Below are 109,104 nucleotides of genomic sequence, written 5' to 3' on the forward strand. Positions count from 1 at the left end.
ATAATCGATCTTCGGCCGCCTTGTCGGGCGGCGATAGGGCAGCGTCATCATCAGGCCGGCAATGACGATGACGCCAAGCGGCAGGTTGATGAGGAAGATCGAGCGCCAGCCGAACAGATCGCTCATCGTGCCGCCGAGAAGCGGGCCGATGCTGCCCGACGCCATGATCATCAGGCTGGAATAGCTCTGGTATTTCGCCCTTTCGCGCGGCTCGAAGAGGTCGGCGTTGATGGAGAAGATCGACACCATGATGCCGCCGCCGCCGATGCCCTGAAACACGCGGGCGGCGATCAGGCTGTCCATCGACCAGGCAAAGCCGCAGGCGAGCGAGCCGAGCGTGAAGATGACGATGGCGGCCAGCATGACGTATTTGCGGCCGAACAGATCGCCGAGCTTGCCATAGATCGGCATGACGGCGCTGGTGGAGAGCAGGAACGCGGAACTGACCCAGCCGAAACGTTCCATCTGGCCGAACTCGCCGACGATGGTGGGCAGCGCCGTGGAGACGATCTGGTTGTCGAGCGTCGCCATGAACAGCGCCGCCATAAGCAGGCAGAAAACGATCAGACGCTGCCGGGGATCGGCAACCAGAGGCGTGGAAAGATGGCTGGGGGTCATGACGGATCCTGCATTCCGGCAATTTATGTGCCTTTAGCATATAAATGTCAATCGCACCTTCATGCCTGGCGCAGATAATCGTTGCGAGGCGATACGGCTCTGGTATTCTGGCGGCATGACGAAGCAGACAGCCACCCTTTCCTCTTCCGCCGCCGATATCGTCCATATCGCCGAAGTGATGGCGCGGCTGCGCCTGCTCGTCGGGCGGCGGGTGATCAGCCGCACGGCAATCGACAGCGTCGCGCCGAGCCTCGACATCTCGCATCTCGACGTGCTGGATGCGATGCGGCGGATCGGGGGCGAAGTGACGGTCGGCGCAATTGCGGATGCGATGCGGCTGGACCCTTCGCGCGGCAGTCGCCTGGTAGCCGAACTGGTGACACAGGGCATTCTGCGACGGGACGCTTCACAGGCGGACGGACGTCGTTCGGTCGTCGTGCGCACCGAACTGGGCGACCACCTGATGGCGGAGATCCATGCGATGAAGCGGCGGCTGCTCTCGTCTATGCTGGACGGCTGGAGCGAGGAGGACCTCGCCAGCTTCGCCATGCTATTCGACCGGTTCGTCAGCCGTTTCGAAGATGTCTATGCGACGGAAAAGTCTGCGCCGAGCGAAGCGTCGCTGGCAATCGCGCCCTGAACGAGCCGGTCAGCCCGAGACCGTCAGCCGGTCGCGGCCGCATTCCTTGGAATGATACATGGCGTGGTCGGCGCTGGCGAGAAGATCATCGACCACTTCGCCATCCTCCGGGAAGAAGGCGACGCCCATGCTGCAGGTGGCGACAACGCTTGCGCCTTCCAGCATGACCGGCGCGGCGATGAGGTTGCGCAGTTCCTCGAGCCGGCCAAGCGCACCGCTTTCATCCTCGTCGGCATCGGCGAAGACGACGGCGAATTCATCGCCGCCAAGCCGCACCGTCAGGTCGCCGGGACGCACCGCGCAGGAAATGCGCTCGGCCAGCGTGCGGAGCATCAGATCGCCGGCGGCATGGCCGAGCGTGTCGTTGATCGACTTGAAGTTATCCAGATCGAGATAGGCGACGGTCAGCCGGCGGTTTTCGCGCCGCGCCTCGTGCAGCTTGGGGCCAAGCTCGGCCCAGAACAACGTACGGTTGGGCAGGCCGGTCAGCGGGTCGTGATGCGCCATGTGGCGAATGCGGCTCTCGGTCTCGGCCCGTTCGATGGCGATGCCGGCGAGATCGGTCGCCATCGTCATCAGCTCCAACTCCAGCGCATTCGGTTCCCGCACCGTCGGCGAATAGAGCGCAAAGGTGCCGAGCATGCGCCGATCCGACCCGATAACAGGTGTCGACCAGCAGGAGCGAAAGCCGAACAGTGCGCCCAGATGGCGATGCTCCGCCCACAAAGGGTCGGTCTCGACATCGCTCACGATGACCGCCTCGCGGCGGAACGCAGCCGTGCCGCAGGAGCCCTGCGACGCGCCGATTTCCGCACCATCGATCAGCGCCATATAGGCCTTGGGCATGCTGGGGGCCGCGCCTTCCATCAACCGCAGGCCATCGTCGGCAAGCAGCATCAGCGAACCCTTGACATCCTCCAGCTGCGCTTCGGCAGAGGTGACCAGCGCATCGAGCACGGTATAGAGAGGCTTGCCACGGGCGATCATTTCAAGCAGCCGCGCATAGCCGTGGCGCAGCTCTTCCAGCCGCTTGCGCTCGGTGATCTCGCGCGAGACGCTGACGATGCCGACAGTCTGTCCGGCGTCATTGCGCAGGGCCGATTTGGAAATCGACAGCCAGAAGGCACGGCCATCCTTGCGAACGAGATGTTCCTCCCGCCGCTCGATGGCGATGCCGGTTTCCATCACCTGCTGCTCCATGGCAAACAGGCGGTCGGCGGCTTCCTTTTCGAAAATGTCGAAATCGGTCTTGCCGGAAAGGTCCGAGAAATCATCGATCCCGGCCGCGCGGCACACCGCCTGGTTGGTGAAGACGAAACGGCCGCGACGATCCTTCACCGAGATGAATTCGGGCAGCTGGTCGAGCAGCCTGAGCGCCGTCAGCTCCCGCAGCGCTTCGGCAATATCGAGCGCATTGCCGCCGTCGATCGCGACGCGGCGCAGTCTTTCACACATGTCCTCGAATGACTCGGCCGGCGTCGAAACCGTCATGCCGAACGATGAGTGACCAATCACGGCCAGCCTCCCCCAGAACCCCTATAGATTGTATAGCCAACAGGCGAGTATCTTTGAAAGAGTTCGTTACACTCTTGCTTAAAATATTCCTGCGAACGCAAATCATGGTCTGATGATGGCAAAGTTTTTACTCGAAGCATCAGAGAATTCGGCAGGCGGCCGATCACAGATCCGGCAATGGCAAACGATCTGTTGAGGCAACGGGAAAGCTGTATGATTTCGAGACGAAAGCTGATGACGGGCCTTTCGGCGGCCACCGCTGCGGCGGCAATGGCCGGTTCGGCGCGCGCCGAGGCGATCGCCTTGTCCGGTGCCGATCTGCGCGGTTCGATCGATGCCGCAACCCACGGCGTGCTGCCGGGCGTCAGCGATGCGGCACAGGCACAGGCAACACAGGGACGGCTGGAAGCGCTGCTTGCCGAAGCCGCAGCGCGCGACATGCCTGTGTTTCTGGCGCCGGGTGACTACCCCGTGTCCAACCTGGTTCTGCCTGAGCGAACACGGCTCGTCGGCATCGCCGGCGCGACGCGGCTCGTCTATTCCGGCGGCGGCGCGATGATCAGCGTCGAGGGGGCGGCAAGGATCGCGCTGTCCGGCATCACGCTGGATGGCGGCAATCTGACGCTTGCCGGCGATTTTCCGGCGCTCGCGCAATTCCGCGGCGTGGGCGAGCTGTCGCTCGACATGTGCGGCGTGACCAACGCGGCCGGCACCGGCCTCTACCTGCAGGGAACCGGCGGGCGGGTCGAGCGCTGCCAAATCTCCCGCAATAGCGATTACGGGCTTTATGCGGTCGACAGCAGCGGTCTTGCGGTCAAGGACAACAGCGTTTCCGATTGCGGCGATGGCGGCATCCTGATCCATCGCTACGAGGCGGGGCATGACGGAACGCTTGTCACCGGCAACCGGATTTCACGCACCGGAGCGAAAAGCGGCGGCACCGGGCAATATGGCAATGCGATCAATCTCTACCGCGCCAATGACGTGATCGTTTCCGGCAACCACATCACTGATTCCGCCTTCTCGGCGATCCGCGCCAACAGCGCCTCGAACGTGATGATCGCCGACAACCATTGCTCAGGTTCGGGCGAGACGGCGATCTATGCGGAATTCTCCTTCGAGGGCGCGATGATTTCCGGCAATCTGGTCGACGGGGCGGCGAACGGGATATCGGTGGTCAATTTCAACGAGGGCGGCCGGCTTGCTTCCGTCACCGGCAATGTGGTGCGCAACCTGCGGCTGACCGGCCCCTATACGGTGGAAGACCCGATCTTCGGCGTCGGCATCAGCATCGAGGCGGATACGGCGGCAAGCGGCAACGTGATCGAGAACGCCCCGTTCTGCGGGCTTGGCCTCGGCTTCGGGCCCTACCTGCGCAATGTCTCGGCCACCGGCAATGTGGTGCGCAATGCGGCCGTCGGCTGCGCCGTGACGGTGGTGGAGGACGCGGGATCGGCGATCATCGCCAACAACATTTTTCAGGGCGTGGAGCGCGGCGGGGTGATCGGCTATCGCTGGCGTGAGGCGGCGACGGGCGACCTGGCGAAGGACGGGGCAGACGCCTATCCGCATCTGACGATCGAGAACAACCGGGTGGGTTAGTAATCGGGTTCGAGCGCGTAATCGCCGGGATCGATGTTTTGCCCCTTGTGGTAGATGCGGGCAATTCTCACAGCGTCCCCGCGGATCACGAAAGCGATGGTGGCCTTGCGTTTGTAACCCACAAGCCGAAGGTTGGGCCAGAGATCCTCCCGCCTGACACCGCGGGCTGGAAATGTGGAGAAGCCTGCGCAATAGGCGCGAATCCGCCTCACATATTTTCGCGCCGCCGGGCCGCCCATTTCGGCGGCGAGATAGATAAACAGGTCTTCGAGGTCATTACTTGCTCTAGGCGAGAAAACGACCTTGTAGTTCATGCCCTTTTTTGCTCGGCCAGCAGGGCTGCCATTCTGGCATCGAGCCTTCGATCGACTTCCTCGATCGTCAAAAGCCGCTCTGGATGGGCTTCCATTTCTTCGAGCGTCGGCACAACCTCTTCGACCAGCCATTTTTCGATGGCCGCGTCCTCCTCCATCAGCGACATCAGGCCATCCTCGATGACTTCGCTTTCGGAGGCGTATTCGCCGGAGTCGACCTTGGCGCGGACCATCTCGGCCATCTCGGTCGGAAGGGTGATGCTGAGCGACTGGGTGTTGCGCATGGCCATCTCCAAGGAACCGTTCGACACCGTCAAATTCTATCGAAAACTTTGATGGGCGTCCAACGCACAATGATCTTCCGTTCGTCATGGAACCGCTTTAGCTTCGCGGCGAAATCATGACGGAGCTTATCATGCTGAAGATCTACGGAGTTTACCGTTCCCGCGCCACGCGCCCGTTGTGGCTGATCGAGGAAATCGGCCTGCCTTTCGAGCTTGTCCCGATCATCCAGGCCTATCGCCTGCCGGAGCCTTCCGCGCCCGGTTGCCCGGTGAATACCCGCTCAGGCGAATTTCTCTCGGTCAATCCGATGGGTTCGATCCCGTCGATGGACGATGACGGGTTCGTGCTGCACGAATCGCTCGCCATCTCGCTCTATCTTGCGCGCAAACATGGCGGCGATCTGGGGCCGAAGGATATCGAGGAAGAGGCGCAGATGGTGCAGTGGTCTCTGTTTGCGGCAACCAGCATCGAGACGCTGGCGCTGAAGATACAGTCGACAAAGACCGATACGGCGGAAGGCCAGGCCGAGGTCGAGGCGGCGGCCGAGACGCTCGCGCGCCCGTTCGACGTTCTGGAAAAGCATCTCGCCACGACCCATTACATGGTCGGCGACCGTTTTACCGCGGCAGACATCAATGTCGCGGAAATCCTGCGCTATGCGCGCGGCCATCACCCGCTGTTCGATGCAAGGCCTTCGCTGAAGGCGTGGTACGAGACCTGCATCAGCCGTTCGGCCTATCAGGCGATGTGGGCGAAAAGGAATGCCGAGCCGGCGTAAGGCACGGGCTTGGACAAGAAGGATATTCGGGCCTCGGAACACGAGGCCCGATCATTGCGACCCTTAGGCAAACAGCGCGTCGGTGACGCGGACATCGCCGACATGGCGGCCGTTCCAGTTTTTCATCTGGCGGTTGGCCATCGCCATAAGCTTCGTCTCGGTCTCGCCGCCCTTTTCGAAATAGCGGGCGATCAGTGCGAAGATCATCGCTTCGGCGGCACGCGTCGTGCCGTCCTCGCATTTGACCGCCATGGCAAGGCCCTGTTCCGGCAAGGCGGCGACGAAGACGCCTTCGGCGCCGGTCTTGGCGAAAATCTTGCCAGGCGCCAGTTCCATCAGTTTCGTGCAGGCGCGGCCGGTGCCGGCGACATAGAAGGGCTCGGCCATGCAGGCATCGATCAGGCGGCGCGAGGCCTTTGCACGCAACGGGGAAAGCCCCTCGCCGGTCAGCATTTTGGCAAAGCCGTGGGCAAGGCCCTTGAGTGGAACGGCATAGGTCGGGATCGAGCAGCCGTCCGTGCCGCAATTGTCGGCAGCGAGTGCCGCACCGGTGAGGTTCTCCATCACGTCGCGGATTTCCTGCTGCAACGGATGGCCATACTCGACATAGCCGGAAACCGGCGCGCCGGAATGGGCGCAGGTGCAGATGAAGCCGGCATGCTTGCCGGAGCAGTTGTTATGCAGCGCCGACGGCTTTTCGATGGTGCGGGCCTGATGGATGAGGACCGGCTGCTCCGACGACCAGTGGGCGCCGCATTCCATCGCCGATACGTCCTTGCCGGCCTTGGCGAGCATGGATGCCGCCATTTCGGCATGGCGATCCTCGCCGGAATGGGAGGCGCAGGCGAAGGCGAGTTCCGCATTGCCGAAACCGTAGGCGTCGGCCGCGCCGCTTTCGATCAGAGGCAGAGCCTGCATCGCCTTGCAGGAGGAACGCGGGAAGACGGCTGCATCGGCATCGCCGAACGAAAACACGGTCCTGCCGGCACCATCGACCACAATACCCAATCCCCTGTGGCGGCTTTCGACGAGATTGCCGCGGGTTACTTCGACGGTAACGGGATTTTGCATGGTCAGTCCTGGCTTTGCTGGCTTGAATGGCACGACGAAACGGTGGCAGGCTCTTTATCCTGTTCGCCTGCGACTTGCACGGGAAAACGCATGAAATCGGTAAAACGCCTGCTGATCATCATCTTCATCGTCTATCTTCTGCCGACCTTCGCGTCGGCCGGTCTCTGGGTGATGAAGGACCATCCTTCCGGCTGGAGTTCGGCCCGCTGGTCATCCGCCGGCCTTCTGCCGCGCGCGCAAGACAGCGACGAGGCGGCGATCTACATCTTCTCCGCCATGACCGGCGGTCTGAAGGGCGCGGTCGCCAGCCACGCATGGATCGTCACCAAGGAAAAAGGCGCGTCATCCTACATGCGCTACGACAAGGTGGGCTGGGGTTCGCCGATCCGCCGCAACCACCGGGCGCCGGATGCCTACTGGTACTCGAACATGCCGCAGCTCGTCGCCACCGTCACAGGCCCTGAGGCGGAGCGGCTGATCCCGCGGGTGGAGCAGGCGATCGAGGACTATCCTTACGGCGAGGTCGGCGGCTACACGATCTGGCCGGGGCCGAATTCCAATACATTCGTAGCCCATGTGCTGCGCAGCGTGCCGGAACTGGGTGCCGTCTTGCCGCCGCATGCGGTGGGCCGCGACTATCTGCCGGACGGCGAATTCGTGCATCTGGACGAGGACTGGCGCGACGTGCATGTGACGATCCGGGGCCTTGCCGGCTTCTCGCTCGGCCTGCGCAGCGGTTTCGAGGTGCATTTCCTCGGCCTCGTTGCCGGGCTGGATCTCGCCAATCCCGGCATCAAGATCCCGGCGGTGGGGCGGATCGGCATCTGAGCGACCTTTCAGGAACGGCAGACAGCAAAACGCCCGCGTCGTGGCGGGCGTTCAAAACCGGATCCAGCATCCCGATGCTTCAGGGACGCCGGTGATCAGAAACCGTTGGCGGTACGGGCGAAGCGGCGGATGTCGTGGCGGTCGATGCCCAGATCTTCCAGCTCGCGCCGCGTCATGCGCTCCAGTTCGGTGACCGTGCGACGGTAGTTGCGCCAGTTGGTGAAGGTGCGTGTGATGGTCATGATGGTCCCCCTTTCCCGGGGCTTTCGAAACGACTGCCGGCCTTCCGTCGCCCTCTTGTTTCGATGACCTCCTTATAAGCCCGAACGCCGACCACAAGTAGCGCTCGCTTGTCAGCACACCCATGCGCAATCAGCATGGATTTCCGTGACCTTGATCAAAGCGTGGGCAGATCTGCGGGAGGACTATGGCGGGATGCCGAGAGCGCTCATGGCTCCCAAAAAGGAAAAGGGCCGCCGAAGCGACCCTCCCATGAAATCTGGTCCGTCTTAACGAACCGAGCGGTACTCTGCCGCCCGACAGGAAGATGAGGTTCAGGCTAAGGGCTGCCTCAGCAGAACCACCTTTCCATTGCCCGTTACGCAGACCGAAATCTCATTAGACATTGGATCACCTTCCTTTCACTACGTTGACGATGACTAAAAGGTAGGAGCGATCCGCAACGCTTGCAAGGCAAGTTATGTAACGTTCCGCGAATATATGTGCATTGCAAGATGAAGGCATCGCGCTTACCATTCGCGAGCCTGAAGAGAGGATCGATTCCTCCTCGGCACCTTCACTCACTCAATTTCAGCACGATCTTGCCGACATGGCTGCTGGTTTCCATCAGCTTGTGGGCGTCGACAACCTTGTCGAACTCCATCACCGAATGGATCACCGGGCTAAGTTTTTCGGCTTCCAGAAGCGGCCAGACCTGCGTCACCAGCTCATCGCGGATGGCGCGTTTTTCGTCGGCCGTGCGCGGGCGCATGGTGGAGCCGGTGACGGTCAGGCGCTTGACCATGATCGGCGCCAGGTTGACCTTTTCGGCAATATTGCCGCCGAGGAAAGCGATGATCGACAGGCAGCCGTCCCTGGCGAGAACCGAGAGGTTCTTTTCGAGATAGGCGGCGCCGATCATGTCGAGGACGACATCGACGCCCTGCCCTTGCGTCTCGGCCTTGATGACCTCGGCGAAATCCTCCGTCCGGTAGTTGATCGCACGGGTGGCGCCGAGATTTTCGCAGGCCTCGCATTTTTGCCTAGAGCCGGCCGTGGCATAGACGGTTGCGCCAAACGCCTTTGCGAGCTGGATCGCGGTCGTGCCGATGCCGCTCGAGCCGCCATGGATGAGGACGCTCTCGCCTTCGGTCAGCCCCGCCATCTGGAAGAGGTTGGCCCAGACGGTGAAGAAAGTTTCCGGCAGGGCCGCGGCCCTGACTGCGTCATAGCCCTTCGGCCAGGGCAGCGCCTGGCCTTGCGGCAGGAGGCAATACTCTGCATAGCCGCCGCCGTTTGCCAGGCCGCAAACCTTGTCGCCGATGCTCCAGTCCGTCACGCCCTCGCCCAGCGCTGCGACCTCGCCGGCGATTTCCAGACCCAGGACCGGGCTTGCATCCTTCGGCGGCGGGTAGCTGCCCTGGCGCTGCGCCACATCCGGGCGGTTGATGCCGGATGCCTCGACCCGGACGAGGATTTCACCGGCGCGGGGCGAAGGCAGCGGCCCGCGGGCAAGCTGCATCACCTCGGGGGCGCCGAAGGATGGAAGATCGACAAAACGCATGTCTTGGGGAAGCGGCATGGAAAACTCCTGTCAGTATGGCTGCTGACTTAGGACAGTCTCCGCTGCTTAGAAAGGCTTGAGCCCGTTTATCCGATCAGTTCGTGCCGGCGAAGGTGGCGAACACGAGGCCGCCTTCATCACCGTGGGTACTGTCCTTGCTGCTGTCCTTGGCGGCCGTCTTGACGCCGGCGATCTCGACGCTGATCTGGCCGATATCATCGAGCAGCAGGCCGCTCGGCAGTTCCAGGACACCGATCGAGCAGCGCAGCAGCGGGAAGTCGCGCTCGCGGCCGGAGCGATCGTGACCGCGGATCTTGCCGGCGGCGCGCTCCTCTTCCGAATAGAGTTCGATCACGTCGGCATGGAAATCGGAGAGAAGCCGTTCGAGGATTTCCTCCAGCTCGGCGCGGGTCCAGTCGCGTACGCCGATGAAGAAATCGTCGCCGCCGATATGGCCGAGGAAATGTTCCTCGGAGAAGAAATAGCGCTTCATCAGCGCGGCAAACAGCGAGATGGCGTGATCGCCCATCTGGAAGCCGTAGAGATCGTTGAACGGCTTGAAATTGTCGAAGTCGCAATAGCAGAAGAAGCGCGCTTCCTCGTCGTCGCGGCCGGCTTCCTGCATGAAATCGCGAACCGCGCGGTTGCCGGGCAGGCTGGTCAGCGGGTTCTGGTCCTGGGCGATCTTCAACTGCTTTTCGTTGACGACCTTGATCAGCGAGGCGGCGGAGACGACGCCGGCATAGCGCATGTTTTCCGTCAGGATGACGCAGGCGCTGTTTTCCATATTGGCAAACAGGCTCATCAGTTCTTCCGCCTCGGCATCCAGCCCGATGATCGGCGCGCGTTCGACGAAATGGGCGATCGAGCGCTCATAGACCTTGTTCTTGAGAAGATCGCGGCCGAACGGCTGATAGATGAATTCCTTCAGGTGATATTCGTTGATGACGCCGCGCGGCTCGCCATTGGCGTTCAGCACCGGGAAGAAAGCCTGGCGCGGGTTGCGGCGGAAGAGTTCGAAGACACTGTCGATCGCGTCGCTTTCATAGACCGTCGGCAGCTTTTCGATCTGCTTGCGGATGAGGATTTCGTCGAGCGACTGGCTGGAGCGCTTGGCGCGGCCGATATCGGCCAGATGATGGAAGGAGTGCTGCAACTCGGTGACGAACGTCGTGGGCCTTGCGACGAAATAGCCCTGGACGAGATCGACACCGTATTCGCGACAGGCGAGGAAATCCGCTTCCGTCTCGATGCCTTCGGCGATGACGCGGATGCCGAGCGTGTGGGCGATGTTGACGATGTTTTTGACGAGGTGGCGTTTGCGCGGATTGCGATCGATCTCGGTGACGAAATGACGGTCGATCTTGAGGTAATCGACCGGATAATCGCAGAGCAGTTTCATCTCGCCATGGCCGACGCCGAAATCGTCGATGGCGAGCTTGAATCCGGCCTTGCGCATGTCTTCCACAAGGGCGGAAAATTCCGGCACGCTGGTATTGTCGAAGCGTTCGGAAAACTCGAAACAGACCGAAGACGGAGCGATCTTCGCGGCGCGCAGGTGATTGAGCAGCTTTTCGAGAAACTCCTGTCCCTGCGGTATCATGCGGACATCGAGATTGAGGAAAAGCGTGGCGGAGGAATAATCCGGCAGGCTGGCGAATTTGGCGAGCGCCCGGCCCGACATCATCTGCTCGAGGGCCAAAAGCTGGCCGGAGCGTTCGGCCTCGTCGAGCAGTTCCGGCGGCGAGGAAAAACCGATCCTCTCATGCCCGCGCAGCAGGGATTCGTAGCCGAAGACGCTGCCTGTCGCGACCTCGACGATGGGCTGGAAAGCGTTTTCCAGAACCAGCTTGCCGAGCGTCACGAGCTGATCGCCTGCATAACGCCGGACGACACCCGGATCGAGAACAGCCGCAGACGACATACGCATTACTCCAAAGCATGATCCGGCCATCCGAACGGGGCCGTCAGTGATTGCCCGCCACGGTGCCCGTAACCCGTCAACAATCCGTTGCCCGTGTATGAAAATCAGATGAAGCTTTTGTGACGGTCGGCGGAGATATGTTTAATATTCAATGAATTAGACGGGTTCACGCGGCCTCGCCGAGCGGCCGCGCCCGCTCAATCCGCTCGCGTTCCTTCGGGTCGTTCATGGCGGTCCACAGGTCGCTGCGGCGCTGTATGTTCAGCCAGAAATCCGCCGTGTTGCCGAACACGCGTGCAAGAATAAGCGCGGTCGGTACGGTCACTGTGCGCCGATCATTGCAGAGTTCATTGACATGCTTGCGCGGCACCCCCATGGCCTGCGCCAGCGCCGCCTGGGTCAGCCCCATCGGCTCCATGAATTCCTCGACAAGGATTTCGCCGATCCCGGCCGGCTTGCGTGTCGTCATAAGCATGCTGCACCTACCTGTAAGTGTGGCTATCGAGATAAATTCCGCTGGCTTCGCCTTTGGCCCCATCCCACCGGAAGATCAGTCGCCACTGCTTGTTGACCCGGATGGAATGATGCCCTTCAAGCAAACCACGCAGCTTCTCAAAATGATTGCTGGGCGGAGCGCGCAAATCCCGATCGCTTGTCGCATCGTCGATCATTTGCAGCTTCCGAAAGAGCCGCGCCTCGATTTCCGCCGGCACCTTCTTGCTGCGGATGTCCCGAACGAAGAATTGATAAAGCCATTCGTCACGAAAACTGGCGATCATTATCCACCTCTGACCCAATGTACCACCTCACGGTACAAACATCAACTCCGCGCTTTTGGAACAGCGCTGTTCGCAATCCTCGCTTGATCCGAAGGCCGATCAAAAATAACTCATGCTGACGCCATTCCTGCCAGCAGAAAGTCGACCGCGATCATGTCCCGCCCGAATATCCTCATCATCATGGTCGACCAGCTGAACGGCACGCTGTTTCCCGATGGTCCGGCAGAGTGGCTGCATGCGCCGCACCTGAAGGCGCTTGCCGCACGTTCGGCGCGGTTCAGGAACAACTATACGTCTTCGCCGCTCTGTGCGCCGGCCCGCGCCTCGTTCATGGCCGGGCAGCTGCCGAGCCGCACGCGCGTCTATGACAATGCCGCCGAATATGTCTCGTCCATCCCCACCTACGCGCATCACCTGCGCCGCGCCGGCTATTACACGGCGCTTTCAGGCAAAATGCATTTCGTCGGGCCGGACCAGTTGCACGGCTTCGAGGAGCGGCTGACGACCGATATCTATCCGGCCGATTTCGGCTGGACACCGGATTACCGCAAGCCGGGCGAACGGATCGACTGGTGGTACCACAATATGGGATCGGTCACCGGGGCGGGCGTCGCCGAGATTTCCAACCAGATGGAATATGACGACGAGGTCGCCTTCCTCGCCAACCAGAAACTCTACCATCTTTCCCGCGAAAACGACGATCTTGCCCGCCGCCCCTGGGCGCTGACGGTCTCGTTCACCCATCCGCACGACCCTTACGTGGCGCGGCGCAAATTCTGGGATCTCTACGAGGATTGCGAACATCTTCTGCCCGAGGTCGGGATGCTGGAAAGCCAAGACCCGCATTCGGACCGCATCCTGAAATCCTGCGATTATGCGAGCTTTGCCATCACCGGCGAGCATGTGCGCCGGGCGCGGCAAGGCTATTTCGCCAATATTTCCTACATCGACGAGAAGGTCGGCGAGCTGATCGACACGCTGACGCGCACACGGATGCTGGACAACACGTTCATCCTGTTCTGCTCCGACCATGGCGACATGCTGGGTGAGCGCGGATTGTGGTTCAAGATGAACTTTTTCGAGGGATCGGCCCGCGTGCCGCTGATGGTGGCGGGACCGGGAATTGCCCCTGCCCTGCATTCCGCACCCGTTTCCAATCTCGACGTGACGCCGACGCTCTGCGACCTCGCCGGTATCTCGATGGAGGAGATCGCGCCATGGACGGATGGCGAGAGCCTGCGGCCGGTGATCGATGGCGGCACCCGCACCGCGCCGGTGCTGATGGAGTATGCGGCGGAAGCCTCCTACGCGCCGCTTGTCGGCATTCGCGAGGGCAAATGGAAATACATCCATTGCGAACTCGATCCCGAACAGCTGTATGATCTGGAGGCCGATCCCAAGGAGTTGAAAAACCTTGCCGACGATCCGGCCCATGCCGAAGTCCTGCAGGGGTTTCGCGCCAAGCGGGTTGCCAAGTGGGACATGGCAAAATTCGATGCGGATGTGCGCGAAAGCCAGGCGCGGCGCTGGATCGTCTACGAGGCGCTGCGCAACGGCGCCTACTATCCCTGGGACCATCAGCCCTTGCAGAAAGCCTCCGAGCGCTACATGCGCAACCACATGAACCTCGACAATCTGGAAGAGTCCAAGCGTTACCCCCGTGGGGAGTGAGGACGGAGAGTGAGAATGAAAGCACAGCCGAAAGCCAGCCACTTCATCGACGGCGAATATGTGGAAGATGAAGCCGGCACCGTCATCGAGAGCCTCTACCCCGCCACCGGCGAGGTGATTGCAAGGCTGCATGCAGCCACACCTGATATCGTCGAAAAGGCGATCGCAGCGGCAAAACGCGCCCAGCCGGAATGGGCGGCGATGAGCCCCACCGCGCGCGGCCGCATCCTGAAGCGCGCCGCCGACATCATGCGGGAGCGCAATCGCGAGCTTTCCGAACTGGAAACGCTCGACACCGGCAAGCCGATCCAGGAGACGATCGTTGCCGACCCGACCTCGGGGGCCGACAGTTTCGAGTTCTTCGGCGGTGTGATCGCGGCGGGCATGAACGGCCAGTACATTCCGCTCGGGGGCGATTTCGCCTACACGAAGCGGGTGCCGCTCGGCGTCTGTGTCGGCATCGGCGCGTGGAACTATCCGCAGCAGATCGCCTGCTGGAAGGGTGCGCCGGCGCTGGCCGCCGGCAATGCGATGGTGTTCAAGCCATCGGAAAACACGCCGCTCGGTGCCCTGAAGATCGCCGAGATCCTGATCGAGGCCGGTCTGCCCAAGGGACTGTTCAACGTCATCCAGGGCGACCGCGCCACCGGGCCGCTGCTGGTCAATCATACGGATGTCGCCAAGGTGTCGCTCACCGGCTCGGTGCCGACCGGCCGCAAGGTGGCGGCAGCGGCCGCCGGCCAACTCAAGCATGTGACGATGGAGCTTGGCGGAAAATCGCCACTGATCGTGTTCGACGATGCGGATATCGAAAGCGCCGTCGGCGGGGCGATGCTCGGAAACTTCTATTCGACCGGTCAGGTCTGCTCCAACGGCACGCGCGTCTTCGTGAGCCGCAAGATCAAGGACCAGTTCCTGTCGCGGCTGAAGGCACGGACGGAGAAGATCGTCATCGGCGAGCCTATGGACGAGGCGACACAGATGGGCCCGCTGATCTCCTTCGACCAGCGTCAGAAGGTGATGAGCTATATCGACAAGGGCCGCGCCGAGGGTGCCACGCTTCTGACCGGCGGCGGCATTCCGAACGACGTAACCGGTGAAGGCTATTACATCCAGCCGACCGTGTTTGCGGATGTGACGGACGAGATGACCATCGCGCGCGAGGAAATCTTCGGGCCGGTGATGTGCGTGCTCGATTTCGACGACGAGGACGAGGTGATCGCGCGGGCAAACGCCACCGAATTCGGCCTCTCGGCCGGCGTGTTCACCGCCGATCTTTCACGCGGGCACCGGGTTGTCGATCAGTTGGCCGCTGGGACCTTGTGGATCAATACCTACAATCTCTGCCCGGTCGAAATTCCCTTCGGCGGATCGAAACAGTCAGGCTTCGGGCGCGAGAATTCGCTGGCCGCGCTCGAGCATTATTCGGAACTGAAGACGGTCTATGTGGGCATGGGCAAGGTAGAGGCGCCCTATTGATGGGCGTCAAGACACGCCTAGTCCTCCTGGTTCCAGACCACCAGGTCGTCCAGATCGACCTTGAGCGTCTTGGCAATTCGCATCAGGACGTCGATCGAGCCGGCTTTCTTGCTGTTCTCGATGTCGGAAAGATGTGGCTGCGAAATGCCGACGGCTCCGGCCAGTTGCGCCACCGTGAGCCCGCGATATTTGCGGTGGGTACGGATCGGGCTGTCGGATTGCGAGAGTTCCTTGATCAGTTCGTGAGGGAAAGTCTCCTCACCGGCCGCAATGCGTGCCACGACCGCATCGGCTTTGAGACCATCGACAAGATCTTCGTAGTCCTCCTCGCTGAGCAGAACATAGCCCTTGCCATCGATGACGAGCTTCTGGATGTCCCCCATGCTGATTTATTCCTTGTAAATGCCGCCACGCGGTCCCGCCTCAATCACGAGAATGACCTGTCACAGATCGTCTATGACGACGCGGTCCTGACCCACACGAATGCGAAAATGCGGTTTTCCGCTCATCTTCTTTATATCGACACGCTTTCCACAAGCATAATCGTCCAGTTTGGCGATAATCGCCGCTCTGCGCTTGGGCTGCATCTGACGAAGGCTTTTTCGCGCCTCCCGCGAGTAGGTGATTTCCTTCATCGCAGTTGCCCTGCCAGCCAAATTCACCCAACGCCTTATAGCAATAAGCTATACTCACCTCCAAGTCCAGTTTTCCCCATAGACAGGATATGATCGCTATGCAGGCAGATTTCGTCATCATCGGTTCCGGTTCGGCAGGGTCCGCCATGGCTTACCGCCTTTCGGAAGACGGCAAGCATTCGGTGATCGTCATCGAGGCGGGCGGATCGGACTATGGGCCTTTCATCCAGATGCCGGGGGCGCTCGCCTGGCCGATGAGCATGAAGCGCTACAACTGGGGTTATCTTTCCGAACCCGAACCTCATCTCAACAACCGCCGCATCACCGCACCGCGCGGCAAGGTGCTCGGCGGCTCGTCCTCGATAAATGGGCTCGTCTATGTGCGCGGCCATGCGGAGGACTACAATCGCTGGGAGGAACTCGGCGCGTCCGGCTGGGCCTATGCCGACGTGCTGCCCTATTTCAAGCGGATGGAGACCTCGCATGCCGGCGAGGCCGGGTGGCGCGGCACGGACGGGCCGATGCATGTGCAGCGCGGGCCGGTGACCAACCCTTTGTTCCACGCCTTCATCCAGGCCGGCGCACAGGCCGGTTTCGAGACGACCGAGGATTACAACGGCTCGAAGCAGGAGGGTTTCGGGCTGATGGAACAGACGATCCATGACGGTCGTCGCTGGTCCGCCGCCAACGCCTATCTGCGGCCGGCGATGAAACGGAAGAATGTCGAGATCGTCTATGGTCTGGCGCAAAAGGTGGTCATCGAAAACGGGCGGGCCATCGGGGTCGAGGTGCTACGGCGCGGCGCGCCGCAGGTGGTGAAGGCCAACCGCGAGGTGATCGTCGCCGCCTCCTCCTTCAACTCGCCGAAACTGCTGATGCTGTCGGGCATCGGTCCGGCCGCGCATCTGAAAGAGATGGGCATCGAGGTGAAGGTCGACCGGCCGGGCGTCGGCGCCAACCTGCAGGACCATATGGAATTCTATTTCCAGCAGGTCTCGACCAAGCCGGTGTCGCTCTATTCCTGGCTGCCCTGGTTCTGGCAGGGCGTGGCGGGCGCGCAGTGGGTGCTGTCGAAGGGGGGCCTGGGCGCTTCCAACCAGTTCGAGGCGTGCGCCTTCCTGCGCTCGGAAGCCGGACTGAAGCAGCCGGATATCCAGTATCACTTCCTGCCCGTCGCTATATCCTACGACGGTAAGGCAGCCGCCAAGAGCCACGGATTCCAGGCGCATGTCGGTTTCAACCTGTCGAAATCACGCGGAGCCGTAACGCTGGCTTCCGCCGATCCCAAGGACGATCCGGTCATCCGCTTCAACTACATGAGCCACGAGGAAGACTGGATCAAGTTCCGCCACTGCGTGCGGCTGACCCGCGAGATTTTCAGCCAAAAAGCGTTCGACGATTATCGCGGGCCGGAAATCCAGCCGGGCGAGCATCTGCAATCGGATGACGAGATCGACGGTTTCCTGCGCGAACACCTGGAAAGCGCCTACCATCCCTGCGGCACCTGCAGGATGGGCCGCGCCGATGACCCGATGGCTGTCGTCGATCCCGAATGCCGGGTGATCGGGGTGGAGGGTTTGCGGGTGGCGGACAGTTCGATCTTTCCGCATATCACCTACGGCAATCTCAACGGGCCGTCGATCATGACGGGAGAAAAGGCGGCCGACCACATTCTCGGCAAGACGCCGCTTGCCCGCTCCAATCAGGAGCCGTGGATCAATCCAAGGGCGGCGGTGAGCGACCGGTAACCGGTGTGCTCAGTGGTAGTCGTCTTCGCGCTGGTGACGGATGGCGAGGATGGTGACCTGTTCCGAGTCCTCGATTTCATAGACAGCGACATAGCCCGACGAGCCGAACGGAATGACGAGCTCCCGGATGAATGGGGTGTCGTCTGAGACTTTTCTGGCCGCAAACGGAAACGTTCTCAATGTGTCGATTGTCCGAATGATGATCTCGACCGCCTTTTCTGCAGCATCGAAGTCTCGGTGCAGCAGAAACTCGTAGTGCCGCTTGATATCGGCACGGGCGCTTTTGGCATAACGAAGCCGAAAGGTCATTTGCGGAGTTCGGCGCGCCTGGCCTCAAGCATCGCCCTCAACTCGTCGTGGACCTCATCCGCATCATAGTACTCGCCGGTGTGCCTGGATTCCTCCCTAGCCTCCAGTCCCCTCGCGATGAATTCCGCCTGGGTCCTGCGATAACGGACCTGCTTCTTCACCGCATCCTCGACGAAGGCGGACAGCGTCTCGCCCTTTTCCAGCACGCTTTCCGCCGCCGCACGCAATTCGGGCTCGACCCGAAGCGACGGGATGGTGGCGGTCTTTGTTGCAGCCTTCATGGCCTCACCTCATGCGTTGCAATTGCAATGCATGATGCGCTGACCATCGCCGGACGGCAAGAGGGCTGCGGATGACCCGCCGCCGGATGCGGCGCATCACCTGAGTTATTTCGCGAAAATCTTCCAGCGGGTTGGGCGGAAGCGGGCTTCCGATCCGAGTTCGACCGGCGCATGCAGCGGCACCTCGATTTCCACATGGAAGGGATCGTGGCCGTTGTTGGCGATGTCGATTTCGGCGATGCGGGTGCCGGCAAGGCGGCGAGAGGCGGTGACCTTGCCGGAGAGGGCATCCTTCTCGTCGGTCAGCACCACATCTTCCGGGCGGAAGAACAGGTCGCCCGCCGTATCTCCCTGCCCCGACACGCCGATCGGCTCGCCCTGGAACAGGACCGTGCCGTCCTTCACCTCGACCGGCAGATGCGAGGATTCGCCGATGAAGGAGAAGACGAAGGGCGATTGCGGGCGATCATAGACATCGTCCGCCGAGCCGACCTGTTCGATCTTGCCCTGGCTCATGACGACGACGCGGTCGGCAAGTTCGAGCGCCTCTTCCTGGTCGTGGGTGACGAAGACGGTGGTGTGGCCGGTGCGGTCGTGGAATTCACGCAGCCAGCGGCGCAGCTCCTTTCTCACCTTGGCATCGAGCGCGCCGAACGGCTCGTCGAGAAGCAGGATGCGCGGCTCGATCGCCATGGCGCGGGCGAGCGCCACACGCTGGCGCTGGCCGCCGGAGAGCTGGTTGGGGTAGCGGTTTTCCAGGCCGGAAAGCTGCACCATGTCGAGCAGGTCGGAAACGCGCTTTTTGATCTCGCCTTTCGGCGGGCGGCTGGCAGACGGGCGCACCTTGAGGCCGAAGCCGATGTTCTCCGCCACCGTCATGTGACGGAACAGTGCGTAATGCTGGAAGACGAAGCCGACATTGCGCTCCTGCACCGAATGATGCGAGGCGTCTTCGTCACCGAAGAAGATGCGGCCATCGGTCGGGAAATCGAGGCCGGCGATGAGGCGCAGCAGCGTCGTCTTGCCGGAGCCGGAGGGACCGAGCAGCGCGATCAGTTCGCCGGATGCGATGTTCAGCGAGACATCGTTCAGCGCGGCGAAACGGTCGAATTCCTTGCGGACATTATTGATTTTGACTTCCATGCAATCGGCCTTTTAGTGCCGGCCGCCGGCAGCGCCGGCGCCGAAGCGAAGTTCGAGAAGGGTTTTGAGGGCAAGCGTGACGAGCGCCAGAAGGGCGAGCAGCGAGGCCACCGCGAAGGCCGCGACCATGTTGTACTCGTTATAGAGGATCTCGACATGCAGCGGCATCGTGTTGGTCAGGCCGCGGATACGGCCGGAGACGACGGAGACGGCGCCGAACTCGCCCATGGCGCGGGCATTACACAGAAGCACGCCGTAGAGCAGGCCCCACTTTATATTGGGCAGCGTCACATACCAGAACGTCTGCCAGCCGGAGGCACCGAGCGAAAGGGCCGCCTCCTCATCCCCCGTGCCCTGGTCCTGCATCAGCGGGATCAGTTCGCGGGCGACGAAGGGGAAGGTGACGAAGACGGTGGCAAGCACGATGCCCGGCACGGCGAACAGGATCTCGATGCCGTAGCTCTTGAGCCATGGTCCGAGCAGGCTGGCACTGCCGAACAGAAGTACATAGACGAGACCGGAGATGACCGGAGAGATGGAGAATGGCAGGTCGATCAGGGTAATCAGGAATGCCTTGCCCTTGAACTCGAACTTGGCGATGGCCCAGGCGGCCGCGACGCCGAAGACGAGGTTGAGCGGCACGGCTATCGCCGCGACCAGCAAGGTCAGTCTGATCGCCGCCCAGGCATCCGATTCGATGAGGGCTTCCTCATAGGTTGCCCATCCCTCGCGAAACGCCTCGACGAAGACCGAGACGAGCGGCAGGAAGAGGAAGAAGCCGAGAAAGACGAGCGAGATCGCCACGAGGATCAGCTTGGTGGAGAAGCTCTCGTCGGCGGGGTTGCGGAAGGCAATGCGGCGGTTATCGGACATGGGCGACCTCCTTTGCTTTCCGGAGGGGCTGCCCCTCACCCCGCCTCCGCTTCGCTCGGCGCACCCTCTCCCCGTCAAGACGGGGCGATGGGGACCCGAAACGCTGCGGCAAGTCCCTTCTCCCCGCTCGCGGGGAGAAGGTGCCGGCAGGCGGATGAGGGGCAACCACGACGCGCAGTTCAATCAGCTCACGCATTGCCATACCTCCTGCGGCTCCAGGCCTGGATGAGATTGATCACCAGCAGCATGGCGAACGAGATCAGGAGCATGATCGTGGCGATGGCCGTGGCGCCCGCATAATTGAACTCTTCCAGCCGGATGACGATCAGGAGCGGTGCGATTTCGGAGACGTAAGGAATGTTGCCGGCGATGAAGATGACCGAGCCATATTCGCCGACGCCGCGGGCAAACGCGAGCGCGAAGCCGGTCAGCACAGCCGGCGTCAGGCCCGGCAGCAGAACCTGGAAAATCGTCTGGAAGCGGTTGGCGCCAAGCGTCGCCGCCGCCTCCTCCACCTCACGGTCGATCTCCTCCATGATCGGCTGCACCGTGCGCACGACGAAGGGCAGACCGATGAAGATCAGGGCGATGACGATGCCATAGGGCGTGAACGCGATACGGAAGGGCATGAAGACCGAACCGATCCAGCCGTTCGGCGCGTAAAGCGAGGCGAAGGCGATGCCGGCGACGGCCGTCGGCAGGGCGAACGGCAGGTCGACCATGGCATCGATCAGCCTGCGGCCGGGAAAGCGGTAACGCGTCAGCACCCAGGCCAGCAGCGTGCCGAAGACGACATTTATCAATGCCGCCGCAAACGCCGTGCCGAAGGAGACGTAGAGCGCCCTGAGCGTGCGTTCGTCGAAAAGGATGGCGAAGAAGCCAGCCCAGCCGAGTTCGGCGGTACGCCACAGAAGGCCCGCGATGGGGATGAGAATGATCAGCGACAGGTAGGCGAGCGAAAAGCCGAGCGTCAGACCGAAACCCGGTATGATGCTCGGCTGCTTCAGTCTCCAGCCCGCTTTGGAGGCGGTGGCGGATACGGTCATGCTTGGTTCCGAATTCTGCGTTCAGGCCCGACATGGCAACGGTGCGGATAAGCTACCGCACCGTGCCCTCAGTGTCACTTGTCCCGGTGATGGGGCGGGATTACCTGGCGCCGGGCTTGTAGATCTGGTCGAAGATGCCGCCGTCGCCAAAATGTTCCGGCTGCGCCTTCTTCCAGCCGCCGAACAGCGGATCGTCGATGGTGACGAGCTTGATATCCGGCAGCGCCTTCAGCAGATCCTCATCGACCACGTCGCGCTTCGACGGACGGTAGAAGTGTTTCGCCGCAATGTTCTGGCCTTCGTCGGAATAGAGATACTGAAGATAGGCCTCCGCTACCTTGCGCGTGCCCTTGGCATCGACAGTGGCGTCGACCACGGCGACCGGCGGTTCGGCAAGGATGGAGATCGGCGGCACGACGATATCGAACGCGTCCTTGCCGAATTCCTCGCCGGCCAGATAGGCCTCGTTTTCCCAGGCGAGCAGCACGTCGCCGATCTGGCGCTGGGCGAAAGTGACGGTGGAGCCGCGAGCGCCGGTGTCGAGAACCGGGGCGCGCTTGTAGAGATCGCCGATATAGGCCTTGATCTTGTCCTGATCGCCCTTGAACTCTTCGTTCGCCCAGGCCCAGGCAGCAAGATAGTTCCAGCGGGCGCCGCCGGAGGTCTTCGGGTTCGGGGTGACGATCTGCACGTCGCCCTTGACCAGATCGCCCCAGTTCTGGATGCCCTTCGGATTGCCCTTGCGGACGAGGAAGACGATCGTCGACGTGTAGGGCGAAGAATTGTTCGGCAGACGGGTGCGCCAGTTTTCGGCGATCTTGCCGGTTCTCTGGATGGCGTTGATATCGCTTTCCAGCGCCAGCGTCACGACATCGGCCTCAAGGCCGTCAATGACGGAGCGGGCCTGCGCGCCGGAGCCGCCATGCGACTGGCGGATCGCCACATCCTCGCCGCCTTCCGCCTTCCAGTGCTTGATGAAGGCGGCGTTGAAATCCTTGTACAGCTCGCGGGTCGGGTCATAGGACACGTTGAGGAGCTGGGTCTCGGCAAAGGCCGGGGCAACACTACCTGCTGCAAGCGTGGCGCCAAGCGCCAGCATGAGCAGCCGTTTCGAAATACCATCCGTAAAATTCAGCATGAGTGTGCCTCCTTGATCTCATGCCTAAACTCTATCGGTCAGGTCGTCTTAGTCAATTCACGGCGAAAAGAAGGCAAAACTGTTTCCCTTTCGGCGGTTTACGCGACAAAGAATGGGTCGGAGGGAGAGGTTCAGGCAGAACGTCCGCGTTGGAAAATGCGAGTGCCGGGGAATGCCGATTTTCTAAAACACTGTTTCAGAACAAGTCGAAACAACGTTTTTCAGGACCAGATTGCAAGCCTGACGGAAAGGAGACAATTTATCATCTTTAAAGCTGAGGCATACGTTTATATCTTTAAAAATATATAACGGGACTGTCGGATGAGTTATCATGTCAAATTCCATCGCGATTTCGTTCCGGAGTGGAAACAGCTAACCGTGGAATTAAAGGAGCTTGTCGGCGAGATAATTGACCATCTGGAAGACGATGGTCCGTTTGTCGGGCGACCGGAAGTCGACACGTTGAAGGGGTCCAGGCACTCCAACATGAAGGAAATAAGGGTGACCTCAAAAAGACAGGTCTGGCGTTTCGCCTTTGCGTTCGACCCTCGCCAGTCCGCCATCGTTCTATGCGGCGGCGACAAGCAAGGGATGAACAGCGCGCTTTTCTACAAAACGCTGATCGCCAAGGCAGACCGCAGGTTTGATCAATGGCTCAAGGAGGCGACGTGATGAGCATGGACTGGAAGGATATGCGCGCGCAACTGCCTGTCGACGTGCGGCAGCGGCTGGATATCAAGCGGGAGGAACGCCAACTGGGCAGAGCCATGGCAGAAGTCCGCAAGGCGATGGGCTATACGCAGAAGGACGTCGCCGCCGGAGCTTCAATGACACAAAACACCATCTCGAAGATCGAGAATGCCGACGACGTGCTGATCTCCTCCATCGTGCGCTACATGCGCTCGATCGGCGGCAGTGTGGAAATCGTACTCAAGACGCGCGACGGAGATGAGCGGCGCGTGGCGATCGCCCCCGATATAACCGTAAAATAGACCGTCGGGTACAGGCTGCCCCGCCTCACGCCGTTAAAAGTTCGCGTACCTGCGCCGGCTTGGCATTGCCCTCGCCCGCCCCTTCGATCGCGTCGGCGATCGTGGTGTTGAACAGCACGTCGCGGGTGGCGTCGGCGACGCGGGCGAAGACGTGACGGATCTCGCAGAGATGCTCGCCATCACAATCATCGCATTTGCGGTAGGCGATCTGGGAAAGGCACGGCAGCGGGGCGATCGGGCCGTCGACGAGCCGCAGGACTTCGCCGAAGGAGATCGCGTCCGCCGGCTTCAGCAGAAGATACCCGCCCTGCTTGCCGCGCCGGCTCATGACGATGCCGGAGCGCTTGAGGTCGAGCAGGATCTGTTCCAGAAATTTCTTCGGGATCGACTGCTGGACCGCAATCTCCGAGATCAGCATCGGCTCATCCGGGTGGGCCTGCGCAAGAGCGGCGAGCGCTCTCAGCGCGTATTTCGCTTTCTGGGATATCATCACGCAACCATCGACAGCAACGCCGCCGCGAGGCCATTTCGGGGACCCCACGTCGACGCCGGAATTCTAGAATGCGACGATTGCGAATGCTTCAAATGCGGCATCCGACGTCGCCCGGCCGACACGCGGCGATACCGCGCTGCAACCTGCCTTCTGGAGTAGCGCAAACGCCCATAAATTACAAACCTATGCGGGCAGCGGCGGGCTGAAAAACAGTCACATTTGGTTAAGGCGTCAGCTTTTCTGTGTGCGGCGCGGTTTCTAGAGATATTTGCTCCACACATACGGCCGAAGAAACGGGTTTTCCTGTCTTCCACATCTCCAAGTGGCGATAATCCAGCACTTGCTGATGAAAGAAGACCAATGACCTCGCATGATGTGATTGAGCGCTCCGCCTATGGCACCGGTGCCAGGGCTGTCGCGGACGAACTGAACAGCAGACTTGCAGACCTCGACCTTCCGGCCCGCCTTTCGGCAGCGGCCGAGATCGGCCATGCCGTGTTCACCACGTCGCTCGGTATCGAGGATCAGGTGATCACCGCCGCGATCGGCACGCATCGCCTGCCGATCGAAGTGTCGACGCTCGAGACCGGCCGGCTTTTCAAGGAAACCGTCGAGCTTATCGCCGAGACGGAGGATCGCTACGACATCGCCATCCGCCGTTTCCGTCCACAACAGGACGATATCGACGCCTATGCGGAAAAATACGGCCTCAACGGCTTTTACGACAGCATCGAGGCGCGTCATGCCTGCTGTCATGTCAGGAAGCTCATCCCCCTCGCCAAGGCACTGTCCGGCGCCAATATCTGGATCACCGGGCTTCGCCGCGGCCAGTCCGGCAATCGCTCGGCCACGCCGTTTGCCGAATATGACGCCGAGCGAGACCTGATCAAGGTCAATCCGCTGGCCGACTGGGATATCGAGACGATCAACGCGCATGTGGCTGAGCGGGAGATCCCGGTCAACCCGCTGCATGCACGCGGCTACCCCTCCATCGGCTGCGAGCCCTGTACCCGCGCCATCAAGCCCGGCGAGCCAGAGCGCGCCGGCCGCTGGTGGTGGGAGAACGATGAAAAGCGCGAATGCGGGCTGCATGTTCCGGAAAGCGCCGATCAATCCACCCCGATCAACGGCCGAATGTGAATGGGGCCAATGCCCCTCGCCCTAACCCTTTCCCCGCATGGGCAAAGAGGGTCTGGGCATTGCTCAACGCGCAACGCCACCAACTTTTGTGTTTGTTCTAAAAGACCATCTGGAGACCGAAATGTCCCTGTCCGTACAGGAAACGGAAATCAAGAACCCACCCGTTTCCCGCCCGCCGCTCGATCCGCATCTGAAGGCTCTCGAAAACGAAGCGATCCATATTTTCCGCGAGGTCGCGGCCGAGTTTGAAAACCCGGTCATGCTTTATTCGATCGGCAAGGATTCATCCGTCCTCTTGCATCTGGCGCGCAAGGCCTTCTTTCCCGGCCGCATCCCCTTCCCGCTCCTGCATGTCGACACGACCTGGAAGTTCAAGGAGATGATCGAGTTCCGCGACCGGATCGCCGAGGAATACGACCTCGATCTCGTCGTCCACACCAACACGCGCGGCCGCGAAGAAAACATCACGCCGTTCACCCACGGCTCGGCCTTCTATACCGACGTGATGAAGACGGAAGCGTTGAAACAGGCGCTCGATGCCGGCGGTTACGACGCGGCCTTCGGCGGCGCGCGGCGCGACGAGGAAGCTTCCCGCGCCAAGGAGCGCATCTACTCCTTCCGCACGCCCGATCACAAATGGGACCCACGCAACCAGCGGCCGGAACTTTGGAACGTCTATAACGGCATGATCAAAAAGGGCGAGAGCGTGCGCGCCTTCCCGCTGTCGAACTGGACCGAGGTCGATATCTGGCGCTACATCCAGGCGGAGGATATTCCGCTGGTGCCGCTCTACTACGCTGCGACACGCCCTTACGTGGAGCGTGACGGGATGATGATCCTGGCGGAAGACCCGCGACTGGAACTCAAACCCGGCGAGAAGATCCAGCACGGTTCGATCCGCTTCCGCACGCTCGGCTGCTTTCCGCTGACCGGCGCGATCCGCTCGACGGCCTCGAACCTCGAGGAAGTGATCGCCGAACTCGAAATCGCCACCGTTTCCGAACGCCAGGGCCGCGCCATCGACCGCGACCAGTCCGGCTCGATGGAAAAGAAGAAGCGCGAAGGATATTTCTGAGATGAGCGCACCAGCACCAGTGACCGCGCCTTCGGCCAATGTCATCCCCTTTGCGGAGGGCGCCGCCCGCGTCTCGCGCGACAGCCGGCCGTTGCGGCTGATCACCTGCGGCTCCGTCGATGACGGCAAGTCGACGCTGATCGGCCGGCTCTTGTGGGATACGAAGGCAGTCAAGGAAGACCAGGCGGCGACGCTTGCCCGCGATTCGGGCGCCCAGAACGATCTCGGCCTGCCCGACTTCGCGCTGCTGCTCGACGGTTTGCAGGCAGAACGCGAGCAGGGCATCACGATCGATGTCGCGTATCGCTATTTCTCCACCGACAGGCGCTCGTTCATCGTCGCCGATACGCCCGGCCACGAGCAGTATACTCGCAACATGGTGACGGGAGCCTCGACCGCCGACCTCGCCATCCTGCTTGCCGACGCCCGCGTCGGCCTGCTCGAACAGACCCGTCGGCATGCTACGATCGCAGCCCTGATGGGCATTCGCCAGTTCGTTCTGGCGGTCAACAAGATCGACCTGATCGGCTATGACAAGGCCGTCTTCGACAGGATCGCCGCCGAATTCCGCGAGTTCGCCCTTGCTCTGGGTGTGCGGCAGATCACGGCGATCCCGATGTCGGCGCTGAAGGGCGAGAACGTCGTGCTTTCCGGCCAGTCCGCCATGCCCTGGTATGACGGCCCGACACTGGTCGAGGCGCTGGAGCTTGCCACCAACCGCTCGACCCAGGCCGGCGGCTTCCGTCTGCCTATCCAGCGCGTCGTGCGTCCGGGCGAGAGTTTTCGCGGTTATCAGGGAACGGTCGCAGGCGGCTCGATCAAGCCGGGCGACAGTGTCGCCATCCTGCCCTCGGGCACGGTCGCTAACGTCCGCCAGATCGTCACCTTCGACCTCGTGCGCAACGCGGCCGTCGCAGGGGATGCGGTGACGCTGGTGCTCGACCGGCAGGTGGATGTGGCGCGCGGCGACATGATCGTCTCCATCGACGGGCAGCCGATGGCCGGCACGGCCTTCGACGCGCATATCGTGGCGCTGCAACCGGGTGGCATAGAGCCGGGCAAGCGCTACTGGCTGAAAAGCGGGTCGCGCCGCCAGCGGGTGACGATCGAGCCGACCTCGCAGCTCGATCTGGCCACCGGCCAGTGGCGGCCGCATGCATCGGCACTGTCGATGAATGCGATCGGCAAGGTGCATCTTTCCTTCGAGGAACAGGCCGTCTTCGACGCCTACGAGCAAAACCGCGCGACCGGCGCCTTCATCCTGATCGACCCCGATACGCTGAACACGGTGGCGGGCGGCATGATCACCGCCAAGCGCGGCGGCGTGGACGGCATCCACCGCGACGGGGAACAGCGCGTCGTGCTGTCGCTGCCGGCCGACCTTGCCGAACAGCTGATGGCGAGCGAGCTTTTCGCCGCAAGACGCGACGAGGCGGAGATCCGCCGCGTCACGGCTGCCGAAGCCGCCGAGATCTTCTCGCAGGCCGGCAGCGATATCTGACGCGCAGCGACATCCGGCAACCCAACACCGGAGGCGGCGCAAGCCTGCCTTCGGTCGTCCCGCATTGGGGTGTTGCGGAATGCGTCTTGCCTGATCTTCGACATAGCCTGAAAAAGAAAAAAGCCCGCGATTGCGGGCTTTTTCGACTGGTCGGAGTGGCAAGATTCGAACTTGCGACCCCCACGTCCCGAACGTGGTGCGCTACCAGACTGCGCTACACTCCGTGACCAGTGGCGCCTCTATAGAACAGCATTTTTGGTTCGACAAGCACCGTTTTCGAAAAAAATGTGACATGTTGAAAATTGCCTTTTGAAGCCCCGGTTTTGCGCCTGCGGCAGATCGCCGGCGTGGTTGCCCGCTCATGGCCGATCCGTTGCAAAAAAGCGGCGTTGGCAAAATTTGCGCATTCCGGCGCGGCGGCGGCCTCGCGGACGGGCGGCAAAATCTGCTAGCTGACGCAGACGCCCTTTGTCTCGGGCAAATCCATCATACAAGGATATTTCGGACCATGAGCCGCCGCCTTATCGCCTCGACCGCGCTTCTTGCACTTGCGCTTTCCAGCTGCACCACGACAAGCCTTGCCACCGACCCGATTTCCAAGCGCTGGGTCGGCCGCTCGGCCGGCGAATTCTTCGCAAGCTACAATCCGCCGCTCGACGACGTGGCCTCCGGCTCCAACACCGTCTATTCCTGGCGCGGCGGCTACAAGCGGATCAAGCAGCAGAACGGCCGTAACGCGAGCGTCTCCTGCTCGGCCAAGCTGACCGTTTCCGACACCTACGTGATCCGCAGCATCACGATTACCTCCGACCGCCCCGGCGCCAACGGCCCGAGCTATTGCGAGGAACTGCTCGCCGGCGCCTGATGCCGACGGTTCCGGCCCGCGCCCGAGGCTTGACCGGAACCGCGAAAGCACTGCTCCGACGGCGGGTTTCATCCCGCCGTCACGCCTTCCTCCGAGGCCAGATATTCGGCAATGCGGCGCTAGCCGGTTGGAGCGATTGACGTTTTCGGTGGCATCCGGCGCCGAATTGGCGTAATTTGAATTGAATTCCGATCGATCTGCCAATCAGGATGGCTGGACGCGCTTGTTCTATGTTGCAACTCACGCCCGTGTCGTCAGCGCGCTGGTCATGCGCGAAATGTCGACGCGTTTCGGCGCAAAGCCGGGCGGATATCTCTGGGCCTTCCTCGATCCGATCAGTCATGTCGCCTTCCTGTCGGTGATCTTCATGGCGATCGCCCATATTCCGCCGCTCGGCACCAGCTTTCCCTTGTTCTTCGCCACCGGCTATGTCGGCTTCCAGTTCTACCAGGGGATGGCCGGCTATCTGAACTCCTCCGTCAGCGGCAACAAGGCGCTTTTGAGCTATCCGAGCGTGGCGCCGATCGACACGGTGAGCGCGCGCTATCTCCTGCAGCTGGTCACGACGTCGATCGTCGCCATCGTCATCCTCGGCTACCTGATCGCCACGACACGGCATCCGGTATCGCTCGACATGCTGGCGATCCTCGAGGCCGTATTCGCGGCCAGCCTGATCGCACTCGGGATAGGCATGGCCAATGTCGTGCTGTTCATCATGTATCCGCTCTACGAAAAGCTCTACGGCATCGTGACGCGGCCGCTGTTCCTGATTTCCGGCGTGTTCTTCATTCCGGACGCGCTACCGCCGATTGCACGCGACCTTGTGCTTTTTAACCCTTTGGCGCATATCGTCATGCTATTCAGGACCGGATTTTATCCGCAATACCGGGCAACGGGCTATGACGGGTTTTATGTGTGGTGTTTTGCGGCAACCGCCATGTTTGTCGGCTTCACGCTGTTCACCACATGCAGGGCGAGGTTGAGAGACCGATGATCAGACTGGAACGGGCGTTCAAGGAAGTGCGCATGAAGGGCGTGCGCAAGACCATCATCGACGATGTGACGGTCACCTTTCCGCGCGGCAAGAGCGTCGGGCTTCTGGGCCGCAACGGCGCCGGCAAATCCACTCTGCTGCAGATCATCGCCGGCACGCTCAACCTCGATCGCGGCCGGATCATCCGCAAGGGCAAGATCTCTTGGCCGCTCGGCTTCCAGGGCAGCTTCCAGGGCAATCTTTCGGGTGAGCAGAACGTCCGCTTCGTCGCCCGCGTCTATGGTGTCAATACCGACGAACTGGTCGCCTATGTGGCGGAATTCGCCGAACTCGGGCAGTTCTTCAACGCGCCGGTGCGGACCTATTCGTCCGGCATGAAGGCACGTCTGGCCTTCGGCGTCAGCATGGGCATCAATTTCGACTACTATCTCGTCGACGAAATCACCGCCGTCGGCGATACCAATTTCAAGCGGAAATCGCAGCAGGTCTTCAAGGAGAAGCTGGGCAATTCCGACGTGATCATGGTATCGCACAGCACCGGCACGTTGCGAGACTACTGCCAGACGGGCATCGTGCTGGAAAACGGCCAAATGACCTATTATGATGACATCACCGAAGCCATCGCGGTGCATGAAAGCAATATGAAGAGGCACTGACAGTGAACCAACCGGCCATGAACCCAGTGTCGAACAATGCCGCCGCCCAGCCGAATGCCGACGGCACGACGGCAGCACCGAGCCGTAACCTGCGCCTTTTGCAATCGCTGCTGGAAAATCGCGGCCCGGTTCCGGCCAAGCCGGTCGAAACCGGCACGCCGGGCGTCGCCACGCCGCCTGCCACCAGGGAAGCGGACAAACGCGGCCTGCTGGCGAAGCTGAAGGGTCGCCACATGGCGATTGCCGCCGGCTTCGTCGCGCTCGTCGCGGTACCGGGCACGATCAGCACCGGCTACATGGCCTTCATCGCCGCCGACCAGTATCACAGCTTCGCCTCGTTTTCGGTGCGCAGCATCGAATCGGCGCCGTCGAGCGACCTGCTCGGCATGTTCAGCCAGGCATCCGCCGGCAGCACGGTGTCGGATTCCTACGTTCTGCTCGACTTCATCCTCAGCGAGCGCATGGTGCAGCTCGTCGACGAAGCCTTCGGCATCGACACGATCTTCGCCCGCCAGGGCGCCGACTTCTTCTACGGGATCAGCCCGGAGATGGCGATCGAGGATCGTCTCGCCTATTGGAAGAACATGGTGACGGTCAATTTCGACCATACGTCCGGCATCATGGATATCGAGGTAAAGGCGTTCAGCCCGGAGATGTCGCAGAAGGTCGGTGATTTCGTCATCACCCAGAGCGAGCGGCTGATCAACGAACTGTCGCTGACGGCCCGCAACGAGGTGCTGCGCTCGGCGCAGGACGAGGTGCAGACGGCGGAAGACCGCCTGACGCAGACGCGCGCCTCCTTGAGAAGCTACCGTGACGCCTCGCAGGAAGCCGATCCGGTGGAAGGCGCCAAGATGGCGGCGCAGCTCGTCGGCAATCTCGAGGAACAACTCGTCAAGCTGAAGACCGAGCTTGCCACGGCGCTGACGCAGATGGGCAGCGATACGCCGCGCGTGCGCGTCATGCGCTCGCAGATCAGCAGCCTGGAAAACCAGATCACCGAGGAGCGTCAGCGCTTCGGCAGCGGCGTCGCCGCCGGCAAGGGCGGACGTGCTTCGGGCACGACCGATGTGGCAAGCCGCATCGCGCTCTACGAGGCGATCCAGACACAGAACGAATTTGCCGAGCGCGCCTATACCGCCTCGCTCGCCTCGCTCGAAAAGGCGCGCGTCGATGCGAGCGCCAAGCAGCGTTACCTCGCCGTCTTCATCAAGCCGACGCTGTCGCAGCTGGCGCAGTATCCGCACCGCATTCTCAACCCGATCCTGGTGACGCTTGCCGGACTTCTTCTCTGGGGCGTGGCCGTGATGGTCTTCTACAACATCCGCGACCGGCACTGACGCGGGCGGCCGGCCGCGCCTGACGCGTGACCGGCGCTTGCGCGCCTTGCCGTCTGCCTGACGAGATCCGTGCCTTGAACCACCTGTCGACCCATTTGCGCATCGTCACCGCCTTCGTGATCCGCGAGATCGCAACGCGTTACGGGCGAAGCCCCGGCGGATACGTGTGGGCGCTTCTGGAGCCTGTCGCCTTCATCGGCATCATGTCGGTGATGCTCGGTTCGATCGGCAGACTTCCGGCGCTCGGCGACAGTTTCATGCTGTTTTACGCGACCGGCTATCTCGCCTTCAATCTCTACAAGGGCATGGAAAGCTATCTCGCTTCGGCGATCAGCGCCAACAAGAGCCTGATGAGCTATCCGAAGGTCTCGCCCTTCGACGCAGTCGTTGCCCGCATCGTGTTGCAGGGCATGACATCCTGCGTGGTGACCGCAGTGATCATCTATGCGGCGCTGTGGACCACCAACAATCCGGTCAACATCAAGTGGCTCTATATCGTCGAGGCGATCGTGTTTGCCTGGACGCTGGCGCTCGGCGTGGCGCTTGCCAATATCGTGCTGTTCTTCAAGTTTCCGCTCTACCAGAAGATCTTCGACATCATGATGCGGCCGCTCTTCCTGCTATCCGGCGTCTTCTACGTGCCGTCCCAGATGCCGCATCCGTTCGCCGACATCCTTCTCGCCAACCCGGTGACGCAGATCATCGTGCTGTTCCGCGAGGGGTTTTATACGATGCATGGCGATACCGGGCTGGACATGACCTATCTGGCGGAAGTGTCGCTGTCGCTGCTTTTCGTCGGGATGGTGCTGTTCACTTTCTTTCCGGTGGCGCGCGCGCGGGAGTGAGGCGGTGGGAGCCCGGACAGGACAACGGATCAAGACAAAACAGACGGTGGCTGGGGCGCCAGGATTCGAACCTGGGAATGCCGGTACCAAAAACCGGTGCCTTACCGCTTGGCGACGCCCCAACACGCGCGACCGGCAAATCAGCGAAATGCCGCGCGACAGGCGCTTCCTCTAGCAAAGCTTTTTGAGAGCCTCAACGGATAAGTTTAGCCTCAGCCGTTTTTCCCGCGCCGAAAACCATGCTTGTCGACTATGAATGTGCGCTTTGCGGATGCTAAGGCAGGGGAAGGCGGCAACCGCACAAGGATTGCAGGCATAGAATGGCAGAGGATATCAGCTTCGACATGGAATTTTCGCCGAACCACGGCATCGCCGTTCCGGTCGCCGAAGGTGTGTTGCGGCTGACGGTGAACAACCCCTCGCCTTTCACCTTTCATGGCACGAACAGCTATATCGTCGGCCAGTCGACGCTTGCCGTCATCGATCCGGGACCGGACGACGATGCGCATTTCGATGCCCTGATGCGGGCAATCGACGGGCGGCCGGTCAGCCATATCTTCGTCAGCCATACGCATCGCGATCATTCGCCGCTTGCCGCGCGGCTGAAGGCGGCAACAGGCGCGCTGACGGTTGCGGAGGGGCCGCATCGCGCCGCTCGGCCGCTGCATGAAGGCGAGATCAATCCGTTTGCCGAAAGCGCCGACAGCACGTTCGTGCCCGATATCGCGATTGCCGACGGCGCGACGATCAATGGTGACGGCTTGGCGATCACGGCGATCCATACGCCGGGACATACGGCCAATCACTGCGCCTTTGCGCTTAAAGGCACCGGCATCCTGTTTTCCGCCGATCACGTGATGGCATGGGCAACGACGATCGTTGCACCGCCGGACGGATCGATGGCGGATTTCATGGCGTCGATCGAAAAGCTGCTCGCCCGGACCGGCGACCGGATCTATCTGCCCGGCCATGGCGGGCCGGTGACGGAACCGGCCTCGTTTCTGCGGGGCTTACGCACCCACAGGCGGATGCGTGAACGGGCGGTGATGGAGCGGATCAAGGCCGGTGACCGGCTGATCGCCGACATGGTGAAGGCGATCTATGTGAAGACGGACCCGCGCCTGCACGGGGCGGCAGCGCTTTCGGTGCTGGCACATCTGGAAGACCTGATCGACAAGGGCCGGGTCGTGACCGACGGTGCGCCGTCGCTGACCGGCAGCTACCAACCCGCAACCTGACCTGCATCAGCCGCCGGCGAGGCCCAGCAGTTCCGTATCCAGCCTGTCGAGAAAATCCTCGGCGATCGCGGCGCCGAGGCCAAGGTCATGCGGGCCGTAGCGGGAGACGACGCGGATATCGACCGAGGTCGTCTCGGCATCCTCGCGCATGCGGATGACGACATCGAAACGCAGGCCGACGATCAGCGTGCGGGTGTCGCCCTGCAGGATGACATCGCCGACATCACCGACGACCGGATCGAGCGACGGTTCGGGGCGCGGCTGCGGGATCGGGGCGATATCCGGTACCGGTGCCTGATCGTCGCGGGCGGGGCCTCGGTCGGCGATGTCGGGCGCGGCGCGGGCAAGCCCCTGGTTGCGGCGCAGCGAGATGCGGGCCGAGACGGCCGCCTTGCGCACGCCTTCATAGACACGGTCGAGCGCACCTTCATAACGGCGCCCGGTGAGGCCGGGATAGGCGGCGAACTGCGCCCTGCGTTCGCCGAGCGCGGGTGCGGCCGGGCGCGGCAGCCATTGCTGCGGCGCGTTCGGCTCGCTGATGAAGGCCGGCGGGTCGGCAAGATCGGTCTTCACGTCATAGATTGCCGGTGCGGTGTAATATTGCGTGGCGCCATAGGCGACGAAGCCAAGCGGCAGGGCGGCGTAGATCAGGCCCTTGGTCGCCGCGACACCGCCCTCTGCCCCCACCTGCCACAGCCTTGCGAGGCCGAAGAGCGACAGCGGCAACGAGGCGGCGGCAATGGCGGCTGCGAGAAAGAGCAGGGCGATAAAATCCGGCGTCTTCAACGGGCCGAAGCGATGGGCCAGCATGACGATGGCAAAGAGAACCAGCGCCGACAGCGCCAGCCGGCGGCCGAGATAGGCGGAATGGGATACGGGCCTGACGAAACGGACGGTCATGGACGCAAACGCTTTTCCCTCTTGTGCTTGTTGAGCCTGTTTACGGCAGATGCGGGCCGATGGGAATCGCAAAGCGCAGTGCGGACGCCCTCGATATCACTTGTAAGGTTTGATCGGCTTCGGCGGATTTTTCGCCGATCCATACAAGATTTTGGCGGCGGCATGCCCTACATAAAAGCTGCGGAACAATCGACATTTTCCGCCTCATCATTCTGCCGGCCCTATAAGGCCCCCATGGAGCATGACATGCGTGTTCACCGCCTTCTCGTCCCGTCCGCCCTGCTGCTTGCGCTCGCCTCCTGCCAGACCGTGACGCCGGAGGAGCGGCGAGCGGCCGACACGCGCACCTGCGCGAGCTACGGTTTCCGCGCGAACACGGATGGAATGGCGCGCTGCCTGCTCGACATCGAACTCGACCGCCGCGCCCAGACGCGCTCGCTGATGAACCGTAACGATTCGATGTTCTGGAACCCGCCGGTAATCGTGGAACGCCGCGTCATCGTGCGGCGGGATTGAAGGACGCAGCGCGGTTCGCAAAAGCTCCGGTTTGTGGATCACTCACGCGATGAAGTCCTCGATCAGCCCCATGTCCATCCATGACGCAACCCGGCCTTCCAGCAGGGCGGTGGAAGACGATGTTCGCGCGTGGCAGGACGGGAAGCTCAAGGAGAGGCATAAAATCGCCAATGACGGCCGGTTTGCTTCGCCCGATTCGGTAAAGGCCGTAATGGCCAAATTCGTTCCGAATGGATGAGATCGTCAGGCTTGGCGAAGCACTGCGCAATCTCCACCGGCTGAAGTAAGACCACAGGCCGCTCACACCTTCTGAGTCTCTCCCCGCCGCTTGGCAATCGCCGCCTGGGCCGCTGCCAGCCTTGCCACCGGCACGCGAAAGGGCGAGCAGGAGACATAGTCGAGGTCGGCGTTTTCGCAGAAATGGATCGAGGCCGGGTCGCCGCCATGTTCGCCGCAGATGCCGAGTTTCAGGTCCGGCTTGGTACGCCGGCCACGCTCGGCGGCGATCTGGATCAGTTCGCCGACACCATCGAAATCGAGCGAGACGAACGGGTCGTGCTCGATGATGCCCTTGCGCTGGTAGGTGGGGATGAAGGTTGCGGCGTCGTCTCGCGACATGCCGAACGTCGTCTGGGTCAGGTCGTTGGTGCCGAAGGAGAAGAATTCTGCGGTCTCGGCGATCACATGGGCGCGGATGGCGGCGCGCGGCAGCTCGATCATCGTGCCGGCGAGATAGCCGATCTTCATCGTCGTCTCGGCAAAGACTTCCGCCGCCACCGCATCGATGACGCCCTTGACGTAATCGAGTTCGGCGCGGAGGCCGACGAGCGGCACGAGGATTTCCAGCTCCACCGGCTCGCCCGTTTCGCGGGCCGCCTCGGTTGCCGCCTCGAAGATGGCGCGGGCCTGCATCTCGGCGATCTCGGGATAGGAGATCGCCAGGCGGCAGCCGCGGTGGCCGAGCATCGGGTTGAACTCGTGGAGCGCGTCGATGCGGCGGGCGAGGAAGGCCGGCGACATGTTCATGGCGCGCGCCACGTCGGCGATTTCGCCTTCCGTCTTCGGCAGGAATTCGTGCAGCGGCGGATCGAGCAGGCGGATCGTCACCGGCAGGCCGTGCATGATGGAAAACAGTTCGGTGAAGTCGGAGCGCTGCATCGGCAGAAGCTTGGCCAGCGCCACTCGTCGGGCCTTCTCGTCTTCGGCGAGGATCATCTCGCGCATGATGTGGATGCGCTCGCCTTCGAAGAACATGTGCTCGGTGCGGCACAGGCCGATGCCTTCGGCGCCGAAGGAACGGGCCGAGCGGGCATCCTGCGGCGTGTCGGCATTGGTGCGCACCGACATGCGGCGCGCCTTGTCGGCCCAGGTCATCAGCTTGCCGAAATCGCCCGACAGTTCCGGCTGCTGCATGGCGACCGCGCCCTTCAGAACCTGGCCGGACGAGCCGTCGATGGTGATGATCTCACCTTTCCTGAGCGCCACGCCGCCGACGCCGATCAGCATTTCGTTGCGCAGGTCGACGCGCATCGAGCCTGCGCCGACGACGCAAGGGATGCCCATGCCGCGGGCGACGACCGCCGCGTGGCTGGTCATGCCGCCTCTCGTCGTCAGGATCGCTTCGGCGGCATGCATGCCGTGGATGTCTTCCGGGCTCGTCTCGACACGCACGAGGATGACGCGGCGACCGCCGGCCTCCGCCTCGACCGCCTGTTCGGCGGTAAAGACGATCTCGCCGGTCGCCGCCCCCGGAGAGGCCGGCAGGCCGGAACCCAGGACATGGCGCTCGACGCGCGGATCGATGGTCGGGTGAAGCAGCTGATCGAGCGATTGCGGGTCGATGCGACAGACGGCTTCCTCTTCGCCGATGACGCCTTCGTCAACCAGATCGACGGCGATCTTCATCGCCGCGCGGGTGGTGCGCTTGCCGGAACGGGTCTGCAGCATCCACAACTTGCCGCGTTCGACGGTGAACTCGACATCCTGCAGATCGCGGTAATGATCTTCCAGCCTTTCGCAGATCGCCCGGAACTCGCCAAATGCCTCCGGCATCAGCTTTTCCATCGAGGGCTTGTCGGAACCGGAGGCGAGCCGGCCTTCCTCGGTGATCGATTGCGGCGTGCGGATGCCGGCGACGACATCTTCCCCCTGCGCATTGACGAGGAATTCGCCGTAGAGCGCCTTTTCCCCCGTCGAGGGATTGCGGGTGAAGGCGACGCCGGTGGCCGAGGTCGAGCCGAGATTGCCGAAGACCATGGCCTGGACATTGACCGCCGTGCCCCAGCTGTCGGGGATGCGGTGCAGGTTGCGGTAGGTTGCGGCGCGGGCGTTGTTCCAGCTGGAAAAGACGGCGGCGATCGCCTTCCAGAGCTGCACATGCGGCTCCTGCGGAAAGCTTTCGTCGAGTTCTTCCTCGATCAGACGCTTGTAGAGCGAAACGACATGCTGCCATTCGACGGCGGACAGATCGGTATCGTATTGGTGGCCGAGCCTGCCCTTCTCGTCTTCCAGAAGCTCCTCGAAGACCTCATGGTCGAGGCCCATGACGATATCGGCATACATCTGGATGAAGCGGCGATAGCTATCCCAGGCGAAGCGGGCGTCGCCGGCGTCATGGCCGAGCGCCTGCACCGTCTCGTCGTTCAGGCCGAGATTGAGGATCGTGTCCATCATGCCGGGCATGGAGGCGCGCGAGCCGGAGCGGACGGAGAGGAGCAATGGCCGTTCACTGCCGCCGAAACTGCGGCCGGTTGCCGCCTCGATGGCGGCAAGGCCTGAAAGCACATCGTCCTTCAGCTCGTCACAGAGCGTACGGTCGTTGCGGAAGAATTCGTGACAGACGTCGCAGGTGATCGTCAGGCCCGGCGGCACGGGCAGGCCGAGGTTTGCCATCTCGGCCAGATGTGCGCCCTTGCCACCCAGAAGCGCGACATCCGCCGCACCACCATCCGCCTTGCCGTTTCCGAACCGATAGACCCGTTTATGCATGCCTGCCTCCGGCGCCCATTTTGTCCGAATCCGCAGCTTTTGCAACCGCTTGGGAAATCATGGCCGCAGCAGTATGCTGCGCTGCAGCAATGCGCAACCGGCACGTTGGCGCATCGTCGGCACACATGAGCAACCCGGAACCTTGGGGATGGATGGAGGAGAGAATAAGACTTTGCGGGGCCGGATCACAACGGCCCCGCAAAGTCTTCCGCGTGGGACAGGAAACCCACGCGGGGGGTCAATTTTCGCCGTTCAGGCCGCCTCGCAAATGCGAGCCCCCAGCCCCCGACGATACTCAGTTTTCATGTAGCTTCATACCACACGGGATGCATCACCTATATGGGTGAATCAACGTAGGTTTGATGACGCTAATCGATTAGCTATCCTGCAAAGGTTGCAAAATCGGCTCCCATTTTTGGGTCTATTCGAAATTTTCAACCAAACTGGCTTCAACGGCTGAAATTTATGCCAATCCTAAAGGCCGCGATCAGCTCGCCTCGCGCAGCAGTTCGGCCGTCTGGAGGTCGACGGAGACGAGCTGCGATACCCCTTGCTCGGCCATCGTCACGCCAAAGAGCCGGCTCATGCGCGCCATGGTGATGGGGTTGTGGGTGATGATGATGAAGCGCGTCTCGGTGGAGGCGGCCATCTCGTCCATCAGGTTGCAGTAGCGCTCGACATTGTGGTCGTCGAGCGGCGCATCGACCTCGTCGAGCACGCAGATCGGCGCCGGATTGGTGAGGAACACGGCAAAGATCAGCGCCATTGCCGTCAGCGCCTGCTCGCCGCCGGACAGGAGCGTCATCGTCTGCGGCTTCTTGCCCGGCGGGCGGGCGAGGATTTCAAGGCCGGCTTCCAGCGGATCTTCGGATTCGATCAGCTGCAGCTCAGCCGTGCCGCCGCCGAAGAGGTGGGTGAAGAGGCGCTGGAACTGGGTGTTGACGACATCGAAGGCGGCGATCAGGCGCTCGCGACCTTCCTTGTTGAGGCTCTGGATGGCGCCGCGCAGCTTGCGGATCGCATCGACGATGTCATCGCGCTCACGGATGAGGGTCGAAAGCTTTTCGGACAGTTCCTGCTGTTCCTCGTCGGCGCGCAGGTTGACGGCACCAAGCCGCTCGCGCTCCATCTTCAGCCGATCGACCTCGCGCTCGATGGCACGGATATCCGGCACCGGCTGGCCGGGTTGAAGGCCCGTCAGGCGCAGGACTTCCGGCGGCGTGACATTCAGCGCCTCGCGGATGCGCTGCTCGCTCTCATGGCGCTTTTCGGCGGCGGAGACGAGACGTTCCTCGGCGCGGCCGCGCTTTTCACGCACATCCGCCAATTCGGACAGTGCCGTTGCGGCGCGCTGGTCGGCTTCGCGCTGGCGGGTTTCGGCAATCACCAGTTCGTCGGAGGCAAGCTTTCTCGCGTCTTCGGCCTTCTGCAGTTCCGACAGCAGGCGGCGGCGGCGATCATCGACCTCTTCGGGGGCGGCTTCAAGCTCGACGATCTCGTCGCGCGCCTCTTCCTCGCGCTCGCGCAGGCTTTCGATATGGCTTGCGGCGCTATCGGCACGGGCCTTCCACGCGGCGCGTTCCTGGGCGATCGCCGCAATACGGCGGCGGCGAGCTTCGAGTTCTCGGCTCAGGCCCTCGAAACGGGCGCGGGCCTCGGCCAGCTGGCCGCGATCGGTGGCGACCTTTGCCTGCTGGTCGCGCAGGCGGTTGTCGAGATCCGTCAGGTCCGGGGCGTTTTCGAGTTCGATACGGGCGTTTTCGCCCTGCACCTCGATCTCCTCGATCTGGGTGTCGATCTGGCTCAGCGCTTCGGAAACGACATCGCGGCGACGCATCAGATCGCCCGACGCGCGTTCGGCGGCGGCCAGCGCCTCGCGGGCTTCGGTCACCTGGCGCGTGACGAGGCGGACGCGGTCGCGGGCATCGGCAAGCGTGCGTTCGCTTCCGGCGATTTCGGCCACCGCATCGGCCAGCAGGCTTTCGCATTCGGCCAGCACGTCGCGGGCGTCATCGATCTCGGCCTGCAATTCGGACAGGCGGTTCTTCTGGGCAAGCCGAAGGGCTGCGGCACCCGGCGCTTCGGAACCGGTGACGTGGCCATCCCAGCGATAGACGGCGCCATCCCTGGTCACCAGACGCTGGCCGGGCTTGAGCTCAACCATCAGCGCCTGCGCCCTCCCGGCGTCCACGATACCGATCTGGGCGAGACGACGTGCGAGTTCCGGCGGGGCGGTGACGCGGGCCGACAATGGCTCGACGCCATCGGGCAGGCACGCATCGGCGGAAAGATCGCCGTTGAGCGACCAGTATTTCGGCGCATCGGCATCGACCGGGCTTTCGAGATCATCGCCGAGAGCGGCGCCGAAGGCCGCCTCAAAGCCACGCTCGACATGCACGAGTTCGGCGACCGGCACATGGTCTCCGGCGGCGGCACCGGCGGCAAGCATTTTCGAGATGGTGCGGGCCTCGGTTTCCAACCCGTTCAGCGCCGTCTTCGCATCCTCGACCGGGCGGCGGGCGGTAAGTTCCGCTGCACGGGTGGCGGCAAGCGCCGATTCCGCATCCTCGGCGGCCATATTGGCATCTTCCAGCCCGATCTCGGCGGCTTCGACGAGCTCGGCCTTTTCGGCCGGATCGTCCAGTGAGGACAGGCGCTCGGAAACGGCGTCGAGTTCGGAGGCCGCATCCTGCCGTTGGCGGTCGAGGCGCTGGCGACGCTCGGCCAGATCACGGATCAGGCGGTCCAGCTGATTGCGGCCGGCGGCGGCCTCGGCGCGTTCGCCGGTCAGCACGGCCAGCTGCTGCTCGCTTTCGGCAAGCGCTGCACCGGCGGCCTCGAACGCATCCTGCAGGTCGGCGCTTTCGGCACCGCTATCGGCGAGCATGTCGTTGAGGTCTGCCTCTTCCTCATCCAGCTTGGCGAGGAAAGCGGTGTTGTCGGCTGCGAGCTGTTCCTCGCGGCGAATGTCCTCGGCCAACTGGGCCAGGCGGCGGGTCAGCTCGTCGCGACGCTTCAACAGGCGGCCGGCCTCTTCCTCCAGCTGGCTGCGGGCGATCTGCAGGCGTTGCAGGGCGGCACCGGCCTTGGCCTCCTCCTCGCGCAGTTCCGGCAGCTTGAGGCTGGCGACGGCTTGCGCCTTGGCGGCCTCCATCTGCGCCTGCGCCTTTTCGGCGACGACATTGGTGACCTGGTTGAGCGCCGTATTGGCTTCCAGCTCGGCCTGCTCGGCCTCGACCCAGCGGATATGCAGGAGCATCGCCTCGCGGGCGCGGATATCGGCCGACAGCGACTTGAAGCGGTTGGCCTGGCGGGCCTGGCGCTTCAGGCTCTCGATCTGGCTTTCCAGCTGGACGACGACATCCTCCAGTCGTTCCAGATTGGTTTCGGCGGCGCGCAGGCGAAGCTCCGCCTCGTGGCGGCGCGAATGCAGGCCGGAAATGCCGGCGGCCTCTTCCAGCAGCTGGCGGCGGGCCTGCGGCTTGGCGTTGATCAGCTCGCCGATACGCCCCTGCCCCACCATGGAGGGCGAGCGGGCGCCGGTCGAGGCGTCCGCGAAGAGAAGCTGCACATCCTTGGCACGGCTTTCCTTGCCGTTGATACGGTACACCGAGCCGTTCTCGCGCTCGATGCGACGGGTGACCTGGATCTCGTCGGCATCGTTGAAGGCGGCAGGCGCCGTGTGATCGGAATTATCGAGATAGAGGCCGACTTCGGCCGTGTTGCGCGCCGGGCGGTTGCCGGAGCCGGAGAAGATGACGTCGTCCATGCCGGACGCGCGCATGTTCTTGTAGGAATTCTCGCCCATCACCCAGCGCAGCGCTTCGACAAGGTTGGACTTGCCGCAGCCGTTGGGCCCGACCACACCGGTCAGGCCGCGCTCGATGAAGAATTCGGTCGGTTCGACGAAGGACTTGAAACCGACGAGGCGCAGCTTGTTGAACTTCATGCTGCGCCCCTCACGCTCTTGAAAAAGAGCGCGCTATCAGATGCTGTCGATAAGCGCCGACATGGATTCAACCGACATGTCCCCAGAATACTTCTTCCCGTTGATCAGGAAGGTCGGGGTGGAGTTGACGCCGAATTCGTCCGCGCCGCGCTTCACCACGTTGTTGATTTCATCGAGAAGCGTCTGGTTCGTCAAGCTGGCTTCGAAAGTCTGCTGTGAGTAACCGGCGACGCGAACCGACTGCAGGAGCGCTGCACGAACGTCACGGTCGGCCGGGGCTGCCCAGGCGCGCTGCTGCTTGAACAGCATCGAGACCATGGCGAAATACTGTTCCGGGGTCGAATGTTCCGACGGGTTCTGCGGGTTGGAACGCGCCAGCATGAAGGCGGCGGTGGCAACCGGATCGAACGGGAATTCGCGGATGATGAACTGCACGCGGCCGCTATCGACGTATTTTTCCTTGATCGGATCGAAGGTGCGGGTGTGGAAGGCGGCGCAATGCGGGCAGGTCATCGACATGTATTCGATGATCTTGACCGGGGCATCGTCATTGCCGAGCTTCATTTCCGGCAGCGGGCCGGGCGTCAAGGCAGCAGCCATGTCGACATCGCCCTGGGATTCCGGCAGTTCCTGCGCGAAAGCCTCGGTGATGCCGAGGGGCAACGTCAGCGCAAGTGCGGTGACGGCTGCACCGCCCAGAAGGGCGCGGCGGGTCGTGGTGATATCGTTCAGAAGCATGAGACACCCATGTGCGAAGAAAAGTGATGAGGTTGAAACTTCCGTATCCCGGTGTCTCGCCCCCGACAAGCTGCGGTTAGGCCAGTTACTTCAAAGAATTGTGACAAAATGGGGGTGGACGGGAAAGCGGGAGAGCCGCGAATTCTCCCCTCACTTGCGATTTTTAACACTTAGCCTACGGCTAAGATGTTGAAATCGCTTTCTCTCCCACAAAGGGGAGAGATACAGTGCCGCACCCGCAACGCTTTATCTCTCCCCTTTGTGGGAGAGGATACAAAATCAAGATCTTAGCAAAGCTAAGTCTTAGATTTTGCTGGTGAGGGGATCGCATCTGCCTCCACTCCTCCAGCTTGCCTCGCCCCTACCCTTTCCGCTTCTGCTGCAGCACCGCCGTGCCGAGTTTCTCGACGGCCTTGCGCAGCGTCTCGCTTTCGATGCCTTCCATCATTTCGCTCAGACGTCGCGCCGGTTCGCCCTTCAGCGGGCGCGGCGTGCGGGAATGCTTGACCTGCGGCGAGACGGGTTTCTGGACGATGCGGATCTGGCGGACCGCCGGGAAGCCGAAGAAGGCGTTGATGCGGCCGATCAGTTCGCCCTGGGCATGGGTGAGGAACAGCGCCCGCGCGCCTTCGCAGGCAATGGTCAGCACGCCCGGCGTATAGCCATCCTCGCGGTAGCCGTCATTGCGGGCCCAGGTGATCTTTTCCGGTCTCGTGCAATCGGCAAAATCCTCGCCGGCGATTTCGTCCCACGAGCCCAGAAGTGCTGTCGATATGCCGGCGCGCTTGGCCAGAACCGGATCGATGATGCCATTGGCGATCTCGGCGATCTGGTTGGCGCCCTTGCGGAAGAAGGGCGTCTTTCTTTTGGGTGGATTCATGACTGGATAACCGATGCCTTACGACCTGGCCGTCCTTGATGCCGGCGCATTCATCTTCCAAGTATAGGCAATCACTCCCTTAACGGCAAACGATGCTCGATACGTTATCCCCGACACACGCCCCGGCGCTGACCCACGCGCAAAAACTGCTGGCCTGGTACGATCGCCACCACCGCGAACTGCCCTGGCGCGTCAGCCCTTCGGCGGCGAGGGCCGGCAAGCGCGCCGATCCCTACCATGTATGGCTGTCGGAAGTGATGCTGCAGCAGACGACGGTGACAGCCGTCAAACCCTATTTCGCAAAGTTTCTCGACCGCTGGCCGAAGGTGACGGATCTGGCCGCCGCGCCTTCCGAAGAGGTGATGGCGGCATGGGCGGGGCTCGGTTACTACGCCCGTGCCCGCAACCTGAAGAAATGCGCCGAGGCGGTTTCAGCCGAGCATGACGGCATCTTTCCCGATACCGAGGACGGCTTGCGGGCCCTGCCCGGCATCGGCGACTATACGTCGGCGGCAGTGGCGGCGATCGCCTTCAACCGGCCGTCGGCGGTGATGGACGGCAATGTCGAACGCGTCATTTCGCGGCTGTTTGCCATCGACGCTCCGCTGCCCGGCTCGAAGCCGGAAATGAAGGCGAAGGTGCGGGCGCTGACGCCCACCGACCGGCCCGGCGATTTCGCCCAGGCGATGATGGATCTGGGCGCGACGATCTGCACGCCGAAACGGCCGGCCTGCGCGCTCTGTCCGTTCAACGGCGACTGTCTGGCGCTCGCCCATCACGACCCGGAGACATTTCCGGTGAAGGCCAAGAAGAAGGAAAAGCCGGTACGCGTCGGTGCCGGTTTCGTCGCGGTGACCGACGAGGGCAAGGTGCTGTTGCGGCGGCGGGTGGAGACGGGACTTCTCGGCGGCATGACGGAAGTGCCGACGACCGCATGGACGGCGCGGATCGATGGCGGCACCGGCGCAGAGCACGCGCCGTTTGCGGCCGAATGGCAGGCTTGCGGCGTCATCACCCATGTCTTTACCCATTTCGAACTGCGCCTGACCGTCTATCGAACGCTGGTTTCGTCCCGTACCGCGCCTCAAGGCTGGTGGGTGCCGGTGGACGGGCTTTCCGAGGAAGCCTTGCCGACTGTCATGAAAAAGGTAATCAGTCAGGCTATTCCGACAGCCTTCGCAAAACACTGACCTCCTTAAAGACTGGGAAACGGCATGACAGACAAGATCGACCACATCGTCTTCGACATCGGCAAGGTCCTGATCCACTACGATCCCAACCTGCCGTTTTCGCGCATCATCCCGGATGCCGAAGAGCGCGCGTGGTTCTTCAAGAACGTCTGCACCCATGACTGGAACCTCGAACAGGATCGCGGCCGCACATGGGAGGAAGCCGAGGCACTGCTGATCGCCGCTCATCCCGACCGTGAAGAGCATATTCGCGCGTTCCGCCAGAACTGGCACGAAATGGTGCCGCATGCCTATGACGACAGTGTCGCGCTCATGCTCGGCCTGATCGACAAGGGGCACGACGTGACGATGCTGACCAATTTCGCCGCCGACACATTCGTCGAGGCGCGCAAGATGTATCCGTTCCTCAATGCCACGCGCGGCGTCACCGTGTCGGGCGAGATCGGGCTGATCAAGCCGGATGTGGCGATCTACGAGCGGCATGCGAAGGATTTCGGCCTCACACCGGAAAACGCGATCTTCATCGACGACACGATGGTGAATGTCGAGGGTGCCCGCGCCGCCGGCTGGAAAGCCGTGCAGTTTACCGATGCCGCGACATTGAAGCGCGATCTGGCGGCGCACGGGATTGCCGTCTGAGGCTGGGTTAATTCAGCGGTTGTCAGGCCTCTAACCTGAAGCCCCTCTGGCCTGCCGGCCATCTCCCCCACAAGGGGAGAAGACACGCGCAACCGCTCGACCCAAATGGGCCTCAGCGGAGCAACTGGGTTAAGCCCTCCCCCTTGTGGGGAGGGTTGGGAGGGGTTTGCCTTGCCGGCAATGGTCGCGCCCGTCAGCAGGCCATGAGAGCGCCTCTGACACGGCCGAGAATTTCCAGATCGACGAGCCTGTCCTCGCCTATCTTCTGCGGCGGATAGGCAGACGCATTGTCGGCCAGTAGCTGCAGCCCGCCGCCGACCAAACGCTGGACACGGCGGACGACCACCCTTCCCTCGCTTTTCACGGCGTAGATGCCGCCATCGGCCAGCGTGCGGTCCGTCGTATCGATCATCACCGGCGACTGGTCGACAATGGTCGGGGCCATGCTGTCGCCCTCGACGAGCATCGCCGTCATCGCATCGACATCGAGACCGCGTTTTTTCCAGTAGTCGCCGATCAGCCGCACGGTTCTCGTTGCCGGCGTGATCTCGTCATAGCCGTGGATATAGGGTTCTGCGGGGCTATCCATCAGGCCGGGCGGCATCGCGGCCATTGCAATCCGCGGCGCGGAGAGGTCGATGACGATGCTGTCATTGCGCAAGCGCCATTCGCCGCCGAGATAGCGCGCCGCAATGCCGGCCTTTTCCGCCATCACTTCCAGCGTGGCGAAGGTCGGATCCTTCTTGCCGTGGCGGTAATTGTCGAGCGTGTTGTCGGCCAAACCGGCCGCTTGCGCCGCCATCGATCGTCCGCCGAGCAACTCACACAGCACCAGCACCTTGAAGGCGGTGGCACGGCGCAGCGGATCAAGCGCCACCCAGCCGCGCGAAAACTTCGCCAGCCGCGCCTCTATCCTTGCCGCAACCTCACCCTCAAGTGGAATTTTCATCAATCAATAACTCTGAGTAGAAATCAGTTTACAGGTGAAAACTGTTTGACTAAGCTCATGCCATATTCACCGCCTGCCTGTGCCGCATCTCCAGATTAGCCCGCGAATTCGCAACCGCAAGTGGATTTCGCATGCGAGACCACGCTCATTTCAGCGAGCAGACCACGATGCCGTCGCCCAGCCCGGATCTGCAGGTTTCGGAACTTCCGGACGAAGAATTCTGCCGGATTTATCGGTTCGAGATGGAAGAGGGTTTGGCTAAGTCCGTGAGCGTATCGCGCGCCGGGCGGCAGCTTGCCGTTCGCATCACCTATATCGATGGCGCGGTGGTGGACGAGACGTCGGAGACATTCGAGGCGGATGGCGCGGTGCGGATCACGCTGACGGAGACCGGGCTTTATCTCGCCGGCCATCGCGCGCTGCTGGCCGGACGGGTGCGGCTCAAGCGGACGCGCTTCTTCTGAAAACGAATGACGCCCGGGGTCAGCCTCCCCGGGCGTCGATTATCCTCTTCCGGGACTAGAGGTACAAAAACCGGAAGAGGAACCTTTCGATCTGGCAATGCTATTTGGAGATGCTCGAGCGGTGGTTCAGTCGAGCTTGGCCAGATCGTTGCGAATGACGGTCCGCAGATCGTCGATGGGTTTCAGGACGCCCTCCACCTCGTAGTGCCAGAAGGTCCAGCCGTTGCAGGCATCGAACCCCTGCACCTTGGCGCCAAGGCGGTGGATGGAGCCGGCATCGCCACCGGCGGCCAGCGTGCCGTCGGCGCGGATGATGGCGCTGTGGCGGCGGCGGGCATCGGTCAGGACCTGGCCGGGCTTCAGCAGGCCGGCCTCGACCAGCACGTTGAAGGCCACGCGCGGCTCTGCCTTCTTGCCGGTCATCACCTTCAGTTCGGCCTTGCCGAGCGGTTCGACCGCCTCGATGCGGGCAGACGCCGCGTCGATGTAATCCTGCTCGCGCTCGATGCCGACGAAATTGCGTCCGAGGCGTTTTGCCACCGCACCCGTGGTGCCGGAGCCGAAGAACGGGTCGAGAATGATGTCGCCCGGCTTGGTGGAGGCCATGATGACACGGGCCAGCAGCGCTTCCGGCTTCTGGGTCGGGTGGACCTTCTTGCCGTCTTCGCCCTTCAGCCGCTCGCCGCCCGAGCAGATCGGGAACAGCCAGTCGGAGCGCATCTGCACGTCGTCGTTCGACGCCTTCAGCGCATCGTAGTTGAACGTATAGCTCTTGGCCTTGGCGTCGCGGCTCGCCCAGATCATCGTCTCATGGGCGTTCTGGAAACGGCGGCCCTTGAAGTTCGGCATCGGGTTGACCTTGCGCCAGACGATGTCGTTGAGCAGCCAGAAGTTCAGGTCCTGCATGATCGCGCCGACGCGGAAGATGTTGTGGTAGGAGCCGATGACCCAGATCGTGCCGTTCGGCTTCAGGACGCGGCGGCAGGCGAGCAGCCAGGCGCGGGTGAAGGCGTCATAGGCCTGGAAGGAGGCGAACTGGTCCCAGGCATCATCCACGGCATCGACGACCGAATGGTCCGGGCGATGCAGCGTGCCGCCGAGCTGGAGATTGTACGGCGGATCGGCGAAGATCGCGTCGACGGAATGATCCGGCAGAGCCTCGAGCGCTGCGACGCAATCACCCTTGATGATGGAGTTAACCCACGAACCCGGACGGACCTGATGCTTCAGATCGGCCAGCGGAAGAACTGCAGTCATTTCACACTCGCTACGCTGTACATAAAACGAATTTACTGACTGTTATGGTTACTCATTCTGGTTACCAAAAGCTGAAGCCCAGGCCGATTTCGGGAAAAAAGCGATGCGGATGGAAGCAATTGGCGAGTTGCGCTATCATCTGCCCATGAAGCGCCAGGACGCGATCGAAAAGCTGAAGAGCCAGGCCGACGCCATCAGGGCGCTCGGGGCGACCTCGCTTTACCTTTTCGGCTCCGTGGCGCGCGACGAGGCAGGACCGGAAAGCGATCTGGATCTGTTCATCGATTATGATGCGGCAAAGAAATTTTCGCTGATCGATCTGGTGGGTATCAAGCTTTATCTCGAAGACGAACTTTCGGCCGATGTCGATGTGACGACCCGCGACAGCCTGCATCCCAGATTGAAAGAGAAAATAGAAAACTCGGCAATACGGATTTTCTGATGGCACGGGACGTCGCATTCATCCTTGACGATATCTTGGACATGATTGCCGCGATCGAAGATCTTGTTTCTGCGCGAACGCGCGACGAAATCGAGGGCGATCTTATGGTTCACCTCGGCTTGCATCGCGCGATATAAATCATTTCGGAAGCGAGCAAGCACATCCCGCAAGATATGCGCCAAGCGTTTCCAGACATACCTTGGAAGGCCATTCGCGGGATGGGAAACGTGCTTCGACATGAATATCACCGGATCGCAGATGACGTTATTTGGGACGTGATAGAGCATGACCTGCCGCCACTGAAGGCGAGTATCGAGATGCTCAAAGCAAGGCTCGAAGAGAACTGATACCCATCCCGCACCACCCTGCCATGCAGCCTCCCCGGTTGAGCTTGCGGCCTTCATCCGCTAGAACCGCCCGCGACGGATATAAAGGGCTATTCATGAGCGGTTTCGACCTCATCATCTTCGATTGCGACGGCGTGCTCGTCGATTCCGAAATCATCGCGGCGCAGGTCGAATCGCGGCTTCTGACGGAAGCGGGTTATCCGATCAGCGTCGAGGAAATGGGCGAGCGCTTTGCCGGCCTGACCTGGAAGGACATCCTGCTCACCATCGAGAAGGAAATCGACATTCCGCTGTCCGCCTCGCTGCTCGACAAGTCGGAAAAGCTGCTCGATGCGCGGCTTCAGCGCGACGTGAAGATCATCGACGGCGTCAAGTTCGCGCTCGCAAGGCTTTCGACACAGCGCTGTATCTGCTCCAATTCGTCGAGCCAGCGGCTCGACATGATGCTGACCAAGGTAGGCCTGAAGCCTTATTTCGCGCCGCATATCTATTCGGCCAAGGATCTCGGGCCGGACCGGGTCAAGCCGAAGCCGGACATCTTCCTGCATGGAGCGGAGCAGTTCGGCGTTTCGCCATCGCGTTGCCTGGTGATCGAGGATTCGACCCATGGCGTGCATGGCGCTCGGGCGGCCGGCATGCGGGTCGTCGGCTTTACCGGCGCTTCGCACAGCTATCCGAGCCATGCCGACCGGCTGACGGATGCGGGGGCGGAAACGGTGATCTCGCGCATGCAGGACCTGCCGGCCGTGGTGGCCGCACTCGGCGAATGGGCCGGCGCGATTTGAAGCCTCAAAAATCCACGACGAGACTGGCCTTCGCCGCGTGGCTGGCGAAGGTGCTTGAGAATTCTCCGGCATAGCCGAGCTTCAGCCGCGCTGCCCTGGTGATCTGCGCCGACAGCGAGGCCTCGATGATCGCCGTGTCGCGCGATAGCGAGACCCCTTCGATCAGGAACGGGCGGCCGGCGGAAAAGGCGAAGCGCGACGATGGCGATAGATCACCGAAGGCATGGCGCCAGCCGGCCATGCCGGCAATCGTCACCGGCAGGTCGGGCGTGCCGATCTCGGCGGACCAGCGCAAGCCCAGCGTCGCCAACGTGATGTCATCGGTGCCGTCACTGGCGGAGAGCGCCGCCGGACCGCCCTCCTCGCCAAATCCATCCGTATCGAGATTGACATAGGCGAGGTTGGCGAAGGGTTCGAGCGTCAGCGGGCCTGCCTTTTCGCGCCAGCCGAAATCGGCGAAGATCTGCCGCGTGGCGCTGGTGTAATCGGCCTTCAGATCATCCTCGAAGGCACCGAATGCCAAGCTGCGTTTCACCGAGATTTCATTGTGCGAATAGATCGCGCCACCGGTGAAGTTGAGTTTGCCCCATTCGGCGGCGGCATAGAGGCCGGCATGGAACGTGTCCCAGTCGGCATCGGTGCCGGCGGATGTGTTGGTGTAGCCGAAAAGGCCGCCGATGCGCCATGCGTCGCTGACGTCGCCATCGATGCCGGCGAAGACGCCGCCGAGATCGGCTTCGAGTTCCGACGCATTGCCGTCGTCATCCATCCGGCTGCGGCTGCCGACACCGGTGATCCACACACTTGCGCCGCCCTCGTTTTCCTTGACCGGCACATCGCCCCGCAGCCGGTCGATCACCGCCTCGCGGGCAAGCGACGACTGTTCCAGCAGCTGGCTCTTGAGCGAGGCATGGATTTCGCCGCTCAACTGGTCGAACGCATCGCGGGCGGCGGCGACGTTCAATGGCAGGACGCCGAGAAACACCGGATCGACTTCACCGAGCGCCTCGACGGCATTTGCCGTGGCGCGGGTGTTGCGGGTGTCCGTGACGTCGGCGAAAGCGACGGTGTTGCGTTCGAGGCTGAGTGTGATCGCCTGCGGATCGTAGTTGAGGATCGGCGCGAGGAAGGCGAAGTCGGAGGTGACCTCGTCGAAGGCGCCGTCCACGGTGTCGCCGGTCATGATCGTGTAGGTGGTGCCCAGCATGTAGGTGCCGGGGCCGGCCGTCACGTCCACCGTGCCGCCGTCGATGGTGATCGCGCCGACCGCATCGATGCGGTCCGAAAGACCGGCATCGTCGATTTCCACCTGATAGGTCGAGCCTTCGCGGAAGGTGACGTCGCCATTGACCGCGACGGTCGCGATGCCGGGACCGGGGGAAAACGTACCGCCCGAGCCGACGGTCAGGCCGCCGATATCACCGCCGCCGGTCAGCGTGCCATCTTCGCCGATCTCGATCGTGCCGCCGACCGAGCCGTCATTGACGAGCGTACCGCCCTCGACCGTCGCATCGCCGGTGATCGTGCCGCTGTTGGAGAATGTGCCGCCGGTATTGGTCAGCGAGGCGACCGTGCCGGCGTTGGAGAAGGAGCCGGCATTGGTGACGGAGCCTGCCGTCGCGCCGGAATTGTTGACGAAGATGGCGGCGGCCGCGACATCGACGGCGGTGACCACGAAATTGTTGACGACGGTGCCGCCGGTGACGGTCGTTGCCCCGGTGATCTCGCCGCCGCCATTGTTGGTGAAAGTGCCGCCGGTATTGGTCAGAGAGGCGATCGTGCCGGCATTGGTGGCGCGGCCGGCATTGGTGACCGCACCTGCCTCGCCGGTGGAATTGTTGATGAACTCGGCGGCGGCCGCGACATCCACATCGGTGACGATGAAATTGTTGGTCAGCGTGCCGCCGGTGACGACCGTATCGCCGGTGATCTCGCCGCCATTGTTGTTGGTGAAGGTGCCGCCGGTATTGGTCAGAGAGGCGATCGTGCCGGCATTGGTGGCGCGGCCGGCATTGGTGACCGCGCCGGCCTCGCCGGTGGAATTGTTGGTGAATTCGGCGGCGGCCGCGACATCCACGTCGGTGACGATGAAATTGTTGGTGAAGGTTCCGCCGGAGACTACCGTATCGCCGGTGATCTCGCCGCCGCTGTTGTTGATGAAGGTGCCACCGGTATTGGTCAGCGCGGTGATCGTGCCGGCATTCGAGGCGGTGCCGGCATTGGTGACGCGGCCGGCATTTGCGCCGGTATTGTTGACGAATTCGGCGGCGGCCGAAACATCCACATCGGTCACGGTGAAGTTGTTGGTCAGCTTGCCGTCATTCAGTGTGGACGTGCCGGTGATGGTGCCGTCGTTGATGGTCTCGCCGCCGGACATGGTGAGGCTGCCGTCGAGCGTGCCGGAATTGGCGAGCGTGCCGTCCGATATGCCGACATTGCCGGTGATCGTACCGGCATTGGTGATCGACCCGTCGGTCATCTCGACATCGGATACCAAACGGCCGGTCGCCGAAATGTCGATCTGGCCGGTTTGCGAAACGGCGGTGCCGCCTGCGGCTTCCAGCGTCGCGTCGACATCCAGCTCGCCGTCGCCGCGCACGTCCATGCGGTCGACGGTCGTATTTGCGGAAAGGGTTGCGGCGCCCGTGCCGATCCGCGCCGTGTCGCCTGGCCCCGGCACCGTCGGGTTCCAGTTCGCGCCATTGGAAAAATCGTTATCGACGGCGCCGGTCCAGACGGCTTGCGCCTGTGCACCGCCGGGCAGGATCGCACCCAGCGAAACGATCGCCGTGCAAAGCTTGAGGCGCCGCTTCGCGCGCGCCGAATAAGCGTGAGCAGACATCCCCAACCTCGTCCGGACCGGGGCGAAGCGCCCTTAACGATCTGATAACGAGTGTTAAGATTTTATGGTTAACGAAGCCTTAATACGAGACCTTCGGCGTTCACGAACGCCGCGGCCTCTGGGCGGGAGCGTTGTCGAAGCCGAGGCGGACGCGGGTGAAGCGCGATGCGCCGCCCTGGGCGTTGGGGATCTGTACGTCAGCCTTGGAGAACAGGAACTGGTTGCTGCCGGCCGGAATTTCCGTCGGGAAGGCAACCTTCTGCGAGTAGAGAACATTGTCGCCATCGACGACTTCGACGAGGATCGGCAGCGTCACCGGGCCGGGCGTGCCGGCCGGACCCTGAACGATGCGGCCCTGCGCCACGACATTGATCGTCAGCGTCGTCTCGTTGGCCGAGCACTGGCGGGTCACGTCGGCGAGCGAGGCCTGATAGATGAGTTTCTGCGGGTCGTCCTGGCCGCCACGGGCATAGGCACGGTGGAAAGCGTTCTGTTCCAGCATCACCACCTGCGGGCAATAGGCCTGCACGACGACGGGCGTCGGTTGGGCTGCGGCGGCGTCCGGTGCGGCGGATGTCAGGCCGAGGCCGGGGGAAGAAGAATTGCAGCCGGCAAGAACAGCCGCCATGGAAATCGCCAGAAAACCGCGAGAGAACTTGCCAACCACGTTACTCAACCCTTTGCAGTCACGTTTCGAATGGCGGTACCAACCCGTCGAATTCCGGTCTTTCACCGCCGATTTCGATAGTCTATATCAGCCGTCGGAACAAAAATCGATCAGGGATTCAACGTCTGTGGAATACATTTCTACTCGGGGCACAGCGCCCGCTCTCGGCTTTCGCGACGCACTCATGGCCGGTCTTGCAAAAGACGGCGGTCTTTATGTGCCGCGGACATGGCCGACCCTGTCGAAAAAGGAAATCCGGGCCTTGCGCGGAAAATCCTATCAGGAGGTCGCATTCGAGATCCTGTCCCGCTTCGTCGACGGCGAGATTGCCGATGACAAGCTGCGCGGCATGATCGACGAGGCCTATGCCACCTTCCGCCATCCGGCCGTCGCGCCGCTGGTGCAGGTCGGCCCGAACGAATTTATCCTCGAACTCTTCCACGGCACGACGCTCGCCTTCAAGGACGTGGCGATGCAGCTGCTCGGGCGGTTGATGGACCATGTGCTTACCGAGCGCGGCGAACGCGCCACGATCGTCGGCGCGACGTCGGGCGATACGGGTGGCGCAGCCATCGATGCCTTTGCCGGCCGCGAGCGCACCGACATCTTCATCCTCTTCCCGCATGGCAAGGTTTCGCCGGTGCAGCAGCGGCAGATGACCTCGTCCACAGAGGCCAATGTCCACGCGATCGCCGTCAACGGCAATTTCGACGACTGCCAGAACCTCGTCAAAGAGATGTTCAACGACGCGGCCTTCCGCGACAAGGTGAAGCTTTCGGGCGTCAACTCGATCAACTGGGCGCGCATAATGGCGCAGGTGGTCTATTACTTCACCGCCTCGCTGTCTCTCGGCGGCCCGGACCGCAAGATCTCGTTCACCGTTCCGACCGGCAATTTCGGCGATATCTTCGCCGGTTACGTGGCCAAGAAGATGGGTCTGCCGATCGACCGCCTGGTGATCGCCACCAATGACAACGACATCCTGGCGCGCACGTTGAAAACCGGCCGCTACGAGATGAAGGGCGTCAAGGCGACCACCTCGCCTTCGATGGACATCCAGATCTCGTCGAATTTCGAGCGCCTGCTGTTTGAAGCCTATGGCCGCGACGATGCCGCGGTGCGCCGCTCGATGGACGGGCTGAAGCAGTCCGGCGCATTCGAAATTCCGGACGCGGCACTGAAGGCGATCAAGCGGGAGTTCCGCGCCGGCCGCGCCACCGAGAAGCAGGTTGCCGCAACGATCCGCGAGACGCTTTCCACGACCGGCTACCTGCTCGACCCGCATACGGCGACCGGCGTGTTCGTCGCTGCCAAGAATGCCAGGCCTTCCAGCCCGATGGTGACGCTGTCTACCGCGCATCCGGCCAAATTCCCGGCGGCGGTAAAATCCGCTTGCGGAATTGATCCGGCACTTCCATCATGGCTGTCCGATCTGATGCAAAGGGAGGAGCGCTTCGACATTCTTGAGCCTGAGCTGAAAGCCGTCGAGACATTCATCGGCAGCAAGGCACGGGCCAAGTAACGGCGCGCCGGAAAGACATAGTATGAATGTAGAGATTACCCGGCTTCCCTCCGGGCTGACTGTCGTTACCGAGAACATGCCGCATCTGGAAAGCGTTGCGCTGGGCGTCTGGATCAAGTCCGGCTCGCGCAACGAGACGGAAGCCGAGCACGGGATCGCGCATCTTCTCGAACACATGGCCTTCAAGGGCACCAAGCGACGCAGCGCCCGCGACATCGCCGAAGAGATCGAGGATGTCGGCGGCGAGCTGAATGCCGCCACCTCGACCGAGACGACGTCCTATTACGCCCGCGTGCTGAAGGACCATGTGCCGCTCGCCGTCGATATTCTTGCCGACATCCTGACCGGCTCGGTCTTCGACAAGGAAGAGCTGCGGCGCGAAAAGCAGGTGATCCTGCAGGAAATCAACGCGGCCAACGACACGCCCGACGATGTGGTGTTCGACCATTTCTCGTCGGTCGCCTATCGCGACCAGACGATCGGCCGTCCGATCCTCGGCACGCCGGAGCGGGTGAAAAGTTTTACCCCGTCGCAGATCCGCGGCTACCTTTCGCGCAATTACACGACCGACCGGATGTTCGTGGTTGCCGCCGGCGCCGTCGATCACGACGCGTTCTGCAAGGAAGTCGAACAGCGTTTTGCCGGCCTGCCGACCACGCCGAGCGCGCCTCCCGTTCTGGAAGCTGCCCGCTATACCGGCGGCGACATTCGTGAGGAACGCGATCTGATGGATACGCAGGTGCTGCTCGGTTTCGAGGGCAAGGCGTATCACATGCGCGACTTCTACTGTTCGCAGATCCTCGCCAACATCCTCGGCGGCGGCATGTCGTCCCGCCTCTTCCAGGAAGTGCGCGAGCATCGCGGCCTCTGCTATTCCGTCTATGCCTTCCATTGGGGCTTTTCCGATACCGGCATTTTCGGTGTGCATGCGGCAACCGGCGGCGACGAACTGCCGACGCTGATCCCCGTCATCATCGACGAGCTGCACAAGTCTTCCGAGACGATCCATCAGGTGGAAATCGACCGCGCCCGCGCGCAGATCCGCGCCCAGCTTCTGATGGGCCAGGAAAGCCCGGCGGCGCGTGCCGGCCAGATTGCCCGCCAGATGCTGCTCTACGGCCGCTCCATCCCCAACGAGGAAATGATGGAACGACTGGAAGGCATCACCACCCAGCGCCTGACCGACCTCGCCGGCCGGCTGTTCTTCGATACCGTGCCGACGCTTTCGGCCGTCGGACCGATCGAGAAGCTTGCCCCGATGTCGGAAATCTCGGCGGCGCTCTCCTCTCCCGTCGTCAAGACCAAAGCTGCGGGCTGACAAGGTAGGGGCGCCGAAGAAGCATGGGTAGGTCGGTGTTTCGGTTCTTGTCCCGGCAGCCGGAAAACCCGGAACTGATCGGGCCGGAGCATGTTCTGCGGCTGCCTCAGTATGGCGATTACAAGCAATGGTACCGGCTGCGTTCCGACAGCCGGGGCTTTCTCCAGCCGTGGGAACCGGTCTGGCGCGGTGACGAGCTGACCGAGGGGGCCTTTCGCGCCCGCGTGGTGCGCGGAACCCAGGAGTTTTCCTCCGGCATGGCCGTGCCGCTCCTGCTTTTCCGCCGCGACGACATGGTGCTGCTCGGCGGCCTGACCGTCGGCTACATCCGCCGGGGTGCCGCGCAGAGCTGCATGATCGGATACTGGATGGGCGAAAAACATGCGGGCCAAGGCCATATGTTGGCCGCATTGAAGGTGGCTATCCCCTACATCCATCACGGACTTCAGTTGCACCGGATCGAGGCAGCCTGTATTCCGGACAACTGGAAAAGCATCCGGCTTCTCGAAAAAGCCGGCTTCGAGCGGGAAGGTCTTTTGCGAAAATATTTGAAAATCAACGGTGAGTGGCGTGACCACATGATGTTTTCCCGGTTGCCGGAAGACGGCGAATTCGGGAAAATGCTCAAGCCATGACGGAAGATTTGCGTATTGCGTACCGGGCCTTCGGCCTGAAGACATTGCTGTTTACCCTTATTTCGCTCCTCCTGCTCGCGCTTGCCGGTGCCTTCTCCGCGGCCCGCGCCGCAGAGCCGGTGAAGATTTCGCGTGACGACACGGCGCTCGACCTGACCGCCACGACCGATATCTATGCCAACCAGGGCGAAGCCTTCCAGGTTTCCACCGCCGCCGGCGCGGACGGCATCCGCCGACGCATCGAGGTGCGCTCCAGCACGCCGACGCATCAGGGCGACTGGGCCGTGTTTGCACTGTCCAACGTCTCGGAAGAACAGCTGGAGCGCGTCATCGTCGCCCCGCATTTCCGGCTCGTCGGGTCCAAGGTGTTCTGGCCGGACCTCGGTTCGCAGCGCATCAGCGCCATCACGCCGTCGGAAGGCTTTTCGCTCGACCGCATGGCAAGCCCCGATGCCGACGTCTTCCGCATCACGCTGAACCCCGGCTCGACGATCACCTTCGTCGCCGAACTCGCTACCCCCTCCCTGCCGCAGATCTATCTGTGGCAGCCGGATGCCTACAAGGACACGGTCAACGCGTTCACGCTCTATCGCGGCATCGTGCTCGGCATTGCCGGTCTTCTGGCGGTGTTTCTGACCATTCTCTTCGTCGTCAAGGGCACCTCCATGCTGCCGGCGGCGGCGGCGCTCGCCTGGGCGGTGCTCGCCTATATCTGCGTCGACTTCGGCTTCCTCGACAAGCTGATCACCATCACCTCCAGCGACCAGCGCATATGGCGTGCGGGCGCGGAAGTGGCGCTCGCCTCGTCGCTGCTGATCTTTCTGTTCACCTATCTCAATCTCAACCGCTGGCATGTGCATCTCGGCTACGGGACGCTGGCCTGGGTGGTGGCGCTCGGGCTGCTGGGCGGCGTGGCGATCTACGATCCGTCCGTCGCCGCCGGTATCGCGCGGCTTTCGTTCGCGCTGACCGGCACGGTCGGCATCCTGTTGATCATCTATCTCGGCTTCAACCGCTATGACCGCGCCATCCTTCTGGTGCCGACATGGACGCTGATCCTCGTCTGGCTGTTCGGCGGATGGCTGACGGTGACGGGCCGGCTCGACAACGACATCATCCAGCCGGCGCTCGGCGGCGGTCTCGTCCTCATCGTGCTTCTGATCGGCTTTACCGTGATGCAGCACGCATTCGCGGGCGGTGCCTATCAGCAGGGCCTGTTCTCCGATCTGGAGCGCCAGTCGCTGGCGCTGACCGGTTCGGGCGATACCGTCTGGGACTGGGACGTGGCGCGCGACAAGGTCGTCACCACGCCGGATATCTCGGCCAAGCTCGGACTTGAACACGGTGCCATGCACGGCCCGGTGCGCAACTGGGTGCCGCGCCTGCACCCGGACGACCGCGACAGGTTCCGCGCCACGCTCGACGTTCTGCTCGAACATCGCCGCGGCCGGCTGCACCATGAATTCCGCATCCGCGCCGAGGACGGGCATTTCCACTGGCTGCAGATCCGCGCGCGGCCGGTGCTCGGCTCCAATGGCGAGATCATCCGCTGCGTCGGAACGATCATCGACATTACCGAGCAGAAGAATTCGGTCGAACGGCTGCTGCAGGATGCGTTGCATGACAACCTGACAGGCCTGCCGAACCGCCAGGTCTTCCTCGACCGGCTGCAGAGCGTGCTGACGCTGGCCGCAAGCGGCGACAGCGTGCGCCCGACGGTGATGGCGATCGATCTCGACCGCTACAAGCAGGTGAACGACAGTCTCGGCATCGCGGCCGGCGACAACATGCTGATCGCGCTGACGCGTCGCCTGCGCCGCCTCCTGAAACCGCAGGATACGCTGGCGCGCCTTGCGGGCGATCAGTTCGGCCTGATCCTGGTGTCCGAACGCGATCCGGCCAAGATCGCCGATTTCGCCGATGCGGTGTCGAAGGCGATCATGGTGCCGATCAACTATGCCAATCGCGAGATCGTGCTGACGGCCTCGATCGGGCTTGCCTCCTTCGTCGACCAGCAGGAGAGCGCAGCCGGGCTGCTTGCCGATGCCGAACTTGCCATGTACCGAGCAAAGCGCGGCGGCGGCAACCGGGTCGAACCGTTCCGCCCGGTCTTCCGCACCTCCGGCACCGACCGGTTACAGATCGAGACGGATCTGCGCCGGGCGCTGGAACGCAAGGAGCTGTCGCTCGCCTACCAGCCGATCATTTCGCTGAAGGATGGAGAGATCGCCGGTTTCGAGGCGCTGATGCGCTGGGAGCATCCGAAGCGCGGCACGATCCCGCCGTCGGAATTCATCCCGATCGCGGAAATGTCGGACCTGATCGGCCCGCTCGGCGTCTTCGCCATGGAGCGCGCTGCAGCCGACCTGGTATCCTGGCAGGAGCAGACCGGCGAGCTGCCGATCTTCGTGTCGGTCAACCTGTCGAGCGCACAGCTGCTGAACGCCGATCTTTACAACGACGTGCGATCCATTCTCGCACGCACACACGTCAATCCGCAGCAGCTGAAGCTGGAACTGACCGAGAGCCTGATGATGGAAAATCCGGAGCAGGCGCGGCTTGTTCTGGCAAAACTGAAGGAAACGGGCCTGAGCCTGGCGCTCGACGATTTCGGCACCGGCTATTCGTCGCTCTCCTACCTGACGCAGTTCCCGTTCGACATGATCAAGCTCGACAAGACGCTCACCGCCAACATGAGCGACAAGGGCGCCGTGCTGCTGCGCTCGATCATCGCCATGGCGCGGGGCCTGGAAATGACGGCCGTCGCCGAGGGGATCCAGTCGGATGAGGACGCGATCGAGCTTGCCAAGATGGGCTGCCATTACGGCCAGAGCTACCTCTTCGGCCCGCCTGCCGCCGGCGACGCGATCCAGCGGCTGCTGAAGGAACGGTTTCCGCTGACGAAACGGGCTTAAACTCAAAAATTCCTGGCGGCGGGCGTCATCCTCGGGCTTGTCCCGAGGATCTACCGCGGCTTCTTATGGCAGATCCTCGGGACAAGCCCGAGGATGACGCCGAGTTCTCACCGCCGCAGTACCAGATCATGGACGAACTGCAGTTTTGCCGTCACCGCCGCGGTCAGCAGGAACGGGTAGAGATCCGGCACGCCCATCGAACGGTGAATGCTGTTCATCGCCAGGCTGAAAGGCACCCAGGCGGAGACGAGCTGTTCGGCGCCATCGGCGGCATAAGGGTTGAAGTCGATTTCGGCCGACAGTTCCTCGTGGCGGCGCGGCTCGATCGACATGCCGTAGGAACGCGCCGTTTCCAGCGTGTCGACGATATGCACGTAATGGGCAAAGCTTTCGGCAAAATCTTCCCACGGATGCGATGAGGCATAGGTGGAGATGAAGAAATCCTGCCAGTTGGGCGGCGGTCCCTGCTCGTAATTGCGGCGCAGCGCCTCACCGTAATCGACCGTCTCGTCGCCGAAGATCGAGCGGAACTCATCCAGCCTGCCGCCGTCGCGGACCATCTTGTCCCAGATGTAATGGCCGGTCTCGTGGCGGAAATGGCCGAGCATGGTGCGGTAAGGCTCGTTCATCGACACGCGGATCTGCTCGCGCGTCGCATCGTCTGCTTCCGCCGCGCGGATGGCGATGAGGCCGTTCTCGTGGCCGGTCATCGCTGCCTTCATCGTGCCGTCGGGCTGCAGCTCGTCGACGAGAAAGTCGAAGACCAGGCCGCCATTCGGATCCTCGTCGCGATTGAGGCGCGGCAGGTTCCATTTCAGCATCGAATAGAAGAGAAGCCGCTGGGCCTGGCTTATTCGACGCCACTGGCTGAGCCCGTCGTCCGTCGAGGCATCTGGCACCAGACGGTTGTGCCGGCAGGCAGGGCAGAAAGGCTGCGGGTCATCCGCGAGCACCGTCCAGTTGCAGATGTCGAGCGTGGCATTTTCACAGAGCCTGACCTGCCGGTAATCGCGCGACGGCATAACCCAGGTGATGCCGTCATCAGCCGGCACGAGCGCATGCATGGACAGCGTTTCCGGCACGAAGGCCAGCCGGTTGCCGCAATTGACGCAATTCCTGTTGTCGAAATGGATGGTCTGGCCGCAATGATCGCATTCGAAGAGGCGCATGGGAGGGTCCGATGACGGGGTTGAGGGAATTGTTCGGAAGAAATCGGGGAGATCGACAAAGAGAAAACCTGCCCCGACCAAGGTCGAAGCAGGCTTTTATGTGCGACTGGAGATCGCGTTCATTCATACATGTCGATCGTCACATACGATCGACGAAATCTTTCGCGGCATCCTTGACCTTGCCCTTGGCCTGCTGGGCATGGCCCTTCGCTTCCTGAGCATTGCCCTTGGCCTTCAGATTGCGGTTGTCGGTCAGGTCGCCTGCGGCCTGCTTGACCTTACCTGCAATTTCGTTGCCCTTGCCGGCTACCTTGTCGCTGGTGCTACCCATCCTGGTATCTCCTTATCTGACGGCGCTTGGTCGCGCCTTGCAGATAAAGAACTCGCACCGGCGGATATCGTTCCCGGAAAAAACAGCACCGGCCCTCACGCGTGGCCGGCCTCGGTCGAAAGCATTTCGGGGCTGACGCCCATGATGGCGAGCGCGCGCTCGTATTTCGTGTCGATCGCCGTATCGAAGATCAGGTCTTCCTGAGGCGGGCAATTGAGCCAGCCATTGTTGCCGATCTCGGCCTCGAGCTGCCCCGGTCCCCAGCCGGCATAGCCGAGGAGCAGCGTGGCCCGCTGGGGGCCGCGCCCTTCGGCCACCGCGCGCAGCACGTCGAGCGTGGCGGTGAGCGAGATGTCGTCGCTGACGGGGATCGAGGATTCGCTGGAAAAATCATCCGAATGGAGGACGAAGCCCCTGCCCGTCTCGACCGGCCCGCCATAGAGGACGGGGAAGTGGCGGACATGATCCGGCAGGAAGGCGCCCTGCGGCTCGTCCACCAGCTTCAGATGCTGAAGCACATCGGGGAAGGACAGTTCCTGCAGGCTGTTGATGATGAAACCCATGGCGCCGGCATCGGAATGGGCGCAGATGTAAACGACGCTGCGAGCGAAATTGCCGTCCTGCATCCCAGGCATTGCGATCAGGAACTGGCCGTCCAGAAAGCCGCGTTCGCGCTTGTCCCTCAGTGCCGAAATTCCCATCGTGCCTCCTTGTGCCGGTTGAGCCCGCTCCCAGGATCGGGACCGCGTCGGACGATCGATCAAAGCAAGATGGAGCAGTCCTCCCCATCATTCAACCAAAAATGACCGGTTTTCATGAGAGTTGGCTGGCAGGTCTGAAAGCGCTGGGTTAAATCGCTTGCCATGACGACGATCGCCAAGACCACCCGCCGCAGACTATCTGCCCTTGCCGCACCGCTGTTTCTGCTTCTCGCCATGACGCCGGTTCATGCCGAGACGACACAATGGGCGAGCAACGAGGGCGGCCGAATGCGTATCGTGGCGCTTGCTCCCGATGCGCGCGGCATCGTGCGCGGGGCGTTGCAGATAGAACCCAAGGCCGGCTGGATCACCTATTGGCGCGAGCCGGGCGATGCCGGCATTCCGCCGCAGGTGACGTTTTCCGAGACATCCGGCGTGACGCTGTCGAAGATGGCCTATCCAGTGCCACGCCGTTTCGACAACGGGAACATCCGCGATATCGGCTATGACGGCGCGGTGACCTTTCCGTTCGAACTCAAGATCAGCGGCGAGCGGCCGCGTCAGCCGATCACGGCAAACGCCTTTATCGGCATCTGCCGCAATATCTGCATTCCCTTCCAGGCGGAGTTCAAGCTTTCGCTGGCCGCCGACGCCGGTACGTCATTTGCCGAGGCAATGATCATCAACGATGCGGAAGGCAAGCTGCCGGAAAAGCCGTCGGACGACTTTGCCGTGACCCATTATGCCGTATCCGCCGACGGCGAGACGCTTAGCCTGCGGCTGAAACTGCCGGCCGATGCACCGAAGAAGCCGAAGGTGATCGTCACCGGGCCGGAGGGCCATGTCCTGTTCAACGACGACAAGGGCATAAGCGAGGATGGCGGCTACCTGCTCGACATGCCGGTCGGCAAGCTGCCGAAGGATTACACGATGGACGGCAAGCGCTGGGGCATTCTGGTGCTTGCCGGCAAGCGCGCCATGGAGACCTCTCTGGCCTTCGAGTGAGGTTTTCGCGCGACCCGCCTTCCGTCATAAGCCGAACCGAGACGCGGCGACGCACGCTTGTCTTGTCATCTGCCGCATTTATAGTCTCGGCCAGACGGCCGCATGGGCGGTCGCAATGGTAGGAGAACGGCATGACGATTGCAGTGGGCGAGAAGCTTCCCGAAGCGAAATTCAAGGAAAAGACCGCGGACGGCCCGGTGGAAGTGACGACCGGTGAGCTTTTCGCCGGCAAGAAGGTCGTGCTGTTTGCCGTGCCTGGCGCCTTTACCCCCACCTGCACGCTGAACCACCTGCCCGGCTATCTGGAAAACCGCGATGCACTGATCGCCAAGGGCGTCGACGACATTGCCGTCGTTGCCGTCAACGACTGGCATGTGATGGGCGCCTGGGCGCAACAATCGGGCGGCATGGGCAAGATCCACTTCCTCGGCGACTGGGATGCCTCCTTCACCAAGGCGATGGGGCTGGACATGGACCTTTCCGCCGGCGGGCTTGGCGTGCGCTCCAAGCGCTATTCGATGCTCGTCGAGGATGGCGTGGTCAAATCGCTCGCCATCGAGGAGAGCCCCGGTGAAGCGACCGTATCGGGCGCTGCGGCGATGCTGGAAACGCTCTAAGGGATTGGAGCCGCTTTACTCTGAGTAAATTGCCCCTCTCCCCGCTCTGGGGAGAGGGATACAGTACGACCGAAATCACGCCGCCAGATCGTAGACGATCAGGCCCGACAGGCCGCCATCGACCGATGCGACGATACGCTCGGCGACCGCGATATGGCCGGGGGCGGCGATATAGGCGTCGCGGGCTTCCGGGCTTTCGAAGCTGACGATGAAGCCGTCGAGAAAGCCGCCGTTCAAGCCCTCGGCCGAGACGTTGGGGCCAAGCTTGATATCGAGGATGCCCGGCACGACAGTCTTCAGACCGGCGATCGCCTGATAGATCTCATCCTTTTCCGCAGCCGAGAGGGCGGACTTGAAGCGCAGAAAAACGCAGTGAAGGATCATGACGTGGTCTCCCCTTGATCATGGCTTGAGTGCGGCTCGAGCATCGCCCGATCCTTGCCCCGTCCGGGGCCGCCACCCGAACCCCCGAATGTGCCGCGCTCACCATAGGCGGTCGCGACACAATGGCAAGCACGCCCGGCGACGCTCCACGGTCTGATCGCGCGCGGATGAATGCGGATGGGTAGGCTGTTACTTGACCAGCAGCGAGCGGCCGAGATTGGGTTTCTTGAACGGTGCCATGCCGAGACGGGCGAGTTCATCGGCACGTTCGTTTTCCGGATGGCCGGCATGGCCCTTGACCCAGTGCCACTTGACCTTGTGGCGCTGGTTGGCGACATCGAGCTGCTGCCACAGCTCGCCGTTCTTCACCGGTTTCTTGTCGGCGGTCTTCCAGCCGTTCTTCTTCCAGCCGAAGATCCATTTCGATATGCCGTCCATGACATATTTGCTGTCGGTGTGGAGGTCGACCTCGCAGGCGCTCTTGAGCGCGTTCAGCGCGCTGATGGCCGCCATGAGTTCCATGCGGTTGTTGGTGGTTTCCGCCTCGCCGCCGTTCAGTTCCTTGACGGTGTCGCCATAGCGCAGGATGGCGCCCCAGCCGCCGGGGCCGGGATTGCCGGAACAGGCACCATCGGTGAAGATCTCGACCTGTTTCACGATGCGGTCTCCCCGATCTGCGGCGCATATTCGGCAACCGACGCGATCTGGCGGTGGAAGCGCAGCTTGCGCAGATATTCGAGCGGGTCCTTCTTGACCACCAGCGCGCCTTCCGGCGTCGTCAGCCAGTCATAGAGGCGGGTGAGGAAGAAGCGCAGGGCCGAGCCGCGGGCGAGAACCGGCATCGCCTGGCGTTCCGCGTCCGACAGCGGGCGCACCGAGCAATAGCCTTCAAGCAGGGCCGACCCCTTGGTGACGTTATAGGCACCGTCCTTTTCAAAGCACCAGGCATTGAGGCAGATCGAGACGTCATAGGCGAGCAGGTCATTGCAGGCGAAATAGAAATCGATCAGGCCCGACAGGTTATCGCCGAGGAAGAAGACATTGTCCTGAAAGAGATCGGCATGGATGACGCCGGCAGGCAGATCCTTTGGCCAATGGGCTTCGAGATAGGCGAGCTCGGTGGTGATCTCGTCCTCGAGGCCCTTCTCCACCTCGTCGGCGCGTTCGGCGGATTTTTCCCACAGGACCTTCCAGCCTTCGAGCGACAGCGCGTTCGGCCGCTTTATCTCGAAGCCTTCGCCGGCGAGATGCATCTGTGCCAGCGCGACGCCTACTTCGCGGCAGTGCTTGGCCTCCGGCTTGCGCAACCACATGCCTTCGAGGAAGGAGATGAGCGCGGCAGGGCGGCCGGAAAGTTCGCCGAGCAACTCGCCATCGCGGCGCGGCAAGGGCAGCGGGCAGGACAGGCCGCGTTCCGACAGGTGCTGCATCAGGCCGAGAAAGAAGGGCAGGTCCGACTTTTCGACGCGCTTCTCATAGAGCGTCAGGATCAGCGGGTCCTTCGTCGTATGGAGCAGGAAATTGGTGTTTTCCACGCCCTCGGCGATGCCCTTGTAGGAGGTCAGCTCGCCGACGTCATACTGCGCCAGAAAATGCTTGAGGTCGATTTCGGTGATGTCGGTGTAAACGGCCAAGGCGCTCTCTCAGTCGGCAAGGGGCAGAATCATCTGCCGGGAGTGTATCTCCATCTGCCTCGTGAGGCATCCGGTGCATAGGGGGAATGTCCCGCATAATGGATGTGCGGCGGCAGCTTATCCGGCAGGGACCTTATTGCCTCGGCACTTGCCGCAACCGATGCCGGCCCTGCGCTTACGCTCCGGGCGCTCCTTCCTCGAAACGATTCACTGGATCGCTTCGTCGGCTACGCCGACCGGTCGTCGCCCATTTACCCAGGCCATATCCTCGACCGTCAGCGGCACGTTGCGCAGCTCGCGGTTGACGAGGAAGTTCTCCGTTTCCTCGGCGGTGATCGCCAGTTCGATTTCGGCTGAAAAGCGCTGCTTGAAGGCGGCGATGATTTCGTCGACGATGACTTCAGGTGCGGACGCGCCGGCCGAGAGGCCGAGGGTGCGGATATTGCCGATCTCGTCCCAGTTCAGCTCGGAGGCGCGCTGGACGAGCAGCGAGCGCTTGGCCCCTGCCCTCAAGGCGACTTCGACGAGGCGCTTGGAATTCGACGAATTCGGCGCGCCGACAACGATGAAGAGATCGCAGCCGGGGGCGGCTTCCTTGACCGCTTCCTGGCGGTTGGTGGTGGCGTAGCAGATACTGTCGGCTGCCGGCGCCGTCAGGTTCGGGAAACGCTCCTGCAGCTTGGCGATGACGCCCGCCGTATCGTCGACCGACAGCGTCGTCTGGGTGACATAGCCGAGATTGTCCGGGTCTTCCGGCATGTAGGCCTCGGCATCGGCGATCGTATCGACGAGCGAGACGGTGCCGGGGGGCAGCTGACCCATCGTGCCGATGACTTCCGGGTGGCCGGCATGGCCGATCAGCACGACATGGCGGCCGAGACGCTGGTGACGCATGGCCTGCTTGTGGACCTTGGAAACGAGCGGGCATGTGGCATCGAGATAGAACAGATTGCGTGCCTGGGCATCTTCCGGCACCGACTTCGGCACGCCATGGGCGGAGAAGACGACCGGCTGCTGGCGGTGTTCTTCCGGGATCTCGTTCAACTCCTCGACGAAGACGGCGCCCTTGGCTTCCAGTCCCTCGACGACATAGCGGTTGTGAACGATCTCATGGCGGACATAGACCGGCGCGCCATAGGATTTCAGCGCCAGCACGACGATCTGGATCGCGCGGTCGACGCCTGCGCAGAAACCGCGCGGGCCGCAAAGCCTGATCGTGAGAGCCGGTTTGGTCACCTGAATGTTCATTCCGCGTCCGCTTTTGGAAAATCTTCAAGGCCTCATATAGGCGAGGCAATTGTGGCGCGCCAACAGAAAATGTCGTTATCGCCCCTCGTCGGTCGACGGCAAGGCGGGCCTGCGGCTGCGCCACCACATGCCGGAGACCACCGCCAGAAGTGCGAAAGCCAGCCCGTACCAGGTGACGGCATACTGGAGATGATTGTTGGGAAGGTCGAACTGGGTGACGCCCCCTTTCGGCCAGCCACCGGGGTTCGTCACCGAGGCGTCGGCATCGACGAAGAAGGGCAGGACGTTCGAGAGGCCGGTGCTGGCCGCCATGGCGTCGAGATCCTTCCAGTAGAAGATGTTCTTTGCCGTATCGTTGTCGGGGACGATGGAGGACGGTTTTCCGCCCAGTTTTTCCCGCGCGTAGCCGGTGATCACCTGCTCGCCCGGCACCTCGCCGTCCGGCCGCGTCGCCGGCTCCTTCATTTCGTAGGGTACGAAGCCACGATTGACGAAGATGTTGCGGCCGTCATCCAGCGTCAGCGGCGTGTAGACATAAAAGCCGGTGCGGCCCTCGAACGTGGCGAAGAAATGCCGTTCCCTCGTGTGGTCGAACGTGCCCGAGAGCGAGACCCGGCGGTATTCGATATCGTCGCCCGCTGCAGCCCGTTGCTCGATTTCGGCAAGCGGCACGGGCTGGGCTGCGCGGCGCTCGGCGATATCAGCGAGCAGGCCTTGCTTCCAGTACAGCCGTTCCACCTGCCAGGTGCCCAGCGCCAGGAGGATGGCGAGGGAGACGAGGATGAGGGTGGCGGTGAGGATGGTGCGGGTCCGAGCGCCACCTGCCGATCCAAACGAGGGCCTATCGAGCACGCTATACAAGCTCGATGCGAAGATTGCGCCCGACAGCGGCCGCGGCACGCCGCAAGGTCAGCAGCGTCACCGACGGGTTGTTGGGATCGAGCAGCCTGTCGAGCTGCTGGCGGCTCGATTGCATGCGCTGTGCCATCGCCGTTTTCGTCAACCCCTCCTTCTCCATCGCGGCACGCAACTGGTCCGCGATGACCTGTTTCAGGGCAATGGCCTCCGTTTCCTCCAAAAGGCCATCGGCCTCGAGGAAGTCGTCGAAAGTCTCCGAATGGTCGATATAGCCTTTTGCTTCGCGGCTCATTCCAGTTCTCTCTTTCTTGCCAGTGCCAGATCGATGTCCGGCACGGGCGTCTTCTGTGTCTTTTTCTCGAAACCGTGCAGCAGGATCATGTCTCCGGCATGGATGACGAAGATGACCCTGGCGATGCGTCCACGGGGTAGGTTGCTGCGGACTTCCCAGAGTCCCTGGCCAAGCGAGCGGCAATAGGGCATGCCGAGCGGCCAGCCGAACTCTACCCGTTGAATATCGATGCCAATCTGCCTGCGATCTTCGCGAGACAGATCCATCAGCCAGTCACGTACCGGCCTTCGCCCGCTGCCGGTCGCATAAAATTTGCCGGCGATCTTCTTGGGCGCGTCGATCATCCACGAATACGTACCATAATTGATACACATCCACAAGCAGCAAGGGCGGCCTTGGGCCGCCCTGAACCCTCTACAGATTGATCCCCGTCACATATGCGCAATCGGTGCGCCCCAGCCGCCCCAGATGTAGATGGAGAAGAACAGGAAGAGCCAGACGACGTCGACGAAGTGCCAGTACCAGGCGGCAGCTTCGAAGCCGAAGTGCTTTTCCGCGGTGAAGCCGCCGTTGACGGCGCGCAGCAGGCAGACGATCAGGAATATGGTGCCGACCAGAACGTGAAAGCCGTGGAAGCCGGTCGCCATGAAGAAGGTGGCGCCATAGATCGAATTGGCGAATTCGAACGGCGCATGCATGTATTCGTAATACTGGACGTAGGAGAACAGCACGCCGAGTGCGACGGTCAAGGCGAGGCCGGTGACGAGGCCCTTGCGGTCGTCATGCAGCAGCGCGTGATGTGCCCAGGTTACGCAGGTGCCCGACAGCAGCAGAATGATCGTGTTGTAGAGCGGCAGGTGCCAGGGATCGAGAACCTCGATACCGGCCGGCGGCCATTGACCGCCGAGCGCCTCGACACGGCTTGCCTGGATCGCCTCGCCCGGATAGAGGCTGGCGTCGAAAAAGGCCCAGAACCAGGCGACGAAGAACATCACTTCCGAGGCGATGAACATGATCATGCCGTAGCGCAGGTGCAGCGACACGACGCGGGTGTGGTGGCCCTCGTTGCCTTCCTTGATCGTATCCGCCCACCAGCCGATCATCACATAGACGATGATGGCGAGACCGATGAAGAACAGCCATGGCGTGGCGAGGTTGAGGCCGAACATTTGGAATTCGGCGCCCTTGAGATAGCGCATGTAGCCGACGCCGCCAAATGTCAGGACGAAGGCGCCGATCGAGGCGAGCAGCGGCCAGGGGCTTGGGTCGATGATGTGGTAATCGTGGTTCTTCTGATGCACGTCGGCCATGTCAGGCTCCCCGGTGAATGCCTCTCCTCCGCCCGAGACCACTGCCCGGACGGCTCCTCTCAAAGCTTGCTTTCAGTCCCCTCGTCTTCCCTTCTGACGGCAGCGACCGGCTTTGACGGCGTCGACGGATAGAAGGAATAGGACAGGGTGAGCGTCCTCAAATTCTTCGTCTCTTCCGAATTGACGATCTCCGGATCGACATAGAAGACGACGGGCATGCTGATGCTTTCGCCAGGCTGCAACGTCTGCTCGGTAAAGCAGAAGCACTGGACCTTGTTGAAATAGGCACCGGCATCCATCGGCGTGACGTTGAAGGCGGCGGTGCCGGTGGTGGCGACCGAAGACAGGTTCTTCGCGGTGAACTCGACCTGCACGGTCTCGCCGATCTTCGGCGTCACCGGTTTGGCGGCCTTGAACTCCCAGTTCAGGCCGCTCGAAATGTTGGCGTCGAAGGTGACATTCATCGTGCGGTCAAGCACGGTTGCCGAATATTGCTCGACGCGCTGGGTCGTGCCGCCGTAACCGGTGACCTGGCAGAAGAGCTGGTAAAGGGGAACGGCAGCGTAAGCCGCACCGACCATGCAGGTGACGAAGACGGCGCAGCCGGCGAAGATCGAGGCATTGCTGACGCGCTTTTGCGGCTGGGCGGCGCGACTTTGCGGCGCCTGCCGTACCTGACCGTGTTGACCTTCGCCTCCCATGTCGCTCCTCCCCAGCTCCATTCGGCCCTTAATCCTTCAGCCTAGTTCCAGAACCCGCCGACCTTGACCAGCGTGATCACGTAGAAGAGCACGCACAGCCCTGCGAGAACAAGGCCGAGCGCCACATTGCGGTTTCGCCGCGACTTCTTCTGCGTCTCGCTGAGCTTGACGGTGTCGATCAAAGCAAACCTCCGACAAAGGCAACGAGATCGGCCGCCACATGGTCGACCAGCAGCGCGGAGAAGACCGCGAAGAGATAGAAGATCGAATAGAAGAACAGCTTCTTGGCCGGCAGCATCTTCTCGTCATCTTCGGGCATGCGCAGCACGAGAATGGAATAGTAAAGGAAGATGAGGCTCAGAATGCCGGTGAAGATGCCGTAGCCGATGCTGGCGAGACCGGTGAAGGTCGGGGCGGCGACGACGGCCGCCATCAGGACCGAGTAGACGACCATCTGGCGCTTGGTCGAGCGCTGGCCGACGACATTCGGCATCATCGGAATGCCGACCGAGCCGTAATCGCGCATCTTGAACAGCGCCAAGGCCCAGAAATGCGGCGGGGTCCACATGAAGGTGATCATGAACAGGATGACGCTGTCGAGCGATACGCCGCCGGTGACGCAGGCCCAGCCGAGCATGGGCGGGAAAGCGCCGGCGGCACCGCCGATGACGATGTTCTGCGGCGTCGAGCGCTTCAGCCACATCGTGTAGATGACGGCATAGAAGAAGATGGTGAAAGCGAGCAGGCCGGCGGCAAACCAGTTGACGGCGAGGCCGAGGATGGCGACCGAGAAGGCCGACAGCGTCAGGCCAAAGGCAAGCGCTTCCTTGGGCAGGATGCGGCCGGCCGGGATCGGCCGCTTGGCGGTGCGGGTCATCACCGCATCGATATCGGCGTCATACCACATGTTGAGCGCGCCGGACGCTCCCGCGCCGACGGCGATACAGAGGATCGAGATGATCGCCAGGACAGGATTGATTTCGCCCGGCGCCAGCACGAGGCCGGCAAAGGCGGTAAAGACCACCAGTGACATGACCCGAGGCTTCAGCAGCGCGAAGAAATCGCGCGCATCCGCTTCCGAAAGCAGCTTGCCTTCGTCGCTGCCGATTGCGTGGGTCTGGTCGATAACGGTCATTTCAATTCAAATCCTGACGACGTGCCGGGCTCCTCCCAGACACCCGGTTTGGAATTCTCATTTGATGCGGGGAAGCTGTTCCCACTGGTGATAGGGCGGAGGCGAAGACAGCTGCCATTCGAGCGTCGTCGCACCCTCGCCCCAGGGGTTATCACCGGCAACCCGCTTCTTGGCGAAGGCCTCCCATACGCCAAACAGGAAGACGAGTACACCCACGAAGGAAATGTACGAACCGATCGAGGAAATGTAGTTCCAGCCGGCGAATGCATCCGGGTAATCGATATAACGGCGCGGCATGCCGGCAAGGCCGAGGAAGTGCTGCGGGAAGAAGACCAGGTTGACGCCGACGAACATCACCCAGAAGTGCAGCTTGCCGATCGTCTCGTTATACATGTAGCCGAACATTTTCGGGAACCAGTAGTACCAGGCCGCGAAGATGGCGAAGACGGCGCCGAGCGACAGGACGTAGTGGAAATGGGCCACGACGTAATAGGTGTCGTGCAGCGAGCGGTCGAGACCGGCGTTTGCCAGCTGGACGCCCGTGACACCGCCGACGGTGAACAGGAAGATGAAGCCGATCGCCCAGATCATCGGCGTCGCGAAGGTGATCGAGCCGCCCCACATCGTCGCGATCCAGGAGAAGATCTTGATGCCGGTCGGCACCGCAATCACCATCGTGGCGAAGACGAAATAGCGCTGCGCATCGAGCGACAGGCCGACCGTATACATGTGGTGGGCCCAGACGATGAAGCCGACCGCACCGATCGCCACCATCGCATAGGCCATGCCGAGATAGCCGAAGACCGGCTTTTTCGAGAAGGTCGCGACGATATGGCTGATGATGCCGAAGCCAGGCAGGATGAGGATGTAGACTTCCGGGTGGCCGAAGAACCAGAACAGGTGCTGGTAGAGGATCGGGTCACCGCCGCCTTCCGGCGAGAAGAAGGTCGTGCCGAAATTGCGGTCGGTCAGCGCCATGGTGATGGCACCGGCCAAGACCGGCAGCGACAGAAGCAGCAGGAACGCCGTGACGAGGACGGCCCAGGCAAACAGCGGCATCTTGTGCAGCGTCATGCCCGGTGCGCGCATGTTGAGGATCGTGGTGATGAAGTTGATCGCACCCAGGATAGACGAGGCGCCCGAGACGTGCAGCGCGAAGATCGCCAGATCGACCGCCGGGCCCGGATGGCCGGAGGTCGAGAGCGGCGGATACATGGTCCAGCCGCCGCCCGCGCCGTAAGCACCCGCCGGGCCCTCGACGAACATCGACAGCACGAGCAGCAGGAAGGCCGGGACGATCAGCCAGAAGGAAATGTTGTTCAAGCGCGGAAAGGCCATGTCCGGCGCGCCGATCATGATCGGCACCATCCAGTTTGCAAAGCCGCCGATCAGCGCCGGCATGACCATGAAGAAGATCATGATCAACGCGTGCGCCGTGGTGAAGACGTTGAACATGTGCTTGCCGCCATCGATCGCGGCGGCACCGTCGAAGCCGTAGACCATCGAGGCCAGGCCGTGGAAGATCTGGATGCCGGGTTCCTGCAGCTCCATGCGCATGGCGACCGACATGAGGCCACCGACGATGCCCGCCATGATCGCGAAGATCAGGTAGAGCGTGCCGATATCCTTGTGGTTGGTGGAAAACAGCCAGCGTGCGGCAAAGCCCGGCGTATGGTGATGGTGATCGCCGTGGGCATGCGCATCATCGTGGCCAGCACGGGCGTGAGAATGGTCTTCGTGGTGTGTCGTTTCAGCCATTGTCCTCGCCTCCCCTTAACGGATGTCGTTTGCGGCGACATCGACGTCGCGGGCTTGCGGGTTGTCGTTTTGAGCCAGAAGCGCCTTGAAGGCTCCCGGCAGGTCGGTTGCCGCGGCGGCGAGCCAGGCGGTGTATTTTTCTTCCGATACGACGCGGATGGCGATCGGCATGTAGGCGTGGTCCTTGCCGCAAAGTTCCGAGCACTGGCCGTAATAGAGGCCTTCGCGCTCCGGGCGGAACCAGGTTTCGTTGAGGCGTCCGGGAACGGCATCGATCTTGACGCCGAAGGCCGGCATGGCGAAGGCGTGGATGACGTCGGTCGGAGCGGCGGTGACGAGAAGGCGGACGGTCTTGTTCACCGGCACGATCATCTCGTTGTCGACCGCGAGAAGGCGTGGATAGGCGGCGACATCTTCCTTGCCGGCGGCGGCGCGATCGCCTTCCTGCAGCATGAAACTGTCGAAGGCGACGGGGGACGCATTCTCGCCCTGGCCGGACCCTTCATATTCGTAATTCCACTGCCACTGGGTGGCGGTGGCCTTGATCGTCATGTCGGTTTCCGGGATCTCCAGCTGCTTGGTCAGCAGATTGAACGAGGGGATTGCCAGAAAGAACAGGATCAGCACCGGCGCCACGGTCCAGACGATCTCGATCGTCGTGTTGTGGCTGGTGCGCGAGGCAACGGGGTTCTTGTCGGCGCGGAACTTGACCACGACGATGATCAGAAGAATGAGGACGAAGAGCGTGACCGGCACGATGAACCAGAGCGTATAATGCTCGAACCAGCGGATCTGATGCATCATCTCGGTCGCCGGTTCCTGCAGATCCAACTGCCAGGGGCGCGGCTGATCCGCGTATGCTGCCGTGGTACCCGCCAACCCCGCAAGCGAGGTGGCGAGCAGACAGATGATACCCATCATCACTGCTTTAGCCTTGTTCATCCCAACTTTCTCCCCATGCGTGTGATCCAAATCAAATCGTACGCAATCTCCAAGCTGTAAGCTCGGTTCAATCACAGTTTGCTTATGTCCGCAATCATTTGCGGCAAATGCCCCTGCGGCATTTCGCGCATTGCTTTGTCATGCGCGCCCTCCGGTTGAACTCCTCCTGTGCCGACTGCCCGATCCTCCTCAAGATTTGCGGCCCGCACCATCAGGATAAGCCGGTTCCATCTTTCAATTCCACCAGAATTTGATCGGGGACTGGCTGTTTCGGCTTGAACAGGGTCCTACTTTCGCCGTACTCGGCTCAAAAAGTCGGCAAGGCTTTTCATCTGGCGCTTCGGGCGACAGGATAAGCCGCATTGATTCGCACCAGAGGTATCCATGGGTCGTCCCTCCCTGATCGGCGCAAGCCTTATCGCCCTGCTCGCGCTGAGCACGGTTTCTCCCGCAACGGCCCAGACGCCTGCGCCGCAGGCCAGCCCGAACGCTCCGGCAGCCGGGACTTCGCCGCGCGCGCCGCAGTCAGCCGCTCCATCGGGACAGCAGCAAGGCAACGTCAAGGAAAGCCATGGCGCATGGTCGGTGATCTGCGACCGGCCCGCCGGCGCGTCCATCGAGCAATGCGCGCTGATGCAGAACGTGATTGCCGAAGACCGGCCGGAGGTCGGCCTGTCGGTCGTCGTCCTGAAGACCGCCGATCGCAAGGCGCGCATTCTGCGCATTCTCGCCCCGCTCGGCGTTCTTTTGAAGGACGGGATGGAGCTCTATGTCGACGGCAACAATATCGGCCGCGCCTATTTCACCCGCTGCTTCTCCGAGGGCTGCTACGTGGAAGTGGAAATCGACGAGGAACTGATGCGCCTGCTGCGCGCCGGCAAGAGCGCCGTGTTCGCACTGCGCGAATCCTCCGATCAGGACCGCGTCGGCATTCCGGTCGAGCTGTCCGGGTTTGCTCCGGGTTACGATGCGCTTCCCTAGGGCGCTTCCTTAAGTCGCGCTTCCTTAAAGCGTGAGCGAGGCGGCGCTTGCGCCGATCCGCTCAGGGACCTACATCGGTTTTCAAAGATAATTCGGCTTGGGCGCATGTGATTGCCCCTCACCCCAACCCTTTCCCCGCTCGCGGGGAGAGAGACGTGCCTCGGTTTTGGCCGAGCGGGTGCCGCAAAGGTCCTTCGCCCCGCCTGCGGGGAAAAGGTGCCGGCAGGCGGATGAGGGCAAGCTCTTGCGCATACGCCAAACGGCCAGCGGAGCATGACAGAATGAACACCGATCTCCTGAACCTGTTCGACGTGGACGAGGCGAAGCTGCGCGATATCGTGGCGAACGCGCTGGCCGGCGCCGATGACGGCGAACTCTTCATCGAACATGCACAGGCGGAATCGCTGACCTTCGACAACGGCCGCCTGAAGGGTGGATCGTTCAATACCGACCAGGGCTTTGGTCTGCGCTCGGTTGCCGGCGAGGCTGTCGGTTATGCGCATGCGGGCGATCTGAGCGAAGCGGCGCTTGCGCGGGCGGCGGATGCTGTTCGCGCCGTCACCGCCGGCTATTCGGGCTCCTATGCGGCCGCGCCGCAGCGCACGAATAAGAAATATTACGGCGACGAGAACCCCATCGGCTCTCCGACATTCGAGGCGAAGGCCAAGCTCTTGGCCGAGATCGACGCCTATCTGCGCGACAAGGACCCCAAGGTGCGGCAGGTGACCGCCTCGATCGCCGCAAGCTGGCAGGTGGTCGACATCCTGCGGGCCGACGGCCACCGGGTGCAGGACATACGGCCGATGACGCGCATCAACATTTCCGTCGTCGTGGGTGACGGCGACCGGCAGGAAAGTGGCACGTTCGGCACCGGCGGCCGCATCGGCTTCGGCGATTTCGTCGCGGACGGCAACTGGCAGGTGGGCGCAGACGAGGCGCTGCGCCAGGCGCTCGTCAATCTCGACGCCATCGAGGCGCCGGCCGGCACGATGGATGTCGTTCTCGGTTCCGGCTGGCCCGGCGTGATGCTGCACGAGGCGGTCGGCCACGGGCTGGAGGGCGATTTCAACCGCAAGAAGACGTCCGCCTTTGCCGGCCTTCTGGGCGAAATGGTTGCGGCTCCCGGCGTCACCGTGGTCGACGATGGCACGATCGACAACCGCCGCGGCTCGATCACCATCGACGACGAAGGCACGCCTTCGGCCTATAACGTGCTGATCGAAGATGGGAAGCTCGTCGGCTACATGCAGGACCGGCAAAATGCCCGGCTGATGGGGATGAAGCCGACCGGAAACGGCCGCCGCCAGGGCTATTCCTCGGTGCCGATGCCGCGCATGACCAATACCTACATGCTCGGCGGAACCAAGACGCCAGACGAGATCATCTCCTCGGTGAAGAAGGGCATCTATGCCGTCTCATTCGGCGGCGGACAGGTGGATATCACGTCGGGGAAATTCGTGTTCGGCTGCACCGAGGCCTATCTGATCGAAGACGGAAAGATCGGCGCGCCGGTGAAGGGCGCGATGCTGATCGGCAACGGGCCGGATGCGATGAAGCGCATCTCGATGGTCGGCAACGACATGAAGCTCGATACCGGCATCGGCAATTGCGGCAAGGCCGGCCAGTGGGTGCCGGTCGGCGTCGGCCAGCCGCATCTGAGAATGGACCAGGTCACCGTCGGCGGCACGAAGGCTTGAACACCATGAGCGGGATCGTCATCCGCGCCTTCCGTCCCGGTGACGAACAGGGCGTGCTCGATGTCATCCTGCCGATCCAGCAAGACGAGTTCGGCGTCGCCATCACCGCGGCGGACCAGCCGGATCTGGCCGCCATTCCCGAATTCTACCAGCAGGCCGGAGGCGGGTTCTGGGTGGCGGAAAAGGGTGGCCGCATCGTCGGCACGATTTCGCTCAAGGATATCGGCAATGATGAGGGCGCGCTGCGCAAGATGTTCGTTGCGGCCGAGGTGCGCGGGCGCGAATTCGGGGTTGCGGCCCGATTGCTGGCGGTGCTGCTTGCGCATGCCACGGCTGAAGGGATGAAGGCGGTGCTTCTCGGCACGACGGACAAGTTCGTGGCAGCACACAGGTTCTACGAGAAGAACGGGTTTGTGGAGATCGCCGCAGAGGAATTGCCGGAGAGCTTTCTGCACATGGCGGTCGATACTAAGTTCTATCGGCTGGCCGTGGCAGGTTGAGCCGTATCACACCGGCCATCTCATGCGACGACAGCAAGACACATTGCCGGGAACGAATGCCGGAATCGCTTGTTCGAACCATGTCGCATTCCGCGACAGGGAGTAAGCGAATGCCCGACACTCCAAAGCCTGGCCAGCCCGACGACAAGCGTCCGGACCAGCAGGCCAATCGCCCGGATGAGAAATCCGGCGTCCAGAGCAAGCCGTCCGATCGTGACAACGACAAAAACGATCGACGCTAGATGATGCCCCGGCTGGGTCAGGCCCCAGCCGGACGGGCCGGCTTTACGCTTCATATTTCAGCATCGACTCACTTATGTTTGTGGGCTACTGTGGCTCACCGTTAGCAACCGAATACGTAGGCGTTAGCGGCTGAGAGCGTTTCGCTCCCGCCTGCATGAGCACGGCGGTGGATCATGACATCCAGCTTGGCACTCGCGTTGCATATTTCCAGGCTTGTGAACCTCACTCGGGAAGATCGGGGCCGGATCAAGCTTTCCGCGCAGATCGACTTGAAGGACATCACACCCGCCCGTCCCGCCGGGACGAAGTAGGTGGGGTCCGTCACACCTGTCGAGTTCAACATACGCTGGGCGAAACCCGTCTATGTCGGAGCGGCCGACAAGCTCGATATAATGATCGACGGCCCCGGCGCTGCCATAAGGTGGATGAAGAACAATCTTACGGATACGTATAATCCGCTTTACCGGCGTGCCAGTTCACTGTGCCAGAGCGCGCTTCTCGGGCATGTTCATCCCGATTTCGCCCGCCAGCCTTTCATAGATGTCTGGGTGAGCCAGTGCTTCGTCACTCTGGATGACGGGTAGCGGCCGAGGCATCACGTCTGCGGGGGCAGCGTAGCCGAGGCCAGCCGGAACCGGAGACCCACACCAGGGCGGCCGGTGACCGACACTACCCGTTGGGGTCCAGGGGCTGCTCGTCCCATCACAGCAGCCCCTCGATCTCAGACCATCATCTCGGGACATCGATGCGGCTCCGCAACGCCTCGAAGGCGTGTGGAGACAACGAGCGCACGGCATCGATGGAACTTACGTTTCTCCACGCAGCCCCTTTTTTGCGCACCTCAGGGCCGTGACCGGATGAAGACGGCGTCTCATCACTTGACACGCCGGAGGAAAGGCCGCTCTTGCTGCCGGGCGCCCTCCCCCTTCAGCAAGCTGCCATTTCATGTCCCCCGTCGATTCGTTTTCCGCCTTTCTCGCCGCCTGGCTTCCGGGCCATTCGATGGGCGAGCTCGCCTTCGTCTTTGCCGCGGCCGTCATCGCCGGTCTCGCCCGAGGCTTTTCGGGGTTCGGCGGGGCGTTGATCTTCGTGCCGCTCGCCAGTGCCGTCACCAGTCCGGCGATCGCCTCGGCGCTGCTGCTCGTCATCGACGGAGTGATGACGCTTGGGATGGTGCCCGAAGGATGGCGGCGGGCGAACCGGCGCGAGGTATTCACCATGCTGGCCGGCGCCGTGATCGGCGTGCCGGCGGGAACGGCGGTGCTGTCGCTTCTACCCTCGGTGACGCTGCGCTGGATCATTTCGATCGTCGTTCTCTGCCTGCTGATCTTCCTGATGTCCGGATGGCGCTATCATGGCCGGCCGAAGACGTGGCTGACGGTCGGCGTCGGCGCGCTGGCAGGACTGTTCGGCGGGGCGGCGCAGATGTCGGGGCCGCCGATCGTCGCCTACTGGCTCGGCGGGGCGATCGAGCGCAACACGGTGCGCGCCAATCTCGTCCTCTATTTCGCGCTCGGAACGGTGCTTTCGGCGACATCCTATATCGTCACCGGGCTTCTGACGCTGGAAGTTCTGATGATCGCGCTGATTGCCGGACCGGCCTACGGGATCGGGCTGTCGGGCGGATCGCGCATGTTCGGCATTGCCAACGAGACGACCTTCCGGCGCATCTGCTTCACCCTGATCGGCGGGGCGGCGATCATCGGCATGCCGCTGCTCGATAGCCTGCGCCCCTGAAGAAACCCGCCATTCAGCAAGGCTTAACGGGTCGGGACTAGCCTTTGCCGCCAAGGGCAGGTTGGGCAATGGGACATTTGCAGCTATCATGAAGGACGAAGCCAAAGCGATCTGGCGTCGCAGCGTCAAGCGCCAGGTCATCGGTGCGGGGCTGGAAGCGGCAGCACTTGCGGCAGGGCTTGGGCTCAAACCGCATGCCCGCGGCAATGGTGCGATCTTCACCCTTCATCATGTGCGCCCGGAGGCGCGCGACGTGATCGGCCCGAACCGTCATCTGGAGGTCACGCCCGAGTTTCTCGACGTCGCCATCGGCGCATTGAAGGCGCTCGGCTATGATTTCGTCGCCCTTGCCGATGTGCCGGCACGGCTCGCTCAGCCGACCGACCGCCCGTTTGCCGCCTTCACGCTGGATGACGGCTATCGCAACAATGCCGACCACGCGCTGCCGGTGTTTGCCCGGCACGGCGTGCCGTTTACCGTGTTCATCGCGCGCGGGCTTGCCGAACACAAGGTACCGCTCTGGTGGGAAATTGCCGGCAAGCTGCTTCGGCAGGAAGACCGGATCGAGTTCGATTTCGGTCAGGGCCGCGAGACGGTGGCGCTTAAGACACCGGTGCAGCAGCTCGATGCGTCCTTCCGTTTCGCGCAATATGTATGGAGCCGCAGCGAGGCGGAGACCGTGGCGGATATCTGCCGGCTTGCAGAACGGCACGGTATCGATCCGCTGGGCATAACCGCCGACCTCGTCATGGGGCCGGACGAGCTGCGACGCTTTGCCGAGCATCCGCTGGTGACGCTCGGCGCGCATACCGTCAGCCACCGCAAGCTCGGCCGTCTGGCGGCCGATGAGGCGGCAGCGGAAATGCGCGAATCAGCCGACTGGCTGGAGGGGCTGACCGGAAAACGGCCCAAAACGATCGCCTATCCCTATGGCAGCCGCGATGCGATCGGCCCGCGGGACTACCGGATCGCAAGCGATGCCGGTTTTGTGATCGGGGTGACGACACAACCGGGAACGCTGACCGCGGCCGATCTTGCCCGCCCGACGGCGCTGCCGCGCATCTCGCTCAACGGCTATTACCAGAAGGCGCGCTATGTGCGCGCCCTCGCCTCGGGCCTGCCCTTCGGCTTCATGCGTTAAGGGTACCTCTCCGTCAGGGGTACATGCGCACCTTTTCCCAGGCGCCGCTCGGGTCATCACGACGGAATTCCATGCGGTCGTGCAGGCGGAAGGGGCGGTCGTGCCAGAACTCGATCGAGGTCGGCCTGATGCGGAAACCGGACCAGTGCGGCGGGCGCGGGATCTCGCCGATCGCGTAGCGGGCAGTGTATTCGGCCACCGACTTTTCCAGCGCGAAACGGCCTTCCAGCGGGCGGGACTGTTTGGAGGCCCATGCGCCGATGCGGCTGCCGCGCGGGCGCGAGGCATAGTAGGCATCGGCTTCGGCATCGGTGACGACCTCGACCGGACCGCGCAGACGGACCTGACGACGCAGCGATTTCCAGTGGAAAACCATGGCCGCCTTCTTCTGGCCGAGAATCTCCTGCCCCTTCTGGCTTTCGAAATTCGTGTAGAACACGAAACCTTGCTCATCGAAGCCTTTCAACAGGACCATGCGTACGTTAGGCAGGCCATGTTCATCGACGGTCGCAACCGCAACCGCGTTCGGATCGTTGGGCTCGGAAGCCTCCGCGTCCTTCAACCAGCGGGCGAAGAGGGCGAAGGGTTCGGATTCTTCGGTGAAGTCACCTGTTGTTAACTCACTTGAAGACATATTGACTTAAATACTCCCAATCTGATGAACATGCCCGAGACCATTCGTCGGACAGGACAAGGTGGCAGTGATAGCAAAGTGGATTGAACAGACAAAGGGGTGGAGCCGTCGTCACGGCGCTGCAATTTGCCTCGTCACCATGACTGTGCCGCTTGCCGGCTGCACGACGGGCCTCGACATGTTCGGCGGATCGGACAGCAAGGTCGACCGTTCGCTTGCCACCGGCACCGTTCCGGGCGCTCCGCCGCAATCCGAAACCAGCCTTTCCGACGAGATGACCGTGCGCAATGCCGTCACCTCGGCCGATCTTGCCAAAGTCGGCGAAAACCCGCTTCCCTGGGCCAATACCGCAACCGGCAGCGCCGGCGTGGTTTCGTCCATCCATGAAGACAGCGCGCCGGGCCGCACCTGCCGCGCGTTCCGCACCACCCGCCATTCCTATGAGGGCATTGCCGTGTTTGCCGGCCAGGCCTGCATGACCGGCGGCGGCGACTGGATGCTGACCGCCTTCGACCGGCAGGGCTGACTTTCAGGGCGCTGCGCAGCAAGCCGCCTTTTTGCCGCACGGCGCATTTACGCTTTCTTCACCATCTCTTGCGCGTGCCCGCCGAGTGTAACCACTGATTCAGCACTGCGATTCTAGGCTCTGTCCCGAAAAGAAACGGGGGCAGAGGATGAATGATCGCCCTTGACCCCGGTTCGTCCTGTCAAGTATCGGCCGGTGCGGGATTGATCCGTGACGGCCGGAAAAGCGTAACCGGTGGCCTCACAATGCGTGATCCCTATTCCATTCTCGGCGTCAAGCGGAGCGCCGATCCAGACGAGATCAAGGCGGCCTGGCGCAGCAAGGCCAAGACGATCCATCCCGATCACAATCAGGACGATCCGAGCGCCACCGACAAATTTGCGGAAGTGGGACAGGCCTACGAGCTGTTGAAGGACCCGGAACGCCGTCGCCGCTACGACACGGCTTCCGACATGCACCAGACGATCATGCAGCAGCGCGAGGCCGCCGAGCGTGCCAAGGCCGCACGCGCCAACGCCGAGAAGGTGATGGAAGAGCTAGCGAAGGCGCAGGCGGCCCGTGCCCAGGCGGAGGCCGCGAAGGCAGGCCCATCGAAGGCCAAGACACAGAGCGCGGGCAACGCCGGCGACAAGCCAGCCGACAAGTCCGCCGAGAAGAAAGAGGGCGAAAGCCCGGAAGAGACGATCGAGCGGATTTTCGGCACAAGCGCGGAAGCGCGCGAACGGGCCCGTGAACATGCGGAGGCCACTTCCGCGACCGCCGAAGCACGAAGCGAAGAGCCGGCGACGAAGGAAGAACCGCATCCCGAAGGCCGCCCGCCCCTGCCGCAGATGGCCGTCGAGCTGATCAGCAACCTCGTCAACCGCATCCGCGGCACGGCACCGCCGCCGGAAAAGGCGCCGGATCTCTCCGTCGATGCCAAGGTGACGATTGCCGACTTCCTCGGCCTGAAGGCGGCGACCGTGAAGCTTGCCGACGAGCGCGAGGTGCGCGTGCCGATCGAACGCGGCGCGATGGACGGACAGGTGGTGCGGCTGGCCGGACAGGGCCTGAAGCTGCCGGGCATGAAACAGGGCGATCTGCTGGTCACCCTGAAGGCTGTACGCGACGAGCGTTTCCACATCGACGGGTTCGACCTCCACACCGTCCTGCCGATCTCGCTGGAGGACGCGGTTCTCGGCGGCCAGGCGCGGGTGGAAACGCCGGAAGGCCCGCGCTCGATCGATATCCCCAGCTGGTCTGGCTCCGACCGGACGCTGCGGCTGGAGGGCCTCGGCCTGCATGACGACGCCGGCGGACGTGGCGACCTGGTGGTCGAATTGCGCATCATGCTGTGGGAAAAGCCGGACGACAAGGTGACCGACCTGATGCGCCACATGCGCGACGGCCTGTTCCTTTAGCCCCCTTGCCATGACTTGCAGGGCATGACAGGCTGTGGAAATCACCGTCTTCCTGCGCACCCTTTGTTACGCTTCCTAACAGGAGATGATCTGCCGTGCGCTTGAACCCCGTTTGAGCCTATGCCATAGGCAGCATTCAATTTTTTCGTGTCAGGGGTTACACAATGGTTCAGGCATCCGGCCTCATGGCAGGCAAGCGCGGTCTCATCATGGGCGTAGCGAACAATCGCTCCATCGCCTGGGGGATCGCCAAGGCCATCGTCGACAACGGCGGAGAGGTCGCCTTCACCTATCAGGGCGACGCGCTGAAGAAGCGTGTCGAACCGCTCGCAGCAGAACTCGGCGCCTTCATGGCCGGCCACTGTGATGTCAGCGACGAAGCGACGATCGACGAGGTGTTCGGCAATATCGAAAAGCACTGGGGCAAGATCGACTTCATCGTTCACGCCATCGGTTTTTCCGACAAGGACGAGCTGACCGGCCGTTACGTCGACACGTCGCCGGACAATTTTTCCAAGACGATGCAGATCTCGGTCTACTCGTTCACCTCCGTCGCACGCCGCGCCGAAAAGCTGATGACGGATGGCGGAGCGATGCTGACGCTGACCTATTACGGCGCAGAGAAGGTGATGCCGAACTACAACGTCATGGGCGTTGCCAAGGCTGCACTCGAAGCCAGCGTCAAGTATCTGGCCGTCGACCTCGGTCCGAAGAACATCCGCGTCAACGCGATCTCGGCCGGCCCGATCAAGACGCTTGCCGCCTCCGGCATCGGCGACTTCCGCTACATTCTCAAGTGGAACGAATACAATGCGCCGCTGCGCAAGACCGTGACGATCGAGGAAGTCGGCGACGTCGGTCTCTACCTGCTTTCCGACCTGTCGCGCTCGGTGACCGGCGAGACGCATCACGCCGACAGCGGCTATCATGTCGTCGGCATGAAAGCCGTCGACGCGCCCGACATCTCGGTCGTCAAGGACTGATCCGGAAAGGGACGCCGTGCTCATCTATGTGATCCGCCACGGCCAGACCGACTGGAATGCCGAAGGCCGGCTGCAGGGACAGAAGGACATTCCGATCAACGCGATCGGACGTGACCAGGCGACCCGCAACGGCGAGGCACTGAAAGAACTGATCGGAGCCGGCGACGGCTTCGATTTCGTCGCAAGCCCCCTCTTCCGAACGCGGGAGACGATGGAGCGGATCCGCACCGCCATGGGGCTCGACCCGAAAGCCTATCGCACCGACGACCGGTTGCGCGAACTCTCCTTCGGAGACTGGGAAGGCTTTACCACTGCGGAAATCAAGGCAGTCGACCGCGAGCGCATTCGTGAGCGCCAGCGCAGCAAATGGGGCTTTATCCCGCCCGGCCCGCATGCGGAAAGCTACGAGATCCTGTCATGGCGGATCGGCGCATGGCTTTCCTCCGTCAACCAGCAGACGGTTTGCGTCAGCCATGGCGGCGTCGTGCGCTCATTGTTCAGGATTGTCGGCAAGGTGGACGAACACGAGGCGGCAAACATGCCGATCCATCAGGACCGCATCGTCAGGATCGATACGGACGCAAACGAGATCGGCTGGCTCTGAATAACACGGGGTCAGACGATTTCCAGATCGTCGACGTGACGGCCGCCATCGACCATCGTGTAGAACACGACAACCTTCACACCGGCCTTCAGACCTTCGAAATTGAACTCTTCCGGCACCTTGTAGGTCTTGCCGTCATCAAGCGTCAGGCTCATCGCGCCGACATCCACCGTCTTGATCGTCGCCTCGATATCGGCACTCTGCGCCCAGCTGTCGAGCGGGGAGAAGATGCTGGCTGTCGCCAAAAGGGTCGCGATGAGGATACGCATTGGATGAGGCCTGACGGTCTGCTGTGTTTCGATACGAAGCAAAATAGCCTGCCGAATGTGGCGGAATTTGCTCCCGATCATGGCAATTTACGTGCAATTTTATCTGTTTATATTAACGAATTTACACTTGCCGCGACCGCGGATCATTCGCGAATATTAAAAATCAAAATATATCTCAGTACATTTTCTTATATCAATACTACAAAATTTACATATCCTAAAACTCAAACGTATTTCAATTCCTCACTTCAAATTAAAACACTGTTGAAATCAATTAAAATCCGAAACAACGCAATAATAACCCCACACCGTCACCACCGGACACTTTCAGCAAACGTATCCGCCATGACCGGGCGCCGATTGGTCGATCGCGATGCGATAAACGGGTGGCGCGGCATCCGATGTATTCTTGCGTATTGCGAGGCGGCGGGAGCGGTGTGAGGACCCGGTATCGAGCGCAGGGTGGTGCAGCGTCGGCGGATTCCACAAAAGGCTTTCCCCTTGCGGGGATTTTCTAATAAGACAAGGCCGCTTTGAGGCGGGAACGGATCCCGCCCTTCGGCGGGGTATCATGTCGCATAATACGTTCGGTCATCTTTTCCGTGTCACGACCTGGGGCGAAAGCCACGGTCCAGCCCTTGGTTGCGTCGTCGACGGCTGCCCTCCGGGGCTTCGCTTCACGCTATCGGACATCCAGGCGTGGATGGACAAGCGCAAGCCCGGTCAGTCGCGGTTTGTCACCCAGAGGCGCGAGGCGGATCTGGTCAAGGTCCTTTCCGGCGTGATGTTCGACGAGGACGGCGAGACGATGATCTCGACCGGCACGCCGATTTCCATGCTGATCGAGAATACCGACCAGCGCTCCAAGGATTACGGCGAGATCGCCCGCCAGTATCGGCCCGGCCATGCCGATTACACCTATGATACGAAATACGGCATTCGCGACTATCGCGGCGGCGGTCGCTCGTCGGCCCGCGAAACGGCGGCACGGGTTGCCGCCGGCGGCATCGCCCGCCTTGTCGTTCCGGGTGTCACCGTGCGCGGCGCGCTGGTGCAGATCGGCAAGCACAGGATCAACCGCGCCAACTGGGACTGGGCAGAGGTCGACCAGAACCCGTTCTTCTGCCCGGACCCGGAGATGGTGCCGGTGTGGGAAGACTATCTCGACGGCATCCGCAAGGCCGGCTCGTCGATCGGTGCGGTGATCGAGGTGATCGCCGAAGGCGTACCGGCGGGGCTCGGCGCGCCGATCTATTCCAAGCTGGACCAGGACATCGCGTCCCTGCTGATGTCGATCAACGCCGTCAAGGGCGTCGAGATCGGTGACGGCTTCGGCTCTGCCGAACTGACCGGCGAGGAAAATGCCGACGAGATGCGGATGGGCAATGACGGCAAGCCGATCTTCCTTTCCAATCATGCCGGCGGGATTTTGGGCGGCATTTCGACCGGCCAGCCGCTGGTTGCGCGTTTCGCCATCAAGCCGACGTCGTCGATCCTGACCGAACGCCAGTCGATCGATGCCGATGGCCACAATGTCGACGTGCGCACCAAGGGTCGCCACGACCCGTGCGTCGGCATCCGCGCCGTGCCGATCGGCGAGGCGATGGTCGCCTGCGCGATCGCCGACCATTTCTTACGCGACCGCGGCCAGACCGGCCGCCTGAAATAGCACGCAACGGGAGACGAGCATGGCCTACGATCAGAAGCGCGTCGTCGACGCCATCCGCGCCTTCGAGGCCGGAGAGATCGTCGTCGTGACCGACGATGACGACCGCGAGAATGAAGGCGACCTGATCGTTGCCGCCGTTCACTGCACCGCGGAGAAAATGGCCTTCATCGTGCGCCACACATCCGGCATCGTCTGCGCGCCGATGCCGCGCGAGGAGGCCAAGCGGCTGAACCTCAACGCCATGGTAGCGGAAAACGACAGCGCCCATACGACGGCCTTTACCGTCAGCGTCGATTTCAAGCATGGCACGACGACCGGCATTTCCGCCGACGACCGGACGCTGACGGTGCGCAACCTTGCCAACCCGAATGTCGGCGCCTCCGATTTCGTGCGCCCCGGCCATATCTTTCCGCTGATCTCACGCGAGGGCGGCGTCTTGATGCGGTCGGGCCATACGGAAGCGGCAACCGACCTCTGCAAGCTCGCCAACCTGCCGCTGATCGGCGTCATTTCCGAACTGGTCAACGACGACGGCACGGTGATGCGCGGCCAGCAGGTGGCCGATTTTGCCGTCAGTCATGAATTGAAGCAGCTTTCCGTCGCCGACCTGATCGCCTATCGCCAGCGTAAGGAGACGCTGATCGAGCTGATCTCGTCCTTCGACGTGACGACGCCTGTCGGCAAGGCCAAGGCGCATGCCTATTCGCTGCCCTGGGACCCGATGCAGCATGTGGCCGTGATCTTCGGCGATATCCGCGACGGCGTCGATATTCCGGTGCGCCTGCATCTGGAAAACGTCACGGCCGACGTGTTCGGCACCGACCGTTCGATCGAGCGCTACATGCAGAGGATCGAGACGGAAGGCCGCGGCGTCATCATCTATCTGCGCGAAGGCTCCGTCGGCGTCGGCCAGACCGAACACGGTCGCAAGATGCGCCACGACCAGGAAGCCCATGCGGAAGCAAAGGCGCGCGAAAGCGAATGGCTGGAAATCGGCCTCGGCGCCCAGATCCTGAAAGATCTCGGCGTGTCGTCTATCAAGCTTCTGAGCCGCAGCGAGCGGCATTATGTGGGGCTTGAAGGCTTTGGCATCCGGATTGCCGAGACGGTGATCTGCTGAACCCGTAAAAATTCCGGTATTGTAAGGCCTGCCGTTTCGTCGGATCGTCGCTCGTTGTCGGGCGGCGATTTTTCGTGTACGGATAATCAAAATGGTCTTCGTGTGGGACGAGGTAAAGCGTCGGGCCAATCTGGATAAGCACGGCCTCGATTTCGCGGATGTAGCTTTCTTCGACTGGGAAACTGCCATCCTGGAGCGAAGCCATAGCCGCCGGATAAAGGCCATCGGCTACTACCAAGACGGTACCGCTGTCGTCGTTTATGCCAAACTGGGGCGTGAAGCGATATCGATCATAAGCTTTCGAGATGCCAGTCCGAAGGAAAGGAAACGCCTACCATGAAGGATCGCCAACCTATCGTTCGGGAGTTTCAACCGGGGCGCGGCTATAGCAAGGAAGACTGGGACTCTGTCGACAGCCCCGAATTGACCGATGACGAACTGGCGAGGATGCGCCCGGCCCGCGAGGTATTGCCACCGGAGTTTTTCGACGCCCTGGAAGAGATGCGCCGTGGCCGTGGCCGACCCAAGGTCGAGGCGCCGAAGGTGGCGGTGACCTTGCGGCTCGATCCTGACGTGCTGGAAAAATACAAATCCTCCGGCAAGGATTGGCGCAGCCGCATGGCGGAGCAACTGCGCAAGGCTGCAGGATTGTAACCTCGCAGCTTTTCGCCGCATTTTTCATGCGTCAAAGCATGACTTCCATTCAATAATACTCTTGCATTCCGGAGATATTGGCCATTCAATCAAGGCGCCCCGAATTTCGTCTCGAATTGCCGAAGTATTTTCATGCAGGATATTTCCCGGTCGCTCGACCTCATCTATCAGGCTGCCTTCGTTCCCGAACACTGGATGAGCGTGCTGGACGACCTCGCCCTGTCGATCGGCGCGCAGGGAGCGTCACTGGGCAATATCACGCCCAACGGTGCGCGCTGGCTCGCCTCCCCCTCGCTTGCCGACTTGGACAGAAAGATGCTCGACGAGGGCTGGGTTAGCCGCAATACGCGCGCGGAAAAACTCATGACGATCCCGCAGCACGGGTTTGTCGACGAAGCCGAACATTTCACCGAGGAAGACTACAATACCCACCCGATCTTTACAGAAGTGATGAAACCGCTCGGTTACGGCTTCGGCACCTCGACCTTCATCCAGGCGCCAACCGGCGACAACTTCATTGTCGCAGTCGAGAAGAAGAAGGTCACCGGGCCAGTCACCAAACAGTCCATCGTCTTTCTGGATCAGTTGCGACCACATCTCGCCCGCGCGGCGCTCATGTCGAGCCGGCTGGAATTCGAACGCATCAACGCAGCGGTGGAAGCGCTGCAATTGACGGGCCTGCCTTCGGCGGTCTTTACCGACAGCGGAAAAATGCTCGCCGCCAATAGCCTACTCGAAGCATTCCGGCCGCAGATCGTGCTGACGGCAGGCAATCAGATGCGGTTTGCGCATGAGCCGGCCAATCGTCTTTTCGCCGCGGCGCTTGCCGACATGTCCGGGCTGGCGGCACGAACACGACCGGACACACGGCCCGACGGACCCTCCCACTCCTTTCCCCTGCCGCGCGTGGACGATACGCCTCCGGCCATCGTCCACATGATCCCCGTGCGCGGTGGCGCACGCGATATCTTTACACGCGCCACCTGTTTCCTGATCGTCACGCCGGTCGACCGCTCACGCGTGCCGACGGCAGGGCTGATCCAGGGTCTGTTCGACCTTAGCCCGGCGGAAGCGCGCGTGGCGTGGTCGCTTGCCGCCGGCCATGACGTGGCGACCACCGCGGGGCAGCACGGCGTCGGCGTGGAAACCGTGCGCAGCCATGTTAAGGCGATCCTGCAGAAATCGGGCATGAACCGTCAAGCGGATTTCATCGCGGCGATTGCCAGCATCAAGCTGCCGCCGGAATAGGCGCCGCAGCGTCATCACCAAAGCACTCCGCGACCTTTCCGATTCGCTTGCCATGCTTTAGCTTCTTGTTTTTGCGCATGTCTTTATCACGAAACCGGTGACCACTTTCGGGAGACATGCTGTAGCGGTACCAATGATCTTACCGCACGGCGGCCCGCTATTCGCCCCGCCAGCCTGCGTGATAGACGATGCGCTCCACGCCGGCGAAACGGGCAACACGCTGCAATTCGGCATCGAGCTTTTCCAGCCGCCCGGCCGAGGCGCGGACGCCCTTTTCCAGCCACAGGCGCCGGACGTCGAGCACGCCGGCCTTGCGGTCGGCCTTCATGTCGATGCGGCCGATCATGCGGTCGCCTTCCAGTAGCGGGAAGACGTAATAACCGTATTGGCGCTTTGCCTCGGGCACGAAGACCTCGATGCGGTAGACGAAATTGAACAGGCGCTCGGCTCGATCACGGTTGCGCAGCAGCGGATCGAAGGGGCTGAGTACCCGGATGCGTGCCGGCGGTTCCGGGATGTCGCCAAGGTGATGCGGAAAGCCCGAAAGAGCGAAGGAGGCGCGCGATCGGCTACCATCGGCCGTCTCTATCACCACTTCCGTCAGTTCGTCGCGATGGCCTGCGACCCATGCCCTCGCCTCTTCCGGGGTAACGATGTCCCAGAAGGCCGCCAGTTCACCGGATGTGGCAAAGCCAAGCTTTGTCATGGCGCTGCGGCAGGCCCAGTCGACGAACTCGTCATGCTCGACTTCCGGCTCATGATGATGCGCGGCGATGACGCGCTCGGTGAGGTCATAGATCTTCTGGAAATTCATTCGTCCGGCAATCGAGAGCTTGCCGGTGTGCCAGTAATATTCGAGCGCCGTCTTGTTGGGGTGCCAGTTCCACCAGCCGCCGGACTTGTGATTCTCGACCTTCATGTCGCGCGACATGATCGCGCCGTTTTCGGCGATATGACGAAAGGTCTCGTCGAAGGCGCTGTCGAAACCTTCGCCATGCCACTTGCGCCAGCGCTCGGCGAGAACAGGTTCGCGACGGCGAAAGCGGTGCTTCCAGTAGCGGAACAGACGCGCCGGAATGATCGAGGCGTCGTGGGTCCAGTGCTCGAAAAGCTCGCCGTCCTTTTCCAGAAGCGCCGTCAGGTGTTCCCGCCGGTAGGTCTGGTTGCGGGAGAAGAGGATCATGTGATGGGCGCGCTCGACGGTGGCGATGCTGTCCACCTGGACGAAGCCGAGATCGTCGATCAGCTGCAACAGGCCGGACTTGGCGAGCGCGCGGCCGGGCGGGGCGCAAAGCTGCTGCCGCTCCAGAAAAATACGCCTCGCCTCATCATTCGGGATCAGGATTGCCATAGGCAGAGACTAGGGGCTTCCAGCCGCCAATGCAATGTTCTTTTTTTGTTCTTATTTTCCTTCCGCTCTCCAGCAGTCTATAGACGCTGACGACATCGAGGGCTTCAATTGGATATTCGTTTCGACAGGGTCGAGGTTCGCTTCGAGGGACGCACCGTCATCCAGCCGCTGACGCTGACGCTTGCCGAGCGGCGCGTCGGCATCATCGGGCTGAACGGATCGGGCAAGACAACGTTTGCGCGGATGATCAACGGACTGGTAACACCGACCGAAGGCACGGTGACGGTCAACGGTTTCGATACGGTCACCGAGCAGGACGCGGCGCGCAGCCAGAGCGGCTTCATCTTCCAAAACCCGCAGAACCAGATCATCCTGCCGATCCTGCGCGAAGACATCGCGCTCGGGCTGAAACCCCGCAAGCTGCCGAAGGCCGAGGTCGACAATAGGGTCGATGCGGTGCTGGCCCGTTTCGGCATCTCTCATCTCGGCGAACGGCGGGCGCATGAACTTTCCGGCGGCGAACTGCAACTGGCGGCACTCGCCTCCGTGCTCGTCACCGAGCCGAAAGTCCTGGTGATGGACGAGCCGACCAACCAGCTCGATATCCGCAACCGCAATCTGGTGGAACGCACGATCGGCGATCTGCCGGAGGATGTGATCGTCATCAGCCACGACCTCGACCTGCTTTCAGGCTTCGACCGGGTGCTGTCGTTTCAGGCAGGCGCCATCGTCGGCGACGGTGCGCCGGACGCGGTGATTGCGCAATATCGCGCCCTGCACGGAGCGGCATGAGGATGCGCTCGCTCTATGTCGATGGCGACGGATTTCTGCACCGGCTTGCGGCCGGGGTGAAGCTTGCGGTGCTGATGGCATTCAGCATCCTGCTGTTTCTGGTCACGTCACCCATCGTGCTTGCCGGCGCGCTGACGATCGGCCTTGCGGTGCATCTCTCGTTGCGAATGTCGGCCGGCGAATTCGTGCGGCGCATGTCGCCGCTTGTGCTCGTCATATTATTCGTCGCGCTGTTCACCGCCGTCTTCAACAGTCCGCTGGAGGGCCTCAACGCCTTTCTGAGGCTGGTGGCGCTGGGGCTTTTCGCAAGCCTCGTGACGGCAACGACGACGACCGGCGACTTCATCGACGTGATCACCCGCGCGGCCATGCCGCTGGAGCGGATCGGTATCGTCAAGGCGGCCGATCTCGGCCTTGCGCTCGGCCTCGTCATCCGTTTCGTGCCGGAAATCGTCGGCCGCTATGCGGTGATCCGCGATGCGCATTACGCGCGCGGCCTGAAACCGCGGCCGCTTTCCATCATCGTGCCGCTGATCATCTCGACGCTGCGCAATGCCGACGAGATCGCCGCGGCCATTGACGCCCGCGGCATCCGCCGTCAGAAATGACGCCATAACAGCCTCAAAGGCACACACTAAGGAAACACCAAGCATGGCAACCCGTGACCTCGTCCTTTCCGCGCTCTTTGCCGCCATCATGATCGCGCTGGGCCTTCTGCCGCCGATCTCGATCGGCTTCATTCCCGTGCCGATCACGGCGCAGTCGCTGGGCGCCATGCTGGCCGGCGTCGTGCTGGGCGCAAAGCGCGGCGGACTGGCCGTGACGCTGGTACTGGTGCTTGCGGCCATCGGCCTGCCGGTGTTGTCCGGCGGGCGCGGCGGACTGACGGTGTTCTTCGGCCCGACCGCCGGTTACCTGTTCGGCTGGGTATTGGCCGCAATCGCAACCGGCTACCTGTCGCAGCGCCTCGTGCGTGCCGGCCAGAGCAGCGTGCTGCAGACGGCCAGCTTCTTTGCGGCGGCGGTGTTCGGCGGTATCGTGGTTCTCTACACCTGCGGCATCGTCTATCTGGCGCTCGTCACCGGTGTCAGCCTGAGTGCGACGCTGATGGGCTCGCTTGCCTTCATTCCCGGCGATCTGCTGAAGGCCGCGATTGCCGCCCTTGCCGGCCGCGCCGTGATGGTCGGTTATCCGCTTCTGCCGCAAAGGGTGTAACGACGGGGCATAAAAGTCAGTCGAGATACCCGTAGAGCCAGTCGCGCAGCTCTTCCGGCAGCGCGACGCTTTCTCCGCTCTTTCGGTCGACGGCCACCCAGACGATCTCGACCTCGGCGACGGCTTCACCGTCACGCGTCATGCGAACGATGAAGCCCGCCGACTTTCCGCCGATCTTGCTGACGCCGACATGCATGTGAATGGCGTCGCCCAATAGCAGAGGCACATGGAAGGTGCCGGCAACCTTGCCGGTGATGAAGGCCGGATCACTTGCCTTCGCCTTGCGGCGGCGCCAGAAGTCGGCGACCGCCTCTTCCGCCCGGTCGATATAGACGGAGCGGAACATCTGCCCGTTCATGTCGACATCGCGGAAGGTGACGCGAAAATCGGATGCCTTTACCGCGTCCTTGACCATACCAGCCTCTACAGAACCCTTTTCAAAACAGGCCGATATTCCTCGCCAAGTGCGACAAGGGCAAGACCCGCGCTTGAAAAAGCCTGCCATCTGCGCCATGTCGGTGGCCTGACACCGATGCCCGGCCATGACCGGACGAGACGCCGGGGAGCCGCATGACCACCCGCCTTTACGAACACCCTATCTTTCTCGAGCACCCTGCCCCTGCCGGCCATCCCGAGCGGCCGGACCGGTTGCGCTCGCTGGCGATCGCGCTCGAACATCCGAATTTCTCCGATCTTGCCCGCAAAGACGCACCGCAGGCGAACGAGGATGCCGTGCTGCTGGCCCATCCGGAGGAACATCTGCGCTGGGTGATGCGAAAGACCCCGGAAGAAGACACCGTAATACAGATTGAATCCGACACGCATGTGGGACCGAAAAGCCTGCAGGCGGCGCTGACCGGCATAGGCGGGGCAATGGCCGCCGTCGACGACGTGATGACGGCCAAGGTGGACAACGCCTTCGTTGCCTCACGCCCGCCGGGGCACCATGCGGAAAAGGTGAAGGCGATGGGCTTCTGCCTGTTCAACAATGCCGCGATCGCCGCCCGCCACGCACAGCAGGCCTATGGCGTCGAGCGTGTCGCAATCATCGACTGGGACGTGCATCACGGCAACGGAACGCAGAACATTTTCTGGGACGATCCGTCGGTGCTGTTCTGTTCGACGCACCAGATGCCGCTCTACCCCGGCACCGGGGCGAAGGACGAGACGGGCTCGAAGAACACGATCGTCAACGCGCCGCTTTCGCCCAATGACGGCAGCGATCATTTTCGCGATGCCTTCAAGGACCGGGTTCTGCCGAAGCTTCATGATTTCCGGCCGGACTTCATCATCATCTCGGCCGGGTTCGACGCGCATCACCGCGATCCGCTGGCGCAGATCAACCTTGTCGGCGACGATTTCGACTGGGCGACGGGCCGGCTGATGGAAATTGCTGGGAAATACGCCAATGACCGGGTCGTCAGCCTGCTCGAGGGCGGCTATGATCTGGAAGGACTGGCGGAATCCGCCGGCATGCATATCGCAAGACTGATGAGAGGATGAAGGACATGACCGAAGCCACCGATAGCATCGATGTGAACGGCTATTCCTTCGAAAAGGCAGTCGCCGAGCTGGAAAGCATCGTTGCCCGGCTGGAACGCGGCGATGTGGCGCTCGACGAATCCATCGCCATCTACGAACGCGGCGAAGCCCTGAAGAAGCATTGCGAGAAACTGCTCAACGCCGCGGAAAACCGCATCGAGAAGATCCGTCTCGACCGCGCCGGCAAGGTGCAGGGCGTGGAGCCACTCGACGGGGAGTGATTTCCGCTTCTCACCTGGCAAAACCCTGGATTGCACACGCCTGCTCCACTCGACTGATTGGGAAGATTTCCCTATATTGTCCGGCATGGACAAGGATCAGGTCATTGCCAAGCTGAGAGAACACGAGGCCGAGCTGCGCGCCGCGGGTGCGGAGCATGTGTCTCTGTTCGGTTCGGTGGCCCGCGGCGAGGCGACCGCTGATTCTGATCTCGATGTGCTGGTGAAATTTTCCGAGACTGTGATCCGGTCCGGCTGGGATTACCTGACGGTAGTTGAAGATCTTCGCCTGTTGATCAGCAATATCACCGGTGCGAACAGCGTCGACATAGTCCCGGAACCAATGCGCCGAGAACGCTTTCGCAGAAGTGTGGAGAGGGATCGCGCCGTTGCCTACTAAGCGCCCGTTGGTTCGAATGCGAGATATCGTCGAGAACGGACAGGCAGTTCTCGACGATACGCGAGGCATGGACTTCGGCGGCTATCTGAACAGCAATATCACGAGAGATGCCTGCGAACGGTGCTTTGCGCGAATATCCGAGGCAAGCGTCAAAATTGGACCGATCGCGCAGGAGCTTCTCCCGCGCCATAACTGGCCGGCAATCCGTGGCCTCGGCAACATGCTACGACACGACTACGAGCAAATTCTCGATGAAACGATCTGGACGATGATCACCGAGCGCCTGCCGCCCCTCATCGTTGAACTCGAAGCGTTCCTGGCGCAGTATCCCGAGGATCAGGAAACACTTTAACGAGGTCCCATGTCCTTCTTCCCCGGAACAGACCCCGCCCCCGGCGATGCGTTCGCCTGCGATGCGATAGAGAACCTCATCATTCCGCGATCCTCCGATATCGGCGGGTTTTCGGTGCGTCGGTCCTTGCCCAGCCGACAGAGACGGCTGGTCGGGCCGTTCATCTTCTTCGACCGGATGGGACCGGCTATCCTGCGGCCCGACGAGGCGCTGGATGTGAAGCCGCATCCGCATATCGGGCTTTCCACCGTCACCTACCTGTTCGACGGCGAGATCAAGCATCGCGACAGTCTGGGCACCGAGCTGGTGATCCGGCCCGGTGACATCAACCTGATGACGGCGGGGCGCGGCATCGTGCATTCGGAACGCACGCCGGAAAACCTGCGTGGGCATCCGCTCTCCATGTCCGGCCTGCAGACATGGCTGGCGCTGCCGGACGAGAAGGAGGAAATCGATCCGGCCTTTGCCCATACCAGCCATGAAAAGATGCCGGAAATCGACTGGGAGGGCGCCAAAGGGCGCGTGGTGATCGGCGGCTTTGCCGGGCTTTCCTCACCCGTCGCGACCTTTACCGATACGCTCTATGTCGACCTTCGGCTCGATGCGGGCAGGCGCTTTCCCTTCCCTGCCGGACACGAGGAACGGGCGCTCTATATCCTGTCCGGCGAACTGGACATTGCCGGCGACCGGTTTGCCGCCGACCAGCTGCTCGTCTTCCGCGCCGGCGACGAGATCACGCTGCAGGCGGGAAGCCAGGGCTGTCATGTGATGCTGTTCGGCGGCGCTGCGCTGAATTCGAAACGCTATATCTGGTGGAACTTCGTCTCCTCCTCGAAGGAGCGCATAGAGATGGCCAAGGAGGAGTGGCGGACCGGGCGTTTCGATATCGTTCCGGGCGACGAAGAAGAGTTCGTTCCCTTGCCGACACCCGCATAAACCCTTGCCCATGCGCTAAAATCGATTAGAACCCAACGCTCGCGAAACTTGAAAAAGCCTGTTTCCTGCTCATCTTTGGGAGACATGCAATAACAAGAACAGAAAGCCTTTTCCGTGACACCCCAGCCCACGACGCCGCTGCTCGACAAGGTCCAGCTTCCCGCCGATCTCCGCAAGGTCGAAGACAAGGACCTGCCGCAGCTCGCCCGTGAAGTGCGCGACGAGATGATCGATGCCGTGTCGAAGACGGGTGGACACCTGGGCGCGGGGCTTGGCGTCGTCGAGCTGACGGTCGCCATCCACAAGGTTTTCAATACGCCCGACGACCGGCTGATCTTCGATGTCGGCCACCAGTGCTATCCGCACAAGATCCTGACCGGCCGCCGCGAGCGGATCCGCACGCTGCGCCAGGAAGACGGTCTTTCCGGCTTCACCCGCCGGGCGGAGAGCGAATACGATCCGTTCGGTGCGGCACACTCCTCCACCTCGATTTCCGCCGGCCTCGGCATGGCGGTCGGCTCCAGCCTCGACGGCTCGAAGCGCAACGTGATCGCGGTGATCGGCGATGGCGCGATGTCGGCGGGCATGGCCTATGAGGCGCTCAACAACGCCGGCGCGCTCGATGCGCGGCTGATCGTCATCCTCAACGACAACGATATGTCGATCGCCCCGCCGACGGGCGCGATGAGCGCCTATCTGGCGCGCCTTGCCTCCGGCCGCACCTATATGGGCATGCGCGAGGTCGGCAAGAAACTGACCGGCTATCTGGGCAAGAATATCGACCGGGCGATCACCCGCGCCGTCGAGCATGCGCGCGGTTACGTGACCGGCGGCACGATGTTCGAGGAGATGGGCTTCTACCACATCGGCCCGATCGACGGTCATTCCTTCGAGCATCTTCTGCCCGTACTGCGCAACGTGCGCGACAATGCGCAAGGGCCGGTGCTGATCCATGTCGTGACGCAGAAGGGCAAGGGTTATCCGCCGGCGGAAGCCGCAGCCGACAAATATCACGGCGTCAACAAGTTCGACGTCATTACCGGCGCGCAGGCGAAGGCCAAGCCGAATGCTCCTTCCTACACGAGCGTGTTCGGCGAGGCGCTGGTGCAGGAGGCCGGTTTCGACGAGAAGATCGTCGGCATCACCGCCGCCATGCCGGACGGTACCGGCCTTGGCAAGCTGCAACAGGCCTATCCGATGCGCACGTTCGACGTGGGCATTGCCGAGCAGCATGCGGTGACCTTTGCCGCCGGCCTCGCGACCGAAGGCTTCAAGCCGTTCTGCGCGCTGTATTCGACCTTCCTGCAGCGCGGTTACGACCAGGTCGTGCATGACGTGGCAATCCAGGGCCTGCCGGTTCGTTTTCCAATCGACCGCGCCGGGTTCGTCGGCGCCGATGGCCCAACGCATGCGGGATCTTTCGACACGACCTTCCTTGCCGCGCTTCCGGGCATGGTGGTGATGGCCGCCTCCGACGAGGCGGAGCTGAAGCATATGGTGCGCACCGCGGCCGCCTATGACGAGGGTCCGATCTCGTTCCGTTATCCCCGCGGCGAAGGTGTGGGCGTGGAACTGCCGCAGCGCGGCGAAATCCTGCAGATCGGCAAGGGTCGCATCGTCAGGGAAGGCGCCAAGGTGGCGCTGCTTTCCTTCGGTACACGTCTGAAGGATTGTCTGCTTGCGGCCGAGGACCTCGATGCGGCCGGCCTGTCGACCACGGTTGCCGATGCGCGCTTCGCCAAGCCGCTCGACCACGACCTGATCCGCCAGCTGGCGCGCCATCATGAAGTGCTGATCACCATCGAGGAAGGTTCTGTCGGCGGGTTCGGCAGCCATGTGCTGCAGTTCCTCTCCACCGAAGGCCTGCTAGACCACGGACTGAAGGTCCGCTCGCTGGTTCTGCCGGATATCTGGATGGAACAGGCTTCGCCCGAGGTGATGTATGCCAAGGCGGGGCTGGACCGTGCCGGCATCGTCAAGACCGTGTTCGGTGCGCTCGGCAAGACGGCTGTCGGCGTCGGTGCCGCCGGCTGAATGAGACGATCAGGCCGCCCGGCGATAGTCGGCGGCCTCTTGAGCGGCTCTGGCCGCATGCTGCCTGCGGCGCTCCAGACACCATCCGAGCAACAGGTGCAGGGCGCAGCCGGCGATCAGGATCGCCATCTGGGCGCCAAGGCCGATACCGGGATGAAGCTCCACATAGACGGAGGCAATTGCCGAAAGCACGATGCCGACCGAGAAGACCGGCAGCGAGTGGCGGCCGATCAGGTTGACGGGCCGCAGCCAGCCTGAATTGGCGACACGACTTACCCAATCGATATTGAAAGCCAGATAGAGGATCGCCAGCGCATCGAGAATGCGCAGCGGGCCGCTGTTCGTCTTGGTCACCAGTTCGCGGTAGAGATCGGGATAGGGCAGCGACACCCAGCCGAGATAGGCCGCGAGATTTGCGGGTATGGCAACCAGGGCGAAGACGGCAGCGAGGATGAAGACGCCGCGGCGATAGGGCAGCGGGTCTAGCCCGGTCTTGATGCGCATGCCGAGCGCAATGCCGATGATGAAGATGAACTGCCAGGAGAGCGGGTCGAGATACCAGCGGCCCGTATCCAGAGCCAGATTGTAGAAATTCAGGTGCAGGAAGCCCGAGACCAGCCAGAGGAGGAACGAGACAACCAGCGTCGGCAGCGGAAAGCGATCGTAGATCACCAGCGCGAAGGGCACGGCGATGAGGAAAACGATATAGATCGGCAGGATATCGAGATTGCCGGGCATGTAGAAAAGCAGCATGGCTTGAAGACCATGCCTGACCGGTTCGGCGACCATGCCTGCCATATCCTGCGCGACCGTCGTGTGGGGAAATTCGGCCGCGAGAAGCGCGCCGAAGACTGCCATGACCACAACGAGAAGCAGATGGGCCAGATAGATGCGTCCCGCCCGTCGCCAGGGGCGCTGCACCGACACGGCACGGTCAGGGCGATAATAGGCGAGCGCCGAGGACATGCCGGCCAGCAGGACGAAGATTTCCGACGCATCGGCAAAGCCGCGCGAATGCTGGAAGGTCAGGGAGAAGGTGAATTCCGCATGGCCGATGAAGATCAGCAGCAGCGTTATGCCGCGCAGAAAATCGATCCTGGCTTCGCGTTTCGTCTGGCCCATACGTGTCTCCACGACGGGTTCCTCTTCTGCGTCGCGTGATCCTCACGTAGCGGAAAATCGCTACCACCTGCTTTACGGACGATCCCGAATTTTAGAATTTTGCCACACAGCCGCAATTTCGGGATTTTCACGCGTCCTCGAGCTTCCTTGCGTTCCCGCTCTCTTGCCCCTTGCCTTGCGACGCAGAAACAGGGAATAGAGCGCATGACGCAACACGCTCCCACCACTCGCCTCGACCAGCTGCTGGTCTCGCTCAACCTTTTCGACAGCCGCGCCCGCGCCCGCGATGCCGTTGCACGCGGCACCGTGACGGTGGACGGCAAAGTCGTGACCAAGCCGGCACAGACCGTTTCCTCGGAGGCGAAGATCGTCGTCGACGATCCGGCAAGCACCTATGTGTCACGGGCGGCCCTGAAGCTGATCGGCGCGCTCGATCATTTCAAGCTCGATCCGGACGGTCTTCTCTGCCTCGACGTCGGCGCCTCGACGGGTGGATTTACTCAGGTCCTCCTGGAGCGCGGAGCCGAGCATGTGATGGCCATCGATGTCGGCCATGACCAGATGCACGAGAAGATCCGCGACGACGAGCGCGTCACCAATATCGAGGGGCTCAATGCCCGAGAGATGACGGAGGACGATATCGACGACATGGCCGTCGAGTTCATCGTCTCCGACGTCTCGTTCATCTCGTTGAAGCTGGCCCTGCCGCCGGCGCTGGAGATGGCGCAGCCGGGTGCGACTTGCGTGCTTCTGGTCAAGCCGCAATTCGAGGCCGGTCGCGAGGCGATCGGCAAGGGCGGACTGTTGAAACAGCCGGACACGGCACCGCAGGTGGCGGCCGAGCTGGAGCGCTGGCTTGCCGAGGAGATGGGCTGGGAAAGCCTTGGCATGATCCCCTCGCCGATCGCCGGCGGCGACGGCAATGTCGAATTTCTCCTGGCAGGAAGGAAGCCGGAATGAGCACGGTCACGATCACCATCGAACGGCTGGGCGCCCAGGGCCACGGCATTGCCGAGGGCGAGGACGGTCCGGTCTACGTGCCCTACGCGCTGCCCGGCGAAACGCTGGCGATCGCCCGCAACGGCGACCACGGCACCGTCATGTCGACGTCCAACATCTCGCCGGACCGGATCGAGCCGCTCTGTCGGCATTTCGACCCGGACGGCGACAATTGCGGCGGCTGCTCGCTGCAGCATCTGGCCGCCCCCGCCTATAACGCCTTCAAGCGCAACCTGGTGGTCGATGCGCTAAAGGCGCGCGGCCTGACGCCCGAGGTCGGCGAAACCGTGACCTGCCAGCCGGGCGAGCGGCGGCGCACCGTGTTTTCGGTGCGCAAGACCGAGAAGGAGCTGCTGCTCGGCTTCAACCGCGCAGAGACGAACCACATCGTTTCAATCGTCGAATGTCCTATCGCCTCGCCCGGAATCGTGGCGAGGCTTGCGGCGATCCGCACCGTGGCGGCGGCGCTTGCGCAAGGGGCGGAGACGTTCCGGCTCACCGTGCTCGAAACGCTGCCCGGCCTCGACCTTGCCGCCGAGGGCCTGAAGAAGCTCGACGACCGTCAGCGCCGCGCAGTCACCGAGGCCGTGCTGTCGCTGAAGGGCATTGCCCGCGTCACCGTCAACGGCGAGACGGTGCTGGAGCCGGTCAGGCCGGTGATCGAATTCGACGGCGTGAAAATCTCGCCACCGCCGGGCGCCTTCACCCAGGCAACGAAGCCGGCCGAAGACGCCATGGCGGCGCTGGTCATCGGCCATCTGGGCAAGGCCAAGCGGGTGATCGACCTGTTTGCCGGGTCCGGCACGTTTTCGCTCAGGATCGCCCGCAAGGCGAAGGTGCATGCGGTCGAGGGCGAGGACAAGCCTTTGAAGGCGCTGGATGCCGCCGCCCGCAATACGCAGGGACTGAAGCCCGTCACAATCGAGAAGCGCGATCTCTTCCGCCACGCCGTGACGATGAAGGAACTGAAAGTCTACGACGCGGCCGTGTTCGATCCGCCGCGGGCGGGGGCGGAAACGCAGGTGAAGGAACTTGCGGGCTCCGGCATCAAGACGATCGCCGCCGTCAGCTGCAACCCGGCGACGCTGGCGCGCGACCTGAAAGTCCTCGTCGATGCCGGTTACCGCATCAAGTCGGTGACGCCGATCGACCAGTTTCTCTGGTCGCCGCATGTGGAAGCCGTGGCACTGCTGACGAAGTGAGCCTTACCGCGCCATGAAGGCCTCGAAGGCGGCGCGCGCTTCCGCGCTTTTAAGCCGTTCGGAAAAGTGGGCGAGTTCCTCGTCCATGCGGTCCAGCACGTCCTGACGCGGGCCGCGGACGAGGCTGCGGGCGATCTTCAGCGCTTCCGGCGGCTTCTTGGCCAGCTCGAAGGCGATGGCGAGCGTTTCCATTTCCACCGCATCGGGGGCGACGACCTCCCAGATCAGACCGGCGGCCAAGGCTGCCTCGGCGGTGAAATCCTCGCCGGCGACAAGCAGGGCGAAGGCCCGCTGGTGCCCCATGACGCGCGGCGCGAGCAGACTGGAGGCCGCTTCCGGCACCAGCGCCAGATCGACGAAGGGCGTCCTGAACAGGCTGCGGCCCGAGGCGACCGTCATGTCGCAATGCAGGTTGAGCGTCGTGCCGATGCCGATCGCCAGACCGTCGACGCCGGAAACCAACGGCTTTTCGGACAGCGCCAGTGCCTTGATGAAGGTGGCGGCGGCCGGCGGCTCGGTGGTGCCCGATGTCGCGTGGGCAAGAAAATCGCCCATGTCGTTGCCGGCGGAAAAGCAGCCCTCGGTGCCGAGAAAGGCGACGACCTTGATCATGTCGTCGGCATTGGCCTCTTCCAGCGCTTCCGTCATGCGCCGGTACATGGGCGACGTGATGGCGTTCTTCTTGTCCGGCCGGTTGAAGCGGATGATCATGACGCCCGGATAGGCCGCAAGCTGCTCGACGATAATATGTTCGGTCAAAAAGGCATTCCCCTTAATCCAGGTTGGCGCGGGCGGCCGCAAGGCTCGTCGCACCGGCAATGACGCGGTCTTTCAGTGCCGAGGTTTCGGCAAGCAGGTTTTCCGCCATGAAACGGCAGAGCGCGGCGCGCTTGTCGCCCTCGCCATTGTCGAGCGCCACGAGACCGCCCTTGGCCAGATGGACGCCGGTCAGCACGAGGCCGAACAGGCGCTGGTAGGATGTAGCTCCCGCCAACGCTTCGGCAAGGCGGCCCTGCGCCTGCGCTTCGATGAGCCAGTTGGTTGCCGTTTCGAGCGCCGCGATCGCTGCACGCAGGCGGCCAGCGGTTTCGCCGAAGACGGCGGCATCACGGGCGGATACTTGGTCGGCCACCTGTTTCAGTTCCGACAACAGGCTGCGGACCTGATCGCCGCCGGAGAGCGGCAGCTTACGGGTGACGAGATCGATCGCCTGGATGCCGTTGGTGCCCTCGTAGATCGGCGCGATGCGGGCATCGCGCAGATAGCGGGCGGCACCGGTTTCCTCGATGAAGCCCATGCCGCCATGGACCTGGATGCCGAGCGAGGCGACATCGACGCCGATATCGGTGGAGAAGGACTTTGCGATCGGGGTGAGCAGCGCGGCACGCTCGGCCCAATGGCGGGCCTCATCACCTCGGCTATGATGCGACATGTCGGTGGCGTGGGCACAGGCATAGCAGATGGCGCGTGCGCCCTGCGTCAGCGCCTTCATGGTCAGAAGCATCTGCGCGACATCGGGGTGCTCGACGATCGGGTTCATGCCGTCACCGGGGGCGCCGGGCGCCTTGCCCTGGGTGCGTTCCTTGGCGAAGGCCAGCGCCTTCTGGGTGGCGGCTTCGGCGACCGCCACGCCCTGGATGCCGACGGCCAGGCGAGCATTGTTCATCATCGTGAACATGCAGGCCAGGCCTTTGTTCTCCTCGCCGACGAGATAGCCGACCGCGCCCATTTCCTCGCCGTAGCGGCCGTCGCCGAAGATCATCGTGCAGGTGGGCGAGCCGTGGATGCCCAGCTTGTGCTCGATCGAGTGACAAAGCACGTCATTGTGCTCGCCGAGCGAACCGTCCGCTTCGACGAGGAATTTCGGCACGAGAAAGAGCGAGATGCCGCGCGTGCCGGCGGGTGCGTCGGTCAGGCGGGCGAGAACCAGATGGATGATGTTGTCGGCGGCATCATGCTCGCCCCAGGTGATGAAGATCTTCTGACCGAATATGCGGTAGGTGCCGTCGTCGCGGCGTTCGGCGCGGGTCTTCAGCACGCCGAGATCCGAACCGGCATGGGGTTCGGTCAGGTTCATCGTGCCGGTCCACTCGCCCGACACCATCTTTTCCAGAAAGACATCCTTCAGCGGCTGCGAGCCATGGGCGACCAGCGCTTCGACGGCACCCATCGTCAGCGTCGGGGCGAGCGCGAAGGCCATGGAGGCGGAATTCCACATTTCCAGCGCCGCGACGTTGAGCATATGCGGCAGGTTCTGGCCGCCATAGGCTTCCGGCGCGGTCAGGCCGTTCCAGCCGCCCTCGCGCCAGAAGCGGTAGAGATCCGGCCAGCCTTCCGGCGTCTTCACCTCACCTTCGGAAAAGGTCGCGCCCTCGCGGTCCCCGGCATCGCCGCGCGGGGCTATCTCGCCGGTGGCGAAACGGCCGGCCTCGGCAAGGATGGCCTCGACAAGGTCGGGGCTCAGGTCGCCGAAGCGGCCCTCCTCCAGGGCGGCACTCAAACCTGCGACATGGTTCAGCGTGAAGGAGATCTCCTCCACCGGGGCGCTGTACATATGATCCTCCTCATCAAAAGTGCAGCCTTGCCTTTTTCGGCAACAATTGACGTTTTACGTAAACGTCAATGCGATTGTCAATCGGCAGGTTGTTTCATCATGATCCAGACGCGTATGAGGGGAAAGTGAAATAATCGGAGCGCCACGCCCTCACGGCGCTAAAGATTCCTTCGTGAGTTCGGCGTAAGACAGGCACGGACCGCTGGAGAAAGCCGATGGACACGCCGCCGCTGATGACGCCCGCCATTCCCGGCCTCGTCTGGGCCTATCGCTTCGATGCGCCGACACGTTCCTGCGTGCGGCTGCCGCTGGAGGCGACGGTCAACGAGCTGACCGTTTCCGACGGCTTTCTGTGGCTGCACCTGAACCTTGCCGACAGCCGCGTGCCGGCGTTTCTGGAAAGCCTGCCGGGGCTGACGCAGCCCGCACTTGCGGCGCTGACGACACGCGACACCCATGCCGCGGTCATTCTCGACGAAGGGCTGGTCTATGGCACGATGATCGATTTCCAGAAGGAGTTCGACAGCGATACCCGCGATATCGGCTGGCTGCATTTCTTCGTCTCCGACAGGATCATCATCACCACGCGACTGCAGCCGCTGCGCTCGATAGACCGGCTGAAGTCAGCAGTCGAGAAGAACGCGGCACGCTATCACCGGCCGATCGACGTGTTCGAGACTTTGGTGGCGGAGTTCCAGCGGACGATGATCTCGCTCGTCATGGAGCTGACCGACGAACTGAACCTGATCGAGGATTTCGTCTACGACAACGCGCCGAAAGACGAGCGGCGCAGGCTGGCGCCGGTCCGGCGCACCATCGTGCGGCTGCATCGGCACCTGCGCACCGTTTTGACCCTGATGCGCCGCGCGATGGCGGCCGACGAGGACGACATGCCGCCCGGCTTCGACGATGCGGCGGCACGCCTGATCGGCCGGCTGGAGGCGGTGGACCACGACGTCTATGCGCTGCAGGAGCGGGCGCGGCTCCTGCACGAGGAAATCGATTCCAAGCTTTCGTCGGAAACCAACCGCCACCTCTACATCCTGTCGCTGATGACCGCCTTCCTGCTGCCGCCTTCGCTGGTGACGGGCTTTTTCGGCATGAACACCTCGTCGCTGCCGTTTGCCGAAGGCCTGCACGGCACCGCCTTCGCCTTCGGCGCGATCGTGCTGTCCGTCGCCGCCGCCTGGTGGCTGCTGCGGCGGGTGGGTATCCTTTAGCCGCAACGAAAAACCCGCGCTCCGGTGATTTCGCGGAGCGCGGGTTCGAATGTCATGCCGTGGCCTTGCCTGCCCTAATCAATAGAAGGGCGAGTAGCAGGTCTGGCGCGGGCCGTTATACGGCTGGAAGGTGTTGGAATAGCTGTCGTAGGAACGATAGCGGCCGGCACACCAGTCGTAGTGGCGCGGATTGAGGCCACCGCTGCTGCGATAGACCGGGGCCGGTGCGGGCTGCACATAGCGCGGCTGCGAGGCGATGGCACCGCCGATCAGCGCGCCGGCGCCGAAGGCTGCCAGCGGGTACCAGTAGCCGTCATTGTGGCGGCGATAGCCACGACGGGACTCGCGGTAACCGCGATGGCCGCCATACCAGCCACGACGCGGGCCGTCGCCACGCCAGCGACGCGGAGGACCGTAGTCGCGATAATACTGGACATTGGTCACGTCAGACGCCACCGGGGCGCTCGGGACTGCCGGCAAAGGCAGCGCCTGGGCGGACCCCAGCGAGCCTGCAAGCACGATGGCCGACACGGCGGCGACTGCGATCTTCTTGAACAGAGTCATCTCTTAACTCTCCATTCCCTTGTTGAGACACGAGCAGAGAACGTTGCAAACGTTCCTGTATTCCGCATTCCAGAAATCTATTTCGCAGCAGCCTTAGAAATTTCTCGCTGAACCGCAGATTAACGGGCGCTTCGGTGGCGTTCACGCCTCCGTTACGCCCGTCAATTCAATCACCTGCCGGTTGCTTACCTGTAAGGCGAAACGCAGGTGCGGCGAATGCCGGCGCTCGGAATATAGGTGTTGTCGGAAGCGCGGTAGGTGCGGTAGCGGTTGGCGCACCACTGGACGTGGCTGCCGCCCGAGGCACGCGGCTGGTTGGCGATCGCACCGCCGATGATCGCGCCGGTCGCAAAGGCTGCAAGCGGGAACCAGTAACCGTTGTGATAGCGATAGCCGCGGCGGCGCTCGCGATAGCCGCGATGGCCGTTGTGATAGCCCTGGCGATAGTAGCGGCGATCCTGGCGATAGCTGCGGCGGTCACGGTCGCGATACTGGACTTCCGTTACCTGCGCAGCATTGGCGGCAGAGGCAACCGGAACCGGCATGACCTGAACCGCCGGCATGGCGGCGGCGGGCATGAAACTCGTGGCCAGAACGGCAGCCGCCGTCAGCGCAGTGGCAAGGCGCATGCGGAATGCGGTCATCGGGGATGTTTCCTCATCTGTAGATTGGCGATCTACAATGCGAAACACCCCGATTTTGTTCCAATGGAACTTTTACCGGTCAGGCGACAGCCGAGAGCGTCGCGTCCTTGCCCTTCAGCCGGTCGATCATGAAGTTGGCGTACCATTCGACGAACTGCATGACGCCGCCCTCATGGGCTTCCGAATAGGGACCCGGCTCGTAGGCCGGCGAGCGGATGCCGAAGGCATTTTCCTCGACGATCTGGCGGTCCTGGTCGTTGGTCATGTTCCACACATGGGTGAGTTCGTCGACATTGTAATCGACGCCTTCGACCGCTTCCTTGTTGACCAGCCAGGTGGTGGTTACCGCGGTTTCTTCCGGCCCGATCGGGATGACGCGGAAGGAGATCGCATGGTCGACCAGCATGTGGTTCCAGGTGGTCGGATAGTGGAACATCAGCATCGTGCCGATGTGGGAGATCGTCACGTCTTCCGACAGCGAGCGGGCAACCGCCGGGCGGCCGTTCATCGTATAGCTCTCGGCATCCTCGACGAGCGGCATGCGGGCAACGCGGAACTGGCCATCACGCGACATGTTGAAGGTGCTCGGCAGGCCGGCGGCCTCGCAACGGCTCCAGTGTTCGGAGATGAACGGATCGTCGCCGGCGCCCTGCACGCCGGTCGCGGTCGGCGCTTCCGGGTAGGTGCGGCAGAGTTCCGGGTGATTGCCGGCGCAGTGGTAGCACTCGCGGTTGTTTTCCCAGACGAGTTTCCAGTTGCCCTTCTCGATGATCGTATTCTTGGCGGCGACCTTGGTTTCGGAAATGCGGTGCGGCGCCATGTAGGGCTCGATCGTGGCACGCACGGGCGCGAAGTCCGGGGCTTCCTGCGCCAGACAGATGAAGATGTAGCCCGCGACGACCTGGCAGTGGAGGGGTTTCAGGCCGAACTGCTTCTTGTCGAAATTGTCGCCCATATGGCGGGCCGACATCAGCGAGCCGTCATGCTGGTAGGTCCACTGGTGATAGGGACAGACAAGGCGCGTCGCCGAACCCGTATCCTTGGTGCAGACGCGGTGGCCGCGATGGCGGCAGGTGTTGTGGAAGGCGCGGATATCGCCTTCGCGGGTGCGGATGACGAGGACCGGGTAATCACCCACCTGAAGGGTGAAATACATGCCGCCCTTTTCCAGCTCGCAGTCATGGCCGACGAACAGCCAGTCGCGATACCAGATCATCTCCATGTCGAGCTTGTAGTAATCCGGATCGATATAGAACGGCTGTTCAAGGCTGAAACCTTCGCGGCGGTTCTTAAGCTGCCGCAGAACCTGACTATGAATGTCCATATGCTTCCTCGCACTCCAGGCAAGCGACGGGGCATGGACAAGCCGACGGTTACACATTCCGCCAATTCCTGTCCCGAACGCCCACCGCGATCGGTCATCACTCCGGCTCAGGCTGGTTTCCGGGCTTCGGAGCTATCCCTAAAGGACTGACATGGCACCTTCCCGAGCGGCCGTTCGGCTCTGTCCCAGTGGTTCGGGGTTTCCCCCGTGCCATGCCTTCAACTCCGCCACCGTTGCGGGGGCAGCGCCGGTAAGGTCTCAATCGACCCGCCGGCTTCCCAATTCTCCGCCTCCCCTAGCGAGGCGGCACCATGAGCTTGATCGCATTTAAACGTGACTGCCGCCTGTCGCATAGGCGACATTGCGACATCGGCGACTGTATTGGCGACGGGGCCTGTTTCGTGCCGGATCGGCAAGCTGTGCGGCGGAAAGACACTGTTAAGATGTTACTAATACGATCCGCCGCGATCGAGAACGGAAGAGTCAGGACAATGCCAGGACAGATCCGCTATTACGAGGTCAATGGACAGCGGCCGTTTACCGCGCCACAGCGCAACGCGACCGCCCATTCGGAATTCCTGCGCACCGGCAAGATTTCCCGCGCGCGGCCGATCTGGATACCGGACGAGCGCCGATATCTCAGCCATGACGAGGTGGCGGAGAAGACCGGGCGCAAGCTAGAGACCGCCGGTGAGACGACGCATATGCGGCTCAACACCTTCCATCGCTCGATCAGCCTGCCGAAGCTCATCTTTCACCGCACGCTCGATGGCAGCCCGCATCTGGGCTATTGCCATGTGACGGCGGCGCGGACGTTCTTTTCTCCCGAAGCGCTGGTGACGTGGTCCTTCTACATCGCCAACTTCTTCTCCGAGATCGGCGAGGAGGACGACTTCTTTGCCCGGATCAATCCGCGCGGTTCACGCATGTATTTCGCCGTGGCGATCGAGGGCGAGGCCGGCCAAGGGGCGAAGATCGACCGCAGTTTCCGGCAGAACGGGCTGTTGTTCCAGACCAGCGACCCGCGCGAGGCGATGCGCAACGTGCTGATGCTCGGCGCGCCGGATGCGACCGTACGCGAAATCATCAAAAGGCTTTGAAGCCGCGGCCCCGAGGCTGTATTGACGGCACATGACAGCCGCAATCATCGACATAAAAGCAGAACCTGAACGCGCGATCCGCGAAGGCACCCGCGTGCTCGGCCTTGACCTTCCCGTCGCCATTCCGACCGAGACCGTCTACGGGCTTGCTGCCGACGCGACGCGGGCGGAAGCGATCTCGACGATCTACGAGACAAAGGGCCGGCCGCGCTTCAACCCGCTGATCTGCCACGTCTGCGATATCGCCATGGCGGAGCGCTATGCGGTGTTCGATCCCCTGTCGCGCAAGCTGGCGGAGGCCTTCTGGCCCGGACCGCTGACCATCATCCTGCCCTTGAAACCCGGCAGCGCGATCCATCCGCTGGCGACGGCGGGACTGGAAACGGTCGGCCTGCGCTGCCCGGCCGGTTTCGCCAGCGACCTCATCCGCGCCTATGACCGGCCGCTTGCGGCACCGAGCGCCAATACATCCGGCAAGATCAGCCCGACCAGCGCACGCCAT

General features: G+C 62.4%; 117 protein-coding genes, 2 tRNA genes, 1 pseudogene and 1 riboswitch (2 of these 121 cut by a window edge). Of the genes and pseudogenes, 63 read left to right on the top strand and 57 right to left on the bottom strand.

The genetic code is table 11. From position 1 onward, the window contains the following. Nucleotides 1-618, bottom strand: partial view of an MDR family MFS transporter gene (locus AC0JZ4_RS00890; protein ID WP_471884588.1) — the 5' portion only. 933 nt of this gene lie to the left of the window's left edge; the window shows 618 of its 1,551 coding nt (coding positions 1-618); its start codon is at nt 616-618; its stop codon lies off the left edge, out of view. Nucleotides 619-733: 115 nt separating this feature from the next. Between AC0JZ4_RS00890 and AC0JZ4_RS00895 the strand changes: the two genes are divergently transcribed. Then, nucleotides 734-1,258, top strand: a complete 525-nt coding sequence (locus AC0JZ4_RS00895) for a MarR family winged helix-turn-helix transcriptional regulator (RefSeq protein ID WP_471884589.1) — start codon at nt 734-736, stop codon at nt 1,256-1,258. Nucleotides 1,259-1,267: 9 nt separating this feature from the next. Here the strand turns inward: AC0JZ4_RS00895 and AC0JZ4_RS00900 are convergent, their stop codons facing one another. After that, on the bottom strand, nt 1,268-2,773 hold the full coding sequence (locus AC0JZ4_RS00900) for a sensor domain-containing protein (RefSeq protein WP_471884590.1): 1,506 nt from the start codon (nt 2,771-2,773) through the stop codon (nt 1,268-1,270). Nucleotides 2,774-2,986: 213 nt separating this feature from the next. Between AC0JZ4_RS00900 and AC0JZ4_RS00905 the strand changes: the two genes are divergently transcribed. Further along, nucleotides 2,987-4,375: a TIGR03808 family TAT-translocated repetitive protein gene (locus AC0JZ4_RS00905; RefSeq protein WP_471884591.1), complete on the top strand. Its 1,389-nt coding sequence runs from the start codon at nt 2,987-2,989 to the stop codon at nt 4,373-4,375. Here the strand turns inward: AC0JZ4_RS00905 and AC0JZ4_RS00910 are convergent. Together AC0JZ4_RS00910 and AC0JZ4_RS00915 are read right to left on the bottom strand one after the other, a co-directional pair. Then, nucleotides 4,372-4,689 (bottom strand): type II toxin-antitoxin system RelE/ParE family toxin, encoded by a 318-nt coding sequence (locus tag AC0JZ4_RS00910; protein WP_471884592.1) that lies wholly within the window; start codon nt 4,687-4,689, stop codon nt 4,372-4,374. The genes AC0JZ4_RS00905 and AC0JZ4_RS00910 overlap by 4 nt on opposite strands. Next, the gene (locus AC0JZ4_RS00915; RefSeq protein WP_471884593.1) at nt 4,686-4,973 is read right to left on the bottom strand and encodes a ribbon-helix-helix domain-containing protein; all 288 of its coding nucleotides are present in this window, start codon (nt 4,971-4,973) and stop codon (nt 4,686-4,688) included. The genes AC0JZ4_RS00910 and AC0JZ4_RS00915 overlap by 4 nt, the downstream gene beginning before the upstream one ends. A 131-nt stretch (nt 4,974-5,104) precedes the next feature. Between AC0JZ4_RS00915 and AC0JZ4_RS00920 the strand changes: the two genes are divergently transcribed. Beyond that, a complete protein-coding gene (locus AC0JZ4_RS00920; protein ID WP_471884594.1) occupies nt 5,105-5,752 on the top strand; it encodes a glutathione S-transferase family protein in 648 nt (215 codons plus the stop codon). 63 nt (nt 5,753-5,815) lie between these two features. Here AC0JZ4_RS00920 and AC0JZ4_RS00925 read toward each other — a convergent pair whose 3' ends face one another. After that, nucleotides 5,816-6,823 carry an asparaginase gene (locus tag AC0JZ4_RS00925; protein ID WP_471884595.1) on the bottom strand — a complete coding sequence of 336 codons (1,008 nt, stop codon included), beginning with the start codon at nt 6,821-6,823 and terminating at the stop codon, nt 5,816-5,818. A 90-nt stretch (nt 6,824-6,913) separates the two neighbouring features. Here AC0JZ4_RS00925 and AC0JZ4_RS00930 point away from each other — a divergent pair, with 90 nt between their 5' ends. After that, the gene (locus AC0JZ4_RS00930; RefSeq protein ID WP_471884596.1) at nt 6,914-7,651 is read left to right on the top strand and encodes a DUF3750 domain-containing protein; all 738 of its coding nucleotides are present in this window, start codon (nt 6,914-6,916) and stop codon (nt 7,649-7,651) included. A gap of 95 nt (nt 7,652-7,746) precedes the next feature. Here the strand turns inward: AC0JZ4_RS00930 and AC0JZ4_RS00935 are convergent, their stop codons facing one another. The 5 genes from AC0JZ4_RS00935 to AC0JZ4_RS00955 all read right to left on the bottom strand — a co-directional run bounded on the left by AC0JZ4_RS00935 (nt 7,747) and on the right by AC0JZ4_RS00955 (nt 12,137). Next, on the bottom strand, nt 7,747-7,893 hold the full coding sequence (locus AC0JZ4_RS00935; RefSeq protein WP_471884597.1) for a DUF1127 domain-containing protein: 147 nt from the start codon (nt 7,891-7,893) through the stop codon (nt 7,747-7,749). A gap of 554 nt (nt 7,894-8,447) precedes the next feature. Beyond that, complete coding sequence (locus tag AC0JZ4_RS00940; RefSeq protein ID WP_471884598.1) at nt 8,448-9,452, bottom strand: NAD(P)H-quinone oxidoreductase; 1,005 nt, start codon at nt 9,450-9,452, stop codon at nt 8,448-8,450. A 76-nt stretch (nt 9,453-9,528) separates the two neighbouring features. Continuing rightward, entirely contained in the window at nt 9,529-11,358 is a 1,830-nt protein-coding gene (locus tag AC0JZ4_RS00945; RefSeq protein WP_471884599.1) for a GGDEF domain-containing protein, read from the bottom strand. Nucleotides 11,359-11,524: 166 nt separating this feature from the next. Beyond that, the gene (locus tag AC0JZ4_RS00950; RefSeq protein ID WP_471884600.1) at nt 11,525-11,833 is read right to left on the bottom strand and encodes a HigA family addiction module antitoxin; all 309 of its coding nucleotides are present in this window, start codon (nt 11,831-11,833) and stop codon (nt 11,525-11,527) included. A 7-nt stretch (nt 11,834-11,840) separates the two neighbouring features. Beyond that, the gene (locus AC0JZ4_RS00955; protein WP_471884601.1) at nt 11,841-12,137 is read right to left on the bottom strand and encodes a type II toxin-antitoxin system RelE/ParE family toxin; all 297 of its coding nucleotides are present in this window, start codon (nt 12,135-12,137) and stop codon (nt 11,841-11,843) included. Nucleotides 12,138-12,290: 153 nt separating this feature from the next. Between AC0JZ4_RS00955 and betC the strand changes: the two genes are divergently transcribed. Together betC and betB are read left to right on the top strand one after the other, a co-directional pair. Further along, complete coding sequence (gene betC / locus AC0JZ4_RS00960; protein ID WP_471884602.1) at nt 12,291-13,808, top strand: choline-sulfatase; 1,518 nt, start codon at nt 12,291-12,293, stop codon at nt 13,806-13,808. Nucleotides 13,809-13,823: 15 nt separating this feature from the next. After that, nucleotides 13,824-15,287 (top strand): betaine-aldehyde dehydrogenase, encoded by a 1,464-nt coding sequence (betB, locus tag AC0JZ4_RS00965; protein ID WP_471884603.1) that lies wholly within the window; start codon nt 13,824-13,826, stop codon nt 15,285-15,287. A gap of 17 nt (nt 15,288-15,304) precedes the next feature. Here the strand turns inward: betB and AC0JZ4_RS00970 are convergent, their stop codons facing one another. Continuing rightward, complete coding sequence (locus AC0JZ4_RS00970) at nt 15,305-15,670, bottom strand: helix-turn-helix domain-containing protein (RefSeq protein ID WP_471884604.1); 366 nt, start codon at nt 15,668-15,670, stop codon at nt 15,305-15,307. 60 nt (nt 15,671-15,730) lie between these two features. Next, the gene (locus tag AC0JZ4_RS00975) at nt 15,731-15,922 is read right to left on the bottom strand and encodes a type II toxin-antitoxin system RelE family toxin (protein ID WP_471884605.1); all 192 of its coding nucleotides are present in this window, start codon (nt 15,920-15,922) and stop codon (nt 15,731-15,733) included. Between the two features lie 98 nt (nt 15,923-16,020). Between AC0JZ4_RS00975 and betA the strand changes: the two genes are divergently transcribed. Then, on the top strand, nt 16,021-17,670 hold the full coding sequence (gene betA / locus AC0JZ4_RS00980; RefSeq protein WP_471884606.1) for a choline dehydrogenase: 1,650 nt from the start codon (nt 16,021-16,023) through the stop codon (nt 17,668-17,670). 9 nt (nt 17,671-17,679) lie between these two features. Here betA and AC0JZ4_RS00985 read toward each other — a convergent pair whose 3' ends face one another. From AC0JZ4_RS00985 to AC0JZ4_RS01010, 6 genes and pseudogenes are all read right to left on the bottom strand, one after another. After that, entirely contained in the window at nt 17,680-17,979 is a 300-nt protein-coding gene (locus AC0JZ4_RS00985; protein WP_471884607.1) for a type II toxin-antitoxin system RelE/ParE family toxin, read from the bottom strand. Continuing rightward, nucleotides 17,976-18,260: a YlcI/YnfO family protein gene (locus AC0JZ4_RS00990; protein WP_471884608.1), complete on the bottom strand. Its 285-nt coding sequence runs from the start codon at nt 18,258-18,260 to the stop codon at nt 17,976-17,978. Before AC0JZ4_RS00990 ends, AC0JZ4_RS00985 begins: the two co-directional genes overlap by 4 nt. Before the next feature lie 105 nt (nt 18,261-18,365). Continuing rightward, nucleotides 18,366-19,403, bottom strand: a complete 1,038-nt coding sequence (locus tag AC0JZ4_RS00995; protein ID WP_471884609.1) for a sulfate/molybdate ABC transporter ATP-binding protein — start codon at nt 19,401-19,403, stop codon at nt 18,366-18,368. 12 nt (nt 19,404-19,415) lie between these two features. Next, a pseudogene (cysW, locus tag AC0JZ4_RS01000) lies at nt 19,416-20,213 on the bottom strand (sulfate ABC transporter permease subunit CysW); the annotation flags it as partial. 251 nt (nt 20,214-20,464) lie between these two features. Further along, on the bottom strand, nt 20,465-21,322 hold the full coding sequence (cysT, locus tag AC0JZ4_RS01005; RefSeq protein ID WP_471884610.1) for a sulfate ABC transporter permease subunit CysT: 858 nt from the start codon (nt 21,320-21,322) through the stop codon (nt 20,465-20,467). Between the two features lie 100 nt (nt 21,323-21,422). Next, entirely contained in the window at nt 21,423-22,460 is a 1,038-nt protein-coding gene (locus AC0JZ4_RS01010; RefSeq protein WP_471884611.1) for a sulfate ABC transporter substrate-binding protein, read from the bottom strand. A gap of 321 nt (nt 22,461-22,781) precedes the next feature. On the opposite strand from AC0JZ4_RS01010, the gene AC0JZ4_RS01015 reads away from it, so the two are divergent. Both AC0JZ4_RS01015 and AC0JZ4_RS01020 read left to right on the top strand, forming a co-directional pair. Further along, complete coding sequence (locus tag AC0JZ4_RS01015; RefSeq protein ID WP_471884612.1) at nt 22,782-23,132, top strand: type II toxin-antitoxin system RelE/ParE family toxin; 351 nt, start codon at nt 22,782-22,784, stop codon at nt 23,130-23,132. Further along, on the top strand, nt 23,132-23,452 hold the full coding sequence (locus AC0JZ4_RS01020; protein WP_471884613.1) for a helix-turn-helix domain-containing protein: 321 nt from the start codon (nt 23,132-23,134) through the stop codon (nt 23,450-23,452). Before AC0JZ4_RS01015 ends, AC0JZ4_RS01020 begins: the two co-directional genes overlap by 1 nt. A 25-nt stretch (nt 23,453-23,477) precedes the next feature. Here AC0JZ4_RS01020 and AC0JZ4_RS01025 read toward each other — a convergent pair whose 3' ends face one another. Beyond that, nucleotides 23,478-23,942 (bottom strand): RrF2 family transcriptional regulator, encoded by a 465-nt coding sequence (locus tag AC0JZ4_RS01025; RefSeq protein WP_471884614.1) that lies wholly within the window; start codon nt 23,940-23,942, stop codon nt 23,478-23,480. A gap of 363 nt (nt 23,943-24,305) precedes the next feature. On the opposite strand from AC0JZ4_RS01025, the gene AC0JZ4_RS01030 reads away from it, so the two are divergent. The 3 genes from AC0JZ4_RS01030 to cysN all read left to right on the top strand — a co-directional run bounded on the left by AC0JZ4_RS01030 (nt 24,306) and on the right by cysN (nt 27,661). Continuing rightward, on the top strand, nt 24,306-25,085 hold the full coding sequence (locus AC0JZ4_RS01030; RefSeq protein ID WP_471884615.1) for a phosphoadenylyl-sulfate reductase: 780 nt from the start codon (nt 24,306-24,308) through the stop codon (nt 25,083-25,085). Between the two features lie 121 nt (nt 25,086-25,206). Further along, a complete protein-coding gene (cysD, locus tag AC0JZ4_RS01035; protein WP_471884616.1) occupies nt 25,207-26,160 on the top strand; it encodes a sulfate adenylyltransferase subunit CysD in 954 nt (317 codons plus the stop codon). A 1-nt stretch (nt 26,161) separates the two neighbouring features. After that, on the top strand, nt 26,162-27,661 hold the full coding sequence (gene cysN / locus AC0JZ4_RS01040; protein WP_471884617.1) for a sulfate adenylyltransferase subunit CysN: 1,500 nt from the start codon (nt 26,162-26,164) through the stop codon (nt 27,659-27,661). Between the two features lie 147 nt (nt 27,662-27,808). On the opposite strand, the gene AC0JZ4_RS01045 is transcribed toward cysN, so the two are convergent. After that, nucleotides 27,809-27,885, bottom strand: a tRNA-Pro gene (locus tag AC0JZ4_RS01045). 284 nt (nt 27,886-28,169) lie between these two features. Here AC0JZ4_RS01045 and AC0JZ4_RS01050 point away from each other — a divergent pair. The 5 genes from AC0JZ4_RS01050 (at nt 28,170) to AC0JZ4_RS01070 (ending at nt 32,361) form a co-directional block, all read left to right on the top strand. Beyond that, nucleotides 28,170-28,526: a hypothetical protein gene (locus AC0JZ4_RS01050; RefSeq protein ID WP_471884618.1), complete on the top strand. Its 357-nt coding sequence runs from the start codon at nt 28,170-28,172 to the stop codon at nt 28,524-28,526. Nucleotides 28,527-28,749: 223 nt separating this feature from the next. After that, a complete protein-coding gene (locus AC0JZ4_RS01055; protein ID WP_471884619.1) occupies nt 28,750-29,520 on the top strand; it encodes an ABC transporter permease in 771 nt (256 codons plus the stop codon). Further along, a complete protein-coding gene (locus AC0JZ4_RS01060; RefSeq protein WP_471884620.1) occupies nt 29,517-30,176 on the top strand; it encodes an ABC transporter ATP-binding protein in 660 nt (219 codons plus the stop codon). Before AC0JZ4_RS01055 ends, AC0JZ4_RS01060 begins: the two co-directional genes overlap by 4 nt. A gap of 17 nt (nt 30,177-30,193) precedes the next feature. Then, nucleotides 30,194-31,516, top strand: a complete 1,323-nt coding sequence (locus AC0JZ4_RS01065; protein WP_471884621.1) for a KpsE/RkpR family capsule polysaccharide export protein — start codon at nt 30,194-30,196, stop codon at nt 31,514-31,516. A gap of 74 nt (nt 31,517-31,590) precedes the next feature. Further along, nucleotides 31,591-32,361 carry an ABC transporter permease gene (locus tag AC0JZ4_RS01070; protein WP_471884622.1) on the top strand — a complete coding sequence of 257 codons (771 nt, stop codon included), beginning with the start codon at nt 31,591-31,593 and terminating at the stop codon, nt 32,359-32,361. Between the two features lie 47 nt (nt 32,362-32,408). Here the strand turns inward: AC0JZ4_RS01070 and AC0JZ4_RS01075 are convergent. Next, a tRNA-Gln gene (locus tag AC0JZ4_RS01075) sits at nt 32,409-32,483 on the bottom strand. A 198-nt stretch (nt 32,484-32,681) separates the two neighbouring features. On the opposite strand from AC0JZ4_RS01075, the gene AC0JZ4_RS01080 reads away from it, so the two are divergent. After that, nucleotides 32,682-33,599: an MBL fold metallo-hydrolase gene (locus AC0JZ4_RS01080; protein ID WP_471884623.1), complete on the top strand. Its 918-nt coding sequence runs from the start codon at nt 32,682-32,684 to the stop codon at nt 33,597-33,599. A gap of 6 nt (nt 33,600-33,605) precedes the next feature. On the opposite strand, the gene AC0JZ4_RS01085 is transcribed toward AC0JZ4_RS01080, so the two are convergent. Then, nucleotides 33,606-34,499 carry a DUF1499 domain-containing protein gene (locus tag AC0JZ4_RS01085; protein ID WP_471884624.1) on the bottom strand — a complete coding sequence of 298 codons (894 nt, stop codon included), beginning with the start codon at nt 34,497-34,499 and terminating at the stop codon, nt 33,606-33,608. Nucleotides 34,500-34,745: 246 nt separating this feature from the next. Here AC0JZ4_RS01085 and AC0JZ4_RS01090 point away from each other — a divergent pair, with 246 nt between their 5' ends. Next, complete coding sequence (locus AC0JZ4_RS01090; protein WP_471884625.1) at nt 34,746-35,015, top strand: hypothetical protein; 270 nt, start codon at nt 34,746-34,748, stop codon at nt 35,013-35,015. Between the two features lie 42 nt (nt 35,016-35,057). Here AC0JZ4_RS01090 and AC0JZ4_RS01095 read toward each other — a convergent pair whose 3' ends face one another. From AC0JZ4_RS01095 to AC0JZ4_RS01115, 5 genes are all read right to left on the bottom strand, one after another. After that, on the bottom strand, nt 35,058-35,234 hold the full coding sequence (locus AC0JZ4_RS01095; protein WP_471884626.1) for a hypothetical protein: 177 nt from the start codon (nt 35,232-35,234) through the stop codon (nt 35,058-35,060). Nucleotides 35,235-35,315: 81 nt separating this feature from the next. After that, on the bottom strand, nt 35,316-38,003 hold the full coding sequence (gene ppdK, locus AC0JZ4_RS01100) for a pyruvate, phosphate dikinase (protein ID WP_471884627.1): 2,688 nt from the start codon (nt 38,001-38,003) through the stop codon (nt 35,316-35,318). Between the two features lie 487 nt (nt 38,004-38,490). Then, the gene (gene smc, locus AC0JZ4_RS01105; RefSeq protein WP_471884628.1) at nt 38,491-41,952 is read right to left on the bottom strand and encodes a chromosome segregation protein SMC; all 3,462 of its coding nucleotides are present in this window, start codon (nt 41,950-41,952) and stop codon (nt 38,491-38,493) included. Between the two features lie 36 nt (nt 41,953-41,988). Then, nucleotides 41,989-42,690 carry a DsbA family protein gene (locus AC0JZ4_RS01110; RefSeq protein ID WP_471884629.1) on the bottom strand — a complete coding sequence of 234 codons (702 nt, stop codon included), beginning with the start codon at nt 42,688-42,690 and terminating at the stop codon, nt 41,989-41,991. A 361-nt stretch (nt 42,691-43,051) separates the two neighbouring features. Next, complete coding sequence (locus AC0JZ4_RS01115) at nt 43,052-43,570, bottom strand: DUF721 domain-containing protein (protein WP_471884630.1); 519 nt, start codon at nt 43,568-43,570, stop codon at nt 43,052-43,054. A 92-nt stretch (nt 43,571-43,662) separates the two neighbouring features. Here AC0JZ4_RS01115 and mutY point away from each other — a divergent pair, with 92 nt between their 5' ends. Beyond that, the gene (gene mutY, locus AC0JZ4_RS01120; protein WP_471884631.1) at nt 43,663-44,760 is read left to right on the top strand and encodes an A/G-specific adenine glycosylase; all 1,098 of its coding nucleotides are present in this window, start codon (nt 43,663-43,665) and stop codon (nt 44,758-44,760) included. Nucleotides 44,761-44,784: 24 nt separating this feature from the next. Next, nucleotides 44,785-45,399: an HAD family hydrolase gene (locus AC0JZ4_RS01125; protein WP_471884632.1), complete on the top strand. Its 615-nt coding sequence runs from the start codon at nt 44,785-44,787 to the stop codon at nt 45,397-45,399. Between the two features lie 193 nt (nt 45,400-45,592). Here the strand turns inward: AC0JZ4_RS01125 and AC0JZ4_RS01130 are convergent, their stop codons facing one another. After that, the gene (locus AC0JZ4_RS01130; RefSeq protein ID WP_471884633.1) at nt 45,593-46,348 is read right to left on the bottom strand and encodes a S24 family peptidase; all 756 of its coding nucleotides are present in this window, start codon (nt 46,346-46,348) and stop codon (nt 45,593-45,595) included. A 131-nt stretch (nt 46,349-46,479) separates the two neighbouring features. On the opposite strand from AC0JZ4_RS01130, the gene AC0JZ4_RS01135 reads away from it, so the two are divergent. Continuing rightward, nucleotides 46,480-46,812, top strand: a complete 333-nt coding sequence (locus tag AC0JZ4_RS01135) for a hypothetical protein (protein ID WP_471884634.1) — start codon at nt 46,480-46,482, stop codon at nt 46,810-46,812. A gap of 126 nt (nt 46,813-46,938) precedes the next feature. On the opposite strand, the gene AC0JZ4_RS01140 is transcribed toward AC0JZ4_RS01135, so the two are convergent. After that, nucleotides 46,939-48,069 (bottom strand): DNA methyltransferase, encoded by a 1,131-nt coding sequence (locus tag AC0JZ4_RS01140; protein ID WP_471884635.1) that lies wholly within the window; start codon nt 48,067-48,069, stop codon nt 46,939-46,941. A 145-nt stretch (nt 48,070-48,214) separates the two neighbouring features. Between AC0JZ4_RS01140 and AC0JZ4_RS01145 the strand changes: the two genes are divergently transcribed. From AC0JZ4_RS01145 to AC0JZ4_RS01160, 4 genes are all read left to right on the top strand, one after another. Then, nucleotides 48,215-48,511, top strand: a complete 297-nt coding sequence (locus AC0JZ4_RS01145) for a nucleotidyltransferase family protein (RefSeq protein ID WP_471887742.1) — start codon at nt 48,215-48,217, stop codon at nt 48,509-48,511. Beyond that, nucleotides 48,511-48,648, top strand: a complete 138-nt coding sequence (locus AC0JZ4_RS01150) for a hypothetical protein (RefSeq protein ID WP_471884636.1) — start codon at nt 48,511-48,513, stop codon at nt 48,646-48,648. The genes AC0JZ4_RS01145 and AC0JZ4_RS01150 overlap by 1 nt, the downstream gene beginning before the upstream one ends. 3 nt (nt 48,649-48,651) lie before the next feature. Next, nucleotides 48,652-48,858, top strand: a complete 207-nt coding sequence (locus AC0JZ4_RS01155; RefSeq protein ID WP_471887743.1) for a HepT-like ribonuclease domain-containing protein — start codon at nt 48,652-48,654, stop codon at nt 48,856-48,858. 95 nt (nt 48,859-48,953) lie between these two features. Further along, on the top strand, nt 48,954-49,643 hold the full coding sequence (locus AC0JZ4_RS01160; RefSeq protein ID WP_471884637.1) for an HAD family hydrolase: 690 nt from the start codon (nt 48,954-48,956) through the stop codon (nt 49,641-49,643). Between the two features lie 4 nt (nt 49,644-49,647). Here AC0JZ4_RS01160 and AC0JZ4_RS01165 read toward each other — a convergent pair whose 3' ends face one another. Then, nucleotides 49,648-52,485, bottom strand: a complete 2,838-nt coding sequence (locus AC0JZ4_RS01165) for an autotransporter outer membrane beta-barrel domain-containing protein (RefSeq protein WP_471884638.1) — start codon at nt 52,483-52,485, stop codon at nt 49,648-49,650. A 100-nt stretch (nt 52,486-52,585) separates the two neighbouring features. Next, nucleotides 52,586-53,113 (bottom strand): PilZ domain-containing protein, encoded by a 528-nt coding sequence (locus AC0JZ4_RS01170; protein ID WP_471887744.1) that lies wholly within the window; start codon nt 53,111-53,113, stop codon nt 52,586-52,588. Between the two features lie 166 nt (nt 53,114-53,279). Here AC0JZ4_RS01170 and thrC point away from each other — a divergent pair, with 166 nt between their 5' ends. From thrC to AC0JZ4_RS01190, 4 genes are read left to right on the top strand one after another with little or no spacing between them, the layout of a single operon-like run. Then, a complete protein-coding gene (gene thrC / locus AC0JZ4_RS01175; protein ID WP_471884639.1) occupies nt 53,280-54,674 on the top strand; it encodes a threonine synthase in 1,395 nt (464 codons plus the stop codon). 22 nt (nt 54,675-54,696) lie between these two features. Continuing rightward, a complete protein-coding gene (locus tag AC0JZ4_RS01180; protein WP_471884640.1) occupies nt 54,697-55,992 on the top strand; it encodes a M16 family metallopeptidase in 1,296 nt (431 codons plus the stop codon). A gap of 23 nt (nt 55,993-56,015) precedes the next feature. After that, complete coding sequence (locus AC0JZ4_RS01185; protein WP_471884641.1) at nt 56,016-56,627, top strand: GNAT family N-acetyltransferase; 612 nt, start codon at nt 56,016-56,018, stop codon at nt 56,625-56,627. Then, nucleotides 56,624-59,542: an EAL domain-containing protein gene (locus AC0JZ4_RS01190; RefSeq protein ID WP_471884642.1), complete on the top strand. Its 2,919-nt coding sequence runs from the start codon at nt 56,624-56,626 to the stop codon at nt 59,540-59,542. The genes AC0JZ4_RS01185 and AC0JZ4_RS01190 overlap by 4 nt, the downstream gene beginning before the upstream one ends. Before the next feature lie 107 nt (nt 59,543-59,649). On the opposite strand, the gene AC0JZ4_RS01195 is transcribed toward AC0JZ4_RS01190, so the two are convergent. The 3 genes from AC0JZ4_RS01195 to AC0JZ4_RS01205 form a co-directional block, all read right to left on the bottom strand. After that, nucleotides 59,650-60,711 carry a zinc-binding metallopeptidase family protein gene (locus tag AC0JZ4_RS01195; protein ID WP_471884643.1) on the bottom strand — a complete coding sequence of 354 codons (1,062 nt, stop codon included), beginning with the start codon at nt 60,709-60,711 and terminating at the stop codon, nt 59,650-59,652. 139 nt (nt 60,712-60,850) lie between these two features. Next, nucleotides 60,851-61,042 (bottom strand): CsbD family protein, encoded by a 192-nt coding sequence (locus AC0JZ4_RS01200; RefSeq protein WP_471884644.1) that lies wholly within the window; start codon nt 61,040-61,042, stop codon nt 60,851-60,853. 95 nt (nt 61,043-61,137) lie between these two features. Further along, on the bottom strand, nt 61,138-61,743 hold the full coding sequence (locus AC0JZ4_RS01205; protein ID WP_471884645.1) for a YqgE/AlgH family protein: 606 nt from the start codon (nt 61,741-61,743) through the stop codon (nt 61,138-61,140). 162 nt (nt 61,744-61,905) lie between these two features. On the opposite strand from AC0JZ4_RS01205, the gene AC0JZ4_RS01210 reads away from it, so the two are divergent. Beyond that, a complete protein-coding gene (locus AC0JZ4_RS01210) occupies nt 61,906-62,748 on the top strand; it encodes a protein-disulfide reductase DsbD domain-containing protein (protein WP_471884646.1) in 843 nt (280 codons plus the stop codon). A 131-nt stretch (nt 62,749-62,879) separates the two neighbouring features. Continuing rightward, nucleotides 62,880-63,365 (top strand): redoxin family protein, encoded by a 486-nt coding sequence (locus tag AC0JZ4_RS01215; RefSeq protein WP_471884647.1) that lies wholly within the window; start codon nt 62,880-62,882, stop codon nt 63,363-63,365. Nucleotides 63,366-63,440: 75 nt separating this feature from the next. Here the strand turns inward: AC0JZ4_RS01215 and AC0JZ4_RS01220 are convergent, their stop codons facing one another. From AC0JZ4_RS01220 to coxB, 13 genes are all read right to left on the bottom strand, one after another. Further along, nucleotides 63,441-63,749: a Dabb family protein gene (locus AC0JZ4_RS01220; RefSeq protein ID WP_471884648.1), complete on the bottom strand. Its 309-nt coding sequence runs from the start codon at nt 63,747-63,749 to the stop codon at nt 63,441-63,443. 189 nt (nt 63,750-63,938) lie between these two features. Further along, on the bottom strand, nt 63,939-64,406 hold the full coding sequence (rnhA, locus tag AC0JZ4_RS01225; RefSeq protein ID WP_471884649.1) for a ribonuclease HI: 468 nt from the start codon (nt 64,404-64,406) through the stop codon (nt 63,939-63,941). Next, nucleotides 64,403-65,383 (bottom strand): homoserine kinase, encoded by a 981-nt coding sequence (locus AC0JZ4_RS01230; RefSeq protein WP_471884650.1) that lies wholly within the window; start codon nt 65,381-65,383, stop codon nt 64,403-64,405. The genes rnhA and AC0JZ4_RS01230 overlap by 4 nt, the downstream gene beginning before the upstream one ends. A gap of 207 nt (nt 65,384-65,590) precedes the next feature. Continuing rightward, nucleotides 65,591-66,631 (bottom strand): 4-hydroxy-3-methylbut-2-enyl diphosphate reductase, encoded by a 1,041-nt coding sequence (ispH, locus tag AC0JZ4_RS01235; RefSeq protein WP_471884651.1) that lies wholly within the window; start codon nt 66,629-66,631, stop codon nt 65,591-65,593. 75 nt (nt 66,632-66,706) lie between these two features. Next, nucleotides 66,707-67,483 carry an SURF1 family protein gene (locus AC0JZ4_RS01240; protein WP_471884652.1) on the bottom strand — a complete coding sequence of 259 codons (777 nt, stop codon included), beginning with the start codon at nt 67,481-67,483 and terminating at the stop codon, nt 66,707-66,709. 1 nt (nt 67,484) lies between these two features. Continuing rightward, nucleotides 67,485-67,781, bottom strand: a complete 297-nt coding sequence (locus tag AC0JZ4_RS01245; protein WP_471884653.1) for a Fis family transcriptional regulator — start codon at nt 67,779-67,781, stop codon at nt 67,485-67,487. Continuing rightward, entirely contained in the window at nt 67,778-68,125 is a 348-nt protein-coding gene (locus AC0JZ4_RS01250; protein ID WP_471884654.1) for a type II toxin-antitoxin system RelE/ParE family toxin, read from the bottom strand. Before AC0JZ4_RS01250 ends, AC0JZ4_RS01245 begins: the two co-directional genes overlap by 4 nt. 87 nt (nt 68,126-68,212) lie before the next feature. Further along, entirely contained in the window at nt 68,213-69,091 is an 879-nt protein-coding gene (locus AC0JZ4_RS01255; RefSeq protein ID WP_471884655.1) for a cytochrome c oxidase subunit 3, read from the bottom strand. Nucleotides 69,092-69,150: 59 nt separating this feature from the next. Then, nucleotides 69,151-69,792 carry a cytochrome c oxidase assembly protein gene (locus AC0JZ4_RS01260; RefSeq protein ID WP_471884656.1) on the bottom strand — a complete coding sequence of 214 codons (642 nt, stop codon included), beginning with the start codon at nt 69,790-69,792 and terminating at the stop codon, nt 69,151-69,153. A gap of 41 nt (nt 69,793-69,833) precedes the next feature. Next, entirely contained in the window at nt 69,834-69,974 is a 141-nt protein-coding gene (locus AC0JZ4_RS01265) for a hypothetical protein (RefSeq protein WP_471887938.1), read from the bottom strand. Then, entirely contained in the window at nt 69,971-70,927 is a 957-nt protein-coding gene (cyoE, locus tag AC0JZ4_RS01270) for a heme o synthase (protein WP_471884657.1), read from the bottom strand. The genes AC0JZ4_RS01265 and cyoE overlap by 4 nt, the downstream gene beginning before the upstream one ends. Nucleotides 70,928-70,984: 57 nt before the next feature. Next, entirely contained in the window at nt 70,985-72,685 is a 1,701-nt protein-coding gene (gene ctaD, locus AC0JZ4_RS01275) for a cytochrome c oxidase subunit I (RefSeq protein WP_471884658.1), read from the bottom strand. 15 nt (nt 72,686-72,700) lie between these two features. Next, on the bottom strand, nt 72,701-73,627 hold the full coding sequence (gene coxB, locus AC0JZ4_RS01280) for a cytochrome c oxidase subunit II (RefSeq protein ID WP_471884659.1): 927 nt from the start codon (nt 73,625-73,627) through the stop codon (nt 72,701-72,703). A 384-nt stretch (nt 73,628-74,011) separates the two neighbouring features. Between coxB and AC0JZ4_RS01285 the strand changes: the two genes are divergently transcribed. From AC0JZ4_RS01285 to AC0JZ4_RS01315, 7 genes are all read left to right on the top strand, one after another. Then, the gene (locus AC0JZ4_RS01285) at nt 74,012-74,608 is read left to right on the top strand and encodes an invasion associated locus B family protein (protein ID WP_471884660.1); all 597 of its coding nucleotides are present in this window, start codon (nt 74,012-74,014) and stop codon (nt 74,606-74,608) included. 281 nt (nt 74,609-74,889) lie between these two features. Then, complete coding sequence (gene tldD, locus AC0JZ4_RS01290) at nt 74,890-76,305, top strand: metalloprotease TldD (protein WP_471884661.1); 1,416 nt, start codon at nt 74,890-74,892, stop codon at nt 76,303-76,305. 5 nt (nt 76,306-76,310) lie between these two features. Then, on the top strand, nt 76,311-76,805 hold the full coding sequence (locus AC0JZ4_RS01295; protein WP_471884662.1) for a GNAT family N-acetyltransferase: 495 nt from the start codon (nt 76,311-76,313) through the stop codon (nt 76,803-76,805). Between the two features lie 110 nt (nt 76,806-76,915). Beyond that, complete coding sequence (locus tag AC0JZ4_RS01300; RefSeq protein WP_471884663.1) at nt 76,916-77,047, top strand: hypothetical protein; 132 nt, start codon at nt 76,916-76,918, stop codon at nt 77,045-77,047. Nucleotides 77,048-77,359: 312 nt separating this feature from the next. Further along, a complete protein-coding gene (locus tag AC0JZ4_RS01305; protein ID WP_471884664.1) occupies nt 77,360-77,632 on the top strand; it encodes a DUF982 domain-containing protein in 273 nt (90 codons plus the stop codon). Nucleotides 77,633-77,993: 361 nt separating this feature from the next. Further along, complete coding sequence (locus AC0JZ4_RS01310; protein ID WP_471884665.1) at nt 77,994-78,785, top strand: sulfite exporter TauE/SafE family protein; 792 nt, start codon at nt 77,994-77,996, stop codon at nt 78,783-78,785. Between the two features lie 88 nt (nt 78,786-78,873). Further along, complete coding sequence (locus tag AC0JZ4_RS01315; RefSeq protein WP_471884666.1) at nt 78,874-79,926, top strand: polysaccharide deacetylase family protein; 1,053 nt, start codon at nt 78,874-78,876, stop codon at nt 79,924-79,926. Between the two features lie 13 nt (nt 79,927-79,939). On the opposite strand, the gene pdxH is transcribed toward AC0JZ4_RS01315, so the two are convergent. Next, complete coding sequence (pdxH, locus tag AC0JZ4_RS01320; RefSeq protein ID WP_471884667.1) at nt 79,940-80,560, bottom strand: pyridoxamine 5'-phosphate oxidase; 621 nt, start codon at nt 80,558-80,560, stop codon at nt 79,940-79,942. Between the two features lie 61 nt (nt 80,561-80,621). Between pdxH and AC0JZ4_RS01325 the strand changes: the two genes are divergently transcribed. The 4 genes from AC0JZ4_RS01325 (at nt 80,622) to AC0JZ4_RS01340 (ending at nt 84,073) form a co-directional block, all read left to right on the top strand. Further along, nucleotides 80,622-81,086: an RT0821/Lpp0805 family surface protein gene (locus AC0JZ4_RS01325; protein ID WP_471884668.1), complete on the top strand. Its 465-nt coding sequence runs from the start codon at nt 80,622-80,624 to the stop codon at nt 81,084-81,086. A 245-nt stretch (nt 81,087-81,331) separates the two neighbouring features. After that, nucleotides 81,332-82,486: a DnaJ C-terminal domain-containing protein gene (locus AC0JZ4_RS01330; protein ID WP_471887745.1), complete on the top strand. Its 1,155-nt coding sequence runs from the start codon at nt 81,332-81,334 to the stop codon at nt 82,484-82,486. A gap of 164 nt (nt 82,487-82,650) precedes the next feature. Beyond that, on the top strand, nt 82,651-83,469 hold the full coding sequence (gene fabI / locus AC0JZ4_RS01335; RefSeq protein WP_471884669.1) for an enoyl-ACP reductase FabI: 819 nt from the start codon (nt 82,651-82,653) through the stop codon (nt 83,467-83,469). A 16-nt stretch (nt 83,470-83,485) separates the two neighbouring features. Continuing rightward, nucleotides 83,486-84,073 (top strand): histidine phosphatase family protein, encoded by a 588-nt coding sequence (locus AC0JZ4_RS01340; RefSeq protein WP_471884670.1) that lies wholly within the window; start codon nt 83,486-83,488, stop codon nt 84,071-84,073. 11 nt (nt 84,074-84,084) lie between these two features. On the opposite strand, the gene AC0JZ4_RS01345 is transcribed toward AC0JZ4_RS01340, so the two are convergent. Further along, entirely contained in the window at nt 84,085-84,342 is a 258-nt protein-coding gene (locus tag AC0JZ4_RS01345) for a DUF1344 domain-containing protein (RefSeq protein WP_471884671.1), read from the bottom strand. Between the two features lie 3 nt (nt 84,343-84,345). Here AC0JZ4_RS01345 and AC0JZ4_RS01350 point away from each other — a divergent pair, with 3 nt between their 5' ends. The 6 genes from AC0JZ4_RS01350 to AC0JZ4_RS01375 all read left to right on the top strand — a co-directional run bounded on the left by AC0JZ4_RS01350 (nt 84,346) and on the right by AC0JZ4_RS01375 (nt 89,033). Next, complete coding sequence (locus AC0JZ4_RS01350; RefSeq protein WP_471884672.1) at nt 84,346-84,783, top strand: hypothetical protein; 438 nt, start codon at nt 84,346-84,348, stop codon at nt 84,781-84,783. A gap of 130 nt (nt 84,784-84,913) precedes the next feature. Continuing rightward, complete coding sequence (gene aroC, locus AC0JZ4_RS01355) at nt 84,914-86,011, top strand: chorismate synthase (RefSeq protein ID WP_471884673.1); 1,098 nt, start codon at nt 84,914-84,916, stop codon at nt 86,009-86,011. Nucleotides 86,012-86,030: 19 nt separating this feature from the next. Then, nucleotides 86,031-87,131 carry a 3,4-dihydroxy-2-butanone-4-phosphate synthase gene (gene ribB, locus AC0JZ4_RS01360; RefSeq protein WP_471884674.1) on the top strand — a complete coding sequence of 367 codons (1,101 nt, stop codon included), beginning with the start codon at nt 86,031-86,033 and terminating at the stop codon, nt 87,129-87,131. Between the two features lie 91 nt (nt 87,132-87,222). After that, nucleotides 87,223-87,471 (top strand): BrnT family toxin, encoded by a 249-nt coding sequence (locus tag AC0JZ4_RS01365; RefSeq protein WP_471884675.1) that lies wholly within the window; start codon nt 87,223-87,225, stop codon nt 87,469-87,471. After that, entirely contained in the window at nt 87,468-87,785 is a 318-nt protein-coding gene (locus AC0JZ4_RS01370; protein ID WP_471884676.1) for a BrnA antitoxin family protein, read from the top strand. Before AC0JZ4_RS01365 ends, AC0JZ4_RS01370 begins: the two co-directional genes overlap by 4 nt. A gap of 132 nt (nt 87,786-87,917) precedes the next feature. Further along, nucleotides 87,918-89,033, top strand: coding sequence for a helix-turn-helix transcriptional regulator (locus AC0JZ4_RS01375; protein WP_471884677.1), 1,116 nt, complete (start codon nt 87,918-87,920; stop codon nt 89,031-89,033). A 157-nt stretch (nt 89,034-89,190) separates the two neighbouring features. Here AC0JZ4_RS01375 and AC0JZ4_RS01380 read toward each other — a convergent pair whose 3' ends face one another. Continuing rightward, nucleotides 89,191-90,384, bottom strand: a complete 1,194-nt coding sequence (locus AC0JZ4_RS01380; protein WP_471884678.1) for a winged helix-turn-helix domain-containing protein — start codon at nt 90,382-90,384, stop codon at nt 89,191-89,193. 108 nt (nt 90,385-90,492) lie between these two features. Between AC0JZ4_RS01380 and AC0JZ4_RS01385 the strand changes: the two genes are divergently transcribed. From AC0JZ4_RS01385 to AC0JZ4_RS01395, 3 genes are read left to right on the top strand one after another with little or no spacing between them, the layout of a single operon-like run. Next, nucleotides 90,493-91,176: an energy-coupling factor ABC transporter ATP-binding protein gene (locus AC0JZ4_RS01385; protein WP_471884679.1), complete on the top strand. Its 684-nt coding sequence runs from the start codon at nt 90,493-90,495 to the stop codon at nt 91,174-91,176. A gap of 2 nt (nt 91,177-91,178) precedes the next feature. Then, nucleotides 91,179-91,784, top strand: coding sequence for an energy-coupling factor transporter transmembrane component T family protein (locus AC0JZ4_RS01390; protein WP_471887746.1), 606 nt, complete (start codon nt 91,179-91,181; stop codon nt 91,782-91,784). Between the two features lie 43 nt (nt 91,785-91,827). After that, nucleotides 91,828-92,391, top strand: a complete 564-nt coding sequence (locus AC0JZ4_RS01395) for a biotin transporter BioY (protein WP_471884680.1) — start codon at nt 91,828-91,830, stop codon at nt 92,389-92,391. A 16-nt stretch (nt 92,392-92,407) separates the two neighbouring features. Here AC0JZ4_RS01395 and AC0JZ4_RS01400 read toward each other — a convergent pair whose 3' ends face one another. Next, complete coding sequence (locus tag AC0JZ4_RS01400) at nt 92,408-92,806, bottom strand: acyl-CoA thioesterase (protein ID WP_471884681.1); 399 nt, start codon at nt 92,804-92,806, stop codon at nt 92,408-92,410. A 155-nt stretch (nt 92,807-92,961) separates the two neighbouring features. Here AC0JZ4_RS01400 and AC0JZ4_RS01405 point away from each other — a divergent pair, with 155 nt between their 5' ends. The 6 genes from AC0JZ4_RS01405 (at nt 92,962) to dxs (ending at nt 97,873) form a co-directional block, all read left to right on the top strand. Next, the gene (locus tag AC0JZ4_RS01405) at nt 92,962-93,894 is read left to right on the top strand and encodes a histone deacetylase family protein (RefSeq protein ID WP_471884682.1); all 933 of its coding nucleotides are present in this window, start codon (nt 92,962-92,964) and stop codon (nt 93,892-93,894) included. 5 nt (nt 93,895-93,899) lie between these two features. Further along, a complete protein-coding gene (locus tag AC0JZ4_RS01410; protein WP_471884683.1) occupies nt 93,900-94,154 on the top strand; it encodes an exodeoxyribonuclease VII small subunit in 255 nt (84 codons plus the stop codon). Nucleotides 94,155-94,239: 85 nt separating this feature from the next. Continuing rightward, entirely contained in the window at nt 94,240-94,551 is a 312-nt protein-coding gene (locus AC0JZ4_RS01415) for a nucleotidyltransferase family protein (protein ID WP_471887747.1), read from the top strand. Nucleotides 94,552-94,567: 16 nt separating this feature from the next. After that, on the top strand, nt 94,568-94,903 hold the full coding sequence (locus AC0JZ4_RS01420; protein ID WP_471884684.1) for a HepT-like ribonuclease domain-containing protein: 336 nt from the start codon (nt 94,568-94,570) through the stop codon (nt 94,901-94,903). A gap of 9 nt (nt 94,904-94,912) precedes the next feature. Continuing rightward, nucleotides 94,913-95,839 (top strand): pirin family protein, encoded by a 927-nt coding sequence (locus AC0JZ4_RS01425; protein ID WP_471884685.1) that lies wholly within the window; start codon nt 94,913-94,915, stop codon nt 95,837-95,839. Between the two features lie 114 nt (nt 95,840-95,953). Continuing rightward, on the top strand, nt 95,954-97,873 hold the full coding sequence (gene dxs, locus AC0JZ4_RS01430) for a 1-deoxy-D-xylulose-5-phosphate synthase (RefSeq protein WP_471884686.1): 1,920 nt from the start codon (nt 95,954-95,956) through the stop codon (nt 97,871-97,873). A gap of 9 nt (nt 97,874-97,882) precedes the next feature. Here dxs and AC0JZ4_RS01435 read toward each other — a convergent pair whose 3' ends face one another. Further along, complete coding sequence (locus tag AC0JZ4_RS01435; RefSeq protein ID WP_471884687.1) at nt 97,883-98,995, bottom strand: OpgC family protein; 1,113 nt, start codon at nt 98,993-98,995, stop codon at nt 97,883-97,885. 204 nt (nt 98,996-99,199) lie between these two features. Here AC0JZ4_RS01435 and AC0JZ4_RS01440 point away from each other — a divergent pair, with 204 nt between their 5' ends. Both AC0JZ4_RS01440 and AC0JZ4_RS01445 read left to right on the top strand, forming a co-directional pair. Further along, entirely contained in the window at nt 99,200-99,955 is a 756-nt protein-coding gene (locus AC0JZ4_RS01440) for a TlyA family RNA methyltransferase (protein WP_471884688.1), read from the top strand. Then, nucleotides 99,952-101,196: a class I SAM-dependent RNA methyltransferase gene (locus AC0JZ4_RS01445; RefSeq protein ID WP_471884689.1), complete on the top strand. Its 1,245-nt coding sequence runs from the start codon at nt 99,952-99,954 to the stop codon at nt 101,194-101,196. Before AC0JZ4_RS01440 ends, AC0JZ4_RS01445 begins: the two co-directional genes overlap by 4 nt. Before the next feature lie 3 nt (nt 101,197-101,199). Here AC0JZ4_RS01445 and AC0JZ4_RS01450 read toward each other — a convergent pair whose 3' ends face one another. Together AC0JZ4_RS01450 and AC0JZ4_RS01455 are read right to left on the bottom strand one after the other, a co-directional pair. Further along, nucleotides 101,200-101,955 carry a crotonase/enoyl-CoA hydratase family protein gene (locus AC0JZ4_RS01450; protein WP_471884690.1) on the bottom strand — a complete coding sequence of 252 codons (756 nt, stop codon included), beginning with the start codon at nt 101,953-101,955 and terminating at the stop codon, nt 101,200-101,202. Between the two features lie 13 nt (nt 101,956-101,968). Next, nucleotides 101,969-103,750: an acyl-CoA dehydrogenase gene (locus tag AC0JZ4_RS01455; protein ID WP_471884691.1), complete on the bottom strand. Its 1,782-nt coding sequence runs from the start codon at nt 103,748-103,750 to the stop codon at nt 101,969-101,971. Nucleotides 103,751-103,965: 215 nt separating this feature from the next. Between AC0JZ4_RS01455 and AC0JZ4_RS01460 the strand changes: the two genes are divergently transcribed. Further along, nucleotides 103,966-104,970 (top strand): transporter, encoded by a 1,005-nt coding sequence (locus tag AC0JZ4_RS01460; protein ID WP_471884692.1) that lies wholly within the window; start codon nt 103,966-103,968, stop codon nt 104,968-104,970. A gap of 78 nt (nt 104,971-105,048) precedes the next feature. On the opposite strand, the gene AC0JZ4_RS01465 is transcribed toward AC0JZ4_RS01460, so the two are convergent. The 3 genes from AC0JZ4_RS01465 to AC0JZ4_RS01475 all read right to left on the bottom strand — a co-directional run bounded on the left by AC0JZ4_RS01465 (nt 105,049) and on the right by AC0JZ4_RS01475 (nt 107,502). Further along, nucleotides 105,049-105,534: a BA14K family protein gene (locus AC0JZ4_RS01465; protein ID WP_471884693.1), complete on the bottom strand. Its 486-nt coding sequence runs from the start codon at nt 105,532-105,534 to the stop codon at nt 105,049-105,051. 185 nt (nt 105,535-105,719) lie between these two features. After that, a complete protein-coding gene (locus tag AC0JZ4_RS01470; protein ID WP_471884694.1) occupies nt 105,720-106,178 on the bottom strand; it encodes a BA14K family protein in 459 nt (152 codons plus the stop codon). A gap of 79 nt (nt 106,179-106,257) precedes the next feature. After that, nucleotides 106,258-107,502 (bottom strand): aromatic ring-hydroxylating oxygenase subunit alpha, encoded by a 1,245-nt coding sequence (locus AC0JZ4_RS01475; protein WP_471884695.1) that lies wholly within the window; start codon nt 107,500-107,502, stop codon nt 106,258-106,260. 93 nt (nt 107,503-107,595) lie between these two features. Next, nucleotides 107,596-107,832: riboswitch (cobalamin riboswitch) on the bottom strand. Between the two features lie 161 nt (nt 107,833-107,993). On the opposite strand from AC0JZ4_RS01475, the gene AC0JZ4_RS01480 reads away from it, so the two are divergent. After that, nucleotides 107,994-108,602: a DUF6656 family protein gene (locus AC0JZ4_RS01480; protein ID WP_471884696.1), complete on the top strand. Its 609-nt coding sequence runs from the start codon at nt 107,994-107,996 to the stop codon at nt 108,600-108,602. A 31-nt stretch (nt 108,603-108,633) separates the two neighbouring features. Beyond that, a protein-coding gene (locus AC0JZ4_RS01485) for an L-threonylcarbamoyladenylate synthase (protein WP_471884697.1) crosses the window boundary here: on the top strand, nt 108,634-109,104 show its beginning. 522 nt of this gene lie beyond the right edge of the window; the window shows 471 of its 993 coding nt (coding positions 1-471); it begins with the start codon at nt 108,634-108,636; its stop codon lies beyond the right edge, outside the window.

The sequence above is a fragment of the [Rhizobium] kunmingense genome (assembly GCF_977018605.1).

What these genes read in the sequence shown, in the direction of transcription:
- AC0JZ4_RS00895 (WP_471884589.1), top strand. Translation starts at nt 734, where the DNA reads ATGACGAAGCAGACAGCCACCCTTTCCTCTTCCGCCGCCGATATCGTC.
- AC0JZ4_RS00905 (WP_471884591.1), top strand. Translation starts at nt 2,987, where the DNA reads ATGATTTCGAGACGAAAGCTGATGACGGGCCTTTCGGCGGCCACCGCT.
- AC0JZ4_RS00910 (WP_471884592.1), bottom strand. Translation starts at nt 4,689, where the DNA reads ATGAACTACAAGGTCGTTTTCTCGCCTAGAGCAAGTAATGACCTCGAA.
- AC0JZ4_RS00915 (WP_471884593.1), bottom strand. Translation starts at nt 4,973, where the DNA reads ATGCGCAACACCCAGTCGCTCAGCATCACCCTTCCGACCGAGATGGCC.
- AC0JZ4_RS00920 (WP_471884594.1), top strand. Translation starts at nt 5,105, where the DNA reads ATGCTGAAGATCTACGGAGTTTACCGTTCCCGCGCCACGCGCCCGTTG.
- AC0JZ4_RS00925 (WP_471884595.1), bottom strand. Translation starts at nt 6,823, where the DNA reads ATGCAAAATCCCGTTACCGTCGAAGTAACCCGCGGCAATCTCGTCGAA.
- AC0JZ4_RS00930 (WP_471884596.1), top strand. Translation starts at nt 6,914, where the DNA reads ATGAAATCGGTAAAACGCCTGCTGATCATCATCTTCATCGTCTATCTT.
- AC0JZ4_RS00935 (WP_471884597.1), bottom strand. Translation starts at nt 7,893, where the DNA reads ATGACCATCACACGCACCTTCACCAACTGGCGCAACTACCGTCGCACG.
- AC0JZ4_RS00940 (WP_471884598.1), bottom strand. Translation starts at nt 9,452, where the DNA reads ATGCCGCTTCCCCAAGACATGCGTTTTGTCGATCTTCCATCCTTCGGC.
- AC0JZ4_RS00945 (WP_471884599.1), bottom strand. Translation starts at nt 11,358, where the DNA reads ATGTCGTCTGCGGCTGTTCTCGATCCGGGTGTCGTCCGGCGTTATGCA.
- AC0JZ4_RS00950 (WP_471884600.1), bottom strand. Translation starts at nt 11,833, where the DNA reads ATGCTTATGACGACACGCAAGCCGGCCGGGATCGGCGAAATCCTTGTC.
- AC0JZ4_RS00955 (WP_471884601.1), bottom strand. Translation starts at nt 12,137, where the DNA reads ATGATCGCCAGTTTTCGTGACGAATGGCTTTATCAATTCTTCGTTCGG.
- betC (WP_471884602.1), top strand. Translation starts at nt 12,291, where the DNA reads ATGTCCCGCCCGAATATCCTCATCATCATGGTCGACCAGCTGAACGGC.
- betB (WP_471884603.1), top strand. Translation starts at nt 13,824, where the DNA reads ATGAAAGCACAGCCGAAAGCCAGCCACTTCATCGACGGCGAATATGTG.
- AC0JZ4_RS00970 (WP_471884604.1), bottom strand. Translation starts at nt 15,670, where the DNA reads ATGGGGGACATCCAGAAGCTCGTCATCGATGGCAAGGGCTATGTTCTG.
- AC0JZ4_RS00975 (WP_471884605.1), bottom strand. Translation starts at nt 15,922, where the DNA reads ATGAAGGAAATCACCTACTCGCGGGAGGCGCGAAAAAGCCTTCGTCAG.
- betA (WP_471884606.1), top strand. Translation starts at nt 16,021, where the DNA reads ATGCAGGCAGATTTCGTCATCATCGGTTCCGGTTCGGCAGGGTCCGCC.
- AC0JZ4_RS00985 (WP_471884607.1), bottom strand. Translation starts at nt 17,979, where the DNA reads ATGACCTTTCGGCTTCGTTATGCCAAAAGCGCCCGTGCCGATATCAAG.
- AC0JZ4_RS00990 (WP_471884608.1), bottom strand. Translation starts at nt 18,260, where the DNA reads ATGAAGGCTGCAACAAAGACCGCCACCATCCCGTCGCTTCGGGTCGAG.
- AC0JZ4_RS00995 (WP_471884609.1), bottom strand. Translation starts at nt 19,403, where the DNA reads ATGGAAGTCAAAATCAATAATGTCCGCAAGGAATTCGACCGTTTCGCC.
- cysT (WP_471884610.1), bottom strand. Translation starts at nt 21,322, where the DNA reads ATGACCGTATCCGCCACCGCCTCCAAAGCGGGCTGGAGACTGAAGCAG.
- AC0JZ4_RS01010 (WP_471884611.1), bottom strand. Translation starts at nt 22,460, where the DNA reads ATGCTGAATTTTACGGATGGTATTTCGAAACGGCTGCTCATGCTGGCG.
- AC0JZ4_RS01015 (WP_471884612.1), top strand. Translation starts at nt 22,782, where the DNA reads ATGAGTTATCATGTCAAATTCCATCGCGATTTCGTTCCGGAGTGGAAA.
- AC0JZ4_RS01020 (WP_471884613.1), top strand. Translation starts at nt 23,132, where the DNA reads ATGAGCATGGACTGGAAGGATATGCGCGCGCAACTGCCTGTCGACGTG.
- AC0JZ4_RS01025 (WP_471884614.1), bottom strand. Translation starts at nt 23,942, where the DNA reads ATGATATCCCAGAAAGCGAAATACGCGCTGAGAGCGCTCGCCGCTCTT.
- AC0JZ4_RS01030 (WP_471884615.1), top strand. Translation starts at nt 24,306, where the DNA reads ATGACCTCGCATGATGTGATTGAGCGCTCCGCCTATGGCACCGGTGCC.
- cysD (WP_471884616.1), top strand. Translation starts at nt 25,207, where the DNA reads ATGTCCCTGTCCGTACAGGAAACGGAAATCAAGAACCCACCCGTTTCC.
- cysN (WP_471884617.1), top strand. Translation starts at nt 26,162, where the DNA reads ATGAGCGCACCAGCACCAGTGACCGCGCCTTCGGCCAATGTCATCCCC.
- AC0JZ4_RS01050 (WP_471884618.1), top strand. Translation starts at nt 28,170, where the DNA reads ATGAGCCGCCGCCTTATCGCCTCGACCGCGCTTCTTGCACTTGCGCTT.
- AC0JZ4_RS01060 (WP_471884620.1), top strand. Translation starts at nt 29,517, where the DNA reads ATGATCAGACTGGAACGGGCGTTCAAGGAAGTGCGCATGAAGGGCGTG.
- AC0JZ4_RS01065 (WP_471884621.1), top strand. Translation starts at nt 30,194, where the DNA reads ATGAACCCAGTGTCGAACAATGCCGCCGCCCAGCCGAATGCCGACGGC.
- AC0JZ4_RS01080 (WP_471884623.1), top strand. Translation starts at nt 32,682, where the DNA reads ATGGCAGAGGATATCAGCTTCGACATGGAATTTTCGCCGAACCACGGC.
- AC0JZ4_RS01085 (WP_471884624.1), bottom strand. Translation starts at nt 34,499, where the DNA reads ATGACCGTCCGTTTCGTCAGGCCCGTATCCCATTCCGCCTATCTCGGC.
- AC0JZ4_RS01090 (WP_471884625.1), top strand. Translation starts at nt 34,746, where the DNA reads ATGCGTGTTCACCGCCTTCTCGTCCCGTCCGCCCTGCTGCTTGCGCTC.
- ppdK (WP_471884627.1), bottom strand. Translation starts at nt 38,003, where the DNA reads ATGCATAAACGGGTCTATCGGTTCGGAAACGGCAAGGCGGATGGTGGT.
- smc (WP_471884628.1), bottom strand. Translation starts at nt 41,952, where the DNA reads ATGAAGTTCAACAAGCTGCGCCTCGTCGGTTTCAAGTCCTTCGTCGAA.
- AC0JZ4_RS01110 (WP_471884629.1), bottom strand. Translation starts at nt 42,690, where the DNA reads ATGCTTCTGAACGATATCACCACGACCCGCCGCGCCCTTCTGGGCGGT.
- AC0JZ4_RS01115 (WP_471884630.1), bottom strand. Translation starts at nt 43,570, where the DNA reads ATGAATCCACCCAAAAGAAAGACGCCCTTCTTCCGCAAGGGCGCCAAC.
- mutY (WP_471884631.1), top strand. Translation starts at nt 43,663, where the DNA reads ATGCTCGATACGTTATCCCCGACACACGCCCCGGCGCTGACCCACGCG.
- AC0JZ4_RS01125 (WP_471884632.1), top strand. Translation starts at nt 44,785, where the DNA reads ATGACAGACAAGATCGACCACATCGTCTTCGACATCGGCAAGGTCCTG.
- AC0JZ4_RS01130 (WP_471884633.1), bottom strand. Translation starts at nt 46,348, where the DNA reads ATGAAAATTCCACTTGAGGGTGAGGTTGCGGCAAGGATAGAGGCGCGG.
- AC0JZ4_RS01135 (WP_471884634.1), top strand. Translation starts at nt 46,480, where the DNA reads ATGCGAGACCACGCTCATTTCAGCGAGCAGACCACGATGCCGTCGCCC.
- AC0JZ4_RS01140 (WP_471884635.1), bottom strand. Translation starts at nt 48,069, where the DNA reads ATGACTGCAGTTCTTCCGCTGGCCGATCTGAAGCATCAGGTCCGTCCG.
- AC0JZ4_RS01145 (WP_471887742.1), top strand. Translation starts at nt 48,215, where the DNA reads ATGAAGCGCCAGGACGCGATCGAAAAGCTGAAGAGCCAGGCCGACGCC.
- AC0JZ4_RS01150 (WP_471884636.1), top strand. Translation starts at nt 48,511, where the DNA reads ATGGCACGGGACGTCGCATTCATCCTTGACGATATCTTGGACATGATT.
- AC0JZ4_RS01160 (WP_471884637.1), top strand. Translation starts at nt 48,954, where the DNA reads ATGAGCGGTTTCGACCTCATCATCTTCGATTGCGACGGCGTGCTCGTC.
- AC0JZ4_RS01165 (WP_471884638.1), bottom strand. Translation starts at nt 52,485, where the DNA reads ATGTCTGCTCACGCTTATTCGGCGCGCGCGAAGCGGCGCCTCAAGCTT.
- AC0JZ4_RS01170 (WP_471887744.1), bottom strand. Translation starts at nt 53,113, where the DNA reads ATGGCGGCTGTTCTTGCCGGCTGCAATTCTTCTTCCCCCGGCCTCGGC.
- AC0JZ4_RS01180 (WP_471884640.1), top strand. Translation starts at nt 54,697, where the DNA reads ATGAATGTAGAGATTACCCGGCTTCCCTCCGGGCTGACTGTCGTTACC.
- AC0JZ4_RS01185 (WP_471884641.1), top strand. Translation starts at nt 56,016, where the DNA reads ATGGGTAGGTCGGTGTTTCGGTTCTTGTCCCGGCAGCCGGAAAACCCG.
- AC0JZ4_RS01190 (WP_471884642.1), top strand. Translation starts at nt 56,624, where the DNA reads ATGACGGAAGATTTGCGTATTGCGTACCGGGCCTTCGGCCTGAAGACA.
- AC0JZ4_RS01195 (WP_471884643.1), bottom strand. Translation starts at nt 60,711, where the DNA reads ATGCGCCTCTTCGAATGCGATCATTGCGGCCAGACCATCCATTTCGAC.
- AC0JZ4_RS01200 (WP_471884644.1), bottom strand. Translation starts at nt 61,042, where the DNA reads ATGGGTAGCACCAGCGACAAGGTAGCCGGCAAGGGCAACGAAATTGCA.
- AC0JZ4_RS01205 (WP_471884645.1), bottom strand. Translation starts at nt 61,743, where the DNA reads ATGGGAATTTCGGCACTGAGGGACAAGCGCGAACGCGGCTTTCTGGAC.
- AC0JZ4_RS01210 (WP_471884646.1), top strand. Translation starts at nt 61,906, where the DNA reads ATGACGACGATCGCCAAGACCACCCGCCGCAGACTATCTGCCCTTGCC.
- AC0JZ4_RS01215 (WP_471884647.1), top strand. Translation starts at nt 62,880, where the DNA reads ATGACGATTGCAGTGGGCGAGAAGCTTCCCGAAGCGAAATTCAAGGAA.
- AC0JZ4_RS01220 (WP_471884648.1), bottom strand. Translation starts at nt 63,749, where the DNA reads ATGATCCTTCACTGCGTTTTTCTGCGCTTCAAGTCCGCCCTCTCGGCT.
- ispH (WP_471884651.1), bottom strand. Translation starts at nt 66,631, where the DNA reads ATGAACATTCAGGTGACCAAACCGGCTCTCACGATCAGGCTTTGCGGC.
- AC0JZ4_RS01245 (WP_471884653.1), bottom strand. Translation starts at nt 67,781, where the DNA reads ATGAGCCGCGAAGCAAAAGGCTATATCGACCATTCGGAGACTTTCGAC.
- AC0JZ4_RS01250 (WP_471884654.1), bottom strand. Translation starts at nt 68,125, where the DNA reads ATGATCGACGCGCCCAAGAAGATCGCCGGCAAATTTTATGCGACCGGC.
- AC0JZ4_RS01255 (WP_471884655.1), bottom strand. Translation starts at nt 69,091, where the DNA reads ATGGCCGACGTGCATCAGAAGAACCACGATTACCACATCATCGACCCA.
- AC0JZ4_RS01260 (WP_471884656.1), bottom strand. Translation starts at nt 69,792, where the DNA reads ATGGGAGGCGAAGGTCAACACGGTCAGGTACGGCAGGCGCCGCAAAGT.
- cyoE (WP_471884657.1), bottom strand. Translation starts at nt 70,927, where the DNA reads ATGACCGTTATCGACCAGACCCACGCAATCGGCAGCGACGAAGGCAAG.
- ctaD (WP_471884658.1), bottom strand. Translation starts at nt 72,685, where the DNA reads ATGGCTGAAACGACACACCACGAAGACCATTCTCACGCCCGTGCTGGC.
- coxB (WP_471884659.1), bottom strand. Translation starts at nt 73,627, where the DNA reads ATGAACAAGGCTAAAGCAGTGATGATGGGTATCATCTGTCTGCTCGCC.
- AC0JZ4_RS01285 (WP_471884660.1), top strand. Translation starts at nt 74,012, where the DNA reads ATGGGTCGTCCCTCCCTGATCGGCGCAAGCCTTATCGCCCTGCTCGCG.
- tldD (WP_471884661.1), top strand. Translation starts at nt 74,890, where the DNA reads ATGAACACCGATCTCCTGAACCTGTTCGACGTGGACGAGGCGAAGCTG.
- AC0JZ4_RS01295 (WP_471884662.1), top strand. Translation starts at nt 76,311, where the DNA reads ATGAGCGGGATCGTCATCCGCGCCTTCCGTCCCGGTGACGAACAGGGC.
- AC0JZ4_RS01300 (WP_471884663.1), top strand. Translation starts at nt 76,916, where the DNA reads ATGCCCGACACTCCAAAGCCTGGCCAGCCCGACGACAAGCGTCCGGAC.
- AC0JZ4_RS01310 (WP_471884665.1), top strand. Translation starts at nt 77,994, where the DNA reads ATGTCCCCCGTCGATTCGTTTTCCGCCTTTCTCGCCGCCTGGCTTCCG.
- AC0JZ4_RS01315 (WP_471884666.1), top strand. Translation starts at nt 78,874, where the DNA reads ATGAAGGACGAAGCCAAAGCGATCTGGCGTCGCAGCGTCAAGCGCCAG.
- pdxH (WP_471884667.1), bottom strand. Translation starts at nt 80,560, where the DNA reads ATGTCTTCAAGTGAGTTAACAACAGGTGACTTCACCGAAGAATCCGAA.
- AC0JZ4_RS01330 (WP_471887745.1), top strand. Translation starts at nt 81,332, where the DNA reads ATGCGTGATCCCTATTCCATTCTCGGCGTCAAGCGGAGCGCCGATCCA.
- fabI (WP_471884669.1), top strand. Translation starts at nt 82,651, where the DNA reads ATGGTTCAGGCATCCGGCCTCATGGCAGGCAAGCGCGGTCTCATCATG.
- AC0JZ4_RS01345 (WP_471884671.1), bottom strand. Translation starts at nt 84,342, where the DNA reads ATGCGTATCCTCATCGCGACCCTTTTGGCGACAGCCAGCATCTTCTCC.
- AC0JZ4_RS01350 (WP_471884672.1), top strand. Translation starts at nt 84,346, where the DNA reads ATGAGGCCTGACGGTCTGCTGTGTTTCGATACGAAGCAAAATAGCCTG.
- aroC (WP_471884673.1), top strand. Translation starts at nt 84,914, where the DNA reads ATGTCGCATAATACGTTCGGTCATCTTTTCCGTGTCACGACCTGGGGC.
- ribB (WP_471884674.1), top strand. Translation starts at nt 86,031, where the DNA reads ATGGCCTACGATCAGAAGCGCGTCGTCGACGCCATCCGCGCCTTCGAG.
- AC0JZ4_RS01365 (WP_471884675.1), top strand. Translation starts at nt 87,223, where the DNA reads ATGGTCTTCGTGTGGGACGAGGTAAAGCGTCGGGCCAATCTGGATAAG.
- AC0JZ4_RS01370 (WP_471884676.1), top strand. Translation starts at nt 87,468, where the DNA reads ATGAAGGATCGCCAACCTATCGTTCGGGAGTTTCAACCGGGGCGCGGC.
- AC0JZ4_RS01375 (WP_471884677.1), top strand. Translation starts at nt 87,918, where the DNA reads ATGCAGGATATTTCCCGGTCGCTCGACCTCATCTATCAGGCTGCCTTC.
- AC0JZ4_RS01380 (WP_471884678.1), bottom strand. Translation starts at nt 90,384, where the DNA reads ATGGCAATCCTGATCCCGAATGATGAGGCGAGGCGTATTTTTCTGGAG.
- AC0JZ4_RS01390 (WP_471887746.1), top strand. Translation starts at nt 91,179, where the DNA reads ATGCGCTCGCTCTATGTCGATGGCGACGGATTTCTGCACCGGCTTGCG.
- AC0JZ4_RS01395 (WP_471884680.1), top strand. Translation starts at nt 91,828, where the DNA reads ATGGCAACCCGTGACCTCGTCCTTTCCGCGCTCTTTGCCGCCATCATG.
- AC0JZ4_RS01400 (WP_471884681.1), bottom strand. Translation starts at nt 92,806, where the DNA reads ATGGTCAAGGACGCGGTAAAGGCATCCGATTTTCGCGTCACCTTCCGC.
- AC0JZ4_RS01405 (WP_471884682.1), top strand. Translation starts at nt 92,962, where the DNA reads ATGACCACCCGCCTTTACGAACACCCTATCTTTCTCGAGCACCCTGCC.
- AC0JZ4_RS01410 (WP_471884683.1), top strand. Translation starts at nt 93,900, where the DNA reads ATGACCGAAGCCACCGATAGCATCGATGTGAACGGCTATTCCTTCGAA.
- AC0JZ4_RS01415 (WP_471887747.1), top strand. Translation starts at nt 94,240, where the DNA reads ATGGACAAGGATCAGGTCATTGCCAAGCTGAGAGAACACGAGGCCGAG.
- AC0JZ4_RS01420 (WP_471884684.1), top strand. Translation starts at nt 94,568, where the DNA reads ATGCGAGATATCGTCGAGAACGGACAGGCAGTTCTCGACGATACGCGA.
- AC0JZ4_RS01425 (WP_471884685.1), top strand. Translation starts at nt 94,913, where the DNA reads ATGTCCTTCTTCCCCGGAACAGACCCCGCCCCCGGCGATGCGTTCGCC.
- AC0JZ4_RS01435 (WP_471884687.1), bottom strand. Translation starts at nt 98,995, where the DNA reads ATGGGCCAGACGAAACGCGAAGCCAGGATCGATTTTCTGCGCGGCATA.
- AC0JZ4_RS01440 (WP_471884688.1), top strand. Translation starts at nt 99,200, where the DNA reads ATGACGCAACACGCTCCCACCACTCGCCTCGACCAGCTGCTGGTCTCG.
- AC0JZ4_RS01445 (WP_471884689.1), top strand. Translation starts at nt 99,952, where the DNA reads ATGAGCACGGTCACGATCACCATCGAACGGCTGGGCGCCCAGGGCCAC.
- AC0JZ4_RS01455 (WP_471884691.1), bottom strand. Translation starts at nt 103,750, where the DNA reads ATGTACAGCGCCCCGGTGGAGGAGATCTCCTTCACGCTGAACCATGTC.
- AC0JZ4_RS01460 (WP_471884692.1), top strand. Translation starts at nt 103,966, where the DNA reads ATGGACACGCCGCCGCTGATGACGCCCGCCATTCCCGGCCTCGTCTGG.
- AC0JZ4_RS01465 (WP_471884693.1), bottom strand. Translation starts at nt 105,534, where the DNA reads ATGACTCTGTTCAAGAAGATCGCAGTCGCCGCCGTGTCGGCCATCGTG.
- AC0JZ4_RS01470 (WP_471884694.1), bottom strand. Translation starts at nt 106,178, where the DNA reads ATGACCGCATTCCGCATGCGCCTTGCCACTGCGCTGACGGCGGCTGCC.
- AC0JZ4_RS01475 (WP_471884695.1), bottom strand. Translation starts at nt 107,502, where the DNA reads ATGGACATTCATAGTCAGGTTCTGCGGCAGCTTAAGAACCGCCGCGAA.
- AC0JZ4_RS01480 (WP_471884696.1), top strand. Translation starts at nt 107,994, where the DNA reads ATGCCAGGACAGATCCGCTATTACGAGGTCAATGGACAGCGGCCGTTT.